The organism is Pseudomonas fluorescens (assembly GCF_005938625.1).
GTDB classification, from domain to species: Bacteria; Pseudomonadota; Gammaproteobacteria; order Pseudomonadales; family Pseudomonadaceae; genus Aquipseudomonas; species Aquipseudomonas fluorescens_BD.
This window is the reverse complement of sequence record NZ_VCNJ01000017.1, coordinates 1-115,343: the sequence shown is the minus strand read 5'-3', so window position 1 is coordinate 115,343 and position 115,343 is coordinate 1. Positions and strand designations below refer to the sequence as shown.

General features: G+C 59.2%; 102 protein-coding genes, 2 tRNA genes and 2 pseudogenes (1 of these 106 running past the window's edge). 56 read left to right on the top strand and 50 right to left on the bottom strand.

All coding sequences use genetic code 11. The features are described from left to right. The 3 genes from FGA82_RS12250 to rpmE all read right to left on the bottom strand — a co-directional run. On the bottom strand, positions 1–891 hold the 5' portion of the coding sequence (locus tag FGA82_RS12250) for a malic enzyme-like NAD(P)-binding protein (RefSeq protein ID WP_093105782.1). The gene continues 378 nt to the left of window position 1, outside the view; 891 of the gene's 1,269 nt are visible here — the first part of the coding sequence; its start codon is at positions 889–891; the stop codon falls past the left edge of the window. 184 nt (positions 892–1,075) lie between these two features. Next, the gene (locus FGA82_RS12245; protein ID WP_141127266.1) at positions 1,076–1,876 is read right to left on the bottom strand and encodes a thermonuclease family protein; all 801 of its coding nucleotides are present in this window, start codon (positions 1,874–1,876) and stop codon (positions 1,076–1,078) included. Positions 1,877–1,890: 14 nt separating this feature from the next. Then, positions 1,891–2,118, bottom strand: coding sequence for a 50S ribosomal protein L31 (gene rpmE, locus FGA82_RS12240; RefSeq protein WP_016984589.1), 228 nt, complete (start codon positions 2,116–2,118; stop codon positions 1,891–1,893). 287 nt (positions 2,119–2,405) lie between these two features. Between rpmE and FGA82_RS12235 the strand changes: the two genes are divergently transcribed. Further along, positions 2,406–4,625: a primosomal protein N' gene (locus FGA82_RS12235; RefSeq protein WP_141127265.1), complete on the top strand. Its 2,220-nt coding sequence runs from the start codon at positions 2,406–2,408 to the stop codon at positions 4,623–4,625. Positions 4,626–4,718: 93 nt separating this feature from the next. Here FGA82_RS12235 and FGA82_RS32690 read toward each other — a convergent pair whose 3' ends face one another. Then, positions 4,719–4,841: a hypothetical protein gene (locus FGA82_RS32690; protein WP_256579857.1), complete on the bottom strand. Its 123-nt coding sequence runs from the start codon at positions 4,839–4,841 to the stop codon at positions 4,719–4,721. Here FGA82_RS32690 and argS point away from each other — a divergent pair. The 9 genes from argS (at position 4,840) to FGA82_RS12190 (ending at position 15,307) form a co-directional block, all read left to right on the top strand. Continuing rightward, a complete protein-coding gene (gene argS, locus FGA82_RS12230; protein ID WP_141127264.1) occupies positions 4,840–6,576 on the top strand; it encodes an arginine--tRNA ligase in 1,737 nt (578 codons plus the stop codon). The genes FGA82_RS32690 and argS overlap by 2 nt on opposite strands. A gap of 1 nt (position 6,577) precedes the next feature. Continuing rightward, the gene (locus tag FGA82_RS12225) at positions 6,578–7,294 is read left to right on the top strand and encodes an SPOR domain-containing protein (RefSeq protein ID WP_007909385.1); all 717 of its coding nucleotides are present in this window, start codon (positions 6,578–6,580) and stop codon (positions 7,292–7,294) included. 232 nt (positions 7,295–7,526) lie between these two features. After that, on the top strand, positions 7,527–8,057 hold the full coding sequence (hslV, locus tag FGA82_RS12220; RefSeq protein WP_016984593.1) for an ATP-dependent protease subunit HslV: 531 nt from the start codon (positions 7,527–7,529) through the stop codon (positions 8,055–8,057). Positions 8,058–8,112: 55 nt separating this feature from the next. After that, positions 8,113–9,450 carry an ATP-dependent protease ATPase subunit HslU gene (gene hslU / locus FGA82_RS12215; RefSeq protein WP_141127263.1) on the top strand — a complete coding sequence of 446 codons (1,338 nt, stop codon included), beginning with the start codon at positions 8,113–8,115 and terminating at the stop codon, positions 9,448–9,450. A gap of 76 nt (positions 9,451–9,526) precedes the next feature. Then, positions 9,527–9,898 carry a gamma-butyrobetaine hydroxylase-like domain-containing protein gene (locus FGA82_RS12210; protein WP_141127262.1) on the top strand — a complete coding sequence of 124 codons (372 nt, stop codon included), beginning with the start codon at positions 9,527–9,529 and terminating at the stop codon, positions 9,896–9,898. Positions 9,899–10,156: 258 nt separating this feature from the next. Beyond that, positions 10,157–11,836 (top strand): class II poly(R)-hydroxyalkanoic acid synthase, encoded by a 1,680-nt coding sequence (gene phaC / locus FGA82_RS12205; protein WP_141127261.1) that lies wholly within the window; start codon positions 10,157–10,159, stop codon positions 11,834–11,836. 143 nt (positions 11,837–11,979) lie between these two features. Then, complete coding sequence (gene phaZ / locus FGA82_RS12200; RefSeq protein WP_034152967.1) at positions 11,980–12,834, top strand: poly(3-hydroxyalkanoate) depolymerase; 855 nt, start codon at positions 11,980–11,982, stop codon at positions 12,832–12,834. 139 nt (positions 12,835–12,973) lie between these two features. After that, entirely contained in the window at positions 12,974–14,656 is a 1,683-nt protein-coding gene (gene phaC / locus FGA82_RS12195) for a class II poly(R)-hydroxyalkanoic acid synthase (protein WP_141127260.1), read from the top strand. 30 nt (positions 14,657–14,686) lie between these two features. Beyond that, the gene (locus FGA82_RS12190; RefSeq protein ID WP_007909369.1) at positions 14,687–15,307 is read left to right on the top strand and encodes a TetR/AcrR family transcriptional regulator; all 621 of its coding nucleotides are present in this window, start codon (positions 14,687–14,689) and stop codon (positions 15,305–15,307) included. A gap of 272 nt (positions 15,308–15,579) precedes the next feature. Here FGA82_RS12190 and FGA82_RS12185 read toward each other — a convergent pair whose 3' ends face one another. The 3 genes from FGA82_RS12185 to FGA82_RS12175 all read right to left on the bottom strand — a co-directional run bounded on the left by FGA82_RS12185 (position 15,580) and on the right by FGA82_RS12175 (position 17,429). Then, a complete protein-coding gene (locus tag FGA82_RS12185; protein WP_141127259.1) occupies positions 15,580–16,515 on the bottom strand; it encodes a phasin family protein in 936 nt (311 codons plus the stop codon). A gap of 10 nt (positions 16,516–16,525) precedes the next feature. Continuing rightward, on the bottom strand, positions 16,526–16,948 hold the full coding sequence (locus FGA82_RS12180) for a phasin family protein (RefSeq protein WP_141127258.1): 423 nt from the start codon (positions 16,946–16,948) through the stop codon (positions 16,526–16,528). Positions 16,949–17,153: 205 nt separating this feature from the next. Next, the gene (locus tag FGA82_RS12175; protein ID WP_007909364.1) at positions 17,154–17,429 is read right to left on the bottom strand and encodes a polyhydroxyalkanoic acid system family protein; all 276 of its coding nucleotides are present in this window, start codon (positions 17,427–17,429) and stop codon (positions 17,154–17,156) included. Positions 17,430–17,595: 166 nt separating this feature from the next. Between FGA82_RS12175 and ubiE the strand changes: the two genes are divergently transcribed. From ubiE to FGA82_RS32865, 11 genes and pseudogenes are all read left to right on the top strand, one after another. Continuing rightward, positions 17,596–18,366: a bifunctional demethylmenaquinone methyltransferase/2-methoxy-6-polyprenyl-1,4-benzoquinol methylase UbiE gene (ubiE, locus tag FGA82_RS12170; protein ID WP_008080626.1), complete on the top strand. Its 771-nt coding sequence runs from the start codon at positions 17,596–17,598 to the stop codon at positions 18,364–18,366. After that, a complete protein-coding gene (locus FGA82_RS12165) occupies positions 18,366–18,989 on the top strand; it encodes a ubiquinone biosynthesis accessory factor UbiJ (RefSeq protein ID WP_141127257.1) in 624 nt (207 codons plus the stop codon). The genes ubiE and FGA82_RS12165 overlap by 1 nt, the downstream gene beginning before the upstream one ends. Then, complete coding sequence (gene ubiB / locus FGA82_RS12160) at positions 18,986–20,590, top strand: ubiquinone biosynthesis regulatory protein kinase UbiB (RefSeq protein WP_141127256.1); 1,605 nt, start codon at positions 18,986–18,988, stop codon at positions 20,588–20,590. The genes FGA82_RS12165 and ubiB overlap by 4 nt, the downstream gene beginning before the upstream one ends. Before the next feature lie 120 nt (positions 20,591–20,710). Beyond that, complete coding sequence (gene hisI, locus FGA82_RS12155) at positions 20,711–21,112, top strand: phosphoribosyl-AMP cyclohydrolase (RefSeq protein WP_007909357.1); 402 nt, start codon at positions 20,711–20,713, stop codon at positions 21,110–21,112. Next, the gene (locus FGA82_RS12150) at positions 21,105–21,437 is read left to right on the top strand and encodes a phosphoribosyl-ATP diphosphatase (protein ID WP_141127255.1); all 333 of its coding nucleotides are present in this window, start codon (positions 21,105–21,107) and stop codon (positions 21,435–21,437) included. Before hisI ends, FGA82_RS12150 begins: the two co-directional genes overlap by 8 nt. A 25-nt stretch (positions 21,438–21,462) precedes the next feature. Then, positions 21,463–21,744: a twin-arginine translocase TatA/TatE family subunit gene (locus FGA82_RS12145; protein WP_003220847.1), complete on the top strand. Its 282-nt coding sequence runs from the start codon at positions 21,463–21,465 to the stop codon at positions 21,742–21,744. Positions 21,745–21,754: 10 nt separating this feature from the next. Further along, positions 21,755–22,231 carry a Sec-independent protein translocase protein TatB gene (tatB, locus tag FGA82_RS12140; protein WP_141127254.1) on the top strand — a complete coding sequence of 159 codons (477 nt, stop codon included), beginning with the start codon at positions 21,755–21,757 and terminating at the stop codon, positions 22,229–22,231. After that, entirely contained in the window at positions 22,228–23,019 is a 792-nt protein-coding gene (tatC, locus tag FGA82_RS12135; protein WP_141127253.1) for a twin-arginine translocase subunit TatC, read from the top strand. The genes tatB and tatC overlap by 4 nt, the downstream gene beginning before the upstream one ends. Beyond that, on the top strand, positions 23,016–23,723 hold the full coding sequence (locus tag FGA82_RS12130) for a 16S rRNA (uracil(1498)-N(3))-methyltransferase (protein ID WP_141127252.1): 708 nt from the start codon (positions 23,016–23,018) through the stop codon (positions 23,721–23,723). Before tatC ends, FGA82_RS12130 begins: the two co-directional genes overlap by 4 nt. Before the next feature lie 90 nt (positions 23,724–23,813). Beyond that, positions 23,814–24,875, top strand: a pseudogene (locus FGA82_RS32870) (methyl-accepting chemotaxis protein); the annotation flags it as partial. After that, positions 24,858–25,730, top strand: coding sequence for a methyl-accepting chemotaxis protein (locus FGA82_RS32865; protein ID WP_371857741.1), 873 nt, complete (start codon positions 24,858–24,860; stop codon positions 25,728–25,730). The pseudogene FGA82_RS32870 and the gene FGA82_RS32865, both read left to right, overlap by 18 nt. A 122-nt stretch (positions 25,731–25,852) precedes the next feature. On the opposite strand, the gene FGA82_RS12120 is transcribed toward FGA82_RS32865, so the two are convergent. From FGA82_RS12120 to hutC, 18 genes are all read right to left on the bottom strand, one after another. Continuing rightward, on the bottom strand, positions 25,853–26,587 hold the full coding sequence (locus FGA82_RS12120; RefSeq protein ID WP_064388890.1) for an amino acid ABC transporter ATP-binding protein: 735 nt from the start codon (positions 26,585–26,587) through the stop codon (positions 25,853–25,855). Continuing rightward, complete coding sequence (locus FGA82_RS12115) at positions 26,580–27,539, bottom strand: amino acid ABC transporter permease (RefSeq protein WP_034152979.1); 960 nt, start codon at positions 27,537–27,539, stop codon at positions 26,580–26,582. Before FGA82_RS12115 ends, FGA82_RS12120 begins: the two co-directional genes overlap by 8 nt. A 129-nt stretch (positions 27,540–27,668) precedes the next feature. Next, entirely contained in the window at positions 27,669–28,466 is a 798-nt protein-coding gene (locus tag FGA82_RS12105) for a transporter substrate-binding domain-containing protein (protein ID WP_034152980.1), read from the bottom strand. A gap of 358 nt (positions 28,467–28,824) precedes the next feature. Continuing rightward, entirely contained in the window at positions 28,825–31,395 is a 2,571-nt protein-coding gene (gene mdoH / locus FGA82_RS12100) for a glucans biosynthesis glucosyltransferase MdoH (protein WP_141127250.1), read from the bottom strand. Next, positions 31,388–33,169 (bottom strand): glucan biosynthesis protein G, encoded by a 1,782-nt coding sequence (locus tag FGA82_RS12095; protein WP_432767143.1) that lies wholly within the window; start codon positions 33,167–33,169, stop codon positions 31,388–31,390. Before FGA82_RS12095 ends, mdoH begins: the two co-directional genes overlap by 8 nt. A 350-nt stretch (positions 33,170–33,519) precedes the next feature. Beyond that, positions 33,520–33,957: a D-aminoacyl-tRNA deacylase gene (dtd, locus tag FGA82_RS12090; RefSeq protein WP_141127248.1), complete on the bottom strand. Its 438-nt coding sequence runs from the start codon at positions 33,955–33,957 to the stop codon at positions 33,520–33,522. Beyond that, positions 33,954–34,925 (bottom strand): prolyl aminopeptidase, encoded by a 972-nt coding sequence (gene pip / locus FGA82_RS12085; protein ID WP_141127247.1) that lies wholly within the window; start codon positions 34,923–34,925, stop codon positions 33,954–33,956. The genes dtd and pip overlap by 4 nt, the downstream gene beginning before the upstream one ends. Positions 34,926–35,176: 251 nt before the next feature. Further along, complete coding sequence (gene hutG, locus FGA82_RS12080) at positions 35,177–35,980, bottom strand: N-formylglutamate deformylase (protein ID WP_141127246.1); 804 nt, start codon at positions 35,978–35,980, stop codon at positions 35,177–35,179. 10 nt (positions 35,981–35,990) lie between these two features. Next, a complete protein-coding gene (gene hutI / locus FGA82_RS12075; RefSeq protein ID WP_141127245.1) occupies positions 35,991–37,196 on the bottom strand; it encodes an imidazolonepropionase in 1,206 nt (401 codons plus the stop codon). Between the two features lie 136 nt (positions 37,197–37,332). Continuing rightward, positions 37,333–38,865, bottom strand: a complete 1,533-nt coding sequence (hutH, locus tag FGA82_RS12070) for a histidine ammonia-lyase (protein ID WP_141127244.1) — start codon at positions 38,863–38,865, stop codon at positions 37,333–37,335. A gap of 116 nt (positions 38,866–38,981) precedes the next feature. After that, positions 38,982–40,505: an HAL/PAL/TAL family ammonia-lyase gene (locus FGA82_RS12065; RefSeq protein WP_141127243.1), complete on the bottom strand. Its 1,524-nt coding sequence runs from the start codon at positions 40,503–40,505 to the stop codon at positions 38,982–38,984. Between the two features lie 133 nt (positions 40,506–40,638). Further along, complete coding sequence (locus FGA82_RS12060) at positions 40,639–41,469, bottom strand: quaternary amine ABC transporter ATP-binding protein (protein ID WP_034153058.1); 831 nt, start codon at positions 41,467–41,469, stop codon at positions 40,639–40,641. Further along, positions 41,466–42,317, bottom strand: a complete 852-nt coding sequence (locus FGA82_RS12055) for an ABC transporter permease (RefSeq protein ID WP_007949591.1) — start codon at positions 42,315–42,317, stop codon at positions 41,466–41,468. Before FGA82_RS12055 ends, FGA82_RS12060 begins: the two co-directional genes overlap by 4 nt. A gap of 83 nt (positions 42,318–42,400) precedes the next feature. Further along, positions 42,401–43,369, bottom strand: coding sequence for an ABC transporter substrate-binding protein (locus FGA82_RS12050; RefSeq protein WP_141127242.1), 969 nt, complete (start codon positions 43,367–43,369; stop codon positions 42,401–42,403). Between the two features lie 69 nt (positions 43,370–43,438). Further along, positions 43,439–44,911: a purine-cytosine permease family protein gene (locus FGA82_RS12045; protein ID WP_141127241.1), complete on the bottom strand. Its 1,473-nt coding sequence runs from the start codon at positions 44,909–44,911 to the stop codon at positions 43,439–43,441. A gap of 122 nt (positions 44,912–45,033) precedes the next feature. Further along, the gene (gene hutU / locus FGA82_RS12040; protein ID WP_141127240.1) at positions 45,034–46,716 is read right to left on the bottom strand and encodes a urocanate hydratase; all 1,683 of its coding nucleotides are present in this window, start codon (positions 46,714–46,716) and stop codon (positions 45,034–45,036) included. Between the two features lie 481 nt (positions 46,717–47,197). Further along, the gene (locus FGA82_RS12035; RefSeq protein ID WP_141127239.1) at positions 47,198–47,767 is read right to left on the bottom strand and encodes a HutD/Ves family protein; all 570 of its coding nucleotides are present in this window, start codon (positions 47,765–47,767) and stop codon (positions 47,198–47,200) included. Beyond that, positions 47,764–48,474 carry a histidine utilization repressor gene (gene hutC / locus FGA82_RS12030; protein WP_162130175.1) on the bottom strand — a complete coding sequence of 237 codons (711 nt, stop codon included), beginning with the start codon at positions 48,472–48,474 and terminating at the stop codon, positions 47,764–47,766. The genes FGA82_RS12035 and hutC overlap by 4 nt, the downstream gene beginning before the upstream one ends. A gap of 146 nt (positions 48,475–48,620) precedes the next feature. On the opposite strand from hutC, the gene FGA82_RS12025 reads away from it, so the two are divergent. Beyond that, a complete protein-coding gene (locus tag FGA82_RS12025) occupies positions 48,621–49,985 on the top strand; it encodes a formimidoylglutamate deiminase (protein WP_141127238.1) in 1,365 nt (454 codons plus the stop codon). Between the two features lie 122 nt (positions 49,986–50,107). On the opposite strand, the gene FGA82_RS12020 is transcribed toward FGA82_RS12025, so the two are convergent. Beyond that, entirely contained in the window at positions 50,108–50,677 is a 570-nt protein-coding gene (locus FGA82_RS12020) for a lipocalin family protein (RefSeq protein ID WP_093430049.1), read from the bottom strand. A gap of 30 nt (positions 50,678–50,707) precedes the next feature. After that, a complete protein-coding gene (locus tag FGA82_RS12015) occupies positions 50,708–50,962 on the bottom strand; it encodes a hypothetical protein (RefSeq protein WP_003220802.1) in 255 nt (84 codons plus the stop codon). Between the two features lie 281 nt (positions 50,963–51,243). Between FGA82_RS12015 and FGA82_RS32860 the strand changes: the two are divergent. Both FGA82_RS32860 and FGA82_RS32855 read left to right on the top strand, forming a co-directional pair. Continuing rightward, a pseudogene (locus FGA82_RS32860) lies at positions 51,244–52,278 on the top strand (HAMP domain-containing protein); the annotation flags it as partial. A 93-nt stretch (positions 52,279–52,371) separates the two neighbouring features. Beyond that, positions 52,372–53,136 (top strand): methyl-accepting chemotaxis protein, encoded by a 765-nt coding sequence (locus FGA82_RS32855; RefSeq protein ID WP_371850962.1) that lies wholly within the window; start codon positions 52,372–52,374, stop codon positions 53,134–53,136. A gap of 195 nt (positions 53,137–53,331) precedes the next feature. Here the strand turns inward: FGA82_RS32855 and FGA82_RS12005 are convergent, their stop codons facing one another. From FGA82_RS12005 to FGA82_RS11985, 5 genes are all read right to left on the bottom strand, one after another. Further along, positions 53,332–53,934: a DUF924 family protein gene (locus tag FGA82_RS12005; RefSeq protein ID WP_141127236.1), complete on the bottom strand. Its 603-nt coding sequence runs from the start codon at positions 53,932–53,934 to the stop codon at positions 53,332–53,334. Positions 53,935–53,937: 3 nt separating this feature from the next. Further along, complete coding sequence (locus FGA82_RS12000; RefSeq protein WP_141127235.1) at positions 53,938–54,948, bottom strand: class 1 fructose-bisphosphatase; 1,011 nt, start codon at positions 54,946–54,948, stop codon at positions 53,938–53,940. A 309-nt stretch (positions 54,949–55,257) separates the two neighbouring features. After that, positions 55,258–56,622: a DUF3999 domain-containing protein gene (locus tag FGA82_RS11995; RefSeq protein ID WP_141127234.1), complete on the bottom strand. Its 1,365-nt coding sequence runs from the start codon at positions 56,620–56,622 to the stop codon at positions 55,258–55,260. After that, the gene (locus FGA82_RS11990) at positions 56,619–60,203 is read right to left on the bottom strand and encodes a DUF2339 domain-containing protein (RefSeq protein ID WP_141127233.1); all 3,585 of its coding nucleotides are present in this window, start codon (positions 60,201–60,203) and stop codon (positions 56,619–56,621) included. The genes FGA82_RS11995 and FGA82_RS11990 overlap by 4 nt, the downstream gene beginning before the upstream one ends. A 167-nt stretch (positions 60,204–60,370) precedes the next feature. After that, a complete protein-coding gene (locus FGA82_RS11985; protein ID WP_141127232.1) occupies positions 60,371–62,821 on the bottom strand; it encodes a glycogen/starch/alpha-glucan phosphorylase in 2,451 nt (816 codons plus the stop codon). 260 nt (positions 62,822–63,081) lie between these two features. Here FGA82_RS11985 and FGA82_RS11980 point away from each other — a divergent pair, with 260 nt between their 5' ends. Next, complete coding sequence (locus FGA82_RS11980; RefSeq protein ID WP_038359983.1) at positions 63,082–63,519, top strand: YkgJ family cysteine cluster protein; 438 nt, start codon at positions 63,082–63,084, stop codon at positions 63,517–63,519. Between the two features lie 219 nt (positions 63,520–63,738). Here FGA82_RS11980 and typA read toward each other — a convergent pair whose 3' ends face one another. Then, entirely contained in the window at positions 63,739–65,559 is a 1,821-nt protein-coding gene (typA, locus tag FGA82_RS11975; RefSeq protein ID WP_038359982.1) for a translational GTPase TypA, read from the bottom strand. Between the two features lie 139 nt (positions 65,560–65,698). After that, positions 65,699–67,153, bottom strand: a complete 1,455-nt coding sequence (thiI, locus tag FGA82_RS11970; RefSeq protein ID WP_141127231.1) for a tRNA uracil 4-sulfurtransferase ThiI — start codon at positions 67,151–67,153, stop codon at positions 65,699–65,701. 328 nt (positions 67,154–67,481) lie between these two features. Here thiI and glnA point away from each other — a divergent pair, with 328 nt between their 5' ends. The 5 genes from glnA to ntrC all read left to right on the top strand — a co-directional run bounded on the left by glnA (position 67,482) and on the right by ntrC (position 73,063). Then, entirely contained in the window at positions 67,482–68,888 is a 1,407-nt protein-coding gene (glnA, locus tag FGA82_RS11960) for a type I glutamate--ammonia ligase (protein WP_007909254.1), read from the top strand. 289 nt (positions 68,889–69,177) lie between these two features. Then, a complete protein-coding gene (locus FGA82_RS11955) occupies positions 69,178–69,693 on the top strand; it encodes a DUF4124 domain-containing protein (RefSeq protein WP_141127230.1) in 516 nt (171 codons plus the stop codon). Further along, positions 69,690–70,313: a DUF4124 domain-containing protein gene (locus FGA82_RS11950; RefSeq protein WP_141127229.1), complete on the top strand. Its 624-nt coding sequence runs from the start codon at positions 69,690–69,692 to the stop codon at positions 70,311–70,313. The genes FGA82_RS11955 and FGA82_RS11950 overlap by 4 nt, the downstream gene beginning before the upstream one ends. Before the next feature lie 231 nt (positions 70,314–70,544). Next, positions 70,545–71,630 carry a nitrogen regulation protein NR(II) gene (gene glnL / locus FGA82_RS11945; RefSeq protein WP_064117045.1) on the top strand — a complete coding sequence of 362 codons (1,086 nt, stop codon included), beginning with the start codon at positions 70,545–70,547 and terminating at the stop codon, positions 71,628–71,630. Beyond that, entirely contained in the window at positions 71,627–73,063 is a 1,437-nt protein-coding gene (gene ntrC / locus FGA82_RS11940; protein WP_008080565.1) for a nitrogen regulation protein NR(I), read from the top strand. The genes glnL and ntrC overlap by 4 nt, the downstream gene beginning before the upstream one ends. Before the next feature lie 552 nt (positions 73,064–73,615). Here ntrC and FGA82_RS11935 read toward each other — a convergent pair. Together FGA82_RS11935 and FGA82_RS11930 are read right to left on the bottom strand one after the other, a co-directional pair. Next, the gene (locus tag FGA82_RS11935; RefSeq protein ID WP_249384240.1) at positions 73,616–75,583 is read right to left on the bottom strand and encodes a leucine-rich repeat domain-containing protein; all 1,968 of its coding nucleotides are present in this window, start codon (positions 75,581–75,583) and stop codon (positions 73,616–73,618) included. 190 nt (positions 75,584–75,773) lie between these two features. Then, entirely contained in the window at positions 75,774–76,214 is a 441-nt protein-coding gene (locus tag FGA82_RS11930) for a hypothetical protein (RefSeq protein ID WP_141127228.1), read from the bottom strand. Here FGA82_RS11930 and FGA82_RS11925 point away from each other — a divergent pair. Then, on the top strand, positions 76,213–76,668 hold the full coding sequence (locus FGA82_RS11925; RefSeq protein WP_007909235.1) for a tRNA (cytidine(34)-2'-O)-methyltransferase: 456 nt from the start codon (positions 76,213–76,215) through the stop codon (positions 76,666–76,668). The two genes, FGA82_RS11930 and FGA82_RS11925, sit on opposite strands and share 2 nt — an antisense overlap. Positions 76,669–76,833: 165 nt before the next feature. On the opposite strand, the gene secB is transcribed toward FGA82_RS11925, so the two are convergent. The 3 genes from secB to FGA82_RS11910 are packed head-to-tail and all read right to left on the bottom strand — an operon-like array spanning position 76,834 to position 78,046. Next, positions 76,834–77,319, bottom strand: coding sequence for a protein-export chaperone SecB (secB, locus tag FGA82_RS11920; RefSeq protein ID WP_007909233.1), 486 nt, complete (start codon positions 77,317–77,319; stop codon positions 76,834–76,836). A 57-nt stretch (positions 77,320–77,376) separates the two neighbouring features. Next, on the bottom strand, positions 77,377–77,631 hold the full coding sequence (grxC, locus tag FGA82_RS11915) for a glutaredoxin 3 (protein ID WP_008080561.1): 255 nt from the start codon (positions 77,629–77,631) through the stop codon (positions 77,377–77,379). A gap of 1 nt (position 77,632) precedes the next feature. After that, the gene (locus FGA82_RS11910; RefSeq protein ID WP_008080560.1) at positions 77,633–78,046 is read right to left on the bottom strand and encodes a rhodanese-like domain-containing protein; all 414 of its coding nucleotides are present in this window, start codon (positions 78,044–78,046) and stop codon (positions 77,633–77,635) included. 153 nt (positions 78,047–78,199) lie between these two features. Here FGA82_RS11910 and gpmI point away from each other — a divergent pair, with 153 nt between their 5' ends. The 5 genes from gpmI (at position 78,200) to FGA82_RS11885 (ending at position 84,886) form a co-directional block, all read left to right on the top strand. Then, on the top strand, positions 78,200–79,729 hold the full coding sequence (gene gpmI, locus FGA82_RS11905; RefSeq protein WP_141127227.1) for a 2,3-bisphosphoglycerate-independent phosphoglycerate mutase: 1,530 nt from the start codon (positions 78,200–78,202) through the stop codon (positions 79,727–79,729). Between the two features lie 252 nt (positions 79,730–79,981). Further along, complete coding sequence (locus FGA82_RS11900) at positions 79,982–81,268, top strand: murein hydrolase activator EnvC family protein (RefSeq protein WP_038359965.1); 1,287 nt, start codon at positions 79,982–79,984, stop codon at positions 81,266–81,268. 30 nt (positions 81,269–81,298) lie between these two features. Beyond that, positions 81,299–82,618, top strand: a complete 1,320-nt coding sequence (locus tag FGA82_RS11895; protein WP_016986344.1) for a S41 family peptidase — start codon at positions 81,299–81,301, stop codon at positions 82,616–82,618. Between the two features lie 2 nt (positions 82,619–82,620). Continuing rightward, entirely contained in the window at positions 82,621–83,397 is a 777-nt protein-coding gene (locus tag FGA82_RS11890; protein ID WP_141127226.1) for a divergent polysaccharide deacetylase family protein, read from the top strand. A 115-nt stretch (positions 83,398–83,512) separates the two neighbouring features. After that, on the top strand, positions 83,513–84,886 hold the full coding sequence (locus tag FGA82_RS11885) for a Vps62-related protein (protein ID WP_141127225.1): 1,374 nt from the start codon (positions 83,513–83,515) through the stop codon (positions 84,884–84,886). On the opposite strand, the gene FGA82_RS11880 is transcribed toward FGA82_RS11885, so the two are convergent. After that, positions 84,867–85,622 carry a substrate-binding periplasmic protein gene (locus FGA82_RS11880; protein WP_141127224.1) on the bottom strand — a complete coding sequence of 252 codons (756 nt, stop codon included), beginning with the start codon at positions 85,620–85,622 and terminating at the stop codon, positions 84,867–84,869. The two genes, FGA82_RS11885 and FGA82_RS11880, sit on opposite strands and share 20 nt — an antisense overlap. A gap of 319 nt (positions 85,623–85,941) precedes the next feature. Between FGA82_RS11880 and FGA82_RS11875 the strand changes: the two genes are divergently transcribed. Beyond that, a complete protein-coding gene (locus FGA82_RS11875; RefSeq protein ID WP_141127223.1) occupies positions 85,942–87,459 on the top strand; it encodes a trypsin-like serine peptidase in 1,518 nt (505 codons plus the stop codon). A 53-nt stretch (positions 87,460–87,512) separates the two neighbouring features. Here FGA82_RS11875 and hisF read toward each other — a convergent pair whose 3' ends face one another. From hisF to FGA82_RS11840, 6 genes are all read right to left on the bottom strand, one after another. Beyond that, entirely contained in the window at positions 87,513–88,283 is a 771-nt protein-coding gene (hisF, locus tag FGA82_RS11870) for an imidazole glycerol phosphate synthase subunit HisF (protein ID WP_007897430.1), read from the bottom strand. Between the two features lie 90 nt (positions 88,284–88,373). After that, entirely contained in the window at positions 88,374–89,123 is a 750-nt protein-coding gene (gene hisA, locus FGA82_RS11865; RefSeq protein ID WP_053116589.1) for a 1-(5-phosphoribosyl)-5-[(5-phosphoribosylamino)methylideneamino]imidazole-4-carboxamide isomerase, read from the bottom strand. A 101-nt stretch (positions 89,124–89,224) separates the two neighbouring features. Beyond that, a complete protein-coding gene (locus FGA82_RS11860) occupies positions 89,225–89,485 on the bottom strand; it encodes a DUF2164 domain-containing protein (protein WP_141127222.1) in 261 nt (86 codons plus the stop codon). Beyond that, positions 89,486–90,124 carry an imidazole glycerol phosphate synthase subunit HisH gene (hisH, locus tag FGA82_RS11855; protein ID WP_007909206.1) on the bottom strand — a complete coding sequence of 213 codons (639 nt, stop codon included), beginning with the start codon at positions 90,122–90,124 and terminating at the stop codon, positions 89,486–89,488. After that, positions 90,124–90,717 carry an imidazoleglycerol-phosphate dehydratase HisB gene (hisB, locus tag FGA82_RS11850; RefSeq protein WP_042557195.1) on the bottom strand — a complete coding sequence of 198 codons (594 nt, stop codon included), beginning with the start codon at positions 90,715–90,717 and terminating at the stop codon, positions 90,124–90,126. Before hisB ends, hisH begins: the two co-directional genes overlap by 1 nt. A 273-nt stretch (positions 90,718–90,990) precedes the next feature. Continuing rightward, on the bottom strand, positions 90,991–92,655 hold the full coding sequence (locus FGA82_RS11840; protein WP_141127221.1) for an OFA family MFS transporter: 1,665 nt from the start codon (positions 92,653–92,655) through the stop codon (positions 90,991–90,993). 223 nt (positions 92,656–92,878) lie between these two features. Here FGA82_RS11840 and FGA82_RS11835 point away from each other — a divergent pair, with 223 nt between their 5' ends. The 9 genes from FGA82_RS11835 (at position 92,879) to FGA82_RS11795 (ending at position 100,857) form a co-directional block, all read left to right on the top strand. Next, positions 92,879–93,283 carry an acetyl-CoA sensor PanZ family protein gene (locus FGA82_RS11835; RefSeq protein ID WP_141127220.1) on the top strand — a complete coding sequence of 135 codons (405 nt, stop codon included), beginning with the start codon at positions 92,879–92,881 and terminating at the stop codon, positions 93,281–93,283. A gap of 78 nt (positions 93,284–93,361) precedes the next feature. After that, positions 93,362–95,587 (top strand): AsmA family protein, encoded by a 2,226-nt coding sequence (locus tag FGA82_RS11830; RefSeq protein ID WP_141127219.1) that lies wholly within the window; start codon positions 93,362–93,364, stop codon positions 95,585–95,587. Further along, a complete protein-coding gene (mutY, locus tag FGA82_RS11825) occupies positions 95,584–96,651 on the top strand; it encodes an A/G-specific adenine glycosylase (RefSeq protein WP_095120771.1) in 1,068 nt (355 codons plus the stop codon). The genes FGA82_RS11830 and mutY overlap by 4 nt, the downstream gene beginning before the upstream one ends. Next, the gene (locus FGA82_RS11820; protein ID WP_141127218.1) at positions 96,648–96,920 is read left to right on the top strand and encodes an oxidative damage protection protein; all 273 of its coding nucleotides are present in this window, start codon (positions 96,648–96,650) and stop codon (positions 96,918–96,920) included. The genes mutY and FGA82_RS11820 overlap by 4 nt, the downstream gene beginning before the upstream one ends. A gap of 104 nt (positions 96,921–97,024) precedes the next feature. Then, positions 97,025–97,100: transfer RNA gene (locus tag FGA82_RS11815), tRNA-Phe, on the top strand. 580 nt (positions 97,101–97,680) lie between these two features. Further along, a complete protein-coding gene (locus tag FGA82_RS11810) occupies positions 97,681–98,760 on the top strand; it encodes a hypothetical protein (RefSeq protein ID WP_141127217.1) in 1,080 nt (359 codons plus the stop codon). Between the two features lie 77 nt (positions 98,761–98,837). Further along, on the top strand, positions 98,838–99,629 hold the full coding sequence (locus tag FGA82_RS11805; protein ID WP_141127216.1) for a TSUP family transporter: 792 nt from the start codon (positions 98,838–98,840) through the stop codon (positions 99,627–99,629). Beyond that, on the top strand, positions 99,626–100,507 hold the full coding sequence (locus tag FGA82_RS11800) for an alpha/beta hydrolase (RefSeq protein WP_141127215.1): 882 nt from the start codon (positions 99,626–99,628) through the stop codon (positions 100,505–100,507). The genes FGA82_RS11805 and FGA82_RS11800 overlap by 4 nt, the downstream gene beginning before the upstream one ends. Further along, positions 100,504–100,857: a hypothetical protein gene (locus FGA82_RS11795; protein WP_141127214.1), complete on the top strand. Its 354-nt coding sequence runs from the start codon at positions 100,504–100,506 to the stop codon at positions 100,855–100,857. Before FGA82_RS11800 ends, FGA82_RS11795 begins: the two co-directional genes overlap by 4 nt. Here the strand turns inward: FGA82_RS11795 and FGA82_RS11790 are convergent. After that, the gene (locus tag FGA82_RS11790; protein ID WP_141127213.1) at positions 100,854–101,144 is read right to left on the bottom strand and encodes a YceK/YidQ family lipoprotein; all 291 of its coding nucleotides are present in this window, start codon (positions 101,142–101,144) and stop codon (positions 100,854–100,856) included. The two genes, FGA82_RS11795 and FGA82_RS11790, sit on opposite strands and share 4 nt — an antisense overlap. Before the next feature lie 248 nt (positions 101,145–101,392). Between FGA82_RS11790 and FGA82_RS11785 the strand changes: the two genes are divergently transcribed. The 4 genes from FGA82_RS11785 to FGA82_RS11770 all read left to right on the top strand — a co-directional run bounded on the left by FGA82_RS11785 (position 101,393) and on the right by FGA82_RS11770 (position 104,396). Further along, entirely contained in the window at positions 101,393–102,451 is a 1,059-nt protein-coding gene (locus FGA82_RS11785; RefSeq protein WP_141127212.1) for a PDDEXK nuclease domain-containing protein, read from the top strand. Positions 102,452–102,519: 68 nt separating this feature from the next. Beyond that, positions 102,520–103,494, top strand: coding sequence for an alpha/beta hydrolase family protein (locus FGA82_RS11780; protein WP_141127211.1), 975 nt, complete (start codon positions 102,520–102,522; stop codon positions 103,492–103,494). Positions 103,495–103,523: 29 nt separating this feature from the next. Next, entirely contained in the window at positions 103,524–103,937 is a 414-nt protein-coding gene (locus FGA82_RS11775) for a hypothetical protein (RefSeq protein WP_016986326.1), read from the top strand. Positions 103,938–103,943: 6 nt separating this feature from the next. Further along, complete coding sequence (locus tag FGA82_RS11770) at positions 103,944–104,396, top strand: hypothetical protein (protein ID WP_141127210.1); 453 nt, start codon at positions 103,944–103,946, stop codon at positions 104,394–104,396. 70 nt (positions 104,397–104,466) lie between these two features. Here the strand turns inward: FGA82_RS11770 and gabP are convergent, their stop codons facing one another. Next, positions 104,467–105,858 (bottom strand): GABA permease, encoded by a 1,392-nt coding sequence (gene gabP / locus FGA82_RS11765; RefSeq protein WP_141127209.1) that lies wholly within the window; start codon positions 105,856–105,858, stop codon positions 104,467–104,469. A 554-nt stretch (positions 105,859–106,412) separates the two neighbouring features. Between gabP and FGA82_RS11760 the strand changes: the two genes are divergently transcribed. The 6 genes from FGA82_RS11760 to FGA82_RS11735 all read left to right on the top strand — a co-directional run bounded on the left by FGA82_RS11760 (position 106,413) and on the right by FGA82_RS11735 (position 111,131). After that, positions 106,413–107,186: an ABC transporter ATP-binding protein gene (locus FGA82_RS11760; protein WP_007909167.1), complete on the top strand. Its 774-nt coding sequence runs from the start codon at positions 106,413–106,415 to the stop codon at positions 107,184–107,186. Between the two features lie 13 nt (positions 107,187–107,199). After that, the gene (locus FGA82_RS11755; RefSeq protein WP_122609212.1) at positions 107,200–107,949 is read left to right on the top strand and encodes an ABC transporter substrate-binding protein; all 750 of its coding nucleotides are present in this window, start codon (positions 107,200–107,202) and stop codon (positions 107,947–107,949) included. Between the two features lie 78 nt (positions 107,950–108,027). Then, the gene (locus FGA82_RS11750) at positions 108,028–108,720 is read left to right on the top strand and encodes an ABC transporter permease (protein ID WP_095047149.1); all 693 of its coding nucleotides are present in this window, start codon (positions 108,028–108,030) and stop codon (positions 108,718–108,720) included. After that, entirely contained in the window at positions 108,720–109,409 is a 690-nt protein-coding gene (locus FGA82_RS11745) for an ABC transporter permease (protein ID WP_099757735.1), read from the top strand. The genes FGA82_RS11750 and FGA82_RS11745 overlap by 1 nt, the downstream gene beginning before the upstream one ends. Beyond that, positions 109,390–110,646 carry a methyltransferase gene (locus tag FGA82_RS11740; protein ID WP_141127208.1) on the top strand — a complete coding sequence of 419 codons (1,257 nt, stop codon included), beginning with the start codon at positions 109,390–109,392 and terminating at the stop codon, positions 110,644–110,646. The genes FGA82_RS11745 and FGA82_RS11740 overlap by 20 nt, the downstream gene beginning before the upstream one ends. Before the next feature lie 409 nt (positions 110,647–111,055). After that, positions 111,056–111,131, top strand: a tRNA-Thr gene (locus FGA82_RS11735). Positions 111,132–111,686: 555 nt separating this feature from the next. On the opposite strand, the gene FGA82_RS11730 is transcribed toward FGA82_RS11735, so the two are convergent. Then, the gene (locus tag FGA82_RS11730; RefSeq protein ID WP_141127207.1) at positions 111,687–112,208 is read right to left on the bottom strand and encodes a hypothetical protein; all 522 of its coding nucleotides are present in this window, start codon (positions 112,206–112,208) and stop codon (positions 111,687–111,689) included. A gap of 907 nt (positions 112,209–113,115) precedes the next feature. Next, positions 113,116–115,343: hypothetical protein (locus FGA82_RS11725; protein ID WP_212760536.1), on the bottom strand; the 2,228-nt coding region annotated here is incomplete at its 5' end.

Here is a 115,343-nt window from a genome sequence, read left to right as displayed (position 1 = left end):
AGCGTGCGCCAGTTCCGGGGAGATTTCCGGGTCCGGGTTCGAGCAGGCGAACACGATCGGGTTAGGTGCCATCGACAGCAGGCCTTCAGCGCTCAGCAGGTTCGGGCCGGACAGACCGACGAACACGTCAGCGCCTGCCAGGGCGTCAGCCAAGCTGCGCTTTTCAGTGGCGTGAGCGAATACCGCTTTGTACTGGTTCAGGTCGTCACGGCCGGAGTGGATCACGCCGGTACGGTCAACCATGAAGATGTTTTCGATGCGAGCGCCCATGCTCACCAGCAATTTCATGCAGGAGATGGCCGCAGCGCCAGCGCCCAGGCAAACAATCTTGGCTTCTGGCAGGGTTTTGCCAGCGATTTCCAAGGCGTTGATCATGCCCGCAGCGGTCACGATCGCGGTGCCGTGCTGGTCATCGTGGAATACCGGAATGTCGCACTGCTCGATCAGAGCGCGCTCGATCTCAAAGCACTCTGGCGCCTTGATGTCTTCCAGGTTGATGCCACCGAAGGTGATGGAGATGCGTTTTACGGTGTCGATGAAGGCTTGCGGGCTTTCCGAGTCGACTTCGATGTCGAAAACGTCGATGCCGGCGAAGCGCTTGAACAGTACGCCTTTACCTTCCATCACTGGCTTGGAAGCCAATGGGCCGAGGTTGCCCAGGCCGAGAATCGCGGTGCCATCGGAAATGACTGCAACCAGGTTGCCCTTGCCGGTGTATTTGTAGGCCAGTTCAGGATCGCGAGCGATCTCACGCACTGGTTCAGCTACGCCGGGGCTGTAGGCCAGCGACAAGTCGCGAGCGGTAGCAGTGGCCTTGGTGAGCTCGACACTCAGCTTCCCTGGACGAGGATTGGCATGATATTCGAGAGCGGCAGTTTTCAGATCAGACATTTTGGCATTCCGCTTTTTACTGTTGGACAGACTGGTCAGCGAGGATACGCGCCTCGCAAAGTCCCCACAAGACTGAGCGGTCACCCCTGTCAAGCGCCCTGCCCTACGACTTTGGACCAAGAGCCACGGCGCACAAGGGCTTGACTGTTCACAATCGACACAAAAAATGTCTACAATTTTTTCTTCAGCGTAGCGTTTGCAACATCGATGGATCAGTCAGCGGAAGTAGCCAACGTGACTGTCCGGATTGCAATCCACCGCGCCGCGAACGATCAACGATCCAGCCGCGAGCCTCGATCTGCTTGCCTTTCAGCGCCTGCAACCGGGCATTGTCGAATTGTCCGACCAGATTGGGTGCAACGCGCAATACAAGCGCGTCCTGCAACTCGATCCAGATTCCGCCTCGATTGCGCTGAACCTTGCTCACACGGCCACTGATCACGGCGAAACCCGAGCGCTGGATCTGCTCCGCTTTCAGTACAGGAGACTGCCGCCAGAGGCCCAGCCCGGCGTTTCGCGCGTTGCGTTCGGCGGCTTGCTGGCAGGCGACAAGATCGACATTCGGCGCCACCGCAACCTGAAATCCGAGGCCATCGGCGAGCATTTGTGCTTCGAGATTGGCGCCGCTGGCGCTGTAAATATGCGCGAGCGTACGCCCGTAATGGTCTTTGGCTTGCTTGCCGGGGCGCAAACCGACACGTCCGCCGCTGGCATCGACCAGCGCTTGCAGGCGTTTGCGAGCCGCCACGGCGAAGGGCTCGTCGCTGCGACCCTGTCTGCCCAGCTCAGGCGTGTTGAGGCCGATCATGCGTACGCTGCGACCATCGCTCAGGCGCAGCGTGTCGCCATCGACCACGCGCTGCACTATGACGCTGGTCAGCCCCGCAGGTGCCGGGCAGAAGGCCTGCGCGCCGGACAGCCAAATCGCAGACACAAAAAAGGCGCCCGCGAGGGACGCCTTTTTCAGCAACGAGGAAAAGCCCACCGGGCCCTTCAACCTTACTCTGCAGCAGCAGGTTTCTTGCCGAAAGCACCGAAACGGTCTGCGAAGCGCTGAACGCGGCCGCCAGTGTCCAGAGTCTTCTGCTTACCGGTGTAGAACGGGTGGCATTCGTTGCAAACGTCGATTGGCAGAGCTTTGCCGAAAGTCGAACGGGTTTCGAACTTGTTGCCACAGCTGCAGGTAACAGCGATGACTGGGTAATTCGGGTGAATATCAGCTTTCATGATGTCTTCCTCAGCTAGCGTGCCGCCACCCAACACTATTGTTGAATACCGCACGTAATTAGGCCGCGGATTCTACCAGACCTTTTCAAACACGCAAGCTGTCACCGAGACCGACCGTCTGCTAGGCTCCCGGCCTTGAACGCACTCCACTGTGGGAGCGAGCTTGCTCGCGAATGCGTTGTGCCAGCCAATGTTTTAGCGCCTGACACGCCGCCTTCGCGAGCAAGCTCGCTCCCACAATTGATCTGCACTCGTCCCTTATTTTGCGTTTATCGAGATCCCCCCGCGTGCCCGACGCCATTCTGCGCCTCGCCTTGCCTTCACCCTTGCGCCGCCTGTTCGACTATCGAGCGCCGGCCGGCGTGCTGCGCGAGCAATTGCAGCCGGGCATGCGCCTGCGGGTGCCGTTCGGTCGGCGCGAGATGATCGGGATTCTGGTCGAGGTCACCGACACCAGCGAAGTGCCGGTGGAAAAACTCAAACCGGCGCTGGCCCTGCTCGATGCCACGCCGCCACTGCCGCCAGCCCTGTTCAAGCTGTGTCTGTGGACATCGCAGTATTATCAGCACAGCCTCGGCGACACCCTGAACTGGGCGCTGCCAGTCCTGCTGCGTCAGGGCGAACTGGCCGAGGCCCGCCAGGAACGTTTCTGGTCGATCACTCCCGGCGCCAGCCTTGATGATCCGCGCATCGCCCGAGCGCCGCGCCAGCGTGAAGCACTCGCCACCCTCGCTCAACACCCGCACGGCGTCGCCCATCAGTTGCTGAGCAAACTGATGCTGAGCAAGGACAGCCTCGATCTGCTGCTGGCGAAAAATCTGGTGCAGGTGGAAATCCGCCGCCACGCACCGGGCGCGCGGCACGAACACTGGCTGGCGCAACCAGAATTGCCGCTCAACGCCGAGCAACGTGCCGCCTACGAAGCGATTCGCGCCGGTTTCGACAGTTATCACGCGTTCCTCTTGGCCGGGGTCACCGGCAGCGGCAAGACCGAAGTCTATTTGCAACTGATCCGCGAAACCCTCGAAGCCGGCAAACAGGCGCTGGTGCTGATCCCTGAGATCAACCTCGGCCCGCAGACCCTGGCGCGCTTCGAGCAGCGCTTCAATGCGCGCATCGCCCTGCTGCATTCGGCGGTCAACGACCGCGAGCGTCTCGACGCCTGGCTCGCGGCGCGCGATGGCGAGGCTGACATTATTATCGGCACCCGCTCGGCGCTGTTCACGCCGATGAAAAACCCCGGTCTGATCATCATCGACGAAGAGCACGACGGCTCTTATAAACAGCAGGAAGGCCTGCGTTACCACGCCCGCGATCTGGCGTTGGTACGTGCACGGCAGGAAAACATCCCGATCGTGCTCGGTTCCGCCACGCCATCGCTGGAGAGTCTGCACAACGCCTACACCGGCCGTTACGGCCTCCTACGCCTGAATGAACGTGCCGGCGGCGCCAAGCAGCCGCGCTTCCTGCGCCTGGATGTAAAAAGCCGTCCACTGGACAGCGGAATTTCCGGACCGATGCAGCAAGCCATCGGTCAGACACTGGCGAATGGGCAACAAGTGCTGGTGTTCCTCAACCGTCGCGGTTTTGCGCCGACATTGCTCTGCCACGATTGCGGCTGGATGTCCGAGTGTTCGCGTTGCGATGCGCGAATGACCGTGCACCAGCGCTACGGCGAATTGCGTTGCCACCATTGCGGCTACGTCGAACGCACGCCGCGCCAGTGCCCGAAGTGCAACAAGGTTGATTTGCGGCCCGTCGGTGCCGGCACCGAACGCGCCGAAGAACGCTTGGCGATTCTGTTCCCCGATTACCCGGTGCTGCGCGTCGACCGCGACAGCACGTCGCGCAAAGACGCGATGAATCAACTGTTCGCGACGATTCAGAAGGGCCAGCCCTGCATTCTCGTTGGCACACAGATGTTGGCCAAAGGGCACCATTTTCCACGGGTGACGCTGGTGTCGATTCTGGATGCCGACGGAGGCCTGTTTTCCGGCGACTTCCGCGCCAGCGAGCGCATGGCGCAGTTGATCGTGCAGGTCGCTGGCCGCGCGGGTCGGGCGGAAGAGCCGGGCAAGGTGATCATTCAGACGCACCTCGCCGACCATCCTTTATTGGTGCAGCTGACCGAACAAGGCTATTTCGCCTTTGCCGAGCAGGCCTTGAGCGAACGCCGGGCTGCCGGGCTGCCACCGTTTGCGCATCTGGCGTTGTTGCGTGCCGAAGCGCACAAGCCGGGGCAGGCGGAAGGCTTTCTCGATGAAGCGTGTAGCGAAGCCGAGCGTTTGCTGGCCGAGCAGAACTTGAGCGGGATTGAATTGCTCGGGCCGGTGCCGGCGCCCATGGAGCGCCGTGCTGGACGGTATCGCGCGCAGCTTTTGTTGCAGGCGACGGCGCGGGCACCGTTGCATCGGCTGTTGGCGAGTTGGTTGCTGGTGCTGGAGCAGATGCCAAGCGGACGCGCGGTGCGCTGGTCGCTGGATGTCGATCCCGTCGATTTATATTGAAGATCAAAAGATCGCAGCCTTCGGCAGCTCCTACAGGAAAATGCGTATCCCGGTGTAGGAGCTGCCGCAGGCTGCGATCTTTTGCCTTTAATGTCACCACATATCCATAAGCTGCCTGCTAAGGTTGGCAAGCCCGTCTTCGCAACGGATAATGCCCAGTTTTTCCACCCGCGCATCGATGCGCCCGCCGCGCTTGCGGTCGAAAGAGAAGACCATGAAAGACACCATTCGCCAGCTGATCCAACAAGCCCTCACCCAACTCGTCAACGAAGGTGTGTTGCCTGAAGGCCTGTCGCCGGCGATCCAGGTGGAGAACGCCCGCGACAAGACCCACGGCGACTTCGCAAGCAACATCGCGATGATGCTGGCCAAGCCTGCGGGCATGAAGCCGCGCGATCTGGCGGAAAAAATCATCGCCGCGCTGCCGGCTGACGAGAACGTCACCAAGGCCGAAATCGCCGGCCCGGGCTTCATCAACTTCTTCCAGAACACCCAGGCTTTGGCCTCGCGCCTCGACGCTGCCTTGGCTGATGCCCATGTTGGCGTGCGCAAGGCCGGCCCGGCGCAGCGCACCGTGGTCGACCTGTCGGCACCGAACCTGGCCAAAGAGATGCACGTCGGCCACTTGCGCTCGACCATCATTGGCGACGGCGTGGCCCGCGTCCTCGAATTCCTCGGCGACGAAGTGATCCGTCAGAACCACGTCGGCGACTGGGGCACTCAGTTCGGCATGCTGATGGCGTATCTGCAGGAAAACCCGATCACCAGCGACGAGCTGTCGGATCTGGAAAACTTCTACCGCGCCGCCAAACAACGTTTCGATGAATCCGCAGAATTCGCCGACCGCGCCCGTGGCCTGGTGGTCAAGCTGCAGGCCGGAGATGCTGATTGCCTGGCACTGTGGACCAAGTTCAAGGACATCTCGCTGTCGCACTGCCAGAAGATCTACGAACTGCTCAACGTCAAACTGACCATGGCCGACGTGATGGGCGAAAGCGCCTACAACGACGACCTGATCAACGTGGTCAACGACTTGAAAGCCGCTGGCATGCTGGTCGAGAGCAACGGCGCCCAGTGCGTGTTCCTCGACGAGTTCAAAAATGCCGACGGCGACCCGCTGCCGGTGATCATCGTCAAGGCTGACGGCGGTTACCTGTACGCCACCACTGACTTGGCGGCCGTGCGCTACCGCAGCGGCAAACTGAAAGCCGATCGCGCGCTGTATTTCGTCGACCAGCGTCAGGCCCTGCACTTCCAGCAAGTGTTCGCCGTAGCGCGCAAGGCCGGTTTTGTGACCCATCCGATGGAGATGGAACACATGGGCTTCGGCACCATGAACGGCGCCGATGGCCGTCCGTTCAAGACCCGTGACGGCGGCACCGTGAAGCTGATCGACCTGCTGACCGAAGCGCAGGAGCGCGCCTACAACCTGGTCAAAGAAAAGAACCCGACACTGGCCGAAGACGAGCTGCGCAACATCGCCAAAGTCGTCGGCATCGGCGCAGTGAAATACGCCGACCTGTCGAAGCACCGCACCAGCGACTACAGCTTCAACTTCGACCTGATGCTGAATTTCGAAGGCAACACCGCGCCGTACCTGCTTTACGCTTACACCCGCGTCGCCGGTGTGTTCCGTAAACTGGGCAAGGACTTCAGCGAAGTCGACGGCCAAATCGTTCTCGAAGCCGAGCACGAGCAAGAGCTGGCGGCGAAACTGGCGCAGTTCGGCGAAGTGCTGAACAACGTGTCCGACAAAGGCACGCCGCACATTCTCTGCACTTATCTGTACGACGTTGCCGGTCTGTTCTCCAGCTTCTACGAGAACTGCCCGATCCTCGCTGCCGAAACGCCAGCCCAGATGCAGAGCCGTCTGCGCCTGGCCGCGCTGACCGGTCGCACCCTCAAGCAAGGCCTGGAGCTGTTGGGTCTGGAAACTCTGGAGCGTATGTAAGTTGGCTGCCAAGAAAAAACCTGCACCCAAGCGTGGCGCCAGCCGTTACCAAGCTCCTGCGAAGCAACCGATTCCGGGCTGGCTGTGGATGGCCATCGGCCTGACGGTCGGCGCGTTCATCGTGTTTCTGATGAAGCTGGAGCCGGGCAAGGGCAGCGACACGGTCAAGCGTGAGAAGGTCGAACAGGCACAACAGCAGAAAGCGTCGAAGATCGCCGAGGCCAACAAGACCCCGCCGAGCCCGACGCAACCGGTGAAGCCGAAGTACGACTTCTACACCCTGTTGCCGGAATCGGAAGTCATCGTGCCGCCGGACGCGGTGCCGGAGAAGACCTTGCCGACGCCACAAGTGCCGGCCATCCCGACTACGCCAGTGACCCCGGCGGAAGCGGCGAAGATCGACACCGCGCGCGCTCAGGCAGCTCTGGCCGGGATTACCCCGCCACCAGCACCGCCGGTGAGCAAAGCGGCGCCGGTGACCAAGTTCTTCCTGCAGGCGGGTTCGTTCCGCAAGGAAACCGATGCCGACAAGGTCCGCGCGCAGATCATTCTGCTTGGTCAGGCGGTGGCGGTTGAATCCGGCACGGTGAAGGATGAAACCTGGTATCGCGTTTTGGTCGGCCCGTTCAGCAACCGCGAACAGCTGACTACTGCGCAAAAACAACTGGCCGGTGCCGGCTTCAGTAACCTGTTGTTACAACAACGCCAAAGCCGCTGATCCACCGACGATCGTTCCCACGCTCTGCGTGGGAACGCCTCAAGGGACGCTCTGCGTCCCAGCGGTTAAGGGACGCGGAGCGTCCCGGGCTACATTCCCACGCAGAGCGTGGGAACGATCAGGTGCAACACGCCGCTCGTCTCCTCTCCCGCGCTACGGTTGAAATCTTCTCCAGCACCCCCATATGAATGGGCATAAGGCACTTTCGCCCCGCTGTGTGGAGACTCTTCCCTTGACCACCATCGTTTCAGTCCGCCGTCACGGCAAAGTCGTCATGGGCGGCGACGGCCAGGTTTCTCTCGGCAATACCGTGATGAAAGGCAACGCGAAAAAAGTCCGTCGCCTGTACCACGGCCAGGTCATCGCCGGTTTTGCCGGTGCCACCGCCGACGCCTTTACCCTCTTCGAACGTTTCGAAGGCCAGCTTGAAAAACATCAGGGCCACCTGGTGCGCGCCGCTGTCGAACTCGCCAAAGAATGGCGCACCGACCGCTCCCTGAGCCGCCTCGAAGCCATGCTCGCGGTCGCCAACAAAGACGCCTCGCTGATCATCACCGGCAACGGTGACGTGGTCGAACCCGAAGACGGCCTGATCGCCATGGGTTCCGGCGGCGGTTACGCGCAGGCTGCGGCCAGCGCCCTGTTGAAAAAGACCGACCTGTCGGCCCGCGAAATCGTCGAAACCGCCCTTGGCATCGCCGGCGACATCTGTGTATTCACCAACCACACTCAGACCATTGAGGAGCAGGATCTCGCCGAATAAGCCTGTCTTGGCCACCGTGCCACGGCTTGTTTGTGCTTGAGGACCGCCAACTACTATGTCCATGACTCCCCGCGAAATCGTCCACGAACTCAACCGCCACATCATCGGCCAGGACGATGCCAAGCGCGCCGTCGCGATTGCCCTGCGCAACCGCTGGCGCCGCATGCAGCTGCCTGAAGAGCTGCGTGTTGAAGTGACCCCGAAGAACATCCTGATGATCGGCCCTACCGGCGTCGGTAAAACCGAGATCGCCCGTCGCCTGGCAAAACTGGCCAACGCACCGTTCATCAAGGTCGAAGCGACCAAGTTCACCGAAGTCGGCTACGTCGGCCGTGACGTCGAATCGATCATCCGTGATCTGGCCGACGCCGCGATCAAGATGCTCCGCGAGCAGGAAATGACTCGCGTGCGCCACCGCGCCGAAGACGCTGCCGAGGATCGTATCCTCGACGCACTGCTGCCGCCGGCTCGCATGGGCTTCAGCAATGAAGAAGCGCCGAGCAGCGATTCCAACACCCGTCAGCTGTTCCGCAAGCGCCTGCGCGAAGGTCAGCTGGATGACAAGGAAATCGAGATCGAAGTCGCCGAGGTTGCCGGCATCGAAATCGCCACGCCGCCCGGCATGGAAGAGATGACCAACCAGTTGCAGTCGCTGTTCGCCAACATGGGCAAGGGCAAGAAGAAGTCGCGCAAGCTCAAGGTCAAAGAAGCGCTGAAGCTGGTGCGTGACGAAGAAGCCGGGCGTCTGGTCAACGAAGAAGAGCTGAAAGCCAAAGCGCTGGAAGCGGTTGAACAGCACGGCATCGTGTTCATCGACGAAATCGACAAAGTTGCCAAGCGTGGCAATGTCGGCGGCGCCGACGTCTCCCGCGAAGGCGTACAGCGCGACTTGCTGCCGCTGATCGAAGGCTGCACCGTCAACACCAAACTGGGCATGGTCAAAACCGACCACATCCTGTTCATCGCCTCCGGTGCTTTCCACCTGAGCAAGCCGAGCGATCTGGTGCCGGAGCTGCAAGGTCGTCTGCCGATTCGCGTCGAACTCAAGGCCCTGAGCCCGGAAGACTTCGAGCGCATCCTCAGCGAACCGCACGCTTCGCTCACCGAACAATACTGCGCGCTGCTGAAAACCGAAGGCCTGAACATCCAGTTCCAGCCCGAAGGCATCAAGCGTCTGGCGGAGATCGCCTGGCAGGTCAACGAGAAGACCGAGAACATCGGTGCCCGTCGTCTGCACACCCTGCTTGAGCGTCTGCTTGAAGAGGTGTCGTTCAGTGCCGGCGATCTGGCCAGCACCCACGATGAGAAGCCGATTCTGATCGACGCGGAATACGTTAACAGCCACCTCGGCGAATTGGCGCAGAACGAAGACCTGTCCCGTTATATTCTGTAAAGCGGCAAGCTCCGAGCTACAAGCGGCAAGCTGAGTTAAGCTTGCAGCTTGTTGCTTGCAGCTCAAGGCTGTTTTTATGATTCCTACCGACATCAAACTGCACAAAGCCTCGAAAACCCTGACGCTCACCTACGCGTCCGGCGAGGAATACACCCTGCCCGCCGAATTTCTGCGCGTGCATTCCCCCTCCGCCGAGGTCCAGGGCCACGGCAAACCAATCCTGCAATTCGGCAAGATCAACGTCGGTCTGAGCAAACTGGAACCGGCCGGTCACTACGCACTGAAACTGACCTTCGACGACGGTCACGACAGCGGCTTGTTCACTTGGGATTATCTCTACGAGCTGGGGCGACGTTATGACGCACTCTGGGCCGATTATCTGGCCGAGCTCAAAGCTGCCGGAAAAACCCGCGACCCGAACGAGTCCATCGTCAAGCTGATGCTCTAGCCCGAGCCTCGCGCTCATTAGAGGGCATTTTCTAAATTCATCTGTTTGAATGCTCCGCTGTGTGGCCGAGGATCGGCCCGCTTGCGAAAAAAATTAAACTCGGGTAACCAATGGAGCTGGCAAGTTCCCTGCAGTGCTCTACGACTGTAAAGCAGCTATGCAGAATTAACGGTCACCCGAGCAGTAGTACCTGGCATTGGCTGTGGAACTGCACAGCAGAAAACCGGGTACTCGTCTCAGGACAATGGAGCGTCGTAGATGAGTAACAAGAATAACGATGACCTGAAGTACCAAGCCTCGGAAAACACCTTGGGGCTTAATCCCGTCGTTGGGCTACGCGGAAAGGATCTGCTGGCCTCTGCTCGTATGGTGCTCAAACAGGCCATCAAACAACCGATCCATAGCGTCAGGCACGTCACCCATTTCGGCCTCGAACTGAAGAACGTGCTGTTTGGTAAATCCGAACTGCAACCGGCTGGCGATGACCGTCGCTTCGCTGATCCTGCGTGGAGCCAGAACCCGCTCTACAAACGTTATCTGCAAACCTACCTGGCGTGGCGCAAGGAACTCCATTCCTGGATCGATGACAGCAGCCTCTCGCCCAAAGACATCGCGCGCGGCCACTTCGTCATCAACCTGATGACCGAAGCCATGGCCCCGACCAACACTGCCGCCAACCCGGCCGCCGTGAAACGCTTCTTCGAAACCGGCGGCAAGAGCCTGCTCGACGGTCTCTCGCATCTGGCCAAGGACCTGGTGCACAACGGCGGTATGCCGAGCCAGGTCAACATGGGCGCGTTCGAGGTCGGCAAGAGTCTCGGCGTGACCGAAGGCGCGGTGGTGTTTCGCAACGACGTGCTGGAATTGATCCAGTACAAGCCGATCACCGAGCAGGTCCACGAGCGTCCCTTGCTGGTGGTGCCGCCGCAGATCAACAAGTTCTACGTATTCGATTTGAGCCCGGACAAGAGTCTGGCGCGCTTCTGCCTGCGCAATAACGTGCAGACGTTCATCGTCAGCTGGCGCAACCCGACCAAGGCCCAGCGCGAGTGGGGCCTGTCGACGTATATCGATGCGCTGAAGGAAGCCGTCGACGTGGTCACCGCGATCACCGGCAGCAAAGATGTGAACATGCTCGGCGCCTGCTCCGGCGGCATCACCTGCACCGCCCTGCTCGGCCACTACGCGGCGATCGGCGAGAAGAAGGTCAATGCCCTCACGCTGCTGGTCAGCGTGCTCGACACGACGCTGGACAGCGACGTCGCCCTGTTCGTCGACGAGCAGACCCTGGAGACCGCCAAGCGCCACTCGTATCAGGCCGGCGTGCTCGAAGGCAAAGACATGGCCAAGGTTTTTGCGTGGATGCGTCCCAATGACCTGATCTGGAACTACTGGGTCAACAACTACCTGCTCGGCAACGAGCCGCCGGTGTTCGACATCCTGTTCTGGAACAACGACACCACACGGTTGCCCGCCGCGTTCCACGGTGACCTGATCGAGATGTTCAAAAACAACCCACTGATCCGTCCGAATGCACTGGAAGTGTGCGGCACACCGATCGACCTCAAGCAGGTCACCGCCGACATCTTCTCGCTGGCCGGCACCAACGACCACATCACGCCGTGGAAGTCCTGCTACAAGTCGGCGCAGTTGTTCGGTGGCAAGGTGGAATTCGTGTTGTCGAGCAGCGGGCATATCCAGAGCATTCTGAACCCGCCGGGCAACCCGAAATCGCGTTACATGACCGGCGAGGAAATGGCGGCTAATGCCGATGAGTGGCAAGAAAACTCGACCAAGCACACTGATTCCTGGTGGCTGTACTGGCAGGCGTGGCAGGCCGAACGCTCGGGCAACCTGAAAAAGGCCCCGCTGAAACTGGGCAACAAGGCGTATCCGGCCGGAGAAGCATCGCCGGGCACTTACGTTCACGAGCGGTAACTGACACCACCCGGCCCAATGTAGGAGCTGCCGCAGGCTGCGATCTTTTGATTCTGTTTTTAAAATCAAGATCAAAAGATCGCAGCCTTCGGCAGCTCCTACACAGGGGATCGGGTGTACTTGAAATCCACAGGGCCTGAAGCATGCCGCAACCGTTCATATTCCGTACCGTCGATCTGGATGGCCAGACCCTCCGCACGGCGGTACGCCCCGGCAAGCCTCACTTGACGCCCTTGCTGATTTTCAACGGCATCGGCGCCAACCTGGAGCTGGTGTTTCCGTTTGTCGCGGCGCTGGACCCGGATCTGGAAGTGATCGCCTTCGACGTGCCCGGTGTCGGCGGTTCCTCGACACCGAACCGTCCGTATCGCTTTCCAGGGCTGGCCAAGCTGACCTCGCGCATGCTCGATTACCTCGACTACGGTCAGGTCAACGTCATCGGCGTATCGTGGGGCGGCGCACTGGCGCAGCAATTCGCCTACGACTACCCCGAACGCTGCAAGAAACTGGTGCTGGCGGCGACCGCTGCCGGTGCGGTGATGGTGCCGGGCAAGCCGAAAGTGCTGTGGATGATGGCCAGTCCGCGGCGCTACATCCAACCTTCCCATGTGATCCGCATCGCCCCGCTGATCTACGGCGGCTCGTTTCGTCGCGACCCGACACTGGCGGCCAGCCACGCGGCGAAAGTGCGTTCGGCGGGCAAGCTCGGTTACTACTGGCAACTGTTCGCCGGCCTCGGCTGGACCAGCATTCACTGGCTGCACAAGATCCATCAGCCAACCCTGGTGCTGGCCGGTGACGACGATCCGCTAATCCCCCTGATCAACATGCGCATGCTCGCCTGGCGCATTCCCAATGCCCAACTGCACATCATCGACGACGGTCATCTGTTCCTGATTACCCGCGCCGAAGCGGTGGCGCCGATCATCATGAAATTCCTTCAGGAGGAACGTCAGCGCGCGGTGATGCACCCGCATCCGACACCGCTCGGCGGTTAACTCCGGCGGCAGGCTTTATGCAGTGCTTTAAGAAAGAGTGCGCAGCAGGACGCCGCGCAGGCAGCAACCCGCAACAGCGTCTATGGTGTTCTGGTTCGGTGAGTTTGTTTTTGGCCTGAAGACGAAGGAGTGTTGAGTCATGCGCGACAAACCAGCGACGGGCGTAGTGCCCAGCCCCGCCGTGTTCATCAATGCACAAAGTGCGATTACCGGCCTGCGTGGCCGGGACTTGATCTCGACTTTGCGCAGCGTCGCCGCCCATGGCCTGCGCAATCCGATTCACAGCGCGAAGCACGCCTTGAAGCTCGGCGGCCAGCTGGGCCGCGTCCTGCTCGGTGAAACCCTGCACCCGACCAATCCGAACGACAGCCGTTTCGCTGACCCGGCGTGGAGCCTCAACCCGTTTTACCGGCGCAGCCTGCAGGCCTATCTGGCCTGGCAGAAGCAGGTCAAAAGCTGGATCGATGAAAGCAACATGAGCCCGGACGATCGCGCTCGGGCGCACTTCGCCTTCACCTTGCTCAACGACGCCGTGGCGCCGTCCAACACCCTGCTCAATCCGCTGGCGGTCAAGGAGCTGTTCAACTCAGGCGGTCACAGTCTGGTGCGTGGCCTCAGCCATTTGTTCGATGACTTGCTGCACAACGATGGCCTGCCGCGCCAGGTGACCAAACAGGCTTTCGAGGTCGGCAAGACCGTCGCCACCACGACCGGATCGGTGGTGTTTCGAAACGAAATGCTTGAGCTGATCCAGTACAAGCCGATGAGCGAAAAGCAGTACGCCAAGCCGCTGTTGGTGGTGCCGCCGCAAATCAACAAGTACTACATTTTCGATCTGAGCCCGCACAACAGCTTCGTTCAGTACGCGCTGAAAAACGGTTTGCAGACCTTCATGATCAGTTGGCGCAACCCCGATGTGCGCCATCGCGAATGGGGCCTTTCGACGTATGTCGAAGCGGTGGAAGAGGCGATGAACATCTGCCGGGCGATCACTGGCGCCCGCGAGGTCAATCTGATGGGCGCTTGCGCTGGCGGCCTGACCATCGCCGCCCTGCAAGGGCATTTGCAGGCCAAACGACAACTGCGGCGGATTTCCAGCGCGACCTATCTGGTCAGCCTGCTCGACAGTGAAATCGAAACTTCGGCCACACTGTTTGCCGATGAACAGACCCTTGAAGCCGCCAAGCGTCGCTCGTATCAAAAGGGCGTGCTCGACGGTCGCGACATGGCCAAAGTCTTCGCCTGGATGCGTCCCAACGATCTGATCTGGAGCTACTTCGTCAACAACTACCTGTTGGGCAAAGAGCCGCCGGCCTTCGACATCCTCTACTGGAACAACGACAACACCCGTCTGCCTGCGGCGTTTCACGGTGATCTGCTGGACTTCTTCAAGCACAACCCGCTGACCCATCCGGGTGGTCTGGAAGTCTGCGGCACGCCAATCGATCTGCAGAAAGTCACCGTCGACAGCTTCAGCGTTGCCGGCATGAACGACCACATCACTCCGTGGGATGCGGTGTATCGCTCGACCCTGCTGCTCGGTGGCGAGCGACGTTTCGTGCTGTCCAACAGCGGCCATGTGCAGAGTATTCTCAACCCGCCGAGCAACCCGAAAGCCGCCTACGTCGAGAACGCCAAGATGAGCAGCGACCCGCGTGCCTGGTACTACGACGGCAAACACGTCGACGGCAGTTGGTGGCCGCAGTGGCTGGAATGGATTCAACAGCGTTCCGGGGCGCAGCACGAAACCTCGTTCACTCTCGGCAACCCAAACTATCCACCGATGGAGGCGGCGCCCGGTACTTACGTGCGTGTGCGCTGACGCTTAACCGAACTTTTCTAAGAAGACTGGATGAAAACCCGCGACCGGATTCTCGAATGTGCTTTGCAACTGTTCAACGAAAAGGGCGAGCCGAACGTTTCCACCATGGAGGTGGCCAACGAAATGGGGATCAGCCCGGGCAACCTCTACTACCACTTCCACGGCAAGGAACCGCTGATTCTTGGCTTGTTCGAACGCTTTCAGAATGAACTGGCGCCATTGCTCGATCCGCCGGCGGATGTGGAACTGGCGCCGGAGGACTACTGGCTGTTTTTGCACTTGATTGTCGAGCGGTTGGCGCAGTATCGGTTCCTGTTTCAGGACCTGTCGAACTTGGCCGGACGCTTGCCGAAGCTGGCCAAAGGCATTCGTCATCTGCTCAATGCGTTGAAGCGTACGCTGGCATCGCTGTTGGCACGGTTGAAGGCTGCGGGTCAGTTGGTCAGTGATACGCAGGCGTTGGGGCAACTGGTGGAGCAGATCACCATGACGCTGCTGTTTTCGCTGGATTATCAGCGGATTCTGGATCGTGAGGGGGAAGTGAGGCTGGTGGTTTATCAGATCATGATGCTGGTGGCGCCGCATTTGCTGCCGCCGGTTAAGGTCGCCACCGAACGCATGGCCCTGCAGTACCTTGAAGATCACGACTGAAATCAAAAGCCCCTCACCCTAGCCCTCCCGAAACGTCGGACCGCCCGGAGGGAGAGGGGACTGATCGGGGGTTGCTCAAGAGTTACGCTGACCTGATCGTGCTTTACCGAATCCATAATCGACTCGATCGTTCAGGTCGACGTACGACACAAGACACCTCGGTCGGCCCCCTCTCCCTTAGGGAGAGGGCTGGGGTGAGGGTAAGCTTTTAAAAACCACAAACAAAAACGCCCGACCTTCACAGGCCGGGCGTTTTATTTTGCCCTGAAGAATCAGGACTGACTGGTTGGCGTCGACGGCGTCGATGCAACAGTCGGGGTGGCCACCGGAGTCGGTGCCGCGGCGGAGTTCGACGCGCTCACCGGAGCTGCCGGGGTGGCCGGCTTGGCTGCAGCAGGTGCTGCTGGCTTCGGCGCAGCGGCTTTCGGTGCAGCCGGTTTTTTCACAGCAGGCTTCTTCGCCGCAGCCGGTTTGGCCGCAGGCTTGGCAGCCGGTTTGGCGGCGGCGGTTTTCGCTGCTGGCTTGGCCGCTGGTTTCGCTGCAGTTTTGGCTGCAGGTTTAGCGGCCGGTTTAGCGGCCGGTTTGGCAGCGGCTTTGGCGGCAACCGGTTTGGCTGCGGCTTTTGCTGCTGGTTTGGCGGCGGCCGTTTTCGCAGCAGGCTTGGCCGCTGCTTTTGCTGCGGGTTTAGCCGCCGCTTTGGCCAGAGGCTTGGCAGCGGATTTTGCCGCTGGTTTGGCCGCTGCGGTTTTGGCTGCCGGTTTTGCTGCTGCGGTTTTCGCCGCCACAGGCTGAGCTTTCAGACCGGTGAGTTTTTCGATCTGTTTGGTCAGTGTGTCGACCTTGCTGTTGAGCGCTTTGACTTCATTGCGGCTCGGTACACCGAGGCGCGAAATCGCGCTGTTCAGGCGCTTGTCGAAAGCCCCTTCCAGCTCGTCCCACTTGCCCAGTGCGCGATCTTTCACGCCGCTGATGCGCGACTTGGCCGAAGAAGCAGAGTCCTTGGCGGCATCGACTTTTTTGCCTACTGCGGACTTGGTGAGCTTCTCGGCTTTCTCGCCGTCTTTGACCAATGTATCGAAGAGCTTGCTGCCGTCAGTGTCGATCTTCGAGTACACGCCTAAACCAGCCAGCCAGATTTTGCGGGAGTAGTCTTCGACTTTCCCGATCCACGAGCTGCCTTCTTTATCGGTGTTCTTTTTACCAGCCATCCCGTTCTCCTTAAGATTTACGCGCGACGCGTTCGAGCAATGCCGTCAGCTCATCGAGCTTAGCAGAGAGTGTCTCAACGTCATGTTTAGACGGAATGCCGATACGATTCAAGGCGCTTGCTACGCGGGAGTCGAACGCCTTCTCGACCTTGTCGAGTTGAACTTCGACACGACCTTTGAAAGAACTCACTTCGCTCTTCGCTTCATCGATCTCGGCGTTGGCCGCTTCGAGTTTTTCGGTGACAGCTTTTTTACCTTTCTTTTCAACAGTTTGACCAGCCTTGATCAACTCTTGAAAGTACTCGTTGCCCTCTTGGCCGACCTTGGCGTAGGCACCCAGGCCTGCCAGCCAGATCTTGCGGGCATAGGATTTGACGTCGCTCAGAGCAGAAGTCGAAGCGTCGATTTTTTTCTTCAAAATTACTTTGGCCATGGTGCACCTCACGCGCAGAAGGTTTGAGGAACTGCCCGCGAAAGTGTCGGGCTCTGGCACAAAGTAGGCAGAAAAATTAGAAACGGCACCCTAACAACTGACATGAATCGGTGTTGCCTGAACGAAAAGATCGCAGCCTTCGGCAGCTCCTACAGGGGAATGTGTACCCCTGCAGGAGCTGCCGAAGGCTGCGATCTTTTGATGTTCAGACCAGCGCTTTATCGAGGGCTTTTTCGATTTCGGCTTTGATCATGCCGCTCATGGCCGACATCATCAGGCCCAGCTCGACGTCGACCTTGATCGAATCGTCCGCCACATGCACCGCGCCTTTCACGCCCGAACGTTTGAGGTTCAGGGTGTCGCCGGACCATTGCGGCTCCAGGCCGTATTGCTCGGAGAGTTTTTGCGCCAGCTTGTCGGCCTTCTCGCGGGCGGCTTCCTTACCCAGATTGTGGGCACGCTCAACAGTGATTTTGGCCATTGATTGACTCCTGCTTTTTGAATGGGGCGAAAAAGATGTGTCGGTAAATCTTGACCGCCGCTGCGGCAAATCGTCCCGAAGGTTGCCCATCTTACCTTTAGCCATTCCAAGACAAAGCATGGCTTGGGGATTAGAATGTCGCGCATTCTCTTTTGGTGACAGCGATATGACTGATCAGCGCAAAGGCAGCGATGCCGAACCCACCACTCACTTCGGCTTCAAAAACGTTCCGGAAAGCCAGAAAGCGGAAAAAGTCGCTGAGGTTTTCCACTCGGTAGCCGCCAAGTACGACCTGATGAACGACCTTCTGTCGGGCGGCATGCACCGTCTGTGGAAGCGATTCGCGATCGAACTGTCTGGCGTGCGCAGCGGTAACCGCGTGCTGGACATCGCCGGTGGTACCGGTGACCTGACCAAAAAATTCTCGCACCTGGTCGGCCCGACCGGTCAGGTCGTTTTGGCTGACATCAACGAATCCATGCTCAAGGTCGGCCGTGACCGCCTGCTCGATCTGGGTGTCGCCGGCAACGTCGAATTCGTGCAGGCGGACGCCGAAAAACTGCCGTTCCCGGACAACCATTTCGACTGCGTGACCATCGCCTTCGGCCTGCGCAACGTGACGCATAAAGAAGACGCCCTGCGTTCGATGCTGCGCGTGCTCAAGCCTGGCGGTCGTTTGCTGGTGCTGGAATTCTCCAAGCCGACCAACGCGCTGATGTCGAAAGCCTACGACGCCTACTCGTTCGCCTTCATGCCGCTGATGGGCAAGCTGATCACCAACGACTCGGAAAGTTATCGCTACCTGGCCGAATCGATCCGCATGCACCCGAATCAGGAAACCCTGAAGTCGATGATGGTCGACGCCGGTTTCGACCGCGTGACCTATCACAACATGACCGCAGGCATCGTCGCCCTGCACCGCGGCATCAAGCCCTGATGTTGCTCACCGGGCTGCTCGCCAGCGTTGAACTCGGCCTCAACCGGGTGCTGCGTCTCGACAGCACGGCGCTGCCGCGCCTGGCGCATTTGACCGGCAAGGTGATTGCCGTCGACTGCCGCAGCCCGGCGCTGCAACTGTTCATCTTGCCGAGCGACGAAGGCTTGATGGTGGCATCGCACTGGGAAACCGGCGTCGACTGCACCTTGCGCGCCCCGGCCTCGAGCCTGATCAAACTGGCCCTGAGTAAAGACAAGACCGCGGTGTTGCACGCCCCGGAAGTCGAGCTCGATGGCGACAGCGGCGTGCTGCTGGAGCTGGCCGGTGTGCTGCAAGACCTTGAGCTGGACTGGGAGTACGAACTCTCGCGCTGGCTCGGCCCGGTCGCCACGCAACTGATTGGTGGTCACCTGCGCAGCCGCACGCGCTGGTATCAACAAGGATTTGCCAGCCTCAACCAGAATCTCGCCGAATACCTCGCCGAAGAATCGCGCACCCTCGTCGGGCAGCGCGAAGCCGAAGCGCGGTTCAGCGAACTGGACCGGATCAAACTTGATCTGGAACGTCTCGAGGCGCGTTTCGAGCGCCTTTCCCGATCCCTCGACCCAAGCGATAACGCATGAAGCTGCTTGCCGTCCGCCGTCTGTTGCGCATCCAGCGCGTCGTGATCCGCTACCGTCTCGATGACCTGCTGTTCGATCTGCCGCTGCCCTGGTTCCTCCTGGCGCTGCGCTATGTGCTGCCGTGGCGCTGGTTCCCGCGCAAGCCGCTGGATCTGAGCCGGGGCGCGCGTTTGCGTCTGGCGTTGCAGGATCTCGGGCCGATTTTCATCAAGTTCGGGCAGATTCTCTCGACCCGCCGCGATTTGCTGCAAGAAGACATCGCCGATGAGCTGATGCGCTTGCAGGATCGCGTGCCGCCGTTCGATTCACAGCTGTCGGTCAAGCTGATCGAAGAACAGCTGGGCAAGAAGATCAGCGACGTGTTCAGCCGTTTCGACGTCGAACCGCTGGCCTCGGCCTCGGTGGCGCAGGTGCATGCCGCGCAACTGAAAACCGGCGAAGAAGTCGTGGTCAAGGTCATCCGTCCGGGCCTGAAACCGATCATCGCGCAGGATCTGGCGTGGCTGTTCATCCTTGCCCGCGCCGCCGAAAAGGTCTCGGCCGACGCGCGCCTGCTGCACCCGGTCGACGTGGTCCAGGACTACGAAAAAACCATCTACGACGAACTCGATCTGCTGCGCGAGGCGGCCAACGCCAGCCAGTTGAAGCGCAACTTCGAAGGTTCGCCGCTGCTGTACGTGCCGCAAGTCTATTGGGACTGGTGCCGGCCGAAAGTGCTGGTGATGGAGCGCATCTACGGCATTCAGGTCACCGATCTGGCGACCCTCGCCGATCAGCGCACCGACATGAAAATGCTCGCCGAACGCGGCGTGGAGATTTTCTTCACCCAAGTGTTCCGCGACAGTTTCTTCCATGCCGACATGCACCCGGGCAACATCTTCGTCAGCACCGTCAATCCGTGGAGCCCGCAATACATTGCGATCGACTGCGGTATCGTCGGCAGCCTGACCCCGGAAGACCAGGATTATCTGGCGCGCAATCTGTTCGCGTTCTTCAAGCGTGACTATCGGCGTGTGGCGCAATTGCACATCGATTCGGGCTGGGTGCCGGCGGAAACCAAACTCAACGAATTCGAGGCAGCTATCCGCACGGTGTGCGAACCGATCTTCGAAAAACCGTTAAAAGATATTTCATTTGGCCAGGTGCTGATGCGCCTGTTCCAGACCGCGCGGCGCTTCAACATGGAAGTGCAGCCGCAACTGGTGCTGCTGCAAAAGACCCTGCTGAACATCGAAGGTCTTGGCCGTCAGCTGTATCCGGATCTGGATCTGTGGAACACCGCGCAGCCGTTCCTGGAGCGCTGGATGCGCGAGCGCGTCAGCCCGAAAGCCTTGCTCGGCAACGTGCAGAGCCAGTTCGAACAGTTGCCGCATCTGGCGAATATGGCCCGCGATCTGCTCGAACGTATGTCCCAGCCGCACGCCTACGACCCGCCGCCACCGTGGCATAAACGCAAGGACGACTGGTTCCTGCGCCTGCTCGGTTGCGCGCATCTGACCGGCGGGGTGATCCTCGCCATCGGTGGCCCGCTAAACGAATTGGGACATTGGCCAGCCGGAATCATGGTGGCCGTGGGCTTGTATCTGGTCGTTCGCCGATAGCACGAATCAGCTGCAAGTTATAAGCTGCGAGCTGCAAGCCTGACGATACTGGAACACCGCAATCTGCTTTTACTTGCAGCTTGAAGCTCAAAGCTTGTAGCTGCGTTTCGGGAATTGAAGATGAAAAACTGGCTGGACGAGATCAAGTGGGACGCTGATGGCCTGGTGCCGGCGATTGCCCAGGATCACAAGACCGGACGTGTGCTGATGATGGCCTGGATGAACCGCGAAGCGCTCGAACTGACCGCTGCGGAAAACCGTGCAATCTACTGGTCACGTTCCCGTGGCAAGCTGTGGCGCAAGGGCGAAGAGTCCGGCCATGTACAGACGCTGCATGAAATGCGTCTGGACTGTGACGCCGACGTGATCATCCTGATGGTCGAACAGATCGGCGACATCGCTTGCCATACCGGCCGTCAAAGCTGCTTTTACCGTGTCTTCGAGAACGGCGACTGGAAAACCGTCGACCCGGTTCTGAAAGACCCGCACGCTATCTATTCCGCAGGACACAAACATGAGTGACACCCTGACCCGCCTCGCTCAGGTACTTGAAGAGCGCAAAGGCGCAGCCGCCGACAGCTCCTATGTGGCTAGTCTGTATCACAAGGGTTTGAACAAGATTCTGGAGAAAGTCGGCGAAGAGTCGGTCGAAACCATTATTGCCGCCAAGGACGCTGCGATCAGCGGCGACTGCAGCGACGTGATCTACGAGACTGCCGACCTGTGGTTCCACAGCATGGTCATGCTCGCCCAACTGGGGCAGCATCCGCAGGCTGTGCTGGATGAGCTGGATCGCCGCTTCGGCCTGTCCGGACACGTCGAGAAAGCCTCGCGTCCGTACGCCTGAACAACTTTTAGAGAGGAACAGCAACATGGGCATTTTTGACTGGAAACACTGGATCGTCATTCTGGTTGTCGTGGTGTTGGTGTTCGGCACCAAGAAACTGAAAAACCTCGGCACTGACGTTGGCGAGTCGATCAAGGGCTTCCGCAAAGCCATGAACGACGACGAAAAACCTGCCGCTGATCCAACCGTGACGCCTGCGCAACCGGTACCACCGGTGCAGCCGCAAGCCACCGCTCAGGCCAACCCGCCGCACACCATCGACGTGCAGGCGCAGAAAGTTGAAGAGCCGATCCGCAAAGACGTGTGAGCACTGACTAATGTTTGGTATCAGCTTCTCTGAACTGCTGCTCGTCGGCCTCGTCGCCCTGCTGGTGCTGGGCCCCGAGCGTTTGCCGGGCGCTGCACGCACCGCTGGCCTGTGGGTCGGACGGCTGAAACGCAGCTTCAACGCGATCAAACAGGAAGTTGAGCGTGAAATCGGCGCCGACGAGATCCGTCGGCAACTGCACAACGAGCACATTCTGTCGCTGGAGCAAGAGGCGCGGAAGATTTTCACGCCGGTTCAGCAAGAGCCGACGCCGGTTGAGCATGTGGGTCAGCAGACGATTCATGCGCCGACTACGGCAGTTGCTCCTACTGTTGCACCAGCACCAGCACCAGCGCCTACTACCGTTGAAGCGCCGGCAGAACCCGTGCCTGCTGCTACAGAAACCTCGGTTGAACACGTGTCTCCAACCGCCGCGCCGATCACACCCGCGCCTCACGACACCACTTTGCCGCCGCGAGCCCCATGAGCGATCTCCCCGAAAACGACCAGCACATGCCGCTGGTTTCGCACCTCACCGAGTTGCGCACCCGCCTGCTGCGTTGTGTGGCGGCGATCTTCATTATCTTCGCCGGGTTGTTCGCCTTCACCCAGCAGATCTACACCTTCGTCTCGACGCCGCTGCGCCAGTACCTGCCGGTCGGCGCAACGATGATCGCCACCGATGTGTCGTCGCCGTTCCTGACGCCGCTGAAACTGACGATGATGGTTTCGCTGTTCCTCGCGATCCCGGTGATCCTGCATCAGATCTGGGGCTTTATCGCGCCGGGCCTGTACAAGCACGAGAAGCGCATCGCGGTGCCGCTGCTGGTTTCCAGCATTTTGCTGTTCTACACCGGCATGGCGTTCGCCTATTACTTCGTGTTCCCGCTGATCTTCAAATTCTTCGCCGCTGCCACCCCGGCCGGCGTGGAAATGATGACCGACATCGCCAGTTACCTCGATTTCGTCATGACCCTGTTCTTCGCCTTCGGCGTAGCGTTCGAGATCCCGGTGGCCGTGGTGCTGCTGGTGTGGATCGGCGTGGTCGACGTCAAATACCTGAAGAAAATCCGCCCGTACGTGATCATCGGCTGCTTCGTGGTCGGCATGATCCTGACGCCGCCGGACATCTTTTCGCAGACCCTGCTGGCCGTGCCGATGTGGATGCTGTTTGAAATCGGCATTCTGTTCGGCGGTTTGATCAGCAAGCGCGAACGCCCGGACCAGAACCCGGCCGACGACCACAACGACCAGCCGCCAGCGACCCAGGCATGAACCTGCTGTTGCTCGAAGAAGCCGATTTCATTGCGGCCGACCGTGTGGTGCTGCGCGATCGACGCCTGACGCACATGCAGGAAGTTCACCGTTCGGAAGTCGGTGACAGCCTGCGCGTCGGGCGCATTGACGGGTTGATGGGCTCGGCTGAATTGCTGCGACTGGAAACAGGCGAAGCTGAGCTGCGCGTCAGCCTCGATCAGCCGCCACCGGCCAAACTGCCGCTGACGCTGGTGCTCGCACTACCGCGTCCGAAGATGCTCCGTCGGGTGTTTCAGACGGTGGCGACCATGGGCGTGTCGAAGGTGATTCTGGTCAACAGCTATCGGGTCGAAAAAAGCTTCTGGCAGACACCGTTTCTGGAGCCTGAGGCGATTCGCGAAAACTTGATCCTCGGCCTCGAACAGGCCCGCGATACCGTGTTGCCGGAAATCATCATCGAAAAGCGCTTCAAGCCTTTCGTTGAAGACCGGCTGCCGGAGATTACCGAAGGCACTCTCGGTCTGGTCGGCCATCCCGGTAACTATCCGCCGTGCCCGCGCGCCCTCAGCGAACCGGTCACCCTGGCGATCGGCCCGGAAGGCGGCTGGATTCCCTACGAGATCGATCTGCTGGTCAAGTCCGGCCTGCAACCGGTGCAGCTCGGCGAGCGCATCCTGCGCGTCGAAACCGCCGTCACCGCCCTGCTCGCCCGCCTCTTCTGATTCTGCGCACCGGATAAATGGTGTTACAGATTGCCATCATTCGGCCGATACCCTCTCCATAAGTCCAATTAGTGGTCGGGGAGTCGTCGCATGTACCGTTGGTTAGCCGAGAATCTTGGGAACGTCAGCGTCAAACGCAAGCTGGGAATCGGTTTCGGCCTGGTGCTGTTGCTGACACTGTTGATCACCTTCACCGGCTGGACCGGCATGAGCGGCATTATCAGCCGTGGTGACAAGCTCGGTTTTATCTCCAGCCTCAATGAGCTGACCAAGGACCTGCGCCTCGCGCGTCTGGACTACGAAGCACGCCGTGGCGAACAAGGCCCGGGCGCGGTCACCGATCTGCTCAACAAACTCGACAGCGGCCTGCAAACCGCGCGCAGCCTGATTGAACAGCCGTCCGACGCGGCGATGGTCGATCAACAACTGGCCGCCGTTGCCGAATACAAACGCGCTTTTGCCGACATGACCCAAGCCACCGTGCAGCGCGAAGACGCTCGCAGCAAACTCGGCGCCAGTGCCGACAATGCCGTGGCGAAAGTCGCCGAAGTGGAAAAATCCATGCTGCAAGGCGACAGTGTCGCGCAATTCAACAGCGTGATAGACCTGAGCAAACTGCTGCAACAGGCGCGCTATCAGGTGCGCGGCTACACCTACAGCGGCAAGGCCGAAGCCGAGCAACCGGCGCTCGACGCCATCGACAACGCCCTGAAAAACCTCGACAGCCTGCCAGCCAAGCTGCCGGAGCAACACATTGCCAACCTGCAACAGGCCACTGATTCGATCAAAGCCTATCGTGCGGCAGTTGCACAGTTCCGCGACTCGCAGGTCAACAACGCCAAGGCCGCCGCGCGCATGTCGACTCAGGGCGACATCCTCATCGACGTCAGCAAGAAACTCACTGAATCGCAGACCGTGGTGCGCGACACCGATGCCGCGCACGCCAAGAACATGCTGATCATCGCCACTTTGCTGGCCGTCGCGTTCGGCTTGCTGGCCGCTTGGGCGATCACCCGGCAGATCATCATCCCGCTGAACCAGACCCTGAAAGTCGCCGAGCGCGTGGCCGCTGGCGACCTGACCCACAATCTGGTGTCCCTGCGTCGTGACGAATTGGGCCAACTGCAACGCTCGATGCAAAGCATGACTCAGGGTCTGCGCGAACTGGTGGGAGGGATCAGCGATGGCGTCACTCAGATCGCCAGCGCTGCCGAAGAACTGTCGGCGGTGACCGAGCAGACCAGTGCCGGGGTCAACAATCAGAAAATCGAGACCGATCAGGTCGCCACCGCCATGAACGAAATGGCGGCCACCGTGCAGGAAGTCGCGCGTAACGCCGAAGAAGCTTCCGAAGCCGCCGTCGCCGCTGACCAACAGGCCCGCGAGGGCGACAAAGTGGTGGGCGAAGCGATCGCGCAGATCGAGCGTCTGGCCGTTGAAGTCGGTCACTCCACCGAGGCCATGGGCGAACTGAAGCGCGAAAGCGACAAGATCGGCAGCGTCCTCGACGTGATCAAATCCGTGGCCCAGCAAACCAACCTGCTGGCGCTCAACGCAGCCATCGAGGCGGCGCGTGCCGGTGAAGCGGGACGTGGCTTTGCCGTGGTGGCCGATGAAGTGCGCAGCCTCGCGCAGCGCACGCAGAAGTCCACCGAAGAGATCGAAGAGCTGATCGTCGGCCTGCAGAACGGCACCCAGCAAGTCGCGACGATCATGGACAACAGCCGCACCCTGACTGACAGCAGCGTCGAGCTGACCCGGCGTGCCGGCGGTTCGCTGGAGAGCATCACCCGCACGGTGTCGGCGATCCAGGCGATGAACCAGCAGATTGCGGCAGCGGCCGAGCAGCAGAGCGCGGTGGCTGAAGAGATCAACCGTAGCGTGCTGAATGTGCGGGATGTCTCCGATCAGACATCGGCGGCGAGTGAAGAGACCGCAGCGTCCAGCGTTGAGCTGGCGCGGCTGGGGACGCATCTGCAGATGCTGGTGGGGCGGTTCAAGGTCTAGTCCAACGATCGTTCCCACGCTCTGCGTGGGAATGCATCCTGCGACGCTCCGCGTCGCGCATGCAAAGGGACGCGGAGCGTCCCGGGCGGCATTCCCACGCGGAGCGTGGGAATGATCAGTTACTACAAGACCTGACGCAGGAAGGCCTGAGCGCGCGGATCCTTCGGCGCATCGAAGAACTCTGCCGGCGCTGCATCTTCCAGCAATTTGCCGTGATCGAAGAACAACACCCGATCCGCCACTTCCCGGGCAAAGCCCATCTCATGGGTTACGCAGACCATGGTCATGCCTTCCACGGCGAGGTTTTTCATCACGTCCAACACCTCACCGACCATTTCCGGGTCGAGCGCCGAGGTTGGCTCATCGAACAACATGACCTTCGGCTCCATCGCCAGCGCCCGGGCAATCGCCACGCGCTGTTGCTGACCGCCGGACAAGCGTGACGGAAATTCGTTGGCCTTCTGCGCAATCCCGACCTTTTTAAGCAATTCCATGGCCTTGGCTTCGCGCTCTTTCTTGCCGCGCTTGCGCACGACTTTCTGCGCCAGGCAGAGGTTTTCCAGCACGGTCATGTGCGGAAACAGGTTGAAGTGCTGAAAGACCATGCCGACTTCGCGGCGGTAGGCGTTGACGTCGGTTTTCGGGTCGGCCAGTTGCAGGCCATCGATGCTCACCGAGCCCGAGTCAAATTCCTCCAGACCATTGAGGCAACGCAGGAAGGTCGACTTGCCGGAACCCGACGGGCCGATCACCACCAGCACTTCGCCCTTGGCCACCGTGGTGCTGACGTTATCCACCGCGCGCACCACTTGCCCACGGGTGTCGAAGACTTTTACCAGATCGCGGACTTCAATCACTTTGCGCGAGCCTCCGCTCAAGCCGACTGGCGATTTTCGACAGCGGCAGGTTGATCAACAGGTACAGGCCAGCGACGCAGAACAGAATCTCGAACGGCGAAAACGACGTGGTGATCACTTCACGGCCGCTTTTCAGCAGCTCGGTGATGGCAATCACCGACACCAGCGAAGTGTCCTTGACCAGACTGATGAACTGCCCGGCCAGCGGTGGCAGCACGCGCTTCAGCGCTTGCGGCAACACCACATGGCGCATCGACTGACCCGCGCTCAGACCGAGCGAACGCGCCGCTTCGTTCTGGCCACGGGCAATCGATTGCACGCCGGAACGGATGATCTCGGCCACGTAAGCGCCAGTGAACAGCGACAGCGCGGCGATCCCGGCGAACTCGCGGGACAGGTTCATCACCGTGCCGATGAAGAAGTAGAAAATGAAGATCTGTACCAGCAGCGGCGTGCCGCGCACCAGTTCGACGTAAATGGTCGAGAGGTCACGCAGGGTCGGGTTGTTCGATAGCCGGCACAGGCCAGTGACCAGACCGATCAGCAACCCGAGAATCCCGGACACTACCGACAGCCAAAGCGTCGTCCACAGCCCCCACAACAGCGGTCCTGCCGCCCAATGCCGAGTGACACCCACGACGTCGCCTTCAGCCACATCGTCGCCCTGAGCGAATTGCAGGCTGTTCTCGTCGACCGTCAGGTGCTGCTCGTCACCGGCGTCATTGCGCAGGGTGACTTGCGCGCTACTGCCCTTGCGCACCAGTTCAGTGACGGTGGAAATGTCCGTGGCGCGCTGGGTTTCTTCAGCCTGATAGGCGAAGTACTGCGGCACACGGTTCCAGCGCCATTCGTAGGACATCAGCGACGTCGCGTAATACAACGCGCCCGCCAGGCCGACCAGCACCAGCACGGTGAGGACGTGCCAGGGCCATTGGGCTTTTTTCTGTTTCATTGCAGGTTCCGGATTTTGTGTTGCTCTGGAGGGCCCCTTCGCGAGCAAGCTCGCTCCCACATTGGAATGCATTCCTCTGTGGGAGCGAGCTTGCTCGCGAAAGGGGCGACGCGGTCTGGCAGACCGGCGTTATTCCATGTCCTTGAGCCACTCGGTGCTCTTGAACCACTTGTCATGGATGCGATCGTAGGTGCCGTCTTCGTGGATCTGGTGCAGGAAGTTGTTGATGAAGTTGAGGCTGTCGTAATCACCTTTCTTCAGACCAAACGCCAAAGGTTCGTAGGTGAACGGCTTGTCGAGAAACACCAGTTTGCCGGCGCCGACCTTGGTCACCGCAACGACGTTGTACGGCGCGTCGTAGATAAAGGCGTCAGCCTTGCCGTTGACCACATCGAGCACGGCTTCCTGCTCGTTGTCGTAGCCGTGGTACTTGGCCTTGGAGATGAGCTTCTTGGCGACCATTTCGCCGGTAGTGCCGAGCTTGGAGGTGATGCGATAGTCGGCGGTGTTCAGGTCTTTATACGACTTGATGGTGCCTTCCAGCTCTTTGCGGATCAGCAGGGTCTGGCCGACCACGATGAACGGTTCGCTGAAGTTCAGGCGCAGGTTGCGCTCCTGGGTCAGGGTCATGCCGCTGCCGATCATGTCGAACTTGTCGGTCATGAGTGCCGGGATGATGCCGTCATAACCGGTAGAAACCAGTTCCAGTTTGACGCCCATGGCCTTGGACATGGCTTTGAGGATGTCGACTTCGAAACCGATGATTTCGCCGCGCTTGTTGGTCATTTCAAACGGCATGTAGGTCGGATCCATACCGACTTTCAACGTGCCACGCTTGACCGCGTCATCGATTGCGCCGGCCTGCGCCGCATTGACTGCAACCAGTGCCGTGACGCCGACCAGCAGCATCGACAGATACTTCTTCATCTTCAAGTCCCCAAAACCATTGCGTTTGCGGCGCGAAAACCAACAGTGACGGGCAAAAAAGCCCGGGCGCGCCAATTCGGGGACGGATGCTAACGCACTCGTTTTTTTGCACAAGGTTTAATGGACGATTTGTTTAACAATCAAGGGCTACCCCCTCACCCCAGCCCTCTCCCCCAAGGGGGCGAGGGGGAAAGGGAACAGATCGGGGAATATTCAAAACTTGAGTTCGACTCGATATCTCAGGTCGGCGTATCTCGAATATTCAACGCGGTCGGTCCCCTCTCCCTCTGGGAGAGGGCTAGGGTGAGGGGCTTTTCAGCAGGCAAAAAAAACCCCGCTGGCTAGCGGGGTTTCTTTATCAGGCCGGCTGAGCCTGCAAACTCACCGGCTGCAACGGCAGCAACGGCGCATGCGGATCGGCTTTCACCGAAGCCCGCCACGCATCCAGCCACTCGGCATGACCTTCGGCCCAGACCTGCTCATGCAAACGCGCCAAGGCCACAGGGTCGCTCAGCAGTTGCAGACGATCGTGGTTGTTCAGCCCGGCCGGGCCAACCTTGATCGCGTGACGCACGCGTTCCTGACGCAGCCACTCGATCGGCTCGGCCTGACCGTGACGGGAGGTCGCCAGCGAGCACGCCAAAGCGTTCTGCTGTGGATCGACCACCGCGCGGACGAAGCCGTCGTTGAGGGCGTGGTAACGGTTTTCGTGGGTGTACTGATCGGTCGCCAGCAGCGCCTGCGGCGGATTGTATTCCTCAGGAATGAGGAACAGGCTCTCGTCACGGGATTTGAGGCCCAGGCCAACACGGCTGGAGATCACCGACACCGGGATCGACAGCATCAGCGAACCAACGATCGGCACCAGCCACCAGAGGAAGCTCGGGTTCAGCCAGATCACCAGCAGTGCCCAGCAGAAGCCCAACAGGGTCTGCGGGCCGTGGCGCTTGACCGCCTCACTCCAAGGCGTCGAGTCGTCGTCACGTTGCGGCGAGTTCCAGGTCGCGGCCCAGCCGAGGAACGCGGCGAGGACGAAACGGGTGTGGAAAATCATCCGCACCGGCGCCAGCAGCATGGAGAACAGCATCTCCAGCAGCATCGACAGGGTCACCTTGAACTTGCCGCCGAACTCTTTCGCGCCCTTGGCCCAGATCAGGATGATGCTCAACAGTTTCGGCAGGAACAGCAGCACGATGGTCGTCGAGAACAGCGCGATCGCCTTGTCCGGGTGCCATTGTGGCCACAACGGATAGAGCTGACGTGGTTCAAGGAAGTACTGCGGCTCCATCAGCGTGTTCACCGCCAGCAGCGCGGTCGACAACACCAGGAAGAAGAACCACAACGGCGCCGACAGGTACGACATCACGCCCGTCAGGAACACCGCGCGATGCACCGGGTGCATGCCTTTGACCAGGAACAGACGGAAGTTCATCAGGTTGCCGTGGCACCAGCGACGGTCACGCTTGAGTTCGTCGAGCAGGTTCGGCGGCAGTTCTTCGTAGCTGCCCGGCAAGTCGTAGGCAATCCACACGCCCCAACCGGCACGGCGCATCAGCGCGGCTTCAACGAAGTCGTGAGACAGAATCGCACCGGAGAACGCGCCTTTACCTGGCAACGGCGCCAGGGCGCAGTGGTCGATAAACGGCTTCATGCGGATGATCGCGTTGTGACCCCAGTAGTGGGATTCACCCAACTGCCAGAAGTGCAGACCGGCGGTAAACAGCGGGCCGTACACGCGGGTCGCAAACTGCTGCATGCGCGCATACAGCGTATCCATGCCCGACGCACGCGGCGCGGTCTGGATGATCCCCGCGTCCGGCGTGGCTTCCATCAAGCGCACCAGACTGGTCAGGCACTCGCCGCTCATCACCGAGTCGGCGTCGAGCACAACCATGTACTTATAGTCACCGCCCCAACGACGGCAGAAGTCGTCGAGGTTGCCGCTTTTACGTTTTACGCGACGGCGGCGGCGGCGATAGAAGATCTTGCCGAAGCCCTTGGCTTCGCGGCAAACATCCAGCCAGGCCTGTTGCTCGGCGACACAGATATCGGTGTCGTTACTGTCGCTGAGAACGAAGAAGTCGAAGCGATCCAGATCACCGGTGGCGGCGACCGATTCGAACGTTGCGCGCAGACCGGCGAATACGCGCGGTACGTCTTCGTTGCAGATCGGCATCACCAACGCGGTACGCGCGTCTTTGGCAATCGGCTCGTTGCCCGCACTTTTGCCGGAGATACGGTATTTATCGTGGCCGGTGAGCAACTCGAGGAAGCCCATCAGCGCGGTCCAGAAACCGGCGGATACCCAGCAGAACAGAATCCCGAACAGAATCAGGATGCTGGTTTGCAGCGCATACGGCAGCACTTGCGTGGCGGTTTGCAGCAGCGGTTGATGCAAGACTTCGTCGAGATCGACGAACGACCAGCCCTGATAAGGCATGATGCCTTTCATGTACCAGCCGGCGACAATGGTCTGGCCAAGCATCAGCAGCAACAGAATGTAGCGACGGATCGAACCGACGGTGCGCCAGCGCGCGGCCGGCAGGACGTTTTCATCCTTCGGTGGCTGCGGCGGGTTGGTGCGACCGGTCATACGGCGCCAGCCACGCACCAGAATATTGGTGCGCCATGGCTCCGGTACAACCTTGGTGCGGCGGATCGGCGGCGTTGCCTTCAGGCTGACGCGACCGCTGGCATCAAGCACCAGCATCTCCGCTTCTTCCAGCTGCTCGGCAGTGCTCAGAACCAGGCGCTTGCCGACCGAAGCCTGGGCGGCCTCGGCAGGCGCGTCGAACGTTGAAGACGACAGGCGTTCATGCAACTCGCTGAACGACTGGCAGCCCGCGAGTTCCGCGCGCTGCTCGTCGGTCATCGGCAGATGCGCCAGATACTCGGACAGAGTCTCTGGCTGTACTTGAGAGTTACTCATCGGCAGGCAACTGATAGCTCCAGGTCTCGGTCAGGACTTCTTCAGTCGGTGCCGATTCCGGTGTGGCTGGGGCCGCGTCGGCAGCAACTGGCTGCTTGGCGTCTTTGTTGGCCTTGTCCTTGGCATCTGCGGCTGGCTTGGCGTCGGCCTGTTTGGCCTCGGCGGCCTTGGCTTCCTTGTCGATTTTCTCTTGTTGCTTGGCGGCAACCTTGTCGGCCTTGGCGACGGACGAATTGGACGCCGGCACCGATTTCGCCAGATCAGCGGTTACCACCGGCTGAACCAGTGCGGCACGCATCTCGGTCGACTTGCTCGCGTCCTTGATCTTCATCCGCAGGGTCAAGCGCCAGCCCTTGGTTTCCGGGTTGTAGCGCACGCTGTTCTCGACCAGTTCGGCGTTGTCACCAACACTGACCTGACTGCGCACGTCGGCATCCGGGGTCAGCGCAGCCAGCGATGGACCTTCGAAGTCGACCAGGTAGGCAACGCTGCCATCCGGCTGACGGATCAGGTTCGATTGCTTGACGTCACCGGTCGAACGCAGGGTCTGCGAAACCCAGGCGCTGTCCGGCGCGTGAATCGCCGCTTCGTCCATGGTCCAGTGCATGCGGTAAGCGAAGTCCAGTGGCTGGCCCGGCTCCGGCATTTTTTCCGGGCTCCAGAACGCAACGATGTTGTCGTTGGTTTCGTCGGCGGTCGGAATCTCTACCAGATCAACGGTGCCCTTGCCCCACTCGCCCTTCGGCTCGATCCAGGCGCTTGGGCGCTTGTCATAGCGATCGTCGAGGTCTTCGTAGTGGCTGAAGTCACGGCCACGTTGCAGCAGACCGAAACCACGCGGGTTCTCGATGCTGAAGTTGCTCACGGCCAGGTGTTTCGGGTTGTTCAATGGGCGCCAGATCCACTCGCCGTTGCCGGCATGGATCGACAGACCGCTGGAGTCGTGCAGTTCACGACGGTAGTTGAGGACTTTCGACGGCTGGTTGGCGCCGAACAGGAACATGCTGGTCAGCGGCGCGATGCCCAGTTTGCCGACCTTGTCACGCAGGAACATCTGCGCTTTGACGTCGACGATGGTGTCGCTGCCCGGACGCAGAATCAGACGGTAGGCACCGGTAGCGCGCGGCGAATCCAGCAAGGCGAAGATCACCAGGTGCTTGTCGCCCGGCTTCGGCTGTTGAATCCAGAACTCGCGAAAACGCGGGAATTCTTCGCCCGACGGCAGCGCGGTATCAATCGCCAGACCACGCGCCGAGAGGCCGTAGGTGTGGCCCTTGCCGACAACGCGGAAGTAACTCGCGCCGAGCATGGTCATGATTTCGTCTTGCTTGTCGGCCTTGTTGATCGGGTACAGCACACGGAAACCGGCATAACCCAGTTGTTCGGTGGCTTTCGGATCGAATTTCAGGTCGCCGAAATCGAAGCGCGTCGGATCGTATTTGATCTCTTCGACGGTGTTCGCCGTGATTTCGTTGATTTTCACCGGCGTATCGAAGTGCATACCCTGGTGATAGAAGGACAGTTTGAACGGGGTCTTCTGATCAGCCCACTCAGCCTTTTCGGTGAGGAAGCGGATTTTCTGATAATCCGCGAACTTCATGTCGCGGAATTCGTTCGGCAGGTTGCTGCGCGGGGCTTCGAACTTCTGCCCGGCCAGTTCTTTAGCCTTCGCCGATACATCGTCAAGATTGAACGCCCAAAGCTGGCCGGCGCTGAGCAGGCACAGGAGCGCCGAACCCGCTACCAGGGCACTTCGCATGCGTTTGGCAGACATTTTTGCTGCATTACAGGGACTAACAATCACGAGCAACCCTCGCCGAAAACAGATCAAAAAACCAACGGCCAGATGAAGTGCCTGTGAGGCTTTCGGCAGTGAAAAACCGACCTTCCAGAGCACCCTTGCCAAGTTGGCGAGCATTGTTCCGACTCCGCTGGGGCAAAATGATTCCCCAATCGGATCCGGACAAGTCTCTACCTAAGTCAAAAATGAATCAGCGAACGCTGATCCCAGTGCGCGCGATTATCTAGTAGCCCGCATGACAACGCATCAGGGGTAACAAAGTATTTATCGCGAAAACACCCTAAAAACAGTCGAAATTTCCCAAAAAGGTGTTTCAAGCGCTTTCAGGTCTGTAACAAAAAGGTAACCGGGCCATCGTTGACCAAATGCACCTGCATATCGGCGCCGAATCTACCTGATGCCACAGTGCCATGCACCTGTTTCGCACTGCTTAATAGATAGTCGAACAATTCCTCGCCCAAGGCCGGATGCGCGGCCGTCGAAAAGCTCGGCCGCAACCCGCTTTTGGTGTCGGCCGCGAGGGTGAACTGAGAGACCAGCAGCAACCCACCGCCAACATCGGCGAGGGACAAGTTCATCTTGCCCTCCGCGTCACTGAATACCCGATAGTTAAGCAGCTTATGCAGAAGTTTGTCGGCGCTGACACGCGTGTCGTCGGGTTCTACCGCCACCAGCACCAACAAACCTTGATCGACCGCCCCGACTACCTCACCCGCGACTTCGACACGCGCACCGCGAACGCGCTGTAAAAGCCCCTTCATGCTTCTTCGGGCGGCAGGTCGAGCAGGCGCCGAGCCATGTTGCCCGCCGCACGCACCAGTGCATCGGTGATGCCCGGTTCGGACGCGGCGTGGCCGGCATCGCGGATCACCTGCAGTTCGCTGTTCGGCCAGGCTTGATGCAATTCCCAAGCGTTGTCGAGCGGGCAGATCACGTCATAACGGCCGTGAATGATCACGCCCGGAAGATGGGCGATCTTGCCCATGTCGCGAATCAGCTGGTTCGGCTCAAGGAAGGCGTTGTTGGTGAAGTAATGGCATTCAATCCGCGCGATCGACAGTGCGCGCTGCGGCTCGGAGAAGCGATCGACCACCAGCGGGTTCGGTCGCAGTGTTGCGGTGCGTCCTTCCCACGTCGACCAGGCTTTGGCCGCGTGCATCTGCGCGATCTGGTCGTTGCCGGTCAGGCGTTTGTGGAAAGCGCTGAGCAGGTCGTCGCGCTCGTCCAGCGGAATCGGTGCGATGTAGTCCTGCCAGTAATCCGGGAACAGACGGCTGGCACCGGCCTGATAGAACCACTCGATTTCCTGCGGACGGCAGAGAAAGATCCCACGCAGGATCAGACCATGAACACGTTCCGGATGAGTTTGCGCGTAGGCCAGCGCCAGCGTCGAACCCCACGAGCCACCGAACAGCACCCATTTTTCGATGCCCAGGTGTTTGCGGATGCGCTCAAGGTCGGCGACCAGATCCCAGGTGGTGTTGTTTTCCAGGCTGGCGTGCGGCGTGGAGCGACCGCAACCGCGCTGGTCGAAAGTGACAATGCGATACAGATTCGGATCGAAATAGCGCCGGCTCTGCGCGTCGCAACCGGCGCCGGGGCCGCCGTGGATGAACACAACCGGCAAACCCTCCGGTGAACCGCTTTCGTCGACGTACAGCGTGTGGGTGTCATCGACAGCCAGATCGTGCCGGGCGTGAGGTTTGATCTGCGGAAACAAAGTCTGCATTGCGCGCTCCGTAAGGGGTCGAGGTCATCCCTGGGGGGACTTCTATTATTCTGCCGTTGGGCATCATAAACCCGATTTACGTCAATGAGCATGCTCCGGAGCCTGATCGTTGATCGTTCCCACGCTCTGCGTGGGAATGCAGCCCGTGACGCTCCGCGTCACTGGACGCGGAGCGTCCCAAGAGGCATTCCCACGCGGAGCGTGGGAACGATCAAAAGATCGCAGCCTTCGGCAGCTCCTACAGGGGTGGATCAGCCGGTGTAGTGAGACTTTGCCCAGGCCAGATAGCCTTGTAGCAGTTCCTTGAGGACGGCTTGCGTCGGCTCGGCCAGGTCGGCGCGATAGCGGAACGGTTCGAACTCTTCCATGTAGGTGCTCTGGCACAACTCCAGTTGCACGGCGTGGATGTTCTCGGCCGGATTGCCGTAATGCCGGGTGATGTGACCACCCTTGAAGCGGCCGTTGAGCACATGGCTGTAGTGGCTGTGGCCGGCGCAGATTGCTTCGAGCTGACTGGCCAGTTGCGGATCACAACTGGCGCCGTTGAAGGTGCCGAGGTTGAAGTCCGGCAGCTTGCCGTCGAACAGGTGCGGGATGATCGAACGGATCGAGTGCGCATCGAACAGCAACGCGTAACCGAACTCGGCCTTCAATCGCGCCAGCTCTTCTTGTAGGGTGCGGTGATACGGCGTCCAGATCTGCTCCAGATACGTCGCGCGTTCTTCCTTCGACGGCTCGTGCCCTTCGCGGAACAACGGAATGCCATCGAACAACGTCGCCGGGTACAGCCCGGTGGTCGCCCCGGCGTACAGCGGTTTGTCGTCGGACGGTCGATTCAGATCGATGACAAACCGCGAGTACTCAGCCGCCAACGTGCTCGCGCCCAGTTCCTCGGCAAAGTCGTACAGCTGCGGAATGTGCCAGTCAGTGTCCGGCAGGCTTTTCGCGTCCGCGATCAACCCGGCGTCCACCGCCGGCGTCAGGCGCACGCCAGCGTGGGGCATGCTGATCAGCAACGGCACGCGACCTTGTTTGAAGTTCAGAACCTTATCCACAACCGCTCTCCTACAGACTTGATTCGACGCCGTGACGGACGACGCGTTTATCCAGATCACCACCGAGCCAATAGGCCAGATCCGCCGGACGATCGATGTGCCAGGCAACGAAATCCGCGACCTTGCCGACTTCCAGCGAACCGTGCGTGTCGGCCATGCCCAGTGCTTGCGCAGCATGAATCGTCGCGCCGGCCAGGGCTTCTTCCGGGGTCATGCGGAAACAGGTGCACGCCATGTTCAGCATCAGCCGCAACGACAGCGCCGGCGAAGTGCCGGGGTTGAGGTCGCTGGCGATGGCGATTTTCACCTTGTGCTTGCGCAGGGCTTCCATAGGCGGCAACTGGGTTTCGCGCAGAAAGTAGAACGCGCCCGGCAGCAGCACGGCGACGATATCGGCTTCGGCCATGGCGATGGCGTCGGCCTCGTCCATGAACTCCAGATGATCGGCAGACAACGCCCTGTAGCGCGCGGCGAGGCTGGAGCCGTGCAGCGAGGACAATTGTTCGGCGTGCAGCTTCACCGGCAGATCGAGTTTTTGCGCGGCGATAAACACGCGCTCGACCTGCTCCGGCGAGAAGGCCAGGTATTCGCAGAACGCATCCACGGCATCGACCAGACCTTCGGCGGCGAGCGCGGGGAGCATTTCGTTGCAGACCAGATCGATGTAATCGTCGGCGCGATCCTTGTACTCCGGCGGCAGCGCGTGGGCGGCCAGACAGGTGCTGCGCACGCTGATCGGCAGCTGTTTTTCCAGGCGACGGATGACGCGGAGGATTTTGCGTTCGTTGACCAGATCGAGACCGTAACCGGACTTCATTTCGACCGTGGTCACGCCATCGCGCATCAGGCTTTTCAGGCGTTTGGCGGCGCTGGCGAACAGCTCGTCTTCAGTGGCTTCGCGAGTCGCGCGCACGGTGCTGGCGATGCCGCCACCGGATGCGGCGATATCCGCATAGCTGACGCCTTGCAGACGTTTTTCAAATTCGCCGCTGCGGTTGCCGCCGAACACGGTGTGGGTGTGACAGTCGATCAGGCCGGGGGTGACCCACGCGCCTTGCAGATCATTGACCGCCGGGTATTCGCCGGAGGGCAGTTGATTACGCGGGCCGATCCACTCGATGAGCGCACCGGACGTCACGATGGCCGCATCCTCGATGATCGAGTAGACGCCTTGCGCCATGGTTGCGACGTGGCAGTGTTGCCAGAGGGTTTTCACTGTTGGCCTCCGTTGGGGGTTGGTGATCGTTCCCACGCTCTGCGTGGGAATGCAGCCCGTGACGCTCCGCGTCACTGGACGCGGAGCGTCCCTTGAGGCATTCCCACGCGGAGCGTGGGAACGATCAGTGGGTGGGTTAAAGGCTAGGCAAAAGCTTTGCCGAAACCAGCTCAGTCAAACACCGCGAAGCCAACAGTTCAGTCGCCGCATTGATGTCCGGCGCAAAGAACCGGTCCTTCTCGTAGAACGGCACTTCCTTACGCAGAATCGCCCGCGCCTGCTCCAGCTTCGCCGAGGTCTTCAGGCCGTTACGCAGATCCAGCCCCTGCACCGCCGCCAGCCATTCCACCGCGAGAATCCCGCGGGTGTTTTCGGCCATTTCCCACAAACGCTTGCCAGCCGCAGGCGCCATGGAAACGTGGTCTTCCTGGTTGGCCGAGGTCGGCAGACTGTCCACCGAATGCGGATGGGACAACGCCTTGTTCTCACTGGCCAGCGCCGCTGCAGTCACCTGAGCGATCATGAAACCGGAATTCACGCCGCCATTGGCCACCAGAAACGGCGGCAGTTGCGACATGTGCTTGTCCATCATCAGCGAGATACGGCGCTCGCTCAGCGAGCCGATTTCGGCGATGGCCAGCGCCATGTTGTCAGCGGCCATGGCCACTGGTTCAGCGTGGAAGTTACCGCCGGAAATCACGTCGCCTTCAGCGGCGAAGACCAGCGGGTTATCGGATACAGCGTTAGCTTCGACGGCCAGCACTTCAGCCGCCTGACGGAACTGCGTCAGGCAAGCGCCCATGACTTGCGGCTGGCAACGCAGCGAGTAAGGATCCTGAACCTTCTCGCAATTCTGATGCGAATCGGAGACTTCACTGCGCTCACCGAGCAGATCACGATAAGCCGCAGCCGCATCGATCTGACCCTTCTGGCCACGCGCCGCATGAATGCGTGCATCGAACGGCGAACGCGAACCCAATACCGCTTCAACCGTCAGACCGCCCAGCGCCAAAGCACCGGCAAACAAGTCTTCACCTTCAAACAGACCACGCAGGGCGAACGCGGTGGAAACCTGAGTCCCGTTGAGCAGCGCTAGACCTTCTTTAGCCGCTAAAGTCAGCGGCGTCAGGCCGGCGACTTTCAGAGCTTCAGTAGCTTCCATCCACTCGCCCTTGTAACGCGCCTTGCCTTCGCCCAGCAGCACCAGCGACATGTGCGCCAACGGTGCCAGGTCGCCCGAAGCGCCCACCGAACCTTTCAGCGGAATGTGCGGATAAACCTCGGCGTTGATCAGCGCGATCAGCGCATCAATCACCACGCGGCGGATGCCGGAGAAACCACGGCTGAGGCTGTTGACCTTGAGCACCATGACCAGACGCACCAACTCATCGCTGATCGGCACGCCAACACCGGCGGCGTGGGACAACACCAGCGAGCGCTGCAGGTTTTCCAGGTCTTCACTGGCGATGCGCGTCGAAGCGAGCAAGCCGAAACCAGTGTTGATGCCGTACGCGGTGCGATTCTCGGCGAGGATCTGCTCGACACAGGCGACGCTGGCTTCGATCTGCTGCGATGCGCTGTTGTCGAGTGTCAGCTTGACCGGGTTGAGGTAGACGTCACGCAGTTGGGCCAGGCTCAGTTGGCCGGGAATCAGGTTCAGCGCAGTCATTTTGTGCTCCTTTTGAGAGTTTGTTATTAACTCGCCAGACGCTCCGGAGATGTCCGTTGTCCGTCGCGTCTCGCCTTTTGGGGAGTCGCGCCTTGGCACGCTGGCGTGGGTATTGGTCAGTGCAAATTCGGTAAAACGTTGTGCGGCAGATTCGTGTTTTTCAACACGCTCGCAGCGGCAGCGATGTCCGGCGCCAGCCAGCGATCCTGATCGTAGGCCGGAACCGTTCCGCGCAGCAGTCGCCACGCGCGATCAGTGCCCGCGCCGAAGCGCTGCTCCTTGAGAAATTCAAACGCCTGCGCCGCCAGCAGATACTCGATGGCGAGGATTTGCGTGCAGTTTTCCAGCGCGCGATGCAGCTTGAGCGCAGCGTTGGTGCCCATGCTCAAGTGGTCTTCCTGCAGGCCCGAAGTGATGTAGTTGTCGAGCACCGCCGGTTGCGCCAATTGGCGGTTTTCCGCACACAGCGACGCGGCGACGTATTGGACGATCATCATCCCCGAGTTCACCCCGGGATTGGCCACCAGAAACGCCGGCAGACCGCTGACGTGCGGGTTCACCAAACGGTCGAGGCGACGCTCGGCAATCGAGCCGATTTCGGCCATGGCAATCGCCAGCAGATCGGCTGCCATTGCCACCGACTGGCCGTGCGGGTTGGCTTGCGACATGACGCGGAAGTTGTCCGGCGTGCCGAGCAACAGCGGGTTGTCGGTGCAGCCATTGAGTTCGGCCTCGACTTGTTTGATCGCATGTTGCAGTTGATCGCGAGCGGCGCCGTGCACCTGCGGAATCGAACGAATGCTCAGCGCATCCTGAGTACGAATGCCCTTGCTCGACGCAATCACTTCACTGCCATCGAGCAACGCGCGCAGATTGATGCCGACCTGCTGCATGCCCGGATGCGGTTTCAGCGCGATGATCTCGGCATCGAACGCATCGATCTGGCCGCGCTGGGCTTCGAAGCTCATGGCGCCGATGACGTCGGCCCACTGCACCAGACGCGTCGCATCGGCAATCGCCAGACAGCTGAGGCCGGTCATGCACGGCGTGCCGTTGACCAGGCACAAACCGTCCTTCGCGCCGAGTTGCACCGCTTGCAGACCTTCTTCGGCCAACGCCTGTTGCGCCGAGGTGATCTGCCCGCGATAGCTGACATTACCGACGCCGAGCAACGCGATGCCGATGTGCGCCATGTGGGTCAGGTAACCGACCGAGCCTTGCGACGGCACTTGCGGGGTAATTCCGCGATTGAGCAGCGCCAGCAGCGCTTCGACAACGCGCCGGTGAATGCCGGATTTGCCGTGGCTGTAGTTGTGAATGGCGGCGCAGATGATCGCGCGGGTCTGCTCGTCGGCAAGGACCGGGCCGACGCCGCAGGCGTGGCTGAGCAAGGTGTTGCGCGAGAGCTGGCTGAGTTGTTCGTCTTGCAGCGAGACGTTGGACAAACCGCCCAGACCGGTGTTGACGCCATAGGCGCGCTCGCCGCTTGCGACGATGCGCTGGACGATGCCTTGGGCGTTTTCGATGCGCGCCCAGGTGTCGCTGGACAGTTCCAGAAGCGCGCCATGACGGGCAACGGCGACCAAGTCCTGCCAACGCAGAGGGGCGCCGGTGATAACGATTTTTTCAGCCTGGGACATCTAAAACCTCAACCGTAATATTGATGCAGCTCTGCCGGCCCCTTCGCGAGCAAGCTCGCTCCCACATTGGAATGCGGTCTCCTGTGGGAGCGAGCTTGCTCGCGAAGGGGCCGGCAGCCTCACCGCAAGTCTGTTAGACCACCGCCGCCCGCCGCTGCACAAACCGGTCAACATACTCATCCGCCGGCGAATGCAGAATCTCGCGCGGCGTGCCGACCTGAATCAGCCGGCCATCCTTGAGAATCGCAATGCGGTTGCCGATACGCACCGCCTCGTCGAGGTCGTGGGTGATGAAGACGATGGTCTTGTGCAAAGTCTTTTGCAGCTCCAGCAACTGGTCCTGCATCTCCGCGCGGATCAGCGGATCCAAGGCGCTGAACGCCTCATCCATGAGGATGATGTCGGTGTCTGCCGCCAAAGCGCGGGCCAGGCCGACGCGCTGACGCATGCCGCCGGAGAGCTGGTGCGGATATTTGTTTTCGTAGCCTTTGAGGCCCACGGTGTTGATCCAGTGCAGCGCGCGCTCCGAGCACATTTGCTTGCTCTCGCCACGGACTTTCAGGCCGTAGGCGACGTTGTCGAGCACGCTCTTGTGCGGCAGCAGGCCGAAGCTCTGGAACACCATGCTGATCTTGTGCCGGCGAAATTCGCGCAGGGCGTCCATGTCGTATTGCAGGATGTCCACGCCGTCGACGAGGATCGCGCCGCTGGTCGGGTCGATCAGCCGATTGAAGTGCCGCACCAGCGTCGATTTGCCGGAACCGGACAGGCCCATGATCACGAAGATCTCGCCGGTGCCGATGCTCAGCGACAGGTCGTTGACGCCGACCACACAACCGGTTTCGCTCAGCACCTGATCCTTGGTCTTGCCCTGGCCGACCATGGCCAGTGCGTCCTTGGCACGGTTGCCGAAAATCTTGAAGACGTTTTTGACTTCGATCTTGCTCACGGTTGCGTTGCTCATTTGCTCACCTCATGCCGTGGCCGACCGTACGCCTGAGTAATGCGGTCGATGACCACTGCGAGAATCACGATCGCCAGACCGGCCTCAAGACCACGTCCGACGTTGAGGGTCTGAATCCCCACCAGCACATCTTCGCCCAGACCACGGGCGCCGATCATCGAGGCGATCACCACCATCGACAGGGCCATCATGGTGGTCTGGTTGATCCCGGCCATGATGCTCGGCAGGGCCAGCGGCAATTGCACGCCGAACAGTTGCTGCCAGCGGTTGGCGCCGAACGCATTGATGGCTTCCATCACTTCGCCGTCAACCTGACGGATGCCCAGATCGGTCAGGCGAATCAGCGGCGGCGCGGCATAGATAACGGTGGCGAAAATCGCCGGCACCTTGCCGAGACCGAACAGCATCAGCACCGGGATCAGGTACACGAAACTTGGCATGGTTTGCATGATGTCGAGCAGCGGCATCAGCACCGAACGCAGGCGATTGCTGCGCGCCGAGAGAATCCCCAGCGGAATGCCGATCAACACCGAAATGATCGTAGCGACCATCATCAGCGCCAGCGTCTGCATGAGTTTGTCCCACAGGCCAACGGCACCGACGAGGAACAGCAGACCGACGATGACCGCCGTGGTCACGACTTTGCGCGTGGCGTGCCAGGCAACCACACCAACGATCGCCAGCATCAGCCACCACGGCGCTGCGCGCAGCAGGCCTTCAAGGTTGACGATGGCCCACAGCAGCGTGTCGGAGATATGGCGGAACACATCACCGTAGTTGGTGACCAGCGAATCGACCCAACCGTTGACCCAGTCGGCGATGGAAAAGGTAAAGCTCTCGGGAAACATAAGCGGCTCTCAATCAGAAATCTCAATCAAGCGTTTACGGCATATCTCCCGGCCTGCCTCTCGGTTGGCCGGGAGGTATCGACCTACAGCGCCGCGTCGATTTTCTTGGCTGCGTCGTCACTGACCCACGCATGCCAGACCTCAGGATGTTCCTTGAGGAAGATTTTCGCCAGTTTTGGCGACTCGATACGTTCCTTGGCCATGCGGCCCAGGTTCTGGTTCAGCAGGTCGATCGGCAGGTTGACCTTTTCCAGCACGGCGACCAGTTCCGGTGCCTGTTCGTGGAAGGTCTTGGACAGGCCAACCTTGATGCTCACGGACTTGTCGACGCCGGGTTTTTCTTCGAGTTTGACCAGGTCAACCTGGCCCATCAGCGGGGTTGGCGACCAGTAGTAGAACAGGATCGGCTCGCCACGCTTGTAGCTCGACAGCACCGCCGCATCCAGCGCCGGGCCTGTCCCCGGACGGAAGTTGGTGTAGCTGCTTTCCAGACCGTAGCTTTTCAGCATTTCGCTGTTGTCGAGTTCACAAGTCCAGCCGGCCGGGCAATTGTAGAAACGGCCCTTGGACGGCTCTTCGGCGTCCTTGAACACGGCGGCGTATTTGCCCAGGTCAGCGATGTTTTTCAGGTCAGGGGCTTTGGGTTCGAGCTTGCGCTTGGCGTCGCCTTCGATCACGTAGCGCGGCACGTACCAGCCTTCCACCGCGCCCACTACCGGAGCGCCGACACCGACGACCTTGCCGGCCTTCTCGGCCTTGTTCCAGACCTCGCTGCGGCCGACCCACTCTTCGGCGAACACTTGAATATCGTTGCTGCTCAGGGCGTTTTCCATGGTGATGGAGTTGCCCGGCAGGCTGTCGGTCTTGCAGTCGTAACCTTTCTCCAGCACCACTTGCAGGACGTCGGTCAGGAGCATGCCGCTTTCCCAGTTCAGCCCGGCGAATTTCACCGGTTTGCCCGATTCGCACCAGCCGGCGGCATGGGTCGCACCGGCACTGGCCAACAGGCCCATGGACAGCAATGTGGTCAGCAGGGTCTTGTTCGATTTCATTGTTGTGACGCTCCTAATCATGAATTGGCTTACGGCAGTCAAGAGGCATCCAGCCCTGTCCACGTCCAATCAGGCCTGCGCCGCAGCGCGTCCGGCCCCGCTTGTTTTAGGTTGTACAACGCTGTTCTGCTCGACCGGCAGAATCAGTTGATCGGGTACCGCGCTGTGCCATTTTTTCGCGCACACGTAGTAGACGACGGCCGGCAGCACCAGACCGATGATCCAGGAAATATCCACATCACCGAGGGCCGCCACCAGCGGGCCGGTGTAGAACTTGGTGGAGATGAACGGCAGCTGCACCAGCACACCGAACACATAAACGCTGATACCGAGCATGTTCCAGCGACCGTAGCGACCGTTCGGATCGGCCAGCGCCGGCACGTCGTAGCGCTCGCGGGTGATGCAGTAGTAGTCGACCAGGTTGATCGCGCTCCAAGGCGTGAAGAACGCGAGCAGGAACAGGATGAAAGACTTGAACGCACCGAGGAACGAGTGCTGACCGAGCAATGCAATCAAGGTCGCTGCGCCAACGATCACCAGCACGAACACCAGACGCTGCATACGCGTAACGGTCAGGTGCCCCTTGAAACCACTGATGATGGTCGCGATGCACATGAAGCTGCCGTAGGAGTTCAGCGTCGAGATGGTCACCTTGCCGAATGCGATGCTGAAGTACAGCAGCGCAGCAGTAGCACCGGTGCCACCCAGACCGACGATGTAGGCAACTTCGTGACCGGCGAACTGGCCGTTGGCCGAAGCCGCGGCGAACACGCCAAGAACCATCGCCACTTGCGCGCCGACCACCGAACCGGCACCGGCGGCGAAGAAGGTTTTTACCGCCGAGGTCTTGCTCGGCAGGTAACGGGAATAGTCAGCCACGTAAGGGCCGAAAGCGATCTGCCAGGACGCGGCAAGCGATACCGCGAGCAGGAAACTGCTCCAGCTGAAGTGACGGATTTGCAACAGTGCGCCAACGTCTACCTGACTGATCAGACGGCTGAACAGATAAACGAAAGCGATCACGCCGATGACACTGGCGACACGGCCGATCCAGTGGATCACCCGATAACCGAGCACCGTGACCACCACGATGACACTGGCGAAAAGCAGAATGCCGACGGTGTCGCTAACGCCAAACAACTGGCCCAGCGCCTGGCCGGAAAGCACCGTACCCGTCGCGGTGAAACCCAGGTACATCAGGCACACCAAAACGATCGGGATCGCCGCGCCATAAACGCCGAACTGCACGCGACTGGAGATCATCTGCGGCAAGCCAAGCTTCGGCCCTTGCGCAGCATGCAGCGCCATCACCCCGCCACCGAGCAGTTGACCGATCAACAGACCGATCAACGACCAGAACACATCACCGCCGAGCACCACGGCCAAGGCCCCGGTGACGATCGCGGTGATTTGCAGGTTGGCACCCATCCACAGGGTGAATTGGCTAAACAGACGACCGTGTCTTTCCGCTTCCGGGATGTAGTCAATCGAACGCCTTTCGATCAACGGTTTGTTGCTTGCACGATCGGTGTTGACAGCCATGATTCAACCTCTGTGGATTGTTAGATTCTCTGTAGGAGCTGCCGCAGGCTGCGATCTTTTGATCTTGAAAAACCAACATCAAAAGATCGCAGCCTGCGGCAGCTCCTACAGGGGTTTTGCATTTATTTGCCAGTAATCATCGGCAGGTTCAGGCCCTGTTCCCTGGCGCAGTCGATGGCGATCTGGTAACCGGCATCGGCGTGACGCATGACGCCGGTGGCCGGGTCGTTGTGCAGCACGCGCGCAATACGCTCGGCCGCCTCGTCCGTACCGTCGCAAACAATCACCATGCCCGAGTGCTGCGAGAAGCCCATGCCGACGCCACCGCCATGGTGCAGGGAAACCCAGGTCGCGCCGCTCGCGGTGTTGAGCAGGGCGTTGAGCAGTGGCCAGTCGGACACGGCGTCGGAACCATCCTGCATCGATTCGGTTTCACGGTTCGGGCTAGCCACCGAGCCGGAGTCGAGGTGGTCGCGACCGATCACGATCGGCGCCGACAGCTCACCGCTGCGCACCATCTCGTTGAACGCCAGACCGAGCCTGGCGCGCAGGCCCAGGCCAACCCAGCAGATACGTGCCGGCAGACCCTGGAAGCTGATGCGCTCGCGGGCCATGTCCAGCCAGTTGTGCAGGTGCGCGTCGTCCGGGATCAGCTCTTTGACCTTGGCGTCGGTTTTGTAGATGTCTTGCGGATCACCCGACAGTGCAGCCCAGCGGAACGGGCCGATGCCACGGCAGAACAGCGGACGGATGTAGGCCGGTACGAAACCCGGGAAATCGAAGGCGTTTTCGATGCCTTCTTCCTGCGCCATCTGACGGATGTTGTTGCCGTAGTCGAAGGTCGGAATGCCTTGCTTCTGGAATTCCAGCATCGCTTTGACGTGCACGGCCATCGACTGCTTGGCGGCTTTGATTACAGCAGCCGGTTCGGTCTTGGCGCGGGCGCGGTATTCGTCCCAGGTCCAGCCGGCTGGCAGGTAACCGTTGAGCGGGTCGTGGGCGCTGGTCTGGTCGGTGACCATGTCCGGGCGTATGCCGCGCTTGACCAGTTCCGGGAGGATTTCTGCGGCGTTGCCCAGCAGCGCGATGGAGATCGCCTTGCCTTCCTTGGTGTATTTGTCGATGCGTGCCAGCGCGTCGTCGAGGTCTTTGGCTTGCTCGTCGACGTAACGGCTTTTCAGACGGAAATCGATGCTGACTTGCTGGCATTCGATGTTCAGCGAGCAGGCGCCGGCCAGGGTGGCGGCCAGAGGCTGTGCGCCGCCCATACCGCCCAGACCGGCAGTCAAAACCCACTTGCCGGTGAGGTTGTCGTTGTAGTGCTGGCGACCGGCCTCAACGAAGGTTTCGTAAGTGCCTTGAACGATGCCCTGGCTGCCGATGTAGATCCAGCTGCCGGCGGTCATCTGGCCGTACATGGCCAGGCCTTTGGCGTCGAGTTCGTTGAAGTGTTCCCAGCTAGCCCAGTGCGGCACCAGGTTGGAGTTGGCGATCAGTACGCGCGGGGCGTTGCTGTGGGTCTTGAACACGCCGACCGGCTTACCGGATTGCACCAGCAGGGTCTCGTCGTCATTCAGGTTGGTCAGGCTTTCGACGATCTTGTCGTAGCACTCCCAGTTACGCGCGGCGCGACCGATACCCCCGTAAACCACCAGTTCTTTCGGGTTCTCGGCGACTTCCGGGTCGAGGTTGTTCATCAGCATGCGCAGCGGCGCTTCGGTCAGCCAGCTCTTGGCGGTCAGCTTGTTGCCGCGTGCGGCGCGGATCTCAACGTTGCGAAACTTTGTAGGCTTATTGTCAGTCACGAAAAAGACTCCTCAGCGATCAATTCAAACCAACCCTGGCAGTGGGCAAGCAGCCTGTGCGCTTCGCTGCGCGACAAGCGAATCAGTGGACGCTGCGGAGAGTCTCGAGCGACTCATACGCATACGTCTTTACTTGTACATACAAGCATATGCAATCAAGCGGCCAACTTGTTGGAGCGGCATTCAAGAAAAATCGCGGGCAGGGCTGGAGAGCGCCTGAATCAAGGGTTGGGGCGTGGATGAATTTTTTCGCGGAGAGAATTTGTGTGGTTGGGGCTTGGTTAGATGAGCGTGGTTTTGCGCCACGCTGGGGCGTTCGGTAACAAAGTGGTGCGAGGATGGAAACAGGACCTGATCGTTCCCACGCTCTGCGTGGTAACGCCGCCATGGACGCTCCGCGTCCGCTTCGATGGAGGTGACGCAGAGCGTCACGGGATGCATTCCCACGCAGAGCGTGGGAACGATCAGTGGGGAGGATTAACTAGCGCGCAGTCAGCTCGATCACGCAGCAAGCGGCATTGGTGGTGACTTCAACCAGTCCGGCGTTACCGTCCAGTTGCAGGCAATCATGGCGACCGAGTTGCGAAACGGCGTCACCAACCTGTACTTCCAGCAACTCACTGACACTGAACACCAGCACCGTCCCCGCCGAGCTGAAAAACCGCTGTTCACCTTCAAGCCACTGCAACCGCGCGCTGTAACGCTGCGGCGCATAGATCAGGTTGAAGTCGCGAATCGCGCCACCAAGTAAAGTGCACGAGACCTGGCTTTCCCCGCTGAAGGCAAACGGGTCGAGCGGTAACAGCGGCCGCGTATCGTCGCCATCAACGCACAGGGTCATGCCGTCACCCTGCAATACCGTAATCACTCGCTGGTAACCGGCGAAGGTCGAGAAGCCGCCGGACTCGGCGATGTCGGCAATCGACAGGCGCCAACCGAAACCATCAAGACCAGCCCCCGCGTCACGGGTGATTTCTTCGGTACTGCCGCCGCCGTTTTTCCACGGCATGCGCGGGTATCCCTCGGCGCGTAAAACCTTAAGTGCACTCATTTATGGAACCGCCCTTCCAGACGATGACGGGAACCTGGGTGAATCAGTCGAGCAGCGGTCACCGGTTGACGGCCCGACCACGTGCGGCGACGAATCAACAAGCACGGCTCGCCCTTTTCAATCTGCAGCAACTTGCATTCGGACGACTCAGCGAGGATCGCTTCAACCACATGCTCGCCTTCGGTCAGCGGCGCGACCTGATTGAGATAGGCGTACGGCGTTTGCAGGGTGAAATCCTGCTTGAGGTATTCCGGGGCGACCAGCGCGTTGACGAAACGGTCTTCGATTTGCACCGGAATGTCGTTTTCGTAATGCACGATCAGCGAGTGGAAGACCTTCTGCCCTTCGCGCATGTCCAGCGCCAGCGCGCGCTCGGAACCGGCGGCTTCTTCTTCGAGGGTGATGACCTGGCAGGTGTGGCGATGGCCACGGGAGGCGATTTCGTCGGCGATGTTATGCACTTCGAACAGCGCGGACTGGCTTTTCGGTTCGGCGACAAACGTGCCGACACCTTGCATGCGCACCAACAGGCCGTCGGCGGTCATCTCGCGCAGTGCGCGATTGATGGTCATGCGGCTGAAACCGAGTTGATTGACCAGCTCGCTCTCGGACGGCACGCGGTAGTGCGGCGGCCAGTTTCCGCTGTCGATCTGCTGGGTGATCATCTGTTTGACGCGGGCGTACAAGGGCGCCGGACTGTCGCCCATGTTCGCGGCCAACGGGGAGACTGGAGGCGGAGTCGGCACGGTGGATCCCTGTTCATTGGATGAAAGTGGCTAGCTTGCCGGAGTTTACCGGGCAGGCAAACGTCTGTATATGTATATACAAATAACACACGATGGGGTGCTGAACCATGTCCGCCTTCTTTGCCGAACGCGCGCTGCTGCCTAACGGATGGGCCAACAATGTACGTCTTGAAGTCAGCGCCGACGGCTTGCTGACCCAAATCCAGGCCGATTCCACCGCAGATGGCGCCGAACGGCTGAGCGGCCCGCTGCTGCCGGGTATGCCTAATCTGCACTCCCACGCCTTCCAGCGAGCGATGGCGGGTCTGGCCGAAGTGGCCGGTAATCCGAATGACAGTTTCTGGACGTGGCGCGATCTGATGTATCGGCTCGTCGGAAAAATCAGCCCGGATCAGCTCGGGGTCATTGCCCGTCAGCTGTACATCGAAATGCTCAAGGCCGGTTACACATCGGTGGCGGAATTTCATTACGTGCACCACGACAGCAACGGTCAGCCGTATGCCGATCCGGCTGAACTGGCGTTGCGCATCAGTCAGGCCGCGAGCCAAAGCGGCATCGGTCTGACCCTGCTGCCAGTGCTCTACAGCCACTCCGGTTTTGGCGGCCAGGCGCCGAATGACGGCCAGCGTCGCTTTATCAACAGCACCGAAAATTACCTGAATTTGCAATCACGTTTGCAACCATTGCTCGCGCAGCAAAAGGCGCAATCGCTGGGTCTGTGCTTCCACTCGTTGCGTGCGGTCACGCCGCAGCAGATCAGCGACGTATTGGCGGCAAGCGACAAGCAATGCCCGGTGCACATCCACATCGCTGAGCAGCAGAAAGAAGTCGATGACTGCCTGAGCTGGAGTGGTCGTCGGCCACTGCAATGGCTGTACGAAAATGCCGAAGTTGATCAGCGCTGGTGCCTGGTGCATGCCACCCACGCCAACCGGGAAGAAGTCACTTTGATGGCCAAGAGTCGCGCCATCGCCGGGCTGTGCCTGACCACTGAAGCGAATCTGGGTGACGGAATTTTTCCGGCGGTGGATTTCCTCGCTCAGGGTGGGCGCATGGGCATCGGTTCCGACAGCCATGTGTCGCTCAGCGTGGTGGAGGAATTGCGTTGGCTGGAATACGGCCAGCGTCTGCGCGATCAGCGGCGTAACCGTTTGTACGGTGCGGATCAGCCGATGGTCGGGCGCACGCTGTTTGACGCGGCGCTGGATGGCGGTGCGCAGGCGCTGGGGCAGCCGATCGGTGCGCTGGAAGTGGGCAAGCGGGCGGACTGGATTGTGCTCGATGGCAATGATCCGTATCTGGCGACGGCCAATGGCGACGGGATTTTGAATCGCTGGTTGTTTGCCGGTGGCGATCGCCAAGTGCGCGATGTGCTGGTCAATGGCCAGTGGGTTGTGCGCGGTGGGCGGCATGCCGGCGAAGAAGACAGTGCACGCGCCTTCACCCAAGTCCTGCGCGATCTTTTAGGCTGACACAAAACAAAAATGCGGGAGCGAGCTTGCTCGCGAAGAGGCCGTATCAGTCGACTGAAATGTTGACTGATACACCGCTTTCGCGAGCAAGCTCGCTCCCACATTTTGATTGGTGGCGATGCTTAATTCGAAGTCTTGGCCATCTGCCGATCCGACGCACGCCAGATCAAGCGCGTGGTGTCATAGCCTTGCTGACGCGCCTTGCTCAGCAGTTCTTCACGCACCACACCGTTGACGGTCGGCGTGCGTGACAACAGCCACATATACTTGCGACTCGGGTCACCGACGATGGCCGTCTTGTAGTCATCGCTGACGTACAACACCCAGTATTCGCCTTTCGCCACACCCGGAATCAGCCGCGAGAACCAGGTATCGAATTCGACCCAGAGCTTGTCGGTCTTGCCCGGCACCTGTGGATAAGCCGTGCCCTTGGCCTCCTCCCACTGCCAGTCCGGCGTCAGGCAGCGATTGAGCACAGCGACATTGCCGTCAGGCTTGAGGGTGTAATGCGCTTCGGATTGCGCGCAATTGCGCTGGAAATACATCGGCAAGCGCGCCAGCTCGTACCAGGTGCCCTGATAGCGCTTGAGATTGACGCTGTTGACGGTTTTCGGCGCCAACGGGTCGACGCCGGAAGTGGCGCAGCCGGCCAGTACCAGGCCGGCAAAAAGGATCAGCAATAACCGCTTCATTTTTCTTCTCCGTGGGCGCGAAGCCCCGGTTTACTTCAGGCCTTGGCCGGAAAACATCAGCACTTTGTCACCGGCGTACTGCACGCTGATAAAGCTGTTCTTGTCGCCCCAAGTGCAACTGGACATGCCGAGCGCGCCCGAGCAATCAGTCGGTTTGCCGAGCAGAGTCTCGACTTCGGCCTTGGCCATACCGGCCGAGAGCTTCGAGTAGTTTTCCTGATTGACCTTGCTGCATGCGGCCAACAGCACGCAAAACGTCAGAAGGGCGATAGATCGCAGCGACATGGTGTAACTCCTGGAACGAGGGGGGATGGCATGGTGCCAACCAGAAGCTTAGAAGAGAAAACCCTCATCTGGTTCCGTGGAGGAACGGCTATTTATTAGCCCGCCCGTCTGGCATTTGCCAATAAATCAGACACTTTGTAGGGCTATTGAGCATTTCGTCGCATTTCACCAAAGACGCCTAATCTTTGGCGCGCCGCGGTCGAAATAAGAGCAGCGCAAAGCCCCCGAGTGTGGCAAATTGCCGCCCTTTCTTGACCAGCCCCTTCGCGGTAGTTCATTCGATGACCAGAAACATGAAATTCAGCCACAAGATCTTGTTGGCTGCCGCCCTCGTGGTGGCCGTTGCGTTCGCCTGTTTCATTTTCTTCAACGACTATCGACAGCGCGAAGCCCTGAGCAGCAGCACCGAAGCCTCGATGCAGGGGCTGGGCAGCCTGACCACCAGCAACATCCAGACCTGGCTGGAAAGCCGCATTCAATTGCTGCAATCGCTGTCGCAGCAAGTGGCCGTCGATGGCAACGCCCCGGCCAGCCTGAAACGCATCATTGATCTGCCCGCCTACACCGGCAATTTCCAGCTCAGCTATTTCGGCGGCGCCGACGGCGTGATGTTCTCGGTACCAGCCGGCAACCGCGCGCCGGACTACGATCCACGCGCACGTGGCTGGTACAAAGCGGCCAACAGCGCACAGCAGACCATCGTCACTGAACCGTACATCGCCGCCTCCTCGGGCAAACTGGTGATCACCGTCGCCACGCCAGTGCAGCGCCAGGGCCAGATGCTCGGCGTCGCCGGTGCCGACATCGACCTGACCAGCGTCAGCGCGATCATCAATTCGCTGAACTTCGGCGGTCACGGCCACGCGTTCATCGTCAGCAGCGAGGGCAAAATCCTGATCCACCCGGACAGCAAACTGGTGCTCAAGACTCTCGCCGAAGCCTATCCAAACGGCGCGCCGAAAGTCAGCCCGGGCCTGAAAGAAGTCGAGTTCGACGGCAAGACCCAACTGATCTCCTTCACCCGCGTCAACGGCGTGCCGTCGGCCGACTGGTACGTGGCGCTGGTGCTCGATAAAGACACCGCGTTCTCGATGCTCAGCGAATTCCGCACCTCGGCGCTGATCGCCATGGTCATTGCCGTGGTGATCATCATCGCCCTGCTCGGCATGCTCATCCGCGTGCTGATGCAACCGTTGCTGACCATGGGCCGCGCGATGCACGACATCGCCGAAGGTGAAGGCGATTTGACCAAACGTCTGGTAATTCACGGCAACGACGAATTCGGCGCGCTGGGCACCTCGTTCAACCGCTTCGTCGAACGTATTCACACCTCGATCCGTGAAGTGTCCTCCGCCACCGGCCAGGTCAACGAAGTCGCCCTGCGCGTAGTCGCGGCGTCGAACTCGTCGATGTACAACTCGGATCAGCAAGCCACCCGCACCAACAGCGTCGCCGCCGCGATCAACCAACTCGGCGCCGCCGCGCAGGAAATCGCCCAGAACGCCGCCCTGGCTTCGCAGCATTCGAGCGATGCACGCAGCCTCGCGGTGGACGGTCAACAGGTAGTGGATAAAACTATTCAGGCCATGCAGCAGCTGTCGGCGAAGATCAGCGATTCGTGCGGCAACATCGAAACCCTGAACAGCAACACGGTGAACATCGGCCAGATTCTCGAAGTGATCACCAGCATTTCCCAGCAGACCAACCTGCTCGCACTCAACGCCGCAATCGAAGCCGCGCGTGCCGGTGAGGCCGGGCGCGGTTTCGCCGTGGTCGCCGATGAAGTGCGTAACCTCGCGCACCGCACCCAGGATTCGGCGCAGCAAGTGCAGAAGATGATCGAAGAGCTGCAAGTCGGCGCGCGTCAGGCTGTCAGCATCATGACCGAGAGCCAGCGCGAGAGCGAAAGCAGCGTCGGCATCGCCAACCAGGCCGGCGAGCGGTTGGGCAGCGTGACTCAGCGTATCGGCGAAATCGACGGGATGAACCAGTCGGTGGCCACGGCGACGGAAGAGCAGACCGCAGTGGTCGAGTCGATCAATGTCGATATCAACGAGATCAACACGCTGAATCAGGAAGGTGTGGAGAACTTGCAGGCGACGTTGCGGGCGTGCTCGGATCTGGAGCAGCAGGCGGCGCGGTTGAAGCAATTGGTGGGTAGTTTCCGCATTTAAGATCAACGGCTTTACCCCCTCACCCCAGCCCTCCCGAAACGTCGGACCGCCCCCAGGGGGGCGAGGGGAAAGGGAGCCGATCGGGGGATGTCCGAGACCTGAGTTCGACTCGAAGTTTGCAGGTCGATGTATCAAGACCAGACAACTCGGTCAGTCCCCTCTCCCCTGGGAGAGGGCTAGGGTGAGGGTAAGCCCTTAAAACCGCGACCCCGGCTCAGAAAGAAACACCAACTCCTCCGCCGTAGACTCCCGCCCCAACACCGCATTGCGATGCGGAAAGCGGCCAAACCGTGCAATCACCTTCTGATGCCGCTCGGCATAATCCAGATTGTCGGCAAACACCGCCCGCTCACCTTCCGGCTGTTCCGCCACCAGCTCAATAAATCTGGAAACCGCCTCATTCTGCACCGCAAGATTCTCGCAGTGCTCGAACACCAGATAAATGAACACACGCTGGATCGGCTTCAACTGCCGATCAAAATCCGCCGCAATACCTTGGGCGACGAGTTTCTGCGCGCACAGATCACCGGAAAACGCTTTGGGGGTGTCGCGATAGATCATTCGCGGCAGTTGATCGAGCAATAGCACCACGGCCAGCCAACCTTCGGGACGTTGCGTCCACTCGGTCAATTCGCCGGCCAGGGCCTGATCGACAAAGACCCCGAAACGCTCACGCGCTTCGAGGTCTTGGCTGTCTCGCTTACCGAACCACAACATGCCCTTGTCAGCCGAAATGTCGTCCGGTGATTCGGCTTGTCCGAACCACCAGTCGAGCAACGGCTGCCAGGGCGCGGTCATGATTTATTCCTTGTGGTAGGCCGTCGCGCGTGCGACTTCTTCTTTCGAGCCGAGGAACACTGCTACGCGCTGGTGCAGGCCTTCAGGCTGGATGTTGAGAATGCGCTGGTGACCGTCGGTGGACGCGCCGCCCGCTTGTTCCACGAGGAACGACATCGGGTTGGCTTCATACATCAGACGCAGTTTGCCTGGCTTGGATGGCTCACGGCTGTCGCGCGGGTACATGAACAGACCGCCACGGGTCAGGATACGGTGCACGTCGGCAACCATCGCCGCGACCCAACGCATGTTGTAGTTCTTTTTCAGCGGACCTTCTTCACCGGCCAGCAACTCGCCAACGTAACGTTGTACCGGGGCTTCCCAGTGACGCTGGTTGGACATGTTGATGGCGAATTCCTGGGTCGATTCAGGAATGGTGATGTCTTCGTGGGTCAGCACGAAGCTGCCCATTTCACGATCGAGGGTGAAGCCTTTGACGCCGTCGCCCAGAGTCAGTACCAGCATGGTTTGCGGGCCGTAGATCGCGTAACCGGCGGCAACCTGTTGGGTGCCTGGCTGCAGGAACGCTTTCTCGTTCAGCGGCTCGTTCTGGCTCAGGTATTCGTTCGGGCAACGCAGTACCGAAAAGATGGTGCCGACCGGAGCGTTGATGTCGATGTTCGACGAACCATCCAGTGGGTCGAATACCAGCAGATATGCGCCTTTCGGGTATTTGCCCGGGATCTGGTAGGCGTTGTCCATTTCTTCGGACGCCATGCCGGCCAAGTGACCACCCCATTCGTTGGCTTCGAGCAGGATCTCGTTGGAGATCACGTCGAGCTTCTTCTGCACTTCGCCTTGGACGTTTTCAGTGCCCATGCTGCCCAGAACACCGCCCAGGGCGCCTTTGGACACGGCGTGGCTGATTTCTTTGCAAGCACGCGCGACCACTTCGATCAGGAAACGCAGATCGGCAGGAGTGTTATTGCTGCGGGTCTGCTCAATCAAATAGCGACTCAGGGTAACGCGGGACATGGACGGCTCCGGTGGAATGGGGGGCTAAAAACCCGCGCAGTTTACAGGGAGTCTGAAAACGTAGCGAGCGAAGACGCCCGGTAACGTGCGTTGGGGTGTAATTGCCTGCATGAGACGTGATTGTCGGTGGAGAGTTCAGGTAGCGGGTTTAGCGTAGTCCGAAATCGGGCGAAGGTGATCGGCTTCGGTTATGTATTGATTGAGAAGCCGCCTTCGCGAGCAAGCTCGCTCCCACACTGGATTTTTGAACGACGCAGATCCACTGTGGGAGCGAGCTTGCTCGCGAATGGCGCGCAGCGACAGCCATTCTCAGGAACTGGCAGGAGGCTTGCGCAACAAGCTAAACGCCATCGCCCCAAGGAACACCACACTCAGCAACAACACTGCCCACAACCCAATCTTCTTCCAATTGGTCTGCGCCACCGCCGCCGTGGTCGCTGTCGAAGTCTGCGTAGCCACCGCATCACCCTGCACCGACGCCTTGCCCAGTGACGCCAGTTTCTCCGGTTTGAAATCCGGAATCAGCGTCGCCAACGGCAGATTCGCCGTTTTAACGCTCGAATTGCCCAATGCCAAACTGTAAGGCCCCTCCCCCCGCGCGAGGAAGATCACCTGAGTCGCACGCACCGCATATTTCAAACTCGGCGCCTGCTCACCCAGACCGCCACCACGCTCATCCACCGCCAGCTTCAACTGCTGCACGGTCTGCCCGTAAAGTTGCAATTCGTTCTGCACCACGTCCTGGCCATTCTGCGTCAGGCGATAGAGCAAACCGCTGCTCAGCGTCTGCCACGGCAAACTGCTTTCACGACGCCCTGCCAGCGTCACCGGCGCCAGACTGTTCGGTTGTTTGATTTCGACCTGCACCCGCTCGACATTAAGCCCCATCGGCAACTGCCAGGTGTATTCCCCGGCCTTGGTGCTGCTGCTGGCCAATGCCTGCGACCAGACCAATGGCAGCGGCAAATCGCGCGGATCACTGCTTTTCAATTGTGCCGCCGTCAAAATCGGCGCCGAATTCGGCGACTCCCACAGCAACCGCACATAGCGCGCTGATTGCCCCGGCAGCGTCACCTCATGCTGCTCGATGCGCTCATCGGAAAAAGTCAGTCGGGCGACCTGACCTTCGCCCCACGGCTGCCAGTGCTGCAAGTCATCGCTGGCCTCGATACTGAAACGCTGGAAGCCGTCGCGCTCGCTGGTCCAGTCGAGGATCAGTTGCTGCAACGGCGCTTTGATCGCGCTGGCATCGAGCAGCCAGCCGCGCAGCACTTCTTCACCCGCCTCCAACTGACTGGACGGCTGCACCTCGACCAACGTGCCGTTAGTGGTCGATTGCACCCGCACGTTCGGCGCGCGTTCGCTGGCATCGGCGGCGTTGTACAGCGGGAACCACTTCACCTCGTGCAACTGACCGTCGTCGCGGGTTTGCGCCGATTCGCGCGCCAAGGCGTAAGCCTGCGTTTCGCCGGCGGCGTTGAACACACGCAGATCACTGAGATCGGTCTGGCGCGCCTGCAATTGCACGTTCAACGGCAACTCGAGGCGATACCACGGACCGTTGCCGCTCACCGACAGTGGCACTTGCGTGGCGAAGTCCGCCGGTTTTTCCTGGGCGCCGGCAGTTATCACCACGCCCAACGCCAGCCAAGCCAGATTCTGCATGCGACTCAAGATGAAACTCCTTCGGTGTCCGGGGCCGGTTTGTCCACCACCGGGTCAGCGTCGACGCGTTTGGGCGGCAGCGGCGCGAAGTAGCCGACCACCAGCAGCAACACGCCGACGCCGATAAACGAGACGATCCGGGCGAGGCCGCCGCGGTTGCTCAATTCGACAAAAATCAGTTTGGCCACCACCAGCGCAATCAGCGCCGCGCCGATCAGCCACACTTCGCGACGATGGCGCAGATGCCCGCCGATCATCAACCCCAGCGCCATCAGCGTCCAGACGATGGACAATCCGGCCTGCACCAGCATCGAGGCGAGCAGCGTATCCAGCTCGAACGGGATCCCGGCCCAATGGTGCGCGGCGCGGGTGACCATCGCTGTGCAGAAGGCAAACAGCGAAACACCGGCAATCAATTGCGTGCCGTAATCGGCGTAGTCCTGACGGATCGACAACTGCGAAATCGCACTGCGCGACCACACATAGACGCCGAACAATGCGAACAACAAACCCAGCTCTAATGGATTGAGCAGCGGCACGTAAGGAAGTGGCTCGGCATTACCATCGCTGACGCCATTGGCCAGCCAGAACCACGCCAGCATCAACATCGCCAGCGGCGCGGCAGCATACAAGCGGTATTCGCGAGGGAATGCCGCCACCGGCCACGGCCAGGTGCGCGGTGCCGCCGCCAGCAACAGATACAGGCTCGGCAGAATCGCCCAGCCGAGCCAACGCCAGGCGTTGTATTGTTCGGACAGCAGCAGCAGACCGTAGCGCAACTCCAGCGCCAGCACGCCGATCAGCAGCCAGCAGCCGAGCACATGCGCAGCGCTCAAGGCGCGCGCCGGCAGCATCGGCGCCAAGCGGCGCAGACTGAAGAAATGCACGGTGAATACCGCCGTCCATGCCAGCCAGCCGAATTCGGCCGCCGGGTGATAACGCGAATGCCAGGCGCCGAGCAGCACAAGAACAGCCGCCGGAATCAACAACGTACAGAGCAAACCCAGCGCCGGCCATTTCAAGCGCAGCGACAACAGCGTCCACAGCGCAACACTGAGCGCCGCGACAAACAGCAACAACGTACCTTGCAGATTCGGCGACGCAAAACGCAGCACCTCGCTAACCCACGCCAGCGCCCACCAACCCGCGCCCCACACCAGCAATACTTCGGACATGCGCTGCAAACTCAACGCATCAAATGCCGAAGCGTGATTGCCCAGTTGCAGGCGCCAGGCACCGATCATTGCCGCCAGGCCCAACACCAGCGGCGTCCAGAATCCGCCATGCGCCAAAGGCCTCAGACCTTCGCTGGACAATCGCCCGAGCAACTCGGGGCCGGCCAACAAAAACGCCGCACCACCGATCACCTGCAACAGCAGACCGAAGACAAAACTCACCCGCTGCTTGAGGTACAGGCTCAACCAGATGATCAGCAAACCACTGGCGGCCCACACTGCGCTCGCCGTTTGCCACGGCAGCACGAACAGCACCGCCAGATTGATCAGCACCAGACCGGCCAGCAGCACCACCGACAAACCGCGCAACAGACGCACATCGCCGCGCACCATTTCATCGCGAGCGGCCACCAGCATGCCGGCGATCAACGCCAGACCGATCAACGAAGCACTGAGCAAACCGCTCCAGCCGGCGCTGAACACTGCGGCGGAGTCTTCTCCGGCACCTTGCAGACGTAGCAGGAACAACGCACCACCGAGCAGCTGCACGGCAAATGCGCTGAACAGGAACGTACGCGATTGAATCCGCAGACCGACAAACAGAGTCGCCAACCCGGCCAGCGCCCAACTGATTGCCGTGGCCTGCACGAAGAAGAACAGCGGCGCCAGCAGATAGAGGAAGGTCAGGCCCAGAGACGCCAACACCGGCAAACCCTGGCGTTCCCAAGGCGAGGCTTGTTCCGGCGCGGCCTTGCGCAATTGATCGAAACTGAACAGCAGGGCAATGCCCAGCATCAGCGCGCCCAGCGGCGCACCGTCAAGCAGACTGCTCTCGCCAAGCCGCAACTGACTGAGGAACGCCAGCGCGGAGCCGAGTTGTAGCAACAAGGCAAAGGCCCGGGCAAACGGCCGATGCTGACGCAAGCCGAGCCAGAAAATCCCCGCACCTTCCACCGCCCACGCCGCCGAGGTCCAGCGCGCATCCAGTCCCAGCGGAATCGCCAGACTGGCAAAAATAACCCCGAGCGCCAGACAGGTTTCACCCAGCAGCACCGCGCGCCCGACCATCAACACCCTGGCCAGCGCCATGTAGATCATGCCCAGCGCCAGCGCACTGAACGCTGCGGCAAATTCCAGATGCTGTACCAGCGCAAACTGCAAACCGAAGCCAATAATCGGCGGACCGAACAGCATTGTCCCGTCGACATAATCGCCTTTGCGCGCCGACCACTGCAGCAGCGCTTCGCGATCGCCCTCCGCCGGGGCATCGGGCATGTCGAGCAATTTGCGCCGGGCGAACAACAAGCCGATGGCGAGGTACATCAGGAAGAACAGAATCAGGAACGGTTCAGTGCTCCACAACAGCTCCGGCGCATACGAACGCAGGCCCCAGGCGAAACCGATGCCGAAGGTGCCGACGAAGCCGATCAGGTTAAGCAGACGCCAGGCCTTGAACCAGGCGATGGCGAGAATGCCGGCGTTGAGCAGTGCGAAATAGCTGAACAGCGCGACGTGGTTGCCGGCGCCGGTCGAGGTCAGGATCGGCGCGGCGAAACCGCCCAACGCCGCCGCAGCCGCCAGCCCCAAAGCATCCTGAGTGATCGCCAGAATCGCCGAGAACACCGTCACAGCGACCAGCAACCCCAACGCGGCGGACGGATCAAGCAACGGGTGCAGACGCATCGCCGCAAACACCGTCAGGTACAACACCGCGATCCCTGTGCCTTGCAGCATCAACGCGTAATTGCTGTTGCGCCGGCGTAGCCACCAGCCCAGCGCGAGCAAGCCCAACGCCGCGGCCGCGACACCGGCGTAACGCAATTCGATCGGCACGACCATGCCTTCGGTGGCGTAGCGCAGCAGGAACGCCAGACCGAAGAACAACAACACCACGCCAACGCGCAGCACGGTGTTGCCGCCGAACAGCCAGTTACGCGCAGCACTAATGCCGCGTTCGATCAGGTTCGGGCCACGAGGTTCGGCGGGGTTTGACGGCTCGGGCGTGACGGCGTCGAGGCGCCACACATCAGCAGGCAGTGGTTGACTGGTTTCACTGGCGACGGCGGAAATCGGTTCGAGTGCGGGCGGCAGTTCCCAGACCAGTTCGGGGGCCGGGGCTTCTTCGGCGACTTTGACCGGCTCTACGACGGGCTCGGTCACTGGCGCCGCGGTCGGTGGCGACGCGGAACGAACCGGTGCACCTTCGAGCAGAAACAGGCGCTGTTCGACGCCCTGCAAAGCGACCTTCGCCTGCTCAAGTTGACGTTGCTGCTCCATCGCCTGCGAGCCCAGCCGCGCGATGCGGATCGTCTGCCCGATCACCAGCCCCAGCAATGCGCCCAACAGCGCATCACTGAACGACTCGTCGAGCAGCCAGCCGAGCACCAGCCCGATCAACATGAACATCCATTGCATGGTCGATATCCCTAAGCGCGAAGGCCAATCCGGGAAGATTAGCGCAGCCTGACCCAAAAAGATCGCAGCCTGCGGCAGCTCCTACAGGGTTATGTGAACACCTGTGCAGGAGCTGCCGAAGGCTGCGATCTTTTCCGGCACGCGATTATATCGAGCCGAACGGAAAGTTACTCCAGCGCTTTCCAGATATCCGTGGCGTACTCGCGAATCGTCCGGTCCGAAGAGAACCAGCCCATCCGCGCCGTGTTGAGCACTGCCGAGCGCCACCAGTTGTTCGAGTCGTGCCAATGCGCCTCAACGCGTTTCTGTGCTTCCCAATACGAGTCGAAGTCGGCACAGACCAGGAAGCGGTCGTAATCCACCAGCGAATCGATCAACCCGGTGTAGCGCGAAGTGTCGTCCGGCGAGAACACCCCGCTGCGAATCGCTTGCAGCACGTCGTTCAAACGATGGGACGCGGCGATGTCCGGCAAGGCGCTGAACTCGTGGTTATGTTTACGCGCTTCCACCTGCTGCGCGCTGAGGCCGAAAATGAACATGTGCTCGGCACCGATGCGTTCGCACATTTCCACGTTGGCGCCGTCCAGCGTGCCGATGGTCAGTGCGCCGTTGAGGCCGAACTTCATATTACTGGTGCCCGAGGCCTCGAAACCGGCGGTGGAAATCTGCTCGGACAAGTCCGCCGCTGGAATGATGCTCTCCGCCAGGCTGACGTTGTAGTTGGGCAGAAACACCACTTTCAGCAGCCCGCGCACGGTCGGATCGTTGTTCACCACCCGAGCGATATCGTTGGTCAGCTTGATGATCAGTTTGGCCTGGTGATAACTCGCCGCTGCTTTGCCGGCGAAGATTTTCACCCGTGGCACCCAGTCGACTTCCGGCTCAGCGCGAATCGCCTGATACAGCGCCACGGTGTGCATCAGGTTGAGCAACTGGCGTTTGTATTCGTGGATCCGTTTGACCTGCACATCGAACATCGCCGCAGGATTGACCGCAATGCCCAAGCGTTCGTGAATCAGATAGGCCAGGGCTTTTTTGCTGTGCAGGCGTTGCTCGGCGAAGGCTTTGCGGAACGCGGTTTTTTCGGCGAACGGCTCGAGATCGAGCAGGCGCTCTTCCGGGTTGTCGAGCAAGTCCGGGCCGAGCGCATCGACCAGCATCGAAGTCAGTTCAGAGTTAGCCTGATACAACCAGCGGCGGAAGGTAATGCCGTTGGTTTTGTTGTTGATCCGCTCCGGGTAGAGCTTGTGCAGTTCGGCGAACACGGTTTTACGCATCAACTGCGTATGCAACCCGGACACGCCATTGACGCTATGCGAACCAAGGAACGCGAGGTTACCCATGCGCACGCGTCGACCGTTGTCTTCCTCGATCAGCGACACCGCGCGCAGCACGTCGAAATCGTGAATGCCTTTGGCCCGCAGCGAATCGATGTGCTGGGCATTGATCAGGTAAATGATCTGCATGTGCCGCGGCAGCATGCGTTCCATCAGGCCCACCGGCCAGGTCTCCAGCGCCTCCGGCAGCAGCGTGTGGTTGGTGTACGACAGCGTGTCGACGGTGACTTGCCATGCCGCATCCCACGCTACGTCGTAGACGTCGACCAGTTGGCGCATCAATTCGGCGACGGCAATCGAGGGGTGGGTGTCGTTGAGCTGGATTGCCGCGTGATCGCCCAGGGTCAACACCGAGGTGTGCATGTTGCGGTGACGACGCAGCAAATCCTGCAGCGAAGCGGCGACAAAGAAGTATTCCTGGCGCAGGCGCAGTTCCTGCCCCGCTTCGGTGCTGTCCGCCGGGTAGAGCACGCGGGAGATACTTTCGGCGCGGGCCACTTCGGCGACGGCGCCCAAGTGGTCACCGGCGTTGAAGCGCTCCAGGTGCAAGTCTTCCATGGCGCGAGCACGCCACAGCCGTAAGGTGTTGACGCTCGCCCCGCGCCAGCCGACCACCGGTGTGTCGTAAGCAATCGCGCGGACGGTCTCTGCCGGCGACCAGAATTGTTTGGACTTGCCGGAAACGTCGGTGACGGTTTCAACGCTGCCGCCGAAGCCGATTGAGTAGACGACCTCTGGCCGTTCGAACTCCCACGGGTTGCCGAAATCCAGCCAGTGCTCGGTCTGCTCCTGCTGCCAGCCATCGACAATGGCCTGGCGGAACAAGCCGTGTTCATAACGAATGCCATAACCGTGGCCGGCGATGCCGAGGGTCGACATGCTTTCCATGAAGCACGCCGCCAGACGACCGAGGCCGCCGTTGCCAAGCGCGGCGTCGGGCTCCAGCAAACGGATGCGTTCCAGATCAACGCCGAGTTCGGTCAACGCTTCACGGGCGACGTCGAGCAGACCAAGATTGCTCAGGCTGTCGTAGAGCAAACGGCCGATGAGAAATTCCAGCGAGAGGTAGTACACCCGTTTCTGGCCTTTGCGGTAGATCTGCCGGGTGTGGTCCATCCAGTGCTCGACCATGTGATCGCGCGCAGCCAACGCGATGGCTTCGAACCAGTCATGATCGAAGGCGTGATCGGGGTCTTTGCCCACCGCGTAGGTGAGTTTGGTCAGGACGGCGTCGCGGAATGCGGCCACCTCTGCTTCGCGAACTAGTGGTTCTTGAGTCATCGATAGGACCTCGAGCGAGCGGGGAATTGTCTGAGCCTAGACGGTCTGACCGACGGTCGAGGCTCTGGTTCGGCAGTATTTCCCGAGACTGTGAGATAGCCCGGCATTACCCTGGCGGATGAGCTAATGAATGCAGGGGCCGTGCCGAATTGTCCGGCAATGTGCCTGCACGCAGAAAAAATCTGGCGAAAGGTTGTTCAAAAATCCACCAGTCCCGGTATGATCGCGCGCCCTGATGCACACACGCCTGGTAACTCCCGATGATGAAGCCCAACCTGATTGCCGCCGCCGAGATCGATCGTCTCGATACGTGGGCAAAATACTCAGCCCCGATGTGCGGTTCCTGCGTGTCCAGCTGCTGCACGCTGCCGGTTGAGGTGAAGATCAAGGATCTGGTGCGCATCGGTGTGGTCGACGAATTCGAACTCGGTGACCCGCCGAAGAACATCGCCAAGCGTTTGCAAAAGGAAGGCCTGGTCGAGCGCTTCAATCAGAAGTCCGGCATCTTCACCCTCCAGCGCATGAGCAACAACGATTGCTACTACCTGGATCGTAAGAGCCGCCTGTGCACCATTTATGACAAGCGCCCGGACACTTGCCGCAATCACCCGAAAATCGGGCCGCGGCCGGGGTATTGCGCTTATAAGCCGAAGGAAGTGGTGCGCGAGCAGAATTTCCGCGCGATCGAGAAGTTTTGATCGGCCCTGAGGTTTTCGGCGGCTGATCGGCCGCCATCGCTGGCAAGCCAGCTCCCACAATGATTGTGGTCGTACACATATTTTATATACGACCCAAAACCCTGTGGGAGCTGGCTTGCCAGCGATGGAGCCAGCACAAATACCGCCTGAACCCCAGACAAACAAAAACGCCCCCGGTCTCGCGACCGGGGGCGTTTTCATTCAGCCTGAACTAATGACTCAGTTCTTGGCTTTCTTGGCAGCGCGGGTACGCTCGCTTTCGTCCAGGATCTTCTTGCGAAGACGGATGGACTTAGGAGTAACTTCGCACAGCTCGTCTTCCTGGATGTATTCCAGAGCCTGTTCCAGGGTAAAGCGAACAGGTGGAACCAGAGCGATGGTTTCGTCTTTACCCGAAGCACGCATGTTGTCGAGCTTCTTGCCTTTGGTTGGGTTTACACCCAGGTCGTTGTCGCGGCTGTTCTGACCAACGATTTGACCGTTGTAGATCTCCTGGCCGTGTTCTACGAACAGCTTGCCACGAGCCTGCAGGGTTTCCAGCGAGTAGGTCAGTGCCTTACCGGTTTCAACCGAAACCAGAACGCCGTTCTGACGGCCGGACATGTGGCCCGACTTGACGGTGTCGTAGCGATCGAAGATCGAGGTCAGGATGCCAGCACCGTTGGTCAGGGTCAGGAACTGGTTACGGAAACCGATCAGACCGCGAGCAGGGATGTTGTATTCCAGACGCACACGGCCCTTGCCATCCGGCACCATGTTGCTCAGGTCGCCTTTACGCAGACCCATCTCTTCCATGACCTTGCCCTGAGCTTCTTCAGGAATGTCGATGGTCACGTTTTCGAACGGCTCTTGCTTGACGCCGTCAACTTCACGAATGATCACTTCCGGACGACCCAGAGCGATTTCGAAGCCTTCGCGACGCATGGTTTCGATCAGTACCGAGAGGTGCAGCTCACCACGGCCGGAAACCTTGAACTTGTCAGCGGTGTCGCCTTCTTCAACGCGCAGTGCAACGTTGTACAGCAGCTCTTTGTCCAGACGGTCCTTGATGTTACGGGACGTCACGAACTTGCCTTCTTTACCGCAGAATGGCGAGTCGTTTACCTGGAAGGTCATCGAAACGGTTGGCTCGTCAACGGTCAGAGGCTTCATCGCCTCGACAGTGTCCGGGTGGCACAGGGTGTCGGAGATGAACAGCGAGTCCATACCGCTGATGCAAACGATATCGCCTGCTGCAGCTTCTTCAACGTCGATGCGGTGCAGACCGTGGTGACCCATCAGTTTCAGGATACGGCCGTTACGGCGCTTGCCGTCAGCACCGATCGCTACAACCGGGGTGTTCGGCTTGACGCGGCCACGAGCGATACGGCCAACGCCGATAACACCCAGGAAGCTGTTGTAGTCCAGAGCGGAGATCTGCATCTGGAACGCGCCATCACGGTCAACAGCCGGAGGCGGAACGTGGTCGACTACCGCTTGGTACAGCGGGGTCATGTCTTCAGCCATGGCGGTGTGATCCAGACCGGCAATGCCGTTCAGGGCCGAGGCGTAAACAACCTGGAAGTCCAGTTGTTCTTCGGTAGCACCGAGGTTGTCGAACAGGTCGAAGATCTGATCCAGAACCCAGTCCGGACGCGCGCCTGGACGGTCAACCTTGTTGATCACCACGATTGGACGCAGGCCGGCTTCGAAAGCCTTCTTGGTCACGAAGCGGGTTTGCGGCATAGGGCCGTCTTGAGCGTCAACCAGCAGCAGAACGGAGTCAACCATCGACATTACGCGTTCAACTTCGCCGCCGAAGTCGGCGTGGCCCGGGGTGTCCACGATGTTGATGTGGTAGCCGTTCCAGTTGATGGCGGTGTTTTTCGCCAGAATGGTAATACCGCGCTCTTTTTCCTGGTCGTTGGAGTCCATCACGCGCTCGTCGTTGAGCTCGTTGCGCTCCAGAGTGCCGGATTGACGCAGGAGTTTGTCTACCAGGGTGGTTTTACCATGGTCAACGTGGGCAATGATGGCGATGTTGCGTAGATTTTCGATCACTTGTGTATCTCGATCAGAGGATTCGGTTTGCTGACAAGTCTTGGCAGCGATTAGCAGTAGTGTCCGGCATGGCCGTTACAGCTTGACGGCGGTGTCGGGGGGCCGGTGACGCAGGCCACAGGCAAACAGCCCCGGGCACTTAGCTCGGTCGATAAACGCGCACATTGGCATGCCCCTCACTGAGCAAATGGTGAGCATGCAGGCGACTCATCACGCCTTTGTCGCAATACAGCAGGTACTGGCGAGTCGGATCCAGCTCCTTGAAACGAGCGTTCACTGCGTAGAACGGCATCGTCTGTACTTCTACGCCAGCGAGTTCCAGCGGCTCATCCTCGGCGGCATCCGGGTGACGGATGTCGATCACGATCTGGCCGGCCAGTGCTTCGCTGACTTCTTCAATCTGTACGTCCTGGCCCAATTCGTCGATCACCCGATCGATCGGCACCAGTTTGGCGTTTTCGAGCGCACGCTCGAGGACTGCCATGTCGAATTCTTTCTCTTCGTGTTCAACGCGACCGCGTTTGGCGGCGGTTTTCGGATTGACCGAAATGACCCCGCAGTATTCCGGCATGTGCCGGGCGAAATCGGCGGTGCCGATCTCGTTGGCCGTGTCGATGATGTCCTGCTTGTGCGCCACGATCAGCGGACGCAGGACCAGCTTGTCGGTCACGCAGTCGATCACCGACAGGTTCGGCAAGGTCTGGCTCGATACCTGGGAGATCGCCTCGCCGGTCACCAGCGCTTCGATCTGCAGGCGGTCGGCGATGTTGGACGCCGCGCGCAACATCATACGCTTCAATACGACGCCCATATGACTGTTATCGACTTTGCCGAGAATTTCGCCCAACACTTCTTCGAACGGAACACTGACAAATAGCACGCGTTGCGAGCTGCCGTACTTCTTCCAGATGAAATGCGCGACTTCCATCACGCCCAATTCGTGGGCACGACCGCCCAGATTGAAGAAGCAGAAGTGCGTCATCAGGCCGCGACGAATGATCTGATAGGCCGCAACGGTCGAGTCAAAGCCGCCGGACATCAATACCAGCGTCTGCTCCAGGGCGCCGAGCGGGTAGCCGCCGATGCCGTTGTGCTGGCTGTGGATGACGAACAACCGTTTGTCGCGAACTTCGATACGAACTTCGATTTCCGGCGCTTTCAGGTCGATCCCGGCAGCACCGCACTCACGGCGCAGTTTGCTGCCGACGTATTTTTCGACGTCCATCGAGCTGAAGGTGTGCTTGCCGGCACGCTTGCAGCGCACCGAGAAAATCTTCCCGGCCAGTGCTGCGCCGTAGTGCTGTTTGCACTTCTCGGTGATGTCGTCGAAGTCGCCCAGAGGGTATTCGTCGATCTGCAGAAAGTGCGCGATGCCCGGCATGCAGGTCAGGCGCTCACCCATCTCTTTCAAGGCTTTGGCGTCGGTAACGCGGGTTTCCAGCTCGAGATTGTCCCACACACCGTTCACCACCACGGCCGGGTCCAGGTCGCGGAGCACGGTGCGGATGTTCTTGGCCAACTGGCGGATGAACTTCGTCCGGACAGGTCGGCTTTTGATGGTGATCTCGGGGAAGACTTTTACGATTAGTTTCATGAAAACAGCGCGCGAACGGCCAGCCGAAAAAGGGGGGCGCGGATTATAGCGGAAATTGCTCAAGGTTTAACCAGTTAATGTGCAGAAGGTTTTGCACGCACCAAAACAGGTCATTTTCGAATCAAGACGCTACATTAGAGGGCGAGATTTCCAGCGTTCAGGCGTTTGAAGCCTTTATAAGCGTGAATTTGGGGCAAAAAACCCATGCTGGGGCACTGGCATGCAATTTGCTCCCTTGTGAGGCAGGTTGCCTTGGCAGAGTATTCGCGCCGGCATCAACCAAATTCAAGGGCATCCACTACCAAGCCCGAAGCCACCCGGAGGACATATGTCGAAGACGGTTCAACTCATCAAAGATCATGACGTCAAGTGGATTGATCTGCGCTTCACGGACACCAAAGGTACTCAGCACCACGTGACCATGCCGGCTCGCGATGCGCTGGATGAAGACTTCTTCGAAGTCGGCAAGATGTTCGACGGTTCCTCCATCGCTGGCTGGAAAGGCATCGAAGCCTCCGACATGATCCTGATGCCGGTTGACGAAACTGCCGTTCTCGACCCGTTCACCGAAGACGCCACCCTGATCCTGGTGTGCGACATCATCGAACCTTCGAGCATGCAAGGCTACGACCGCGACCCACGTGCGATCGCCAAGCGTGCCGAAGAACACCTGAAAGCCACCGGTATCGGTGACACTGTGTTCGCCGGTCCAGAGCCTGAGTTCTTCATCTTTGACTCGGTGAAATTCAAGTCGGACATCTCCGGCTCGATGTTCAAGATCTACTCCGAGCAAGGTTCGTGGATGTCCGACCAGGACATCGAAGGCGGCAACAAGGGTCACCGTCCAGGCGTCAAAGGCGGCTACTTCCCGGTTCCACCGTTCGACCACGACCACGAAATCCGTACCTCCATGTGCAACGCACTGGAAGAAATGGGCCTGACCGTTGAAGTTCACCACCACGAAGTGGCGACTGCCGGCCAGAACGAAATCGGCGTCAAATTCAACACCCTGGTGAAGAAAGCCGACGAAACCCAAACCCTGAAGTACGTTGTGCACAACGTTGCTGATGCATACGGCCGCACCGCGACCTTCATGCCGAAGCCACTGTACGGCGACAACGGTTCGGGCATGCACGTACACATGTCGATCTGGAAAGACGGCAAGAACACCTTCGCAGGTGAAGGCTATGCCGGCCTGTCCGATACCGCTCTGTACTTCATCGGCGGCATTATCAAGCACGGTAAGGCCCTGAACGGCTTCACCAACCCGGCGACCAACTCCTACAAGCGTCTGGTACCAGGCTTCGAAGCTCCAGTGATGCTCGCCTACTCGGCTCGCAACCGCTCCGCTTCGATCCGTATTCCTTACGTGTCGAGCCCGAAAGCCCGCCGTATCGAAGCCCGCTTCCCGGATCCGGCTGCCAACCCGTACCTGGCCTTCGCAGCTCTGCTGATGGCCGGTCTGGACGGTATCCAGAACAAGATCCACCCAGGCGACGCTGCTGACAAAAACCTGTACGACCTGCCGCCTGAAGAGGCGAAAGAGATCCCACAAGTTTGCGGCAGCCTGAAAGAAGCCCTGGAAGAGCTGGACAAGGGCCGCGCGTTCCTGACCAAGGGCGGCGTGTTCTCCGACGACTTCATCGACGCTTACATCGCGCTGAAATCGGAAGAAGAAATCAAGGTTCGCACCTTCGTACACCCGCTGGAATATGAGCTGTACTACAGCTGCTGATCCGGTAGCGCCGCGGTAAGTGGCGTGAGTGAAAGAGGCCTCCTTCGGGAGGCCTTTTTTATTGCCTGCCATTTATGACGTGATGCTGATCGTTCCTACGCTCCGCGTGGGAAGGCAGCCCGTGACGCTCCGCGTCACTGGACGCGGAGCGTCCCTTGAGGCGTACCCACGCAGAGCGTGGGAACGATCAATTGTGGTGTATGAATGATCTCTGGATGTGTGCAGGGTTGGGCCAACCGCCACACCTGTCCTATGCTGCACCCCATCGCTTTCAATCCCGGTCGATTTCATGGGTCGCACCTTTCTCTACATTCTATTGCTGATGATCGCCCTGCCCGCCGCCGCGCAGATCTACAAATACACCGATGCCAACGGCCACACGGTGTACAGCGATCACTCGCCGGACGGCGTGCAGGCACAACCGGTGGAATTGCCGCCGCTCAATCGGGTCGAGCCTCAGGCGCCCAGCGCACCACCCGCGCCCGAAACCGACAACCGTGAACCTGCGCGCAACGCCTATGACATTCTTGAACTCGCTGGTTTGCCCACCGAAGAGGCCCTGCGCGCCAATAACGGCACGTTCACCGTACAAGTGCTGATCAAACCGCGCCTGCTGCCGCCGCATCAATTAAGACTGGTATTGGACGATGAGCCTTACGGTCAGCCGAGCAACGTGCCAATCCTGCAACTGGTAAACGTAGATCGCGGCGAACATCGTTTAGCGGTGCAGGTAATTGACGGGCAAACGGTCATCCAGCAGAGCCCACCAGTCCCCCTCAGCGTGCAGCGGGTCCACAAGCCATGATCCGCGCATGTTTGTTCGTCGTGTTGGTGCTGCTGGCCCTGCAGGCTTCAGCAGAGGTCTTCACTTACACCGACGCACAAGGCAACCGCGTCTACACCGACCAACCGCGCGGCAACGCCAAACGCGTGCCGATCGCCACCAGCAATCGCATGTCAGCCAATCCCACCGCCGCTGCGCCGATCACCACGGCGAAAAAATCCGTCGAACAACCGTTGTTTCACTACGACATGCTGCGCATTCTGGTGCCCGAACCCGATGCCACAATTCGCAGCAGTGCCGGCGAGATCATCGTCAGCGTCACCAGCGAACCCGGCCTGCAACGTGGCCACCGCTATCGCCTGCTACTGGACGGCCAGGCCACCGGCGAACCCGGTCTGAGTCCGGTGTTCCCGCTGAACAACATTGATCGTGGCAGCCATAACCTGTCCGTGGAAATACTCGATGCCGAAGGCCGCACCGTCGAACGCACCGCCAACCAGCCCTTCCACATGCTGCGCATCTCCCTCGCGCAGAAACGCCAGGTCAAACCCTGCGTCGCCGATGACTACGGCGTACGCCCGGAATGCCCTTTGAAGGACAAACCCGAAGAACCGAAAAACCCCTTCCTGCGTTTCTTCTAACGCCGCTCAGCTTCGCGCACTATATTGGTGCAATAGATTGCACCGTACCCACAATCCAACCCATTTTGGTTCGAAACTTCCCGTTCGAGCTGGCACCCTGCCACGCAAACGAGCGTCAAACGCCTGTTTCAGGCGTTGAACGCTTCTTTTCAGAGCCTTGGTTTGGTTTTTGCATTTTCCGTTCACCGACGCTTGTTATTTGCGCACGCTCCGCCCCCAAAAGAGGCTCCGATGACTATTAGCGACGCAATCCACCGTTTGCTGCTCGACAACCTGACCACCGCCACCATCCTGCTCGACGCCGAATTGCGCCTTGAGTACATGAACCCGGCGGCGGAGATGCTGCTCGCCATCAGCGGGCAGCGTAGCCATGGGCAATTCATCAGCGAGCTGTTCACCGAATCCACCGAGGCGCTGAATTCCCTGCGCCAGGCCGTGGAACAGGCGCATCCGTTCACCAAACGCGAAGCGATGCTCACGGCCCTCACCGGCCAGACGTTGACCGTTGATTACGCGGTGACGCCAATCCTCAGTAACGGCGCGACCATGCTCCTGCTGGAAGTCCATCCGCGTGACCGCCTGCTGCGGATCACCAAGGAAGAGGCGCAGCTGTCCAAGCAGGAAACCAGCAAGATGCTGGTGCGCGGCCTCGCCCACGAGATCAAGAACCCGCTCGGCGGCATCCGTGGCGCTGCGCAATTGCTCGCTCGCGAGCTGCCGGAAGACAGCCTGCGCGACTACACCAACGTGATCATTGAAGAAGCCGACCGCCTGCGCAATCTGGTCGACCGCATGCTCGGCTCGAACAAGCTGCCGTCGCTGGCGATGTGCAACGTCCACGAAGTGCTGGAGCGCGTCTGCCAACTGGTCGAAGCGGAAAGCCAGGGCTGCATCACCTTGGTGCGCGATTACGACCCAAGCATTCCCGACGTGTTGATCGATCGCGAGCAAATGATTCAAGCCGTGTTGAACATCGTACGCAACGCGATGCAGGCGATCAGCAGCCAGAACGAGCTGCGCCTGGGGCGCATCAGCCTGCGCACACGCGCCATGCGCCAGTTCACCATCGGCCACATCCGCCATCGTCTGGTGACCAAGATCGAGATCATCGACAACGGCCCGGGGATCCCGGCGGAACTTCAGGAAACCATTTTCTTTCCCATGGTCAGCGGGCGCCCGGACGGTACCGGGCTCGGTCTGGCCATTACCCAGAACATCATCAGCCAGCACCAGGGTCTGATCGAGTGTGACAGCCATCCAGGCCACACCACCTTCTCGATCTTTCTGCCACTGGAACAAGGAGCCACATCGACATGAGCCGTAGTGAAACCGTGTGGATCGTCGATGACGACCGTTCTATCCGTTGGGTTCTGGAAAAGGCCCTGCAGCAGGAAGGCATGACCACGCAGAGCTTCGACAGCGCTGATGGTGTGATGAGTCGGCTGGCCCGTCAGCAGCCTGACGTGATCATTTCCGACATCCGCATGCCGGGTGCCAGCGGTCTGGATTTGTTGGCGCGGATTCGCGAGCAGCATCCACGGTTGCCGGTCATCATCATGACCGCTCACTCCGATCTGGACAGCGCTGTTGCCTCGTATCAGGGCGGCGCTTTCGAATACTTGCCGAAGCCGTTCGACGTTGATGAAGCGGTGTCGCTGGTCAAACGTGCGAACCAACACGCACAGGAACAACAAGGCCTGGAAGTCGTACCGGCCCTGACCCGCACCCCGGAAATCATCGGCGAAGCGCCGGCGATGCAGGAAGTGTTTCGCGCCATCGGGCGCTTGAGCCACTCCAACATTACCGTACTGATCAACGGCGAATCCGGCACCGGTAAAGAGCTGGTCGCCCACGCATTGCACCGCCACAGCCCGCGCGCGGCCTCGCCGTTCATCGCGCTGAACATGGCGGCGATCCCAAAAGATCTGATGGAGTCCGAGCTGTTCGGCCATGAGAAAGGCGCGTTTACCGGTGCGGCAAATCTGCGTCGCGGCCGCTTTGAACAGGCTGACGGCGGCACGCTGTTCCTTGATGAAATCGGCGACATGCCGGCGGATACCCAGACTCGACTATTGCGCGTACTGGCCGATGGCGAGTTCTACCGCGTCGGCGGGCATGTGCCGGTGAAAGTCGATGTACGCATCATCGCGGCGACCCACCAGAATCTGGAAACCCTGGTGCACGCCGGCAAATTCCGTGAGGACTTGTTCCATCGCCTCAATGTGATCCGCATCCACATCCCGCGCCTGTCGGACCGTCGTGAAGACATCCCGACCCTGGCCAAGCACTTCCTCAGCCGCGCCGCGCAAGAGCTGGCGGTGGAGCCGAAGCTGCTGAAAAGCGAGACCGAGGAATACCTGAAGAACCTGCCGTGGGGCGGCAACGTGCGTCAGCTGGAGAACACCTGCCGCTGGATCACCGTAATGGCGTCCGGGCGCGAGGTACACATCAGCGACCTGCCGCCAGAACTGCTGAACCTGCCGCAAGACTCGGCGCCAGTGACCAACTGGGAGCAGGCGCTGCGCCAGTGGGCAGACCAAGCCTTGGCGCGTGGCCAGTCGAGTTTGCTCGACAGTGCGGTGCCGGCATTTGAACGGATCATGATCGAGACCGCGCTGAAGCACACGGCCGGGCGTCGGCGTGATGCGGCGGTGCTGCTGGGTTGGGGGCGTAATACCCTGACGCGCAAGATCAAGGAACTGGGGATGAAGGTTGATGGTGCGGATGATGATGAGGGGGATGAGGGCTGATCAGCCTTTGAATCTTCGCTGACCGTGACATCCATTCGCGAGCAGGCTCGCTCCCACAGGGAATTGCATTCCAACGGTGGGAGCGAGCCTGCTCGCGAAGCTTTTAGGGCAACCGTGCACCGCATCAATGCACGATGACCCGCGATTGCGCACAGTCGAATCCCCACGTTCGCTTCCGAAAACACCGAATGATCAACTTTTCAAATACACGAAAGCCCCGAATTCCGGGGCTTTCGTGTTTCTGATCAGATTTTTTGTTTCAGTAGATTAAAACCTGGCACGCCCCCTGCAATACCTCTTGCAGGTGATTCGTTTCACCACCCGTTTCGGGGACCTTGGTACAGGCAGGCCGGGGATTCCCCTCTTTACATCGGGCTCATACCGCAACGCGACGAGCCCACCCTTTTGGGATCCTTGGTACAGGCAGGCCGGGGGTTCCCTCTTTACACCGGACCGACGCTCGCAGCGAAGTCCAGCAGTTTTGGGAACCCTGATACAGGCAGGTCAGGGATTCCCGCTTTTACACCACTCGCCGAGGCGTTCAGCCCGGCTTTAATCAAGCTTCGGACGTTTGGGTAAATGGTGCAGGGGCTGGTTTTGCCGCCCCGAGTCATACTCCCGTATCTCTGCTTCAAGCCTGTCCAGCATTTTCCCAGGACTGGGTTCATTGCTCAGAATGTCTGTCAGCCGTGCCTTTTCGCTGGCGTCAGCTTTGACGAAGACCTCGAGAAACCACCAGACCCGCCGCTGCAGAAGCGGGTACTCAACGTGAAACTCAGGCGTACGACTCAGTTTGCGAAGCCTGCTCGAAAGGTGAGCAACGCTGTTCCAGAGTTGCAGTTTTGCAGGTACTTCCTCTGCCGGCACATGCTGCAGCCAGAGATTTGCCGACACATCACTACTTTCTGCTCCCAACCAAATATCGGAGTCGGTTTTTATCCGTGCACGTATCAGCCGCCGGAGTGAGGCCGGGTCCGTTATTGGATTGCCGATGAGATTGAAGCCTGCTCTGAGTTCAACGGATTCCGGGATCGAGGTAATTCGATTGTTCGCCAGATTCAACACTTTCCCGGGAATCTCATTGGTGATGCCCTCCGGAAATCTGTCTAACCTCATGCTGGAAAGATCCAGCTCCTGCAGCGCAGTCATTGCTTTGAGTGAAGGTGCGACAGACAGCGCATTGTCGCCAAGCCTTAATACTTCCAGTGTTGACCGCCCGTTGTCGGCATCGAGCCCGAAAGGAATTCGGCGTATTCCGGCTCCCGTCAGATCCAGTACACGCAAGTCGGTCATCCCGGAAATGTCAGGATCCGTTTGCAAATCGTTCCGGTGTTGAACAGGCATCTGAAAGCGTAACGGACCGGGCGAATCATTCGCCGCTGGCCCCGGTGTGTTTGCAAGCCTCAACACCTGCAGTCTGGTCATGCCCCGCAGCGAAAAATTTGCCTGTAAATCACAATCCTGCAGGCTCAATTCTCGTAAACGGGGAAGCTTCACTAACTGCTCGGTAAAGCGCGAATCCATATTGAATCTTGAGTAAGCACGCTCATATATAGAGGCCCCGAAGGATCTTCTGGTGATTAATTGGCTTGTTACCGTCAGACTTTCAATGTTTGGAAACTGCGCAAAAAACACCTCAGGGTTCAGCGGTGCATTACCTCTTAACGCAAGAGCAACGACTGAGTTGAACCTCAATGAAAGCAACTTATCGACTGGCCATAGCGTGAGATTGATATCCAGCTTGAAACCCGATAGCCGCCCATCGCTGTAGACCCGCTGATCAGGCTCACCTTGCCACTTGTACAACTGGCGTAGCCTGCTCCACATGCCAAACGCTTCAGATATCTCATGGGACTCGGGTACGTGATTTTGGTGGTTGGGGATGATGACGTGTTCGCTGCCCAGTTGCGGTAGCCCAAGCTGAATACGCTTGAGCTCCACATTTGCCACATCCTTGTCACTGAACCTGGCGATAAAGTCGTCTGCGTGTTGATCGGTCAATTCCGGAAAATACTGTTTGATCTGCGCTCGAGTGGCTGGCTCAACGATCTCACGCTGGTACCAGAGACCGCTCTGGGCATTGCGCAGCATTACCGGGCCTAAAAGCAACTCGCTTGTGCGTCGGGCTCGATGCAATCCCGTTTGCGGATCCACGGCGACAAGGACAAGGTCGCCACCGGCCACGTCAGCGTAAGTTCGCTTGTTAAAAACCCTTAAACCTACACTGTTGATTTCTGGAAGTATCGCCCGGGCATTGACTACGTAATGGTCCAGCGACGGCTGAGGAGTGGGCAGACGAGTTTCAACGGGGACGGTGTGAACGATGACAGCCGGAGCCGGATGGATGGCATCAATGTCTCTAGCGTCGGCTCGCGACTGCGGATTGTCGAGAGTAATACCTGAGTCGACGCCTCGACGGCCCGATGGGCCGGGGAGCGAAGTGTCCGCATCTACCGATCGGCTCGGACTTCCGTGAACATCCACGTGGGCACTGCCACCACGAGGTGGTTTTACTGGCATGTTTTTCATCCTTGAAGAATTCGCCCCTGTCTGTCGCGCAAGGGACGAAGGTTTCGGCATCCTGCCGGTTTGAAAGAGGAGCGCACGATAGCGTGCGCAGGCGATGAAGGAGAGCGGAAAGGCAGACTTGTGAAGTGGGAAAAGACGTCAATAAGCGCGGGAGTGAACCAGCAGGACGTTAGGTCCCCGCTCAGTTCGCTTGCAGTCGAATCTCCAGCCGCCAGCGGTCGTCGACCTCGCTGCCTGTCCACTCGCCTTGTAGCGGCCGCGCCGCCAGAACCGTCAGCAGCAACCCGCCGTCGCTCTTGCGCGTACGCCAATTGACGTCTTTGCCGTTAAGCTTGAGCTGTCCCTTCTGCGCCGGGCCTTCAGCCTGAAACAGCAGCGCCACGGTGCCATCGATGATTTCACCGTGCAGCTTCGGCTCATTGTTGAACCACACCAGCAAACCACCATCGGTCACTTCAACCTGCTGCAACACCGTTGGATCCGGCGTGGTCAGGCGACCAATCATCAAGCCGATCATCACGCCGACAATCGCCAGCGAACCGATGACTCGCGGGAATAGTTTCGAACGGTTGTCCACAGGCGGCGTAGAATGCCGCTCATCTTTACCTTCGGAGCCGTGCATGTTTCACGTCATCCTTTTTCAACCAGAAATTCCGCCGAATACCGGCAACGTTATCAGGCTGTGCGCCAACAGCGGCTGCCACCTGCATTTGATCGAACCGTTGGGTTTCGAGATGGACGACAAGCGCTTGCGCCGTGCCGGCCTCGACTACCACGAATATGCCACGCTGCAGCGTCACGCGGACCTGGCCAGCTGCCTGGAAAGCCTGGGTAATCCACGGCTGTTCGCGTTCACCACCAAAGGCTCGCGGCCGTTTCATGATGCCGCGTTTGTTCCTGGCGATGCGTTCATCTTTGGCCCGGAAAGCCGTGGCCTGCCGCCGGAAGTGCTCGACGCGCTGCCGCCGGAACAGCGCCTGCGCCTGCCGATGCGCGAAGGCTGCCGCAGCCTGAACCTGTCCAACACCGTGGCCGTCGCTGTATACGAAGCCTGGCGCCAGAACGACTTCAAATAACTACACACCTGATCGTTCCCATGCTCTGCGTGGGAATGCAGCCCGTGACGCTCCGCGTCACTGGACGCGGAGCGTCCCCAGAGGCATTCCCACGCGGAGCGTGGGAACGATCAGCCAAGAAAAAAGCGCCTGTTACGGCGCTTTTTTCGTTGTAGCCAGGACCGTTTATTGAACGGTTGGCGTCTCGCCGCTTTCCTGCATGCGCTGCAATTCTTGCGCGTACAGAGCGTCGAAGTTCACCGGGGCCAGCATCAGCGCCGGGAACGAACCACGGGTCACCAGGCTGTCCAGGGTTTCGCGTGCGTACGGGAACAGGATGTTCGGGCAGAACGCACCCAGGGTGTGGCTCATTGAAGCCGCATCGAGGTTCTTGATCAGGAAGATACCGGCCTGTTGCACTTCAGCGATGAAGGCAACTTCTTCACCGTTTTTCACGGTGACGGACAGGGTCAGCACGACTTCGTAGAAATCACCTTCCAGCGCTTTCTGGCGAGTGTTCAGATCCAGCGCGACCGCCGGATCCCACTGCTGGCGGAAGATCGCCGGGCTTTTCGGGGCTTCGAAGGACAGGTCGCGTACGTAGATGCGCTGCAAGGAGAATTGCGGTGCGGTTTCTTCTTCGCTGGCTGCAGTGTTCTGTTGGTCAGTCATCTCAGATCCTTATCGATCTTGGGTCTTTTAGGGAGTGCTGTACGTGGGTGCAGCCGTTCAGGCCTTGAGCAGCGCGTCGAGTTTGCCCGCGCGCTCCAAAGCATACAAATCGTCACAACCGCCAATGTGTTTGCTGCCGATCCAGATCTGCGGCACGGACGTGCGCCCCGCTTTCTGGGCCATTTCGGCGCGCACCTGCGGCTTGCCATCGACCTTGATCTCTTTGAAGGCCACGCCTTTGTTCTCGAGCAGGTACTTGGCTCGCGAGCAATAAGGGCAGTAATCGCTGGAGTAGACGATGACTTCGCTCATATCACTTCACCAGCGGCAGGTTGTCGCCTTTCCAGCTGGAGATCCCGCCGGACAGCTTGGCGGCGGTGAAGCCGGATTTCATCAGTTCGCGGGCGTGGGTGCCAGCGGTCTGGCCCAGGGCGTCGACCAGAATAATGGTCTTGGCCTTGTGCTTTTCCAGCTCGGCGGTGCGCGCAGCCAGCTTGTCCTGGGGAATGTTGATCGCGCCAACGATGTGGCCGGCAGCGAAATCCTTGGCCGGACGGATGTCCACCACTACGCCTGCGTCTTTGTTGACTAGTGCAGTCAGCTCACCGGTGCTCAGGCTTTTACCGCCGCCCTGCATCGTGTGCGCCAGCAGCAGAGCCAGCAGTACGACGAAGATACCGACAAGAATGTAGTGGTTAGTGGCAAATTCAATCAGGTGAGCAACCATCGAAGGAGGTTCCAGGGCGTTAAAATGTCGGCCAGTATACACAGCCACTATGGTCGGCCAAACCCCGTCCGGCGGTGACGCGGTCGGAACTTAGCTTTAAACTCCAACTCCCTTTTCCATCGCCCTCTTCTTTATTAGCCACGAGTGAATTCCATGACGACTACGCCTAAACCTTTGGTCCTGATGATTCTCGACGGCTTCGGTCACAGCGACAGCCCTGAATCCAATGCCGTATTTGCGGCGAAGAAGCCCGTTCTCGATCGCCTGTGGGCCAGCGTGCCGAATGGCTTGATCTCGGGCAGCGGCATGGACGTCGGTCTGCCGGACGGCCAGATGGGCAACTCTGAAGTCGGTCATATGAACCTTGGCGCTGGCCGTGTGGTGTATCAGGACTTCACCCGCGTGACCAAGTCGATCCGCGACGGCGAGTTTTTCGAGAACCCGACCATCTGCGCCGCTGTGGATAAAGCCGTGGCCGCCGGTAAAGCCGTGCACTTCATGGGCCTGTTGTCCGATGGCGGCGTACACAGCCACCAGGATCACCTGATCGCCATGGCCGAACTGGCCTTCAAGCGCGGCGCCGAAAAAATCTACCTGCACGCCTTCCTCGATGGCCGCGATACGCCGCCGAAAAGCGCCGCCTCGTCGATCGAACTGCTCGATGCGACGTTCCAGGCACTGGGCAAGGGCCGCATCGTCAGCATTATCGGCCGTTACTTCGCCATGGACCGTGATAACCGCTGGGATCGCGTCGCTCAGGCCTACAACCTGATCGTCGACGGCAACAGCGAATTCAACGCCGCCACCGCGCAGGAAGGTCTGGAGGCTGCTTACGCTCGCGGCGAGAGCGACGAATTCGTTAAAGCCACTACCATCGGTGAGCCGGTCAAAGTCGAAGACGGTGACGCCGTGGTGTTCATGAACTTCCGCGCCGACCGTGCCCGCGAGCTGACTCGCGTATTCGTCGAAGACGATTTCAAGGATTTCGAACGCGCACGCCAGCCGAAACTGGCTGGCTTCGTCATGCTGACCCAATACGCCGCGAGCATTCCGGCACCGTCGGCATTCGCCGCCGGCAGCCTGGAAAACGTGCTGGGCGACTATCTGGCGAAGAACGGCAAAACCCAACTGCGCATCGCTGAAACCGAGAAATACGCCCACGTGACCTTCTTCTTCTCCGGCGGCCGCGAAGAACCGTTCCCGGGCGAAGAACGCATCCTGATCCCGTCGCCGAAAGTCGCTACTTACGATTTGCAGCCGGAAATGAGCGCGCCGGAAGTCACCGACCGCATCGTTGAAGCCATCGAAAACCAGCGTTTCGACGTGATCGTGGTCAACTACGCCAACGGCGACATGGTCGGCCACAGCGGCGTGTTCGACGCAGCAGTGAAAGCCGTTGAATGCCTCGACACCTGCGTGGGTCGCATCGTTGAAGCACTGGAAAAGGTCGGCGGCGAAGCGCTGATCACCGCTGACCACGGCAACGTCGAAAAAATGGCCGATGAAGAAACCCACCAAGCGCACACCGCGCACACCACCGAGCCGGTGCCATTCATTTATGTCGGCAAGCGCGACCTGAAAGTCCGTGAAGGCGGCGTGCTGGCGGATGTGGCGCCGACCATGCTCAAGCTGTTGGGTCTGGAAAAACCGGCGGAAATGACCGGCACTTCCATCTTGGTCTAACCCGCCCGATCAAACACCACAAAACCCTGTGGGAGCTGGCTTGCCAGCGATAGCAATCTGAAAGCCAACATCTATGTTGAATGTGCAGACGCCATCGCTGGCAAGCCAGCTCCCATAATGGTTTACGGTGGTTTCAGAGATTATTTTTAGCTGTATCTCCAGCCAGTTATCACACAGCCCCAATTGGGCGTTTTTTTTGCAGCCTCGGGCGGGCATACTAGGCCGTCCCTTACCCTGGTGCCGCCCGCCTCTATGCTCCGCGTCCTGATCGCCCTCGCTCTGACCTGCCTGCTCCAACCGGCCTTCGCTGACGAGCGCGCGCAAACCCAACAACAGTTGGACGCCACGCGTCAGGACATTGCCGAGCTGAAAAAACTGCTAAGCAAGGTCCAGGAAGAAAAATCCGGCGTGCAGAAAGAGCTCAAGGGCACTGAAACCGAGCTGGGCAAGCTGCAGAAACAGGTCGATGCGCTGCAGAAAGAGCTGCAGAAAAGCGAATCCGAGCTACAGCGACTCGATGCAGAGAAAAAAAAACTCCAGAGCGCGCGCACTGAACAGCAACGACTGATCGCCATTCAGGCCCGAGCGGCCTATCAGAACGGTCGGCAGGAATACCTCAAGCTGCTGCTCAACCAGCAGAATCCCGAGAAATTCGCCCGCACCCTCACCTATTACGATTACCTGAGCCAGGCCCGCCTGGAGCAGTTGAAGAACTTCAACGAGACCCTGCGCCAACTGGCCAATGTCGAAAAAGACATTGCCGCCCAGCAGGCGCAGTTGCTGGTACAGAAAAGCAGCCTCGATACCCAGCGCGACGAACTGGAAAATGTTCGCAAGGAACGTCAGCAGGTCCTCGCCAAGCTCAACGATGACGTGAAAGCCCGCGACCAGAAACTCGCCGCCCGCGAGCAGGATCAGGCAGACCTGTCTAAAGTCCTTAAAACCATTGAAGAAACCCTGGCCCGCCAGGCACGTGAGGCAGAAGAAGCGCGGCAGAAAGCGCTGATCGCCCAGCAGGAAGCGGAAAAAAAGCGTTTGCGTGAGGCGCAGGCTGAAAACAGCGACGCCCCACGAAAACCCGCCAGATCCACTCCCGGCGCGCTGGTCTCGAGCAGCGGCGAGACCTTCGGTGGTCCTTTTGCTGCAACCCGGGGAAAACTTCCATGGCCGGTTGATGGTCGACTGCTGGCACGCTTCGGCGAAAGCCGTGGCGACGACGCCCGGACCAAGTGGGACGGCGTGATGATCAGCGCCTCCGCCGGCAGCCAGGTGCATGCCGTGCACGGTGGTCGCGTGGTGTTCGCCGACTGGCTGCGCGGTGCCGGGCTGCTGGTGATCCTTGATCACGGCAACGGTTTTCTGAGTCTTTACGGTCACAACCAGACGCTGCTCAAGTCGGCCGGTGACGTGGTAAAAGCCGGTGAGTCCATCTCCACTGTCGGTAACAGTGGCGGCCAGGATACATCAGCGCTGTATTTCGCAATTCGTCAGCAGGGTCACCCGAGTGATCCGGCGCAATGGTGTCGTGCGCAAGGATAAGCGCACCATCTAATTAGGAGTTCGTTCGACATGCTGCATTTGTCCCGCCTTACCTCGCTGGCCCTGACGATCGCCCTGGTGATCGGCGCGCCTCTGGCGTTCGCCGCGCAACCGGCCCCGGCCGTCGCTCCGGCAGGCACTGCCGCGACCTCCAAGGCGCCGTTGCCGCTGGAAGAGTTGCGCACCTTTGCCGAGGTCATGGACCGGATCAAAGCTGCCTACGTCGAGCCGGTGGACGACAAGACCCTGCTGGAAAACGCGATCAAAGGCATGCTCAGCAACCTTGATCCGCACTCGGCCTACCTTGGCCCTGAAGATTTCACCGAGCTGCAGGAAAGCACCAGCGGTGAATTCGGCGGTCTGGGTATCGAAGTCGGCGCCGAAGACGGCTTCATCAAAGTGGTCTCGCCAATCGATGACACCCCGGCGTCGAAGGCCGGTATTCAAGCCGGCGACTTCATCGTCAAGATCAACGGCGCGCCAACGCGCGGCCAGACCATGACCGAAGCCGTCGACAAGATGCGCGGCAAGATCGGCCAGAAAATCACCCTGACCCTGGTGCGCGACGGCGGAACGCCGTTTGACGTGACCCTGGCCCGTGCGGTGATTCAGGTGAAAAGCGTCAAGGCGCAGCTGCTGGAAACCGGCTACGCGTACATCCGCATCACCCAGTTCCAGGTCAAGACCGGCGAAGAGGTCTCCAAGGCCCTGGCCAAGCTGCGCAAGGACAACGGCAAGAAGCTCAACGGCATCATTCTCGACCTGCGCAACAACCCGGGCGGCGTGTTGCAAGCGGCGGTGGAAGTGGTCGACCACTTCATCACCAAAGGCCTGATCGTTTACACCAAAGGCCGAATCGCCAACTCCGAACTGCGCTTCTCTGCCACCGGCAAAGACGAAAGTGAAGCGGTGCCGATGGTTGTGTTGATCAACGGTGGCAGCGCCTCGGCGTCGGAAATCGTCGCCGGCGCCCTGCAGGACCAGAAACGCGCCGTGGTCATGGGCACCACCAGTTTCGGTAAAGGCTCGGTGCAAACCGTGCTGCCGCTGAACAACGACCGCGCACTGAAAATCACCACAGCGCTGTACTTCACACCGAACGGACGTTCGATTCAGGCACAGGGTATCGTTCCGGATATCGAAGTACGCAAGGCCAAGATCACCAACGAGGCCGATGGCGATTACTTCAAGGAAGCCGACCTGCAAGGTCACTTGGGCAACGGCAACGGCGGCGCGGACAAGCCGACCGGCTCGGGCGCCAAGCCTAAAGCCATGCCGCAGGATGACGACTACCAACTGGCCCAGGCCCTGAGCCTGCTCAAAGGGCTGAGCATCACATCCGGCCGCTGAGGATGTCTTTGCGTTTCGTCTTCGTTCTGTTGTGCTGTCTGGCGGGTGCTGCTCATGCGCAGCCCGCCAGTTCAACATCGCACAAAGCCTACCTGACACTGATCATCGATGACCTGGGGCAGAATCTGCCCCGGGATCGCCGCGTGCTGGCCCTGCCCGGCCCGGTGACCACGGCGATCATGCCTGATACCCCCCACGCCACCGAGTTCGCCCGCGAGGCCCATCGCGCCGGCAAGATTGTCATCCTGCACATGCCCATGGATCCGGCTACCGGGCCTTATGCCTGGCACCCGGAACTGCCGATCGAAGAGCTGGAAAAACGCCTCAACGCGGCGTTCAAAATGGTCCCCTACACCGCCGGCATCAATAACCACATGGGCAGCCGCATGACTGCGCAACCGATGGCGATGGCGTGGTTGATGGCCGAGTTGCAGCGCCGGCACAAGTTTTTCGTCGACAGCCGCACCAGTGCGCAGACCGTCGCGGCGCAACAGGCGCAGAAAATCGATCTGGCGAGTGTTTCCCGGGATGTGTTCCTCGATGACGAGCGTACCGAAGCGGCAATTGCCAATCAGCTGCAGACCGCGATTGCTTTAGCGCACAAACAGGGTTCAGCGGTGATGATCGGCCATCCTTATCCGCAGACACTGGCGGTGCTGGAACGTGAACTGCCGAAGCTGAAAGCACAGGGGATTGACTGGATCGACATCAGGCAGATGATCAGCGTGCGCAGCAATCGTGCCATGGCTGGTCATGGCAAGGATGGCGTTTACCGGTAACATCCGGTCACGTTGCAATACATAGTTACCACCGAACGCCCCACTCCGTTCCGGATAGTAAGACCTGCTACAGGTCGCGGCTCCTTTGAGTCGCTTTCAACTATCAGGAGTGCCCATGACAAACAACGCCCCGATCATCCCGCCCATTGGGCGGACTGAACCGATCCGAATCGATAACCTGTTGGTCAACTTCACAACAGAGTTCATGCGCATCTGGGATACCGACGGTGTGTCGGCCAAACCTGCGTCGTTCTGGCGCCCGACGCCGGCTCCCGACGCGCTGCCCGGTTACTTCCCCTTGGGCGATGTCGTCACCAGAGGCCTGGGCAACATCAACGGCGAACGAGTAGTGGCGGTGGCTTGCGAAGCAGACATTGCCAGCATTGATCCCACCAAAGGCAGGGCACTGCGTCGTCCCAATGATTACGAGCTGGTCTGGAAGGATTCCGGGTCAGGTTCAAAAAGAGATCTGTCGATCTGGCGACCTCTGCCTCCCGCAGGCTACGTGGCGCTGGGGTCGGTGTGCTCGAGGGATCATGAAAAACCGTCGCTCAATGCGGTCCGCTGCGTTCGCGCAGATCTGGTGATCGCGTCGAATACCACCGATCTGATCTGGGACGACAAAGGCAGCAAGGCCCGACAGCGCGTCAGCACCTGGAGCGCCGTTCCTCCAGCCGCTTTACCTGGCGAGGTTTACTTGGCGTCGGGCAGTTTCTTCAGCTTGAGTGACTACACCAGACCGGCCAGTTTCCCGGCCTACAGCTTGCGCCTGCAGATTGGCCTGCAGCTGTACACGCGCCCATCGCCACCCGTGCTGTGCGGGGAAACGCCGACATCTGTCGAGCCAACGGACGATCCGTCTTACACCGCCAGTCTCCCCTGGTTCACGGTAAAGGATCCGCGCTACACCGCCGCTGAACAATTACGTCACTCGCCCTTCTATATGCTGGAACGCAAGGATCAGTACATCCTGGTCGGTCATGCACGCAATAGTGGCAACGACAGCCAGATATTCAGATGGACAGCGCCTCGCGCTCAGCGAACGCCAGGCTTGAGAACATTCACCCAGACTACTTCCGTCGAGTTCGGTGCCCAATGGCAAACCAATCAGCCCAACGCGCCAATGTTTTCTGCGCGGCTGGGCCATGATTTCACCCAATGCGAAATACATTCGAATGAATGGCTCAATACGGCGGTGATCGAAGTGGTTGCGATCGTGGACAAAAACAGGTCCGTCGCAGCCTATCTGGTGCAGAGCGACTACAGATTGGTGCGCGCAGACGGCACGTCAGTGACGGAGGGTTTCAGCTACACCAATGGCAGTAGTTTGCACATCAGCCAGTACGCGCCAGCGGAAGCTGAGGTCATTGTCGTTCCTGCGCCGGAGCCCGCCGTGGAACCGTCTGCGCAGACGTCTGTGGCCGATGACGAAATCAGCGCAGCGCTGGCGGAGCCCGAGTTGTCACTGGCTACAGATACCGCCCCATGATCTCGTCGACCACACCTTCTTTGCGCAACTGATCCAGTGCGGCCTGAAGCTTGGCGACCATTTCGTCGGAGACATCCTTGTTCAGCGCCAGATACAGTTCTGCGCTATTGAAGCGCAACACGGTCTTGAGACCGGTGACACCATCCTGCCGCGCCAGATAGCGCCCGGCAGGATCACCGGTGGCCCAAAGGTCGATCTGACCATTGACCAGTTTCTTCGCATTGTCCTGATCGCGCAGTACTACGATCGGCTTCAGGCCTTGTTTGGCCAATGTCTCGGCAATCGCATCGCCCTTGTAGGCGCCGATCTTGTACTTGCGTGCGTCGTCGAGAGTTTCGAGGGTGATCTTGCTGTCAGCCTTGGCCAGCATGATCCAGTCGTCCGGACCGATCGGGCCGACCCATTTGAAAAGCTTTTCACGGTCCGGCAGGCGCGCCATCACAAAGGCGCCATAACCGGGATTTTCCAACGCCAGTTTGTAGACTCGTTCCCAGGGAAACCGCAGGGTCAGGCTGTAAGTAATGCCGGCACGCTGAAAAACTTCGCGCACGATATCGGTAGCGATGCCGTTGATGTTCTCGCCCTGGGCGAAATTCTTGCCGTTCTTTGCCATGTTGTATGGCGGGAAATTTTCGGTGAGCAGCACCAGATCGGTGTCGGGACTGTTTTCCGCCCGGGCAGTATTGATGAGCAACATCGAGGCGCTGGCGAGAACAAGAAGCAGGCGTTTGATCATGTCGGGCTACCGAAATCCATGGCGTGCCCAAGAGTGCCTTGGGTGCGCCATGCTGTCCACTGGCCTGTATGGTTTTCGACCCTGACTCCATTAAAAAATCAGCACCTGCTGGAGGCGCAAAAAAAAGAGCATGCGAAAGAGCAGTTTTCCGTCATATCAGCGATTCCTGCAGCATTCACCAACCCACTATTGACTTGCAGATAACAGCACTCACAACAAGTCACATTAGCCATGTACACACCGAACAGCACAACAAACTAAACTCACCAGCCAAATACAGTTAATCCATTAATTCCTAAAATACGATCAAGGATTGATCATGACTAATAAAGTCCGAATATTTTTTGCGTGCTCTGCAATAGCACTGACACTTCCCTTAACCTCCTGCGCAGGCACTACAGCCGAATCCCCGGAAGCCATTCTGCTAAGTAATGCGGGCGGCGACTTTAATCACTGGAACGGCGTTGGCAAGATTTTCAAAGACGACAGGCCTTATTGCAGCGCATTCCTGCTCGATACTCGTGAAATCGGTAAAGAAGCAAACGGACCTGCTTACATAATGACCAATGCGCACTGCACTTCCATCAGAGTCGGCACAATCGCTGACATTGCGTATCGAGGTCAGATGCAATTCAATTTTTTCCATGACACGCGCGCAGGTGCCAAGCGTTATGACATCGACAAGGTCAACTGGGCCAGTTTCGCCAGTACGGATATCGCGATCCTGCAATTAGGCACCTCACTGGACAACTTGCTAAAGGACGGAATAACCCCACTCAAGCTCGCAGCAGCCGCGCCAAGCAACGTCAGTCAGGTGAACCTGATCAGCGCGCCGGCCACTGCAGCCGGCCTGAGGCTTTCGACCTGTACCCAGGAGCCGACCCACACCACCCTGATCAAATATTTGAACGTTCACACCAATTACCAGAAGCAAAACTGCAAAGGTATTGAGCCTGGCTCATCCGGCGCCCCGGTGATCGATGTTACAACGGGAGAAGTCACCGGCATATTATCCGGCACTACTTACGGTATCGCTTCAGATGACTTGTGTTTCTGGCATGGCTTGTGTGGCAATAACAAGAAAAAATCTCTGCTGCCGCATCAGGCAAGCCAGAGTTTTCCTGTCGACTATCTGAGCACTTGTTTCACCAATGGAAAATTCAACCTCGGCGCAGAAAACTGCGCACTCAGTGCACACTCAAACTTTCAGTTCAGATTGAATTCGCGAGCCATTACAGATATCGGACTGCACAAAGCCGCCACCAGCACCCACCAACTAACGCCAAAGTGGGACATCGCCTTTTCGATGAGTACCGAGTTCTATCGTTTCAAGACTGTTCGTGATGCGCAGGCTTGTTATTCACCTGACAAATACAGCGATCGAATCAACACCACTAACGCAAAAGTGCAATCAGCAATTGGCCGAGAAGCGGGCCTGCATTATTTGTGTTTGATCGGTGCGAACTCAATCGATCAACAAACCGATAGCGGATACCTTGGAAATGCCCAAATCCTCGCCGCAAGAGTTGTAACTCCCGTTCTGGTGCAATTACCAGCGCCGACGCTCACCGTTGAGCCTGACGGAGATTATCTTTTTATCAAGTACCGAGAAGAGGCGGATCGCAATCTCTGGACCCAGATCTACACAGGCCCTGTAGAAGAAACGAATTGCTCCGAGATCAATCCTGAGCGCTACAGCAAAGTCGACGATGGATTTTACACCCCCATCAAGGCTCTGCCACTGACGCTATGCAGTTTCACGATGGATCGAAACCTGAGTGTCTCAGAGGTTCGGGTTGATCAGTTGCGCCCTGCGCAATCCCGGACAGCAGAATAAGCCAAGCGGCGAGTTTCGCTCGAGACGAAACCCGCTACTTTGTCGGTGGCGATTTAACGCATCACAATCCCGCGATGCGCCATATAGGCCTTGGCTTCCTGCACGGTGTATTCGCCGAAGTGGAAAATACTCGCCGCCAACACAGCGCTGGCGTGGCCTTCGAGAATGCCGTCAGCCAAGTGCTGCAAGTTGCCGACGCCACCGGAAGCGATCACCGGAATGCCCAGCGCATCGCTGATCGCGCGGGTCACGCCGAGGTCGAAGCCGTTTTTCATGCCATCCTGATCCATGCTGGTCAGCAGGATCTCGCCGGCACCGAGGCCTTCCATTTTTTTCGCCCACTCGACCGCGTCGAGGCCGGTTGGCTTGCGCCCGCCGTGGGTGAAGATTTCCCAACGCGGGGTTTCGCCCGGGCCGGAAACCTTCTTGGCGTCGATGGCGACGACGATGCACTGCGAACCGAAATGCTGAGCCGCTTCGCCAACGAACTCCGGGTTGAACACGGCAGCGGTGTTGATTGACACCTTGTCCGCACCGGCATTCAGCAGATTGCGAATGTCCTGCACGGTACGCACGCCACCGCCGACGGTCAGCGGAATGAACACCTGGCTGGCCATGCGCTCGACGGTGTGCAGCGTGGTGTCACGGCCATCGACGCTGGCGGTGATGTCGAGAAAAGTAATCTCGTCGGCACCCTGCTCGTCATAGCGACGGGCGATTTCCACCGGGTCACCGGCGTCGCGGATGTTCTCGAACTTCACACCTTTGACGACCCGGCCGTTATCCACGTCCAGGCAAGGGATGATGCGTTTGGCCAGAGCCATGCTTAATCTCCGATTAAGAGTTGCAAGCTTCAAGCTTCAAGCTGCAAGAAAGAGCGGACGCGGTCGCGCTTCTAACTTGCAGCTCGCAGCTTACAGCTTGGAGCTGGTCGCGTAGCTATCGCAGAAAGCCTGAGCTTCTGCCACATCCAGTGTGCCCTCATAAATCGCGCGGCCCGTGATGGCGCCGATGATGCCCGGCGCCTTGGCGTCGAGCAGCGACTTGATGTCACCGAGATTGTGGATGCCGCCGGAGGCGATTACCGGGATCTTGGTGGCCGCGGCCAGGGCAGCGGTGAACGGCACGTTGCAGCCCTGCATCATGCCGTCTTTGGCGATGTCGGTATAAACGATCGAGGAGACGCCGTCGGCTTCAAACTGCTTGGCCAGATCAATGACTTGCACGGTGCTGATTTCAGCCCAGCCATCGGTCGCAACAAAACCGTCTTTGGCATCCAGACCGACGATGATCTTGCCCGGAAACGCGCGGCAGGCTTCAGCGACGAATGCAGGATCTTTAACGGCTTTGGTGCCGATGATCACGTAGCTCACGCCAGCCTTGACGTAGTGTTCGATAGTTTCCAGCGAACGGATGCCGCCGCCGATCTGGATCGGCAGGGTCGGGTAGCGTTTGGCGATTGCGGTGACCACTTCGCCGTTGACTGGCTGGCCTTCGAAAGCGCCGTTCAGATCGACCAGATGCAGACGGCGGCAACCGCCCTCCACCCACTTGGCAGCCATGCTCACCGGGTCATCGGAGAACACCGTGGAATCTTCCATGCGGCCCTGGCGCAGACGTACGCAGGCACCGTCTTTAAGATCGATAGCGGGAATAATCAGCATGCTTTTTCCTTCGTCAAAAGAGCGGCAAGCTGCAAGCGACTAGCTGCGAGCATGCGGTGTACCAGTTCTTGCAGCTTGAAGCTTGCGGCTTGCAGCTGCTCCTAATTTTTTTCGAGCGCCCACAGGTCGCTTTCGATGCTTTCAAACCGCTCTTTCAGGTGGGTCTGCACATCGAAAATCGCCCTGTTGTAATAGTGCGGAGCAATTTCGCGGGTAAACAGCTCAAGAATTTCCCCCGCTTCGAACGATCCCAGATCGAGCTCGAAACGGTCTTCCATGAACCGCTGAATCTTGCGATTGGCCTCGTTCTCCTGTTCGGGAGTGAGGGTCAAGATCGGCGGCTTGGACTTCTTGGCAGCCATTTACCAGCGACCGTCCCACGCGGCGAAGTTCTGCAGCAATTGCAGGCCATGGGTATGGCTCTTCTCCGGGTGGAACTGCACGGCGAAACGCGAGCCATCGGCCAGCGCTGCAGCGAAATCGACGCCGTAATGACCGCCACCGACCACTTGCCGCGCGTTAGCGGCAGCGATGTAGTAGCTGTGCACGAAGTAGAAACGCGCCATGTCCGGAATGTCATGCCACAGCGGGTGGCTGACCTTCTGCTTAACCTCGTTCCAGCCCATGTGAGGGACTTTCAGGTGTTCGCCGTCTTCATGCAGGTCTTTACCGAAGAACTTCACCGCACCCGGGAACAGGCCGATGCAGTCGACGCCGTCATTCTCTTCGCTGGTGTCGAGCAACGCTTGCATGCCGACACAGATACCGAGGAACGGACGATCCTGGCTGACTTCACGCACCAGCGAATCGAAACCGAGGCGACGGATCTCCGCCATGCAGTCGCGGATCGCGCCAACACCGGGGAACACCACGCGGTCAGCTTCGCGAATCACCGCAGCATCGCTGGTGATCAGCACTTTACCGGCGCCGACGTGCTCCAGAGCCTTGGCCACCGAGTGCAGGTTACCCATGCCGTAATCGATAACTGCAACCGTCTGCATTACAGAACGCCTTTGGTCGATGGCATTTGCCCGGCCATGCGCTCATCCAGCTCGACGGCCATGCGCAGCGCGCGGCCGAAAGCCTTGAACACGGTTTCGATCTGGTGGTGAGTGTTGGTGCCACGCAGGTTGTCGATGTGCATGCTGACCAGCGCATGGTTGACGAAGCCCTGGAAAAATTCCTGGAACAGGTCAACGTCGAAACCGCCGACGGTGGCGCGGGTGTAAGGCACGTGCATCTGCAGGCCTGGACGACCGGAGAAATCGATCACCACACGCGACAGCGCTTCATCGAGCGGCACGTAGGCGTGACCGTAGCGACGGATGCCTTTTTTATCGCCGATGGCTTTGGCAAATGCCTGGCCGAGAGTGATACCGACGTCTTCCACCGTATGGTGGTCGTCGATATGCAGATCGCCCTTGCATTCGATATCCAGGTCGATCAACCCGTGACGGGCAATCTGATCCAGCATGTGCTCAAGAAAAGGAACACCGATATCGAATCGGGCCTTTCCGGTGCCATCAAGGTTGATCGAGGCTTTGATCTGGGTTTCCAGAGTGTCGCGCTCGACAGAAGCCTTACGTTCGGCCATCACCAGCTCCGCAAAATCATTGGGCGAAAAAGGCAGCCATTATAGGCACGCGGGGCCGAAACAGAAACACGAGAGGTGAGATGGCTGACGGATAGACCCCCCGGCTGTCGCGGGTAGACATGTCCATACAAGCCATTACAGGCACGCCAAAAACAAATATGGGAGCGAGCTTGCTCGCGAATGCGGTAGTTCAGCCAACACTGATGTCGACTGACACTGCGCCTTCGCGAGCAAGCTCGCTCCCACAGGTTCGGTGTTTATCCAGCTAACACCTTAGTGAAACAGTACCGCCGTCTTCTGCAGGGTCACCCACACACCCCACGCCAACGGAATACCCACCGCCAACCAGGCGGCGATTGCCAGCGGCTTGCTGCCCGGCGCGGCTTTCCACTCCAGAACGGTGCTGGCGTCAGCACCTTTGTCGTGACCCAGTGCCTGTTCGGCAGCCAGTTCAGCGTCGGACATGAAGTACTTGTCAGCCACCGGACGCACCATCAGGTTGCACAGGAAGCCCAACACCAGCAGACCGGCGAGGATGTACAAGGTGATGTCGTAAGCGGCAGCGCGTTCGACACCGATGCTCAACTGATATTCACGCAAGTAGTTCACCAGCACCGGGCCGAGCACGCCAGCGGCAGCCCAAGCGGTCAACAGACGACCGTGGATCGCGCCGACCATTTGCGTACCGAACAGGTCAGCCAGATAAGCCGGAACAGTGGCGAAACCGCCGCCGTACATCGACAGAATGATGCAGAACGCCGCCACGAACAGCGCAACGTTGCCGAGGTGACCCATGTTCGGAATCAGCGCGTACAGGGCAAAACCCAGGGCGAAGAACACGAAGTAGGTGTTTTTGCGGCCCAGGTAGTCCGAGAACGAGGCCCAGAAGAAGCGACCACCGATGTTGAACAGGCTCAGCAGACCGGTGAAGCCTGCTGCGATCGCAGCGATCGAAGCCAGTTGCCCGGCGTCCAGTTGACCGAACGGCACATCAACACCCAGCAATTTGCCGCCGAACACTTCCTGCAGCAGTGGCGAAGCCATGCCGAGGATGCCGATACCGGCGGATACGTTCAGGCACAGCACCAGCCAGACCAGACGGAATTGCGGGGTTTTCCACGCCACATTCACGTGCACGTGGCGATTGGTGATCATCGCGTTTGCGGCTTTCTTCGCCGGCGCGGTCCAGCCTTCAGGTTTCCAGCCGGTTGGCGGCACGCGGTAAGCCAGAGCGCCGCCGATCATGAATACAAAGTAGATAGCAGCCATGGCCACGAAACTCTGCCAGACGCCGACACCTTCAGCCGAGCCGAAGTGGCTCATCAGTGCGGTTGCCAGCGGTGCACCGACCATCGCGCCACCACCGAAGCCCATGATTGCCATGCCGGTCGCCATGCCGCGCTTGTCCGGGAACCACTTGATCAGGGTCGAGACCGGCGAGATATAGCCCAAGCCGAGACCAATACCACCGATCACGCCGGAGCCGATCCACATCAGCCAGATCTGGTGGGTATAAATACCCAGCGCCGAGATCAGCAGACCGCCGCACCAGCACAATGCCGATACCACGCCAGCCTTGCGCGGACCTGCGTGCTCCAGCCAGCCACCCCAGATCGCTGCCGAGCAGCCGAGGAAGATGAAGAACAGCGTGTAGATCCAGCCGAGCATCGAGATCGGCCAGTCGCATTGCGACGAGAACACTTGTGCGATGAAGCTCATGTCCGGTGCGCAAGCCACCGGAGCAGTAACACCCAGCGCCTTGGACAGCGGCAACCAGAACACCGAGAAGCCATAGGCCATGCCGATGCACAGGTGGATGGCCAGAGCGGCCGGTGGAACCAGCCAACGGTTGAAACCGGGCTTGGCGATGATGCGTTCCTTGGACAGGAACGCGGGCTGATCGGCTTTGAGGCCGTCCGCCGTGATGCTCGTGCTCATTGTGTATCCCCCAATTATTAGTATGGTTCGCCAGCCACTGTTCACCCCCGGCCTTTATGCACGCAGGCATGACCGTTTTTTGGGTGAAGCTCCTTGAAGGCGCGACGTTAAGTCGCAGAAGGACGGACGAACCGGCGAAGGTTACCATTTGCACGTGACAGAAAAACCAAACTGATATCACCTTTTTTATGTCATCTGTTCTCGTATCACTCAGGAAAGCGCCATGCCGATCATTGTCCAAGCCCTGAAAGACGTCAGTTTTCAGGATCAGCAGGATTTGCAGAAGATTTATCGCGATGCACCGGAATGGCTGTTCGCGCCGTTTTCCGGGGAGACCAGCCTGATCGACAGCGCCCTCGCGGACGGGACTTTCATCGCCGGGCGCTTCAACGACCGCTTGCTCGGTGCTGGTCGCCTGCAAAGGCACCAGGACGTTTGGTATTTGTCCCATTTATGCGTACGAAAAGTTACCCGACGCCGTGGGGTTGCCGAGCGGCTGGTGAACCAAGCGCAGAAAATGGCGTCGCAAGCGGGGGCGGAACTGCGCCTGCTGGCTCCTGTCGGGCATATTGAATTTGAGACACTCGCCGCCAGGTTGCAGGTACCGCTAGACGTCCTGGCAACATGACGCCTCAGCGAATCGGACGGTTGCAGCGCTATACTCCCCGGCTAAATTACGAATTCGACTAACTACAAGGACTCGCCCATGAAAGCGTTCGGCAAAATCCTGGGTCTGGTACTTCTCGGGCTGTTGCTGATCATTGTGGCGGCAGGCTTTGCCCTGACCCACCTCTTCGATCCCAACGACTACAAAGACGAGATCCGCCAGATAGCCCGCGACAAGGCCCACATCGAGCTGACGCTCAATGGCGATATCGGCTGGAGCCTGTTCCCGTGGCTTGGCCTTGAATTGCACGAGGCCAGCGTCGCCACCCTGGTCAAACCTGCCGAACCGTTTGCCGATCTGCAGATGCTCGGCCTGTCCGTGCGCGTGCTGCCGCTGCTGCGCCGTGAAGTGCAAATGAGCGACGTGCGCGTCGAAGGTCTGAATCTGCGCCTGAACCGCGACAAGGACGGCCACGGCAACTGGGAAGACATCGGCAAGGTGCCCGTCCCCGCCGGAGCAACGCCGCCAGCCGGTACTGCAGGCCAACCGGCCAGCGAAGCCCCTGTAGCGGTGAAAAAACCGCCGCAGCCGATTCGCCTCGACATCGACAGCCTGACCGTCAACAACGCCCGCGTTGAATACAACGACGAGAAGACCGGCAAGCAATTCAGTGCCGAGAGCATTCAGTTGAGCACGGGGCCGGTACACGATTCGACCAATATCCCGGTGAAAGCCACGGCATTCCTCGGCACCAATCAGCCGGTTCTGCGCGTGCGTACCGAGCTTACTGGCGAGCTGCGTATCGAACGCGCCCTGCAACGCTACAAGTTTGAAGACCTGAAGCTTTCCGGCGAGCTGGCCGGCGATCCGTTGCAAGGCAAAACCATGACATTCGCGGCTCAGGGCCAGTTATCGCTGGACAAAGCCGCGAACGTCGCCGAATGGACCGGTATCAAGATCTCTGCAAACCAGTTGCGCGCCTTGGGTGAGCTGAAAGCCAATGACCTCGACAAGACCCCGCAGATCACTGGCGGCCTCTCCATTGCCCAATTCGACCTGGCGAAATTCGTCGACAGCATCGGTCAGAAACTGCCGGCCATGGCCGAAGGCAGTCTGAGCAAGGTCGAACTGGTCAGCCGCGTGGCAGCCACGCCAACCAGCGTCGCCTTCGACAACATCAACCTGAAACTCGACGACAGCAGCTTCAGCGGCCGTATCGCCGTCGAAGACTTCGCCAAGCAATCGTTGCGGGCGACCCTCAAGGCCGATACGTTCAACGCTGACCGTTATCTGCCACCAAAATCGGAAAAAGCCGCCAACGCCACACAAACGCGCCAGGCCGAAGTTGCCAGCACTGAAGCCGATGCCATGGCCGGCGCGGGCTCAACGCCTCTGCCGGACAAACCGAGCAAAACCGCCTGGAGTACCGAGCGCCTGTTGCCGGTTGAACGCCTGGCCAAACTCGACGTCGATGCCGATCTGACCTTCGGCCAACTAACCCTCGACAAACTGCCGATCCAGAACGCCGCACTGAAAGCCACCGGCCAGGGCGGCTTGCTGACCCTGACCAACCTGAGCGGTGAGTTGTACAACGGCGGTTTCGCCGCCAACGGGACTCTCGATGTACGCCCGAGCGCGCCTGTGCTGAACCTGCAGACCAAGCTAAATCGCGTGCCTGTAGAAAAAATCCTCGAAAGCCAAGGCAAGAACCCGCCCGTCAAAGGTCTGGTGACCCTCACCAGCAATGTCACTGGCAGCGGCAACAGCCAACAGGCACTGATCGATACGCTTAACGGCAACGCCAGTTTTGTGATCAACAATGGCGTGCTGCTCAACGCCAACCTTGAGCAGCAACTGTGCAAAGGTATCGCCACGCTCAACCGCAAAACCCTCAGCGGCGAACCACGCGGCAAAGACACGCCATTCCAGGAACTCAAGGGCAACCTGACTTTCCGCAACGGCATTGCCAGCAATCCGGACCTGAAAGTGCGCATCCCCGGCATGACCGTCAACGGTGACGGCGATATCGACCTGCGCGTGCTCGGCATGGACTATCGCGTTGGCATCATCGTCGAAGGCGACACCAGCGCCATGCCGGATCCTGCCTGTCAGGTCGGCGAAAAATTCGTCGGCATCGAGTGGCCGCTGCGCTGCCGTGGCCCGCTGGAGCTGGGCGCCAAGGCCTGCCGCGTCGACAACGATCGCCTCGGTCAGGTCGCGACCAAACTGGCTGGCGACAAGCTCAGTGAGAAGATCGACGAGAAACTCGGTGACAAGGTCAGCCCGGAATTGAAAAACGCATTGAAGGGGCTGTTCAAGCGATGAGAGCGGAGCAATTTTCCACGGCGGTGCTGGATTGGTTCGACCGCCACGGCCGCCACGATCTGCCTTGGCAGCAGGACATCAACCCGTATCGGGTGTGGGTGTCGGAGATCATGTTGCAGCAGACCCAGGTCAGCACCGTGCTCAACTATTTCGACCGTTTCATGGCCGCGTTGCCGACGGTCGAAGCGCTGGCCGCGGCGCCAGAAGACGAAGTTCTGCACCTGTGGACGGGGCTGGGTTACTACACCCGCGCGCGCAATTTGCAGAAGACTGCGAAGATCGTCGTCAGCCAGTACGGTGGCGAGTTTCCGCGTGACGTTGAGAAGCTTACGGATCTGCCGGGCATTGGTCTGTCCACTGCCGGCGCCATCGCGAGCATCAGCATGGGCCTGCGCGCGCCGATTCTCGACGGCAACGTCAAACGCGTGCTCGCGCGCTTTACCGCGCAAGAGGGCTACCCCGGCGAGCCGAAGGTCGCCAAACAGCTGTGGGCCAACGCTGAGCGCTTTACGCCACACGACAGGGTAAACGCCTACACCCAGGCGATGATGGATCTCGGCGCCACGCTGTGTACGCGCAGCAAGCCGAGTTGCCTGCTGTGTCCGCTGGAGCGTGGTTGTGAAGCGCACATGCTCGGCCTCGAAACCCGCTACCCGATCCCAAAGCCGCGCAAAGCTATCCCGCAGAAGCGCACGCTGATGCCGATGCTCGCCAACGGCGACGGCGCAATTCTGCTTTACCGTCGCCCTTCCAGCGGTTTGTGGGGCGGTCTGTGGAGCCTGCCGGAACTCGATGACCTCGACGACCTGCAACATCTCGCCGCTCAGCATTCGCTGACCATGGGCGAGCAGCAGGCGCTGCCGAGCCTCGTCCACACGTTCAGCCATTTCCAGCTGTCCATCGAACCCTGGCTGGTTCAGGTGCAGGAGGCCGCCCATCACGTGGCCGAGGCCGACTGGCTCTGGTATAACCTCGCCACCCCGCCGCGCCTGGGCCTCGCCGCCCCGGTCAAAACCTTGCTCGAACGCGCGGCCGCCGTCTTGAACGCAGGAGAGTCGCCATGACCCGCACCGTAATGTGCCGTAAGTACAAAGAAGAACTGCCTGGCCTGGAACGCCCTCCTTACCCGGGCGCCAAAGGTCAGGACATTTTCGACCACGTCTCCGCCAAGGCCTGGGCCGACTGGCAGAAACACCAGACCCTGCTGATCAACGAAAAGCGTCTGAACATGATGAATGCCGAAGATCGCAAATTTCTTCAGGGCGAAATGGACAAGTACTTCTCCGGCGAGGAATACGCTCAAGCCGAAGGCTACGTTCCGCCTGCAGAGTAAACCCCGCAAAATCGGGGGTCGGATCGTAAGCGACGGAATTAATTTAAGAAATTTTAAAAAAGTCGTTGACGTAAATCCGAAAAACCCTTTTAATGCGCCCCGTTGCCCAGATAGCTCAGTCGGTAGAGCAGGGGATTGAAAATCCCCGTGTCGGCGGTTCGATTCCGTCTCTGGGCACCAAATACCGAAAACCCTGAATCGCAAGATTCAGGGTTTTTTTATGCCTGCGATTTGATAAGCCACACCTCACCTCCTCTTCCAGTGCTTTTGCTGGCCATTATTTTGATGTTAGGCTCCGTCAGCTTTTTCCGGCAGGTCATTATTGACTGCCCGAAATAATCGCCGGGCACTTCAGCCCTGACGATCAGCATTTAACGCATCACCCAATTACGCACCCAGCGCCCTCCAACATCGGAATCTACCGAGGTTATTGCAGGTACCCGGATAGTTGCGTCTGCGAGCAGGAACGCTCGCATAACTAACACCCATCAAAAAGTTGTCATGGAGGACAAGACCTCAGCGCAGGTCATCTGCTGTTGTTTCAACTGTCAGGCAAGCGACAGCAAACACCGACGAGGCATTCAACACTTGTTTGAACTGTCCCGTCACAGCGCCCTGTGCCCTCCCGAAAAAACCAGACCTGTATCAACTCGCCCACGTCCGGATCTGTGCGTGCGCTCTGGCACGCATTGCATCATCGAAACAGCCAACAGCTCCCACAAAAAATATAAGGGGAGCGGATACGACAGGGATGTAACCAATGACCGAAGTCCTACAACAAACCAATAAAACCGTTGAGTCTTTAGTTGAACAGGAAGTCAGAACTTTCAGTTTTGACACGCAACAAGCCAAGCTGCTGCACACCTTCTCTGAGGAACTGGCAGCCATGGGCGGGCCACAAGTCGCCGGTGCCAAGTCCAAGGCCTCGCTGGCAGCGACCGAGTTGAAGTTTTCGTTTTCCAAGGATCAATGCGAACTGCTTGGCGCGTACTCCGACGGCCTCGTTTCCCTGCTGATTTTTGAGGGCATGCAAACATTCACCGAATCCAGCCCACCGGAAGAACTTCCCGAGCTGGCCGCTCTGGAGAATCGTCACGACGTACTGTGTCTGGCGTCACGCAATCAGATTCTGTTGAAACTGGTGGATAACAGCTCCTTTGCCTACGACATGGACAACGAAGGCAAACTGGTCCGGCTCGTCGCTAACTTCAAGGGCGGCGGACTGACCAAAATCAATGATGAACCGGAAATCAAAGAGCTGAGTTCCCACTCCGGTCTCGCGCTCGGTCCGCACACCGAAGCGCCGTACTGGTGCGCCGTCAACGCGAAAGACGGGCACTCGCCCTCGCCTTCGTCGTTGATTCTATCGGCGCTGTGGAATCCAGGCCTGGAACCGACCTCGGTGATTCCGTTGCCACCTCTGCTGGACGAAATCGGCGTTACTGGATGCCTCGCACTCACAACGGGCAGCTTCCAGTTCACCCGCAGCGACTCTTTCGTCAACGGCAAAGGCGAAGACGGCCGCAATGTTTCGATTCTGGAGTTCGATGACAACGTCGGATTCGCCGCGCGATTCAACTCGTATCGTTTTTCGGTCAACGAAAACGCCTCGGACTTTGTAAAAGAGGCTTATTCCGCACTTTGCCAAAGCGTGGGTAAAGCAACACCGGTTCAATACACACTGACGCAAGAATCGGCCATGGTGATCAATAACGTCCGGGCCCTGCACTGTCGTGATGTCATCAAAGACAATCGACGTGTACTGGTGCGCATCTTCGGCCTGTCGAAGTTCTCGTCCCCGATCGTCATTTCAGACGATCCGCTGCTGATACAGGGCTGATATTCACTGCACGGCAAGGCTGTTGAATGGCCAGTCATGTGGATGGCTGGTCTATAACTATAAAAAGGGAAAATGTAATGGCTTGGGATGTAATTGGCATGTTGGCGCTTGTGGCTTTTTGCGCCGGTTTTTTTGATGCGATTGCCGGGGGTGGGGGATTGATTACTTTGCCTGCCTTGTTTCTGGCCGGTGTCGACCCGATCAGTGCGATTGCCACAAACAAGTTTCAGGCCGCGTCGGCCACTATTTCAGCTACGGTCACGTTCGCTCGCAAAGGCATGATTGAGTGGCGCGAGGGGCGCTTCCTGGTTATCTGCGCGTTCCTGGGGGGCGCCAGCGGGGCTCTCTTGGTCAGCTCTATTGATAAGCGCTATCTGGAGGTGTGCGTGCCAGTGATGCTTATTCTGGTGGCGATCTACTTTGCACTCTCGCCGAAACTGGCCAATGAGGATCGACGCAAGCGAATCGGCATTCTGCTGTTCTCGTTCACGGTGGCGCCGATCCTGGGCTTCTACGACGGCATCTTCGGTCCTGGTGTAGGTTCGTTCTTTATCGTCGGTTTCGTGCTGCTTTGCGGGCTTGGCATGATGCGGGCGATGAGTTTCACCAAACTGGCCAACGCGTCGTGCAACCTGGGTTCGCTGTCAGTCTTCATCACCAAAGGCGTAATCATCTGGCCAATCGCGATAGCCATGGCGCTGGCGGCTTTTCTCGGCGCACAACTGGGCGCAAGAGCGGCTGTCCGGGTCGGCCCGCGCTTGATCAAACCCATGCTGATCGTGGTCTGCTGCGCCCTGGCGATCAAACTTCTGAGCGTCGAGACCAACCCATTGCGTGTTGCCGTCCTGCACTCCCTGGCAGCGCTATGATCAATCGGTTGGCGCTGACCGGCGCATCTCGACTTCGCTCTCGATTGCAGTTCGACGAGGCGCCAACCGGCCCTGAGTTTTTCTTTGCGCAAACCTTCGCCGGCTACCAACTGGAAGGTCGCGTATTGGCCGGTTCCGCCGCAGAAACGTCAACGCCGAAGGTGCTGGCCATTCACGGCGCTCGCTCTGACTATTCGCGACTCAACGCCATCCTGTATCCCTTGCAGGCGCTGGGCATTGCCAGCCTGAGCTTCAATCTTTCCGGCCACGGTCCCAGCGCTGACGTCGCCCTGAAGGAGACTTCACTGAGGCACAACCTTCAGGAGGCTTTACAGTTTGCCGGTCATCTTGGCGGCGAACTCAGCACGGTGATCGGCCATAGTCTGGGGGGCGCACTCGCGCTCAAGGTAGCGCAAGCGCATCGCGCTTCAGTCAGGCGCATCGTGCTGTTCTGTCCCGCCCTGTACGCGGAGGCGGCTTGGCAGCAACCGTTTGGACCAACCTTCAAAAGCGCCATTTCCGTGCCTTACGGTTTTCTCGACTCGCCATCGCTGGAGTTCCTGCGCACGTTCGACGGCGAGGTTTTGCTGGTGATTGGCGAATACGATGGTCTCCAGGCAACCACTTTTGGCGGGATCGCTGGTACGTCTGTCGGAACGCAGCAAATGAGCGAGCGCGTGATCAATAGCGCCATTCCCTATGAGGTCATCGAGGCCATTGAAAAGAACCTGGCCCCTCATCAGTTGAGAAAAATCGTCCTGCCAGGCTGCGACCATGCTGTATCGACATGGCTCAGGGAAAACCCGCCGCGCGCAGTGGAGTTGGCAAGCGAGATAGCGCGGTTCATCAATCCCGGAAACAGGTCCCAAGTGTCATGAACCAAAGGAAAACCCGCGTCCCCCTGCCCCACCCGCCGCCCTATCGCCCAAGTCGCGTGACTTCCTGGCTGACTGTTCTCGTTGCTCTGCTGATTACTTTAGCCATCGGGTTGTCGATCTGGATGCTGGTCGACAGCTGGATCACGGGGTCCATCACCACCAATAACCGCGGCCCGCGAAGCACCTACACCCTGGCGCTGCAACCGCGGCAGTTCTGGTTCGAGTTTTTCTGGCAGAGCGTTGGCACAGTGTTTCTGCTGGCAGTGGGCGTGTTCGGACTGTGGATCTACCGCAAAGTGCAGGAGCCCGTGCACACGCCGAAGAGCAAGCGCCGCGCAAAGAAAACCTAAAGCGTATTGATGTAATCAATCGGCAGCAGAACCGTATCCAGCGCGGCATCCACTGGCAGAGATACGACGGTGATGACCGGGCAGACAATCATCATGTAACAGACGATCGCCGCCGGCATGCCATCGCTGCCCCCACCACGCACACCCAACAGGTGCAGGTTGCCATCCACCCCACGGTAATACTGAGCATCGGACAAACCGTCATTCAATCGCCCGATAAAAGTTCCGCAGCCGGCCAACTGCAATACCAGGCCGATGACACAAACAGCACGCAAAATCCCTTTCAAACCAGCACTTCCCTACGTCACAAAAGATGAGGCGCGAGATTGTACCCGCGCCCAGGCTTTGCAATCACCACGACTCACGAGCATGTACGAAATGGACTACAGACCATTACTCTCTGACGCCTCTTTCAGCGGCAACGTCCTGCAACATCAATCCCTTCTTCCGTCCCATATCACCGTCTCGCCCGACATACCCGTACGGCGACTCTTGGCATGCTTTAAGGCCTGTTTCCAACGATGTGGAAGAGCCGATGAGCCCGTTAAAACCTGCTGACACGCAAGACCCGAAAATCGATTCGTTGCTAGGGGAGTTGGGCGAACTGATTCGCCAGGCGCGGCAAAAAGTGCTGCGAGCGGTGGACACGATTCAAGTGCAGACCTGCTGGCAGATCGGCAGGCATATTGTCGAGTTTGAACAACAGGGTGCGCAGCGTGCGGGCTATGGAAAACAGCTGATTGGTCTACTGGCGAAGGATCTGACTGGGCAGTTCGGAAAAGGCTTTGATGAAACCAATTTGTGGAAGATGCGCCTGTTTTATCAAAAATTTCCAATTCGAGACGCACTGCGTCCCGAATTGAGCTGGACCCACTACCGCCGTCTACTGCGGGTTGAAAGCGAGAAAGCCCGCCACTGGTACATGGACGAATGCGCCAACCTGAGCTGGTCGAGCCGCGCCCTCGACCGCCAGATACTTACGCTCTACTACGAGCGGCTTCTCATGAGTCGAGACAAAGCCGATGTGATCGAAGAAGCCACCACCAATATCGAAGCGCTGAAATGCAACCCGCGTGAATTCATTCGCGACCCCGTCATGCTCGAATTTCTGGGTCTGCCCTCGGCAGGCAAGGTCAGGGAAAGCGGTCTCGAACAAGCTCTGATCGACCATCTGCAGGGCTTTCTGCTAGAGCTGGGCAAAGGCTTTTCCTTTGTCGCCCGCCAACAACGCATCAGTACCGACGGCGTCGATCTGTACATTGATCTGGTGTTCTACAACTACCTGCTCAAATGCTTTGTGATCATTGATCTCAAACGCGGCAAGCTCAGCGCCCGCGATGTCGGACAGATGGACATGTATGTGCGCATGTACGATGAACTCATGCGCAGCGAGGACGACAAGCCGACAGTCGGGATTATTCTGTCTGCCGAGAGCAACGACTCGGTGGCGCGCTACTCAATGCTCAAGGGTAATGAGCAACTGTTCGCCAGCAGTTACAAAACGATACTGCCGAGTGAAGACGAGTTACGCGCGGAACTCAATCGCGAGCAGGCGTTGATCGAAGAGCGCCGGCTCACTCAATCCACCGAGTAAAACTTGCGGATTGTTGCTGGGCGGCGGGGAGACTATCGTTGTCAGCTTATTCTTCTAGGTCGAGCGTCATGAGCTGTCAGGACACGCCCGCAAGGCAAGACATGCAGTCAGGGTCGCCAACCTTGACTGCTGAGCAAGGTGAGCCTTTCAAAGAAGCCGCCGCCGACGGCTTTGCACTTGGCGGTTTCACCTGGCGTCAGTTCTTGCCTGATAGCCAACGCCCTGTAGTGATCATCAGCGCCGCCACGTCGGTACGTTGCCGCCACTACTCGCGTTTCGCGGCTTATCTGTGCGCAAACGGCTTCGACGTGATGACCTACGACTACCGCGGCATCGGCGAATCACGATCCGCGTCAATCAAAGGCTTGAACGCCTCGTGGACAGATTGGGGCGCACTGGATTTCGAAGCGATGCTCAAACGCGCGCAACGGGAGTTTCCCGGTCAGCCGATCGACGTGGTCGGCCACAGTTTTGGCGGTTGCGCGGCGGGTCTGGGCGAGTCCGGGCGGGTTATCCGACGGCTGGTAACGGTCGGCGCGCAGTTCGCTTATTGGCGCGACTATGCGCCGGAACATCGCTGGCGCATGTTCGGCAAATGGCATGTGCTGATGCCGTTGTTGACGCTGTTCTGCGGCTTTTTCCCCGGCAAGCGACTCGGCTGGCTGGAAGATACGCCGAAAGGCGTTGTGCGCGACTGGAGCACGCCTGCTGCGCGTTACGAACGGCGCCCCAGTGGTCGCGCATTGATCAACAAGAGCGGCGCCCTGCCCTTCGCCAACGTCCGCGCACAGACCCTGGCGATCAGCATCAGCGACGATCCCTACGGCACAATTGCAGCCATCGAACGCCTGCTCGACTACTTCAGTAACGCTGCAAAAACCCACCTGCGCATCGAGCCGCAGGACATCGGCGAACAACAAGTCGGACATTTCGCCTTTTTTCGCAGCGCATACCAAGCCACACTATGGCCCATCGCTCTGACCTGGCTGCAAACCGGCGCACTGGCCCCCGACACACCGGGGCGGCAAGTCCCGCGCAGCTGAGCCCCTCTCAACGCACGACGGAACACATCATGGCCTCCGCCAACAAGCAGCAAAAACGCGCCACCCGGGCCAAAGCCAAGGCCAAGCAGAACCGCACCAAACGCGCTGAAGCGCCGGTCGAGCTGGACCCGAACGATGACCGCATCGACTTCGAATCGGTGGACCTGACCGAGCTGTTCAAGAAAATGATCGACGCCGAGAAGATCAGCCAGCAAGCGCTGTGCAGCGCGTTCCTCGAAGACCCGCTGCTGGAGCTGGTCTATGAGCAGGAAGGCGAAGAAGGTGCGATGGATTTCATCCTCGCCGCACTGATCGAGTATCGCCAGTGGTCGCAGGAAACCGACGAAGCCGGCGCGCTGGCGTGGATCGAATCCCCGGCCTTTCAGGCCGACTATGTAGCGGCGTCCGACGCGATCGCCGCACAAACCCAACAGAAGAACTGAGTTCCCATGGCATCCCTGAACAAGCAACAGAAACGCGCCAAACGCGCCAAGGCCAAAGCCAAGCAAATCCGTATGGTCGGCCGCAAGCCGCTGGAACAGGACGAAGACCTCGACCACCTCGCCGAGCCGGTGCCGGAATACGTCCTGGCGATGTTCAGCAAAATGCGCGACGCCGAAGCCGTCAGCCGCAATGAAATGCTGCTGACGCTACTGCGCGAACTGGCGTTCGTCATCGTTGACCATCCAGAGCTGCTGGACATGGAAAACGCAGACAACGAAGGCATGGCCGCCACCCACCTGGCCGCCGACATGCTGATCGACTATCGCATGTGGGCCGAAGGCGTAACGATCGAAGAGGCCCAGGCCTGGCTGAGCGAGCCACAGTTCATCACCGATTTCGGGGTTGCGCTGGATGCTTATGGCAAGTCAGTGGACACCCAGGAAGAAAAGAGCGAATAAACCCCTCTCACAAACAAAAACGGCCGCTAGTCATCACTGACAGCGGCCGTTTTGCATTACGTGTTACGGATCAGTTCAACACCACCGCGCCACGTTTTTCCAGCTTGCGACGGCGTGCCACCAGCAGACCGGCGGCCACCACCATCAGGCTCAGCAGGCCAGTCGCGAGGATCTCCACGCGATGCGCTTCCTGGAACAGCATGATGGTCAGGGCCGCGACGATGAAGATGATCACCGCGTAGGTCAGGCCCGGGAACAACCACATGCTGAAGTCGATTTTCTCGCCGCGCGCCACGCGTTGTTTGCGCATGCGCAATTGCGAGAAGGCGATTACCAGGTACACCAGCAGCGCGATAGCACCGGAGCTGGCCAGCAGGAATTCGAACACTGCGGCCGGGGCCACGTAGTTCGCGAATGTGCACAGGAACGCTGCGCCGGTGGACAGCATCACCGCCCAGTAAGGCGTGCCGCTTTTGTTGGTGCGGGTCGACATGGCCGGGGCATCGCCACGCCTGCCGAGGGAGAAGAGCATGCGCGATGAGGTGTAAAGCGCCGAGTTCAGGCAGCTGGTTACCGCGACCAGCACCACGATGTCGACGATCATTTTCGCGTTAGGAATGCCCATGCGCTCAAGCACGGTCTGGTAGGAACCGAGGTTGGCCAGCGTAGGATCGTTCCAAGGCACCAAGGCTACAACGATGAAGATCGATACGAGATAGAACAAGCCGATCCGCCAGATCACCGAGTTGGTAGCCTTGGAGATCTGCTTGCCCGGGTTCTTCGATTCCGCGGCCGCGATGGTCACGATTTCGGTACCCATGAAGGAGAACATGGTGGTCAGGATCGCGCCCAGTACCGCACCCATGCCGTTTGGCAGGAAGCCGCCGCTGTCGAACAGATGCGACACACCGCTGACCTGGCTGTTCGGCAGGTAGCCGAAGATCGCTGCAAGACCGAGGGCGATGAAACCGATGATCGCCAGCACTTTGATCAGGGCAAACCAGAATTCGAATTCACCGTAGTTCTTCACGCTGAACAGGTTGGTGACGGTCAGCAGCATGGTGATGATCAGCGCGAAAGCCCAAATGCCGACGCCCGGGAACCAAGCGTGGAGGATGGTCGCGGCGGCGTTGGCCTCCAGTGGAATCACCAATACCCAGAACCACCAGTACAACCAGCCGATGGTGAAACCGGCCCAGTGCCCGATGGCACGGTCGGCGTAAGTCGAGAACGAACCGGTGTCCGGCGAGGCGACAGCCATTTCGCCGAGCATGCGCATCACCAACACCACCAGGGTACCGGCAGCAGCATAAGCCAGCAGCACGGCAGGGCCGGCAGCAGCGATGGCGTGGCCGGAGCCAACGAACAGACCGGCGCCGATAACACCGGCGATCGACAACATGGTCACATGACGCGGTTTGAGCCCCTGTTCGAGGCCATTGGAGCTTGGGGTACTGCTCATCGAAACTACCTTTGCAAGGAAAGCGATTGCGTCCGGCCCGTCTGGCATTTTCTTTCTCGTAAAAAGAAACCAACGGGGCGTTCCGGATTCTGCACGCAATAAATGCGCCAAAATGTTTCAAAGTCTTCTGGGCTGCGGCTTTGCGCACGACCGAACAGTCATCGCAAGTCCTTGAGATTAATGGCTATTCGCCAGAGCGTTACCCTGCGACTCACTTTCAAGACGAATCAGCGCACCAGAAACACACTGAAAAAGTGTGGGATGCACAATAAAAGGGCGAATCAGGAACGTTCGGCCGGATAGCGCTTCCAACACCCCGCCAAAGCTGGCAACATCGCGCCTTTTTTTACGCGACACCCACGGGTTTGCACGATCAAACATCCGTTCGGTTGTTGATGGGGCGACAGTCTGCTGTGCCGATGCGACAACCTGCCACATGCCACCCGTTAACCGCTCGTAGCGCTGTTGGCTGCCATTGAAACGCTATGCTAGCTTGGCCGCCTCGCCAGGACGGCCATCCAACAGCTGGAGCGCAACATATATGAGGAACGCACATGGCTGAGGCCACGCCCGCGCTTGAAATCCGCAACTTGCACAAACGCTACGGACAGCTTGAGGTGCTCAAAGGCATCTCGCTGACCGCCCGCGACGGCGATGTGATCTCGATCCTCGGTTCCTCCGGTTCCGGCAAGTCCACGTTCCTGCGTTGCATCAACCTGCTGGAAAACCCGCACCAGGGCCAGATTCTGGTGGCCGGTGAAGAACTCAAGCTCAAGGCCGCCAAAAATGGCGAACTGGTTGCCGCCGATGGCAAACAGATCAACCGTCTGCGCTCCGAGATTGGGTTTGTGTTTCAAAACTTTAATCTGTGGCCGCACATGAGCATCCTCGACAACATCATCGAGGCACCGCGTCGCGTGCTCGGCCAGAGCAAAGCCGAAGCCATCGAAGTCGCCGAAGCACTGCTGGCCAAGGTCGGCATCGCCGACAAGCGCCACGCCTACCCGGCGCAATTGTCCGGCGGTCAGCAACAGCGCGCGGCGATTGCCCGCACGCTGGCGATGCAGCCGAAGGTGATCCTGTTCGACGAGCCCACCTCGGCGCTTGACCCGGAAATGGTTCAGGAAGTACTTAGTGTCATCCGCGCACTGGCCGAAGAAGGCCGCACCATGCTGCTCGTGACCCACGAAATGGGTTTTGCCCGTCAGGTCTCCAGCGAAGTGGTGTTCCTTCACCAAGGCCTTATAGAAGAGCAAGGATCGCCTCAGCAGGTGTTCGAAAACCCGCTTTCGGCGCGCTGCAAACAATTCATGTCCAGCAACCGCTAACGGAGCAACATGCATGCAGAATTTCAAGAAGGTCTTCCTGGCCGCCGCCGTCACCCTCGCGTTCAGCGCCGGTGCCATGGCTGAAACCCTGAAGATGGGCATCGAAGCGGCCTACCCGCCGTTCAACAACAAAGACGCCAGCGGCAACGTGGTCGGCTTCGACAAAGACATCGGCGACGCCCTCTGCGCGAAGATGAAGGTCGAGTGCACCGTGGTCACTTCCGACTGGGACGGCATCATTCCGGCCCTGAACGCGAAGAAGTTCGACTTCCTGATCTCCTCGCTGTCGATCACCGACGAGCGCAAAGGCGCGGTCGATTTCACCGACCCGTACTACTCGAACAAGCTGCAGTTCATTGCACCGAAAAACGTCGACTTCAAAACCGACAAGGACTCGCTGAAGGGCAAGTCCATCGGTACCCAGCGTGCCACGCTGGCCGGCACCTGGCTGGAAGACAACTACGGCAGCGATCTCAACGTCAAACTCTATGACACCCAGGAAAACGCCTACCTCGACCTGACGTCCGGTCGTGTCGACGCGATCCTCGCCGACAAGTACGCCAACTACGACTGGCTGAAAAGCGACGCGGGCAAGAACTACGAGTTCAAGGGCGACCCGGTTGTAGAAAGCGACAAGATCGGCATCGCTGTGCGTAAAGGCGACCCACTGCGTGAGAAGTTGAACGCTGCCCTGAAGGAAATCGTCGCCGACGGTACCTACAAGAAGATCAACGACAAGTACTTCCCGTTCAGCATCTACTGATCCTGACCTGTGGGACTGGCGCCGTGACTCAACGGCGCCGGCTTCCGACTTTGCCTGCCGCAATTTGAACAGAACTCCATGATTATCGACCTCTACGGATTCGGCCCGGCCCTCGCTGCCGGCGCGCTGATGACCGTCCAACTGGCTCTCACCGCCCTGTGCCTGGGACTGGTGCTCGGCCTGCTCGGCGCCTTGGCCAAGACTTCCCCGTACAAGCCGCTGCAATGGCTTGGCGAAACCTACTCGACCATCGTACGTGGTGTGCCGGAACTGCTTTGGGTTCTGCTGATCTACCTCGGCACCGTCAAGACGATGAATGCCATTGGCGAATACTTTGGCAATCCAGACCTGGCGCTAAGCCCCTTTGTGGCGGGCGTAACCGCACTCGGACTGTGCTTCGGCGCCTATGCCACGGAGGTATTTCGTGGCGCCATCCTGGCCATTCCGAAAGGACACCGTGAGGCCGGTCAGGCCCTGGGCCTGTCGAAATGGCGGATCTTCACCCGGTTGATAATGCCGCAGATGTGGCGCATCGCCCTGCCCGGTCTGGGCAATCTGTTCATGATCCTGATGAAAGACACTGCTCTGGTGTCGGTCATCGGCCTGGAAGAAATCATGCGCAATGCGCAGAACGCCGTGACCTTCGCCAAGCATCCATTCACCTTCTATCTGGTCGCAGCCGTCATGTATCTGGGCCTGACCATACTGGCGATGGCCACCATGCACTTCATGGAAAAACGCGCCGCCCGTGGCTTCGTGAGGACGACGTAATGGAATGGGAAGTCATCTATAAGTGGCTGCCGAAGTTCTTTCAGGGCGCCGTCCTGACACTCGAACTGGTGGGCATCGCCGTTATTCTCGGGTTGTTGCTGGCGATCCCTCTGGGCATCGCGCGCTCCTCCAAGCTCTGGTTTGTTCGCGCATTTCCTTACGCTTACATCTTTTTCTTTCGTGGCACTCCGCTGCTCGTACAACTGTTTCTGGTCTACTACGGCCTCGCTCAGTTCGACGCCGTACGCGACAGTTTCATGTGGCCGTATTTGCGAGAACCCTTCTGGTGCGCTGTCGCCACGATGACCCTGCATACTGCCGCCTATATCGCCGAAATCCTGCGTGGCGCCATTCAAGCGATCCCGCCGGGCGAGATCGAAGCCGCGCGTGCACTGGGCATGTCCAAGGCCAAGGCATTGTTCTATATCGTCCTGCCGCGCGCCGCGCGCATCGGCCTGCCGGCCTACAGCAACGAAGTCATCCTGATGTTGAAGGCCAGTTCTCTGGCGAGCACGGTGACCTTGCTCGAACTCACCGGCATTACCCGCACGATCATTGCCCGCAACTACCTCACCGTGGATATGTTCTTCACCGCAGGCGTCATTTACCTGCTGATGTCGTTTGTTCTCGTTCAGGCATTCAAACAGCTGGAGCGATGGTTGCGCGTCGATGCCTGCCAAGGGCGTTGATTCTTCCTACGTGCTGACGGGCGAGAACTTACTCGCCCGCTTCACCGCGTTGGATGCTTTTTTGGTTGAGCATCAGGCGCTGTGGAAACCTCGACCGTTCACTCATCTTTCGCTTGTTTGGGAAGCGTCCTACCCGGAGCTGGCCTTGTGGCTGCGCGGACGGTCGCTGGAAGACGCGGAAAACGCTCACAATCAACCTGCCGAACTTGTCGATGCGCCGGAGCCGTTCGCTTCATTGGCGGCGCTGTCGGCTGAGTTGAGTGCAGTTGGTGAGTTGCCGGGGCATGCACTGGAAGCTGCGGGCCATCGACTGAATGTCGATGTGCCGGGACGCAAGTGGCAGCAGATTGAGGCGTTCGCCAGTCGTTTGTCTTTCACCTCGCAGCCGATGCATTGGCTGGACTGGTGTTCGGGCAAGGGGCATTTGGGGCGACGGTTGTTGGGCGCGGGGCAGCAACTGACTTGCGTTGAATACGATCCGCTATTGGTCGCCAGCGGTCAGGCGTTGAGTCAGCGTCATCAGTTGCACGCTTTGCACGTGGAACAGGACGTACTGGCGGCGAACGCCTCTACCGTGTTGAGCGCGACTCACACGCCCGTCGCCCTGCATGCGTGTGGTGATCTGCATGTGCGCTTGATGCAACTGGCCAGTGCTGCCGGTTGCCAACGAATGGCGATCGCGCCCTGCTGCTACAACCGCATCAGTCGTAGCGAATATCAGGCATTGTCCTGCGCAGGATCGGCATCGCTCCTACAGCTCTCGCTGGAAGATCTGGCGCTGCCGGCGAGCGAAACCGTCACAGCCGGTGCTCGCGTCCGACGTCAGCGCGACACTTCGATGGCCCGTCGTTTGGCCTTCGATCTGCTGCAACGGCAAGTGCGCGGCGTCGACGAGTATTTGCCAACGCCCTCCCTGCCCAGCGCCTGGCTGGAAAAACCGTTCGCTGATTACTGTCGGGATCTGGCTGCGCTCAAAGAGTTATCCACAATCGGTGAGCGAGATTGGCCCGCACTCGAAGCAGCCGGTTGGCAGCGGTTGGCCGAAGTTCGCAACCTCGAATTGCTTCGCGGGCTGTTCCGACGGCCACTGGAGCTTTGGCTGAATCTGGATCGGGCGCTTTTCCTCTCAGAACAGGGCTACACCGTCCGCCTCGGCAGCTTCTGCGACACCTTGCTGACTCCGCGTAATTTGCTGCTAATGGCCGAACGCGCTCAAAACGTTACAGCCTGTGGATAACTCTGTTGATGGATTTGCCGTGGATCCAATATCTGCGCCTGTTTCGTCGCCTTAACAACACTGGTCATTTTTTGTTCACATAAATAAAAAACCTGTAAAACAGGGATTTGCGAACAAAATGAGAATGGGTTCACAAAACCTCGCCTGAGTATGACTTCGTGCCTCTCAGTTGTGCATAAGCTGCCAATCAAAACGACATAACCGCCGAATAATGGCGCTCGCCGAGCGAATAATTTCGCCCTCGCGAAAGCCGAAACTCCACTGCCTGTCCTGCAAAACAGCCCTATCGTGCGTAAGGCACAAATGCTGCGTTACGCATTGCACAGTGCTTAATTTGCCGCGATGCAAAAATAGTCTGAATTCAGGGGTTTACAGGATCTTCCCAATCGCTATAATCGTCGCCCACAACGCCGGTATAGCTCAGTTGGTAGAGCAACTGACTTGTAATCAGTAGGTCCCGGGTTCGACTCCTGGTGCCGGCACCATACAAAACAAGGGCTTGCAGCGATGCAGGCCCTTTGTTTTTGCGCTACACGTAACAAGCCACGTAACAAGCGCGCTGATCGATCCCATACGCGGGTCTGCTCAAGCACGCACAGCTAGGCATGCAGACGGCCATCGGCTCATACAGTGAGCGAGTCCAGCGCCCGGCCATTTCTGACGGTTGCGCCTAAAATGTGTGACCCCGCGGAAAAAGAGTAATAAAGGTGATATGCCTTCCTAAATATCGCTACAAGCCACGTCCTATAAGGCTTTGAATGATTTTCGGAAAGGTGATATTTGAGTGATATAGAAGTAATCGTATTACTCTTTTATAAGGTGATATTTCAAAACCACGAAACCCAATGAAACCGGGGGTTCGGCGGAAATATCACTTTTCATATCACTTCATATTACTTCTCTATGTGATATAGAAACCCCAGTAAAATCGGGGCTTCCAGAGCAACCTTCGCCCCGTATCACCTATATCACTCTTTTTGAAATACCCACCCCTGCCTGAGAATCGATCTCATATAAAGCGCATACCGAAAACGACGCTTTCATATCCCGTCCAGCAACGCCTTCAATGCTTTTTCTTCCTCTGACCCTCTCTCTGTATGGGAATGGATCGCCAAATATTCGCGTCCCGCTGCCCCCTCTCTGTAGAGAACCCAGTCGCCGGTTGACTTAGGAAGGCGTTCAGTGAATTTTTTCATTACGTCTTCGATCCCGAGGCTCGGGTCTACACCACTTCTGATAATTCGCTCTGCTAAGTCATCTATCGTTTGATCCAACGATTGTCCGATTGGCCTGCCTTGAGCCGCAGCGAAGTTAGTAGACGCCCAGTCACTTGCCCGATAGTGGAAATGACCATACCCAGCTAGCAATCCTGTTTCTTTGAAATCTCCTGGAGTTTTCGTAGATGGCTCGCCTGCCTCCACGGCGTCGATTGCTCGTAACAATCGGGAAAAGTCGTCGCAATCCAGTTCCAGGATCTGGCCTGTGAGGTGAATAGACAGTCTTTGAACGTATGGCTTTTCTTGCAGGATTTCCCTAACAAACTCAGCGGAATGACAGACCATCGAAACCTCCAGTGGTGTCGAGATAAAGGGGAGCACGGACGTTCGGAGCAACTGGAGCTTAGTCGACACCTACCTTTACGCCTGAATGAAACGATAGATTGTTGGGATTCTCAGCCTTAAGCCCCGCCATTCATGTCTCCTAGGGTGATGCCCCGCACAGCTGGCGGTCTCCGGAGGCACTGATTTATTTAGCGATCACTTTTCGAAAAATAAGAGCATCTGTACTTTTTTCGCTCCATCGCCAATGAATACGGGACTTTCAGATCACCACTCGGCAGGTTTTCGAAACCAACCTCTATGCAAAGAAATGCCATTTCTTTTCAAAACTTTGCATTTTGTGCAAAAGGTATAGGCCCATGCATGCCCTACTCCAACGCTGGCGGTAGGACGGTTTGCATGTCATCTAGCTTTGCAATAAAAAGGCACGCATACCCCGCTGGCGGGAGGGGGATAAGTGCTTTCTCAACGTTTTTTTTGTATCAAGCAAGGTTTCGCTGAGCGCATGGCATGTAAAGTATTGGCTTCTCAAGGTGGGGAAGATCTGAAGAATCGATGTAGTCGATCTTGTGATGGCGGATGGGGGACGGCTGCGTTGAAAATTGCGTTGTCAGTTCTTCGACAGCGGTGGAACTTCACAACTCTTCACATTTATCAGGCGGCTCCGATGTTGTATTCCGCCAGATGGGGCTGTTCTCGTTACGTAGCCTTGTGCAGCGAGTGTATTAATTGAACCTCTCTATACGGACCCGCATGGACGGTCGTGTGAGAGAACTGAAGGCGCAACATCATTCAATTGAGCATCGACTCATTCCTAGCGATACCACAACGCACGGCGCGTGACGAATCACGCACTGTGCGGCGAATGCTGGTGACTTAGAAATCGGTAAGTTGAGCCTTCAGCTTGCGGTCACTGCAGTGAATCAATACCACTGAGCATGTCTTCAGCCAGCGGGGTCAGCGCCTTGAACGATGACTCCTGTTTATTCAATTGCGCTAAGGCATAAATAGTACGTGCGGTTCGACCGTTACCATCTCCATAGGGATGGTAACGGACAATGGCGCCAAACAGCGCTTCGCCCGCGTCTACTTGCCCCGCCTGGACCTTGATTTTAATGGCGTCCAATGCTTTCACAAAACCGGCACGGCCCACATCCGAGCCCATGAACAGCGGATCGCTGCTGGAACGGAACACCCGCTCGACTTGCCCTACTGCAGGCTGGTACACCACCGCGTGCAGGCGATCTATGGCATGTATATCCATCAGATCGGTCTGGTGGTTCTGTGAAAGCACATTCCGGATGCGCCCCTGCAGTGCGTTTACTGATGCCGGATCGGGGGCCGATCGGCTACTGCCGGTGATCCAGTTGGCGGCGGCTAGCTCTGGCTCTCCAGACAAGGATTGACGAGGAACCGAAGCTGGTGCGTCCAGAAAACCATGAATGTGACTATTGGCCGCGCTCAACCGCGTCAGGTCAGACTGCAGGCGGCGTTGCGCCTGAGCTTGTTCAAAGGCCAATTCCCCCCAAGCGAAACGTGTCCTTACGGTCCCGAGGGAGTCCAATTCCAAATTCCGGCGGATCGACAGCTCCACCGCTTCAGCAGTGGTCAGGAGCGCCAAGCGCCGGGCGGGCTCGCTGCCTTTCATGTGATCAACCAAAAGATTGATCTTGCCGTTATCGGCGAGTCGGGACCATGTCACACTGCGCAACGCCTGTGGAATGAACGCACGCGTGGCTGACTTGGTTCGACGATAAAGGGCAAGGCCTTCGGTAATGCCGTGTCGGGTCAAAGGCGCTGCGCTCGCCAGCGTTCCCACGCCACCCAGTATCCCGGCCAGGATCGCCTCGTTGCGAAAGGCCGCGGCATCTTCCGGCCGGTCAGCCATCTGCGCCTGTGTCCAGCTGGCTGCGACGTAAGCACCGTCCAGCGCCAGATTGCTCAAAAACAATGCGATACGGCCCAACAAAGCCCCTGTCCCCGGAATAACAGTATTCAAACCAATGGCGGCAATCGTCAGAATGCTCTTGGCTACCTCTAGCAAGTGTCCAGTGATTTGCTCCCAGGAACTGAACACCAGATAATCGATGTCCGAATCGAGACGACTCATCAGACCCTCGAACAGCTTATCGGCCAAATCACTTAGGTTTGCGCTGGCGACGAAAGAAAAGGGGTGTATCAGCCACACACCGGGTGGCGTGGCATTGAGATCGGATACCACCGTAGGTTGAAAAATCGAAACGGGACTATCTTTATACTGCTGCGCCGAAACGCAGGGTAGCTTTGCAAGAAGCCGTTCTTTAAAGGCCACCGTATCGGGAAACACAGAAACTAACTCGGTTTGCATACCCGTGAACGTCGAATAGGTGCGCCTCCCGCTGATCACGTGAAAAAAATCGGGGGTGTCTACGTCAAAAAGCACACCGCCTTTGCGGCCGGAGGGTATCAGAAACATTCCGTTCAGCTTGGTTCCTTTGAAGAGCACTTCTTGGGCCTGAATATTCCCACTTAGAAAATTCTCCACGGCGGGCACATATCCCACATTCTTGTCTGGACTATCCAAATACGCTATGCAACGTAGTCGTACCATTTTCTGATAGAGCGCTGTCAGTCCGGTACGGTTGGCAGGATTCGCCCGATACGTCGACAACGCGCGTTCCATCACGGTTTGCAGATTTTCCTGAGTCAGAGAATTGATCAGCTCACTCGGCTCAAACGTGGTTCGGGGATACGAGTACTGACGGCCCAGCGAATCCCTCGCTTGCTTGAAAGCGTAGAGATAGTGCCCCGTCACGACGTCCCGGAGTGCTACGCGTACCGTGCTGCTGCTCGGTGCACGTGCATGAGGGGGGATCATGGTAGGGTCGTAGGGGCCGGGATGGTAGGTCACACTGACATAGCTGTCCGGCGACAAATAAGAAGTCGTGCCGCTTTGTTCCTCGTAGCGACTAATACCTGTGTTGATGTAATCATCAATAAACACTGCGGGATTCAAAATAGGACTGTCTAGCGTTGAGAGCAGCTGCAAGGTGCGCTCCGCGGAGAGCTGATCCGTTGTAGGTGTGGTCGTCGCTTCGGTTGTTTCGGTCTCCAAAGGTGGTCGCGACGTGCTTCTGATCAATAAAGTCCGCTTGTACT

Coding starts and splice junctions, on each gene's coding strand:
- rpmE (WP_016984589.1), bottom strand. CDS start 2,118: ATGAAAGCTGATATTCACCCGAATTACCCAGTCATCGCTGTTACCTGC.
- argS (WP_141127264.1), top strand. CDS start 4,840: ATGAAAGACACCATTCGCCAGCTGATCCAACAAGCCCTCACCCAACTC.
- FGA82_RS32690 (WP_256579857.1), bottom strand. CDS start 4,841: ATGGTCTTCTCTTTCGACCGCAAGCGCGGCGGGCGCATCGATGCGCGG.
- hslU (WP_141127263.1), top strand. CDS start 8,113: ATGTCCATGACTCCCCGCGAAATCGTCCACGAACTCAACCGCCACATC.
- FGA82_RS12210 (WP_141127262.1), top strand. CDS start 9,527: ATGATTCCTACCGACATCAAACTGCACAAAGCCTCGAAAACCCTGACG.
- phaC (WP_141127261.1), top strand. CDS start 10,157: ATGAGTAACAAGAATAACGATGACCTGAAGTACCAAGCCTCGGAAAAC.
- phaZ (WP_034152967.1), top strand. CDS start 11,980: ATGCCGCAACCGTTCATATTCCGTACCGTCGATCTGGATGGCCAGACC.
- phaC (WP_141127260.1), top strand. CDS start 12,974: ATGCGCGACAAACCAGCGACGGGCGTAGTGCCCAGCCCCGCCGTGTTC.
- FGA82_RS12190 (WP_007909369.1), top strand. CDS start 14,687: ATGAAAACCCGCGACCGGATTCTCGAATGTGCTTTGCAACTGTTCAAC.
- FGA82_RS12185 (WP_141127259.1), bottom strand. CDS start 16,515: ATGGCTGGTAAAAAGAACACCGATAAAGAAGGCAGCTCGTGGATCGGG.
- FGA82_RS12180 (WP_141127258.1), bottom strand. CDS start 16,948: ATGGCCAAAGTAATTTTGAAGAAAAAAATCGACGCTTCGACTTCTGCT.
- FGA82_RS12175 (WP_007909364.1), bottom strand. CDS start 17,429: ATGGCCAAAATCACTGTTGAGCGTGCCCACAATCTGGGTAAGGAAGCC.
- ubiE (WP_008080626.1), top strand. CDS start 17,596: ATGACTGATCAGCGCAAAGGCAGCGATGCCGAACCCACCACTCACTTC.
- FGA82_RS12165 (WP_141127257.1), top strand. CDS start 18,366: ATGTTGCTCACCGGGCTGCTCGCCAGCGTTGAACTCGGCCTCAACCGG.
- ubiB (WP_141127256.1), top strand. CDS start 18,986: ATGAAGCTGCTTGCCGTCCGCCGTCTGTTGCGCATCCAGCGCGTCGTG.
- hisI (WP_007909357.1), top strand. CDS start 20,711: ATGAAAAACTGGCTGGACGAGATCAAGTGGGACGCTGATGGCCTGGTG.
- FGA82_RS12150 (WP_141127255.1), top strand. CDS start 21,105: ATGAGTGACACCCTGACCCGCCTCGCTCAGGTACTTGAAGAGCGCAAA.
- FGA82_RS12145 (WP_003220847.1), top strand. CDS start 21,463: ATGGGCATTTTTGACTGGAAACACTGGATCGTCATTCTGGTTGTCGTG.
- tatB (WP_141127254.1), top strand. CDS start 21,755: ATGTTTGGTATCAGCTTCTCTGAACTGCTGCTCGTCGGCCTCGTCGCC.
- tatC (WP_141127253.1), top strand. CDS start 22,228: ATGAGCGATCTCCCCGAAAACGACCAGCACATGCCGCTGGTTTCGCAC.
- FGA82_RS12130 (WP_141127252.1), top strand. CDS start 23,016: ATGAACCTGCTGTTGCTCGAAGAAGCCGATTTCATTGCGGCCGACCGT.
- FGA82_RS32865 (WP_371857741.1), top strand. CDS start 24,858: ATGCAAAGCATGACTCAGGGTCTGCGCGAACTGGTGGGAGGGATCAGC.
- FGA82_RS12115 (WP_034152979.1), bottom strand. CDS start 27,539: ATGAAACAGAAAAAAGCCCAATGGCCCTGGCACGTCCTCACCGTGCTG.
- FGA82_RS12105 (WP_034152980.1), bottom strand. CDS start 28,466: ATGAAGAAGTATCTGTCGATGCTGCTGGTCGGCGTCACGGCACTGGTT.
- mdoH (WP_141127250.1), bottom strand. CDS start 31,395: ATGAGTAACTCTCAAGTACAGCCAGAGACTCTGTCCGAGTATCTGGCG.
- FGA82_RS12095 (WP_432767143.1), bottom strand. CDS start 33,169: ATGTCTGCCAAACGCATGCGAAGTGCCCTGGTAGCGGGTTCGGCGCTC.
- dtd (WP_141127248.1), bottom strand. CDS start 33,957: ATGAAGGGGCTTTTACAGCGCGTTCGCGGTGCGCGTGTCGAAGTCGCG.
- pip (WP_141127247.1), bottom strand. CDS start 34,925: ATGCAGACTTTGTTTCCGCAGATCAAACCTCACGCCCGGCACGATCTG.
- hutH (WP_141127244.1), bottom strand. CDS start 38,865: ATGACTGCGCTGAACCTGATTCCCGGCCAACTGAGCCTGGCCCAACTG.
- FGA82_RS12065 (WP_141127243.1), bottom strand. CDS start 40,505: ATGTCCCAGGCTGAAAAAATCGTTATCACCGGCGCCCCTCTGCGTTGG.
- FGA82_RS12060 (WP_034153058.1), bottom strand. CDS start 41,469: ATGAGCAACGCAACCGTGAGCAAGATCGAAGTCAAAAACGTCTTCAAG.
- FGA82_RS12055 (WP_007949591.1), bottom strand. CDS start 42,317: ATGTTTCCCGAGAGCTTTACCTTTTCCATCGCCGACTGGGTCAACGGT.
- FGA82_RS12050 (WP_141127242.1), bottom strand. CDS start 43,369: ATGAAATCGAACAAGACCCTGCTGACCACATTGCTGTCCATGGGCCTG.
- FGA82_RS12045 (WP_141127241.1), bottom strand. CDS start 44,911: ATGGCTGTCAACACCGATCGTGCAAGCAACAAACCGTTGATCGAAAGG.
- FGA82_RS12035 (WP_141127239.1), bottom strand. CDS start 47,767: ATGAGTGCACTTAAGGTTTTACGCGCCGAGGGATACCCGCGCATGCCG.
- hutC (WP_162130175.1), bottom strand. CDS start 48,474: ATGGGCGACAGTCCGGCGCCCTTGTACGCCCGCGTCAAACAGATGATC.
- FGA82_RS12025 (WP_141127238.1), top strand. CDS start 48,621: ATGTCCGCCTTCTTTGCCGAACGCGCGCTGCTGCCTAACGGATGGGCC.
- FGA82_RS12020 (WP_093430049.1), bottom strand. CDS start 50,677: ATGAAGCGGTTATTGCTGATCCTTTTTGCCGGCCTGGTACTGGCCGGC.
- FGA82_RS12015 (WP_003220802.1), bottom strand. CDS start 50,962: ATGTCGCTGCGATCTATCGCCCTTCTGACGTTTTGCGTGCTGTTGGCC.
- FGA82_RS32855 (WP_371850962.1), top strand. CDS start 52,372: ATGTACAACTCGGATCAGCAAGCCACCCGCACCAACAGCGTCGCCGCC.
- FGA82_RS12005 (WP_141127236.1), bottom strand. CDS start 53,934: ATGACCGCGCCCTGGCAGCCGTTGCTCGACTGGTGGTTCGGACAAGCC.
- FGA82_RS12000 (WP_141127235.1), bottom strand. CDS start 54,948: ATGTCCCGCGTTACCCTGAGTCGCTATTTGATTGAGCAGACCCGCAGC.
- FGA82_RS11990 (WP_141127233.1), bottom strand. CDS start 60,203: ATGCAATGGATGTTCATGTTGATCGGGCTGGTGCTCGGCTGGCTGCTC.
- FGA82_RS11985 (WP_141127232.1), bottom strand. CDS start 62,821: ATGACTCAAGAACCACTAGTTCGCGAAGCAGAGGTGGCCGCATTCCGC.
- FGA82_RS11980 (WP_038359983.1), top strand. CDS start 63,082: ATGATGAAGCCCAACCTGATTGCCGCCGCCGAGATCGATCGTCTCGAT.
- thiI (WP_141127231.1), bottom strand. CDS start 67,153: ATGAAACTAATCGTAAAAGTCTTCCCCGAGATCACCATCAAAAGCCGA.
- glnA (WP_007909254.1), top strand. CDS start 67,482: ATGTCGAAGACGGTTCAACTCATCAAAGATCATGACGTCAAGTGGATT.
- FGA82_RS11955 (WP_141127230.1), top strand. CDS start 69,178: ATGGGTCGCACCTTTCTCTACATTCTATTGCTGATGATCGCCCTGCCC.
- FGA82_RS11950 (WP_141127229.1), top strand. CDS start 69,690: ATGATCCGCGCATGTTTGTTCGTCGTGTTGGTGCTGCTGGCCCTGCAG.
- glnL (WP_064117045.1), top strand. CDS start 70,545: ATGACTATTAGCGACGCAATCCACCGTTTGCTGCTCGACAACCTGACC.
- ntrC (WP_008080565.1), top strand. CDS start 71,627: ATGAGCCGTAGTGAAACCGTGTGGATCGTCGATGACGACCGTTCTATC.
- FGA82_RS11935 (WP_249384240.1), bottom strand. CDS start 75,583: ATGCCAGTAAAACCACCTCGTGGTGGCAGTGCCCACGTGGATGTTCAC.
- FGA82_RS11925 (WP_007909235.1), top strand. CDS start 76,213: ATGTTTCACGTCATCCTTTTTCAACCAGAAATTCCGCCGAATACCGGC.
- FGA82_RS11930 (WP_141127228.1), bottom strand. CDS start 76,214: ATGCACGGCTCCGAAGGTAAAGATGAGCGGCATTCTACGCCGCCTGTG.
- secB (WP_007909233.1), bottom strand. CDS start 77,319: ATGACTGACCAACAGAACACTGCAGCCAGCGAAGAAGAAACCGCACCG.
- grxC (WP_008080561.1), bottom strand. CDS start 77,631: ATGAGCGAAGTCATCGTCTACTCCAGCGATTACTGCCCTTATTGCTCG.
- FGA82_RS11910 (WP_008080560.1), bottom strand. CDS start 78,046: ATGGTTGCTCACCTGATTGAATTTGCCACTAACCACTACATTCTTGTC.
- gpmI (WP_141127227.1), top strand. CDS start 78,200: ATGACGACTACGCCTAAACCTTTGGTCCTGATGATTCTCGACGGCTTC.
- FGA82_RS11900 (WP_038359965.1), top strand. CDS start 79,982: ATGCTCCGCGTCCTGATCGCCCTCGCTCTGACCTGCCTGCTCCAACCG.
- FGA82_RS11895 (WP_016986344.1), top strand. CDS start 81,299: ATGCTGCATTTGTCCCGCCTTACCTCGCTGGCCCTGACGATCGCCCTG.
- FGA82_RS11890 (WP_141127226.1), top strand. CDS start 82,621: ATGTCTTTGCGTTTCGTCTTCGTTCTGTTGTGCTGTCTGGCGGGTGCT.
- FGA82_RS11885 (WP_141127225.1), top strand. CDS start 83,513: ATGACAAACAACGCCCCGATCATCCCGCCCATTGGGCGGACTGAACCG.
- FGA82_RS11880 (WP_141127224.1), bottom strand. CDS start 85,622: ATGATCAAACGCCTGCTTCTTGTTCTCGCCAGCGCCTCGATGTTGCTC.
- FGA82_RS11875 (WP_141127223.1), top strand. CDS start 85,942: ATGACTAATAAAGTCCGAATATTTTTTGCGTGCTCTGCAATAGCACTG.
- hisF (WP_007897430.1), bottom strand. CDS start 88,283: ATGGCTCTGGCCAAACGCATCATCCCTTGCCTGGACGTGGATAACGGC.
- hisA (WP_053116589.1), bottom strand. CDS start 89,123: ATGCTGATTATTCCCGCTATCGATCTTAAAGACGGTGCCTGCGTACGT.
- FGA82_RS11860 (WP_141127222.1), bottom strand. CDS start 89,485: ATGGCTGCCAAGAAGTCCAAGCCGCCGATCTTGACCCTCACTCCCGAA.
- hisH (WP_007909206.1), bottom strand. CDS start 90,124: ATGCAGACGGTTGCAGTTATCGATTACGGCATGGGTAACCTGCACTCG.
- hisB (WP_042557195.1), bottom strand. CDS start 90,717: ATGGCCGAACGTAAGGCTTCTGTCGAGCGCGACACTCTGGAAACCCAG.
- FGA82_RS11840 (WP_141127221.1), bottom strand. CDS start 92,655: ATGAGCACGAGCATCACGGCGGACGGCCTCAAAGCCGATCAGCCCGCG.
- FGA82_RS11835 (WP_141127220.1), top strand. CDS start 92,879: ATGCCGATCATTGTCCAAGCCCTGAAAGACGTCAGTTTTCAGGATCAG.
- FGA82_RS11830 (WP_141127219.1), top strand. CDS start 93,362: ATGAAAGCGTTCGGCAAAATCCTGGGTCTGGTACTTCTCGGGCTGTTG.
- mutY (WP_095120771.1), top strand. CDS start 95,584: ATGAGAGCGGAGCAATTTTCCACGGCGGTGCTGGATTGGTTCGACCGC.
- FGA82_RS11820 (WP_141127218.1), top strand. CDS start 96,648: ATGACCCGCACCGTAATGTGCCGTAAGTACAAAGAAGAACTGCCTGGC.
- FGA82_RS11810 (WP_141127217.1), top strand. CDS start 97,681: ATGACCGAAGTCCTACAACAAACCAATAAAACCGTTGAGTCTTTAGTT.
- FGA82_RS11805 (WP_141127216.1), top strand. CDS start 98,838: ATGGCTTGGGATGTAATTGGCATGTTGGCGCTTGTGGCTTTTTGCGCC.
- FGA82_RS11800 (WP_141127215.1), top strand. CDS start 99,626: ATGATCAATCGGTTGGCGCTGACCGGCGCATCTCGACTTCGCTCTCGA.
- FGA82_RS11795 (WP_141127214.1), top strand. CDS start 100,504: ATGAACCAAAGGAAAACCCGCGTCCCCCTGCCCCACCCGCCGCCCTAT.
- FGA82_RS11785 (WP_141127212.1), top strand. CDS start 101,393: ATGAGCCCGTTAAAACCTGCTGACACGCAAGACCCGAAAATCGATTCG.
- FGA82_RS11780 (WP_141127211.1), top strand. CDS start 102,520: ATGAGCTGTCAGGACACGCCCGCAAGGCAAGACATGCAGTCAGGGTCG.
- FGA82_RS11775 (WP_016986326.1), top strand. CDS start 103,524: ATGGCCTCCGCCAACAAGCAGCAAAAACGCGCCACCCGGGCCAAAGCC.
- FGA82_RS11770 (WP_141127210.1), top strand. CDS start 103,944: ATGGCATCCCTGAACAAGCAACAGAAACGCGCCAAACGCGCCAAGGCC.
- gabP (WP_141127209.1), bottom strand. CDS start 105,858: ATGAGCAGTACCCCAAGCTCCAATGGCCTCGAACAGGGGCTCAAACCG.
- FGA82_RS11760 (WP_007909167.1), top strand. CDS start 106,413: ATGGCTGAGGCCACGCCCGCGCTTGAAATCCGCAACTTGCACAAACGC.
- FGA82_RS11755 (WP_122609212.1), top strand. CDS start 107,200: ATGCAGAATTTCAAGAAGGTCTTCCTGGCCGCCGCCGTCACCCTCGCG.
- FGA82_RS11750 (WP_095047149.1), top strand. CDS start 108,028: ATGATTATCGACCTCTACGGATTCGGCCCGGCCCTCGCTGCCGGCGCG.
- FGA82_RS11745 (WP_099757735.1), top strand. CDS start 108,720: ATGGAATGGGAAGTCATCTATAAGTGGCTGCCGAAGTTCTTTCAGGGC.
- FGA82_RS11740 (WP_141127208.1), top strand. CDS start 109,390: ATGCCTGCCAAGGGCGTTGATTCTTCCTACGTGCTGACGGGCGAGAAC.
- FGA82_RS11730 (WP_141127207.1), bottom strand. CDS start 112,208: ATGGTCTGTCATTCCGCTGAGTTTGTTAGGGAAATCCTGCAAGAAAAG.